Source organism: Streptomyces malaysiense (genome assembly GCF_000980885.2).
Classification (GTDB): Bacteria; Actinomycetota; Actinomycetes; order Streptomycetales; family Streptomycetaceae; genus Streptomyces; species Streptomyces malaysiense.
In genome coordinates this window covers 112,826-201,423 of sequence record NZ_LBDA02000016.1, presented here as the reverse complement: position 1 = coordinate 201,423, position 88,598 = coordinate 112,826, and the positions used below count along the sequence as shown (strand labels likewise).

Here is an 88,598-nt window from a genome sequence, read left to right as displayed (position 1 = left end):
TGCGCGACGTCGCCGAGAACCGCCAACTCGGAGACGTCACCACCCTCACCGACTCCAGCGTCATGGACCTCATCCAGGCCGAACTCCCCACCACCCCCAGCGAGGACTGATCCCGTTCGGCTCACGAGGGGCGCCCGGCACCGCCGGGCGCCCCTTCCGTACGCCAGGGCCCACCGGCCGCGCTCGCCTTTCCCTCGTCCGAGAACTTAGGTAAAGTAACCAAAGAGTCAAGAAACCAAAAAGATCTACATGAGGTGCGCCGGGAAGTCTGGTCGGCAGGTTCGCAGTCCTGCCCGCTCCCGGAGGTCCCCCATCGTGACCGCGCCCCGCACCCCGCACCCCGCCCGCAAGGTCCTCGGACGCCTGTCCCTGCCCGAGCGGACCTATGTCGCGGACGCCCTGCGCACGGAGACCGTCGGCGGGGTACTCCTGCTCCTCGCCGCCATGACCGCCCTGATCTGGGCGAACGTCCCGGCGCTGCGCCACAGCTACGAGGCGGTCAGCCACTTCAGCTTCGGCCCCGCCGCCCTCGGCCTGAACCTGTCGGTCGCCCACTGGGCCGCCGACGGCGTCCTCGCGATCTTCTTCTTCGTCGCCGGTATCGAGCTCAAACGCGAACTGGTCGCCGGAGACCTGCGCGACCCCAAGGCGGCCGTGCTCCCCGTGGTGGCCGCGCTGTGCGGCATGGCCGTACCCGCGCTCGTCTACACCGTCACCAACCTCGTCGGACACGGTTCGACGCGGGGCTGGGCGGTGCCCACCGCCACCGACATCGCGTTCGCGCTCGCCGTCCTCGCGGTGATCGGCACCTCGCTGCCCAGCGCCCTGCGCGCCTTCCTGCTCACCCTCGCCGTCGTCGACGACCTCTTCGCGATCCTGATCATCGCGATCTTCTTCACCGAACGGCTGAACTTCGCCGCGCTCGGCGGCGCGTTCCTCGGCCTCGCCGTCTTCTGGCTGCTGCTGCGCAAGGGGGTGCGCGGCTGGTACGTGTACCTGCCGCTCGCGGTCGTCAACTGGGCGCTGATGTACAACAGCGGCGTGCACGCCACCATCGCCGGCGTGGCCATGGGCCTGATGCTGCGCTGCACCACCCGCGAGGGCGAGCGGCACTCGCTGGGCGAGCGCGTCGAGCACCTGGTGCGGCCCCTGTCGGCCGGATTCGCGGTGCCGGTGTTCGCGCTGTTCAGCGCCGGTGTGGTGGTGTCCGGGCGGGCACTCGGCGACCTGTTCACCCGGCCGGAGGCGCTGGGCGTGGTGCTGGGCCTGGTCGTCGGCAAGGCCATCGGCATATTCGGCGGCACCTGGCTGACCGTCCGCTTCACCCGCGCCTCCCTGAGCGATGAGCTCGCCTGGGCGGACGTCTTCGCGGTGTCCTCGCTCGCCGGCATCGGATTCACCGTCTCGCTGCTCATCGGCGAGCTGGCCTACGACGGCGACGCGTTCCTCACCGACGAGACCAAGGCCGCCGTCCTCGCCGGGTCCCTGATCGCCGCGGTCTTCGCCTCCGTGCTGCTGAAGATACGCAACGCCAAGTACCGCCGGCTGTGCGAGGCGGAGGAGCGCGACGAGGACCTCGACGGCGTCCCCGACATCTACGAGGAGGACGACCCGGCGTACCACTTGCGAATGGCCCGGATCCTGGAGAGCCGGGCCGCCGAACACCGGAGGATCGCCGCCGAACGGACGGCCGTGACGGGCGACGGGCGTGCGGAAGTACCGGGCGGGGCAGGCGACGGGGGCGGCCGTCCGGCATGATCTGACGGGACGGTACAGATCAAGACGGTGACCCGGGGCAGGGTGGCGGCCCGCCCGGAAGGCCCAGGGGCACGAGAGAACTCGTAAGGGAGAACGCGATGAGCGCACCCGACGGCAGCCCGGTCGGCGCCGAACGCAGCATCGGCCAGCTGTTCGCCTCGGCGACGACCGATTTGTCGGCGCTGGTGCACGACGAGATCGCGCTGGCCAAGGCGCAGCTCAAGCAGGACGTGAAGCGCGGCGCGACCAGCGGTGGCGCGTTCTCGATGGCGGGCGCGGTCCTGGTCTTCTCCCTGCCGATGCTCAACTTCGCCCTCGCCTACGGCATCCGCACCTGGAGCCACTGGAATCTCGCCCTCTGCTTCCTGCTCTCCTTCCTGGCGAACGTGATCGTCGCCGGTCTGCTCGCGCTGATCGGCGTGGTGTTCGCGAAGAAGGCCAAGAAGGGCCGGGGCCCGCAGAAGGTCGCCGCCTCCGTGAAGGAGACCGCGAACGTCCTCGGCAAGGCGAAGCCGCACCCGCGCCCGGAACTTCCCGAGGATCGCAGCCCCGCGGCCATCGAGGCTGTGGCACGCTCGTCGTCATGACGGACCCCGCTCATCCCTCGCTGGTACGGATCGGCCTGCCCGGACACCAGGTGATCCACCGGGACGTCGCCGCGAACGGCGCCCGCTTCCACATCGCGGAACTCGGCGACGGCCCCCTGGTGCTGCTGCTCCACGGCTTCCCGCAGTTCTGGTGGGCCTGGCGGCACCAGATGGCCGCCCTCGCGGAGGCCGGCTACCGGGCGGTGGCCATGGACCTGCGGGGCGTCGGCGGCAGCGACCGCACACCGCGCGGCTACGACCCGGCCAATCTCGCCCTGGACGTCACCGGCGTCATCCGCTCCCTCGGCGAGCCGGACGCCGCACTGGTCGGGCACGACCTCGGCGGCTATCTGGCGTGGACCGCGGCGGCCATGCGCCCCAAGCTGGTGCGCCGGCTCGCGGTGGTGTCGATGCCGCACCCGAGGCGCTGGCGCGCGGCGATGCTGCGCGACGCCCGGCAGACGGCCGCCAACTCCTACATCTGGGGTTTCCAGCGGCCGTGGATCCCGGAGCGTCAACTCACCGCGGAAGACGGGGAGCTGGTGGGCCGTCTGATCCGGGACTGGTCCGGGCCGCGCCCGCCGGAGGAGGAGGCGGTGCGCACGTACCGGCGCGCCATGTGCATCCCCTCCACCGCGCACTGCTCCGTCGAGCCGTACCGCTGGCTGGTGCGCTCCCTGGCGCGCCCGGACGGCGTGCAGTTCTACCGCAGGATGAAGCGGCCGGTGCGGGTGCCCACGCTCCATCTGCACGGTTCACTCGATCCGGTGAGCCGTACGCGTAGCGCGGCCGGTTCCGGGGAGTATGTCGAAGCGCCGTACCGCTGGCGGCTGTTCGACGGGCTCGGGCATTTCCCGCACGAGGAGGACCCGGTGGCGTTCTCGACGGAGCTGATCAACTGGCTGAAGGACCCCGAGCCCGACCGGTGACGACGCGGTGACGGAGCCGATGCGTGACGTACCCGGTTCCCCGCCACTCGTCCCCCGTTCGGCCACATGCCTGCCGCATACGCCAATTGGCCGCCCTCCAAGCGGTTATCGACCTTGGGGCTGGGGCACACGCAGGGGTATGGGCTGGACGCACGACTACAGTGACGCACCCCGCAACCGCCGCTCGGCCACGGGTCTGAGCACGCCTCAGCGAGGCACCCCGCAACTCGCGGAAGGCGAACTGCGGGTGGGGATTCCGCGCATCCTGCGCCGCCGGGCCCGCTGGGTCTCGGTGCGCCTGCGTCACCCGCGCAACTGAGCGGCCCCGCGGCTCACAGCGCGCAGTTGTCCGTACCCACCTGTTCGTTCGCCGTACGGCCGCGGGCGATGTCCGGCCGGATCTCGTCCGCCGTCAGCGCGTAGCCGGTCTCGGCGTCGTCCAGGGACTTGGCGAACACCACCCCGTAGACCCTGCCGTCAGGGGTGAGCAGGGGTCCGCCGGAGTTTCCCTGGCGGACGGTCGCGTACAGCGAGTAGACATCTCGGCGCACGCTGCCGCGGTGGTAGATGTCCGGGCCGTTGACCGAGATGCGCCCGCGCACCCGGGCCGCGCGCACGTCGTACGAGCCGTTCTCCGGGAACCCCGCCACGATCGCGCCGTCGCCCCCGGCCGCGTCCGGTGCGGAGAACTTCAGCGCGTCCGCCTTCAGGTCCGGCACGTCGAGTACGGCGATGTCGCGCTTCCAGTCGTACAGCACCACCTTGGCGTCGTACCGCCGGCCCGTCCCGCCTATCTGCACGGTGGGCGCGTCCACGCCGCCGACGACATGCGCGTTGGTCATCACACGGCGGTCGGCGAAGACGAAGCCGGTGCCCTCAAGGACCTTGCCGCAGCTCGACGCGGTGCCGGTGACCTTGACGATGGAGCGCTGGGCGCGGGTGGCGACCGGGCTGCCGGCCAGCGCCGGGTCCGGCGGCTGGACGTCCTTGATCGGCTCGTCGGAGAACGGGCTGAAGACCTGCGGGAAGCCGTTCTGCGCGAGGACGGAGGAGAAGTCCGCGAACCATCCGTCGGCCTGGGCGGGCAGCGCCCGGGAGACCCCGAGCAGCACCTTGGAGCCGCGCACCTGCTTGCCGAGGGTCGGCAGGGTGGTGCCGGCCAGGGCGGAGCCGATCAGCCAGGCGACCAGCAGCATCGCCACCACGTTGACCAGCGCGCCACCGGTGGCGTCCAGGGCACGGGCCGGGGACCAGGTGATGTGCTTGCGCAGTTTGTTGCCCAGGTGGGTGGTCAGGGCCTGGCCGACGGAGGCGCAGACGATGACGACGACCACGGCCACGACGGCGGCGGTGGTGCCCACCTCCGCGTTGTCGGTCACCGCGTCCCAGACGACGGGCAGCGCGTACACCGCCGCGAGGCCGCCGCCGAGGAACCCGATCACCGACAGGATTCCCACGACGAAGCCCTGGCGGTAGCCCACGACCGCGAACCACACGGCAGCGACCAGCAACAGGATGTCCAGCACGTTCACCGCTTCAGGTCCTCGCCTACTCCGTTCCGCTTCCCGCGGCTCGGACGAGGCGTCCGGCCCGTCCCCATGGGGACGGAGGGACCCTGCGTCCCCGGGAAAGAGACAGCACGGGGATCACCCTGTCATGAGCTCCAGTCGAGCGGGGACAGCTTCTCCCGGTCCCAGGGGCGCTCCCAGCCCGCGTAATGCAGCAGCCGGTCGATCACCCCGGCCGTGAAACCCCACACAAGGGCCGATTCGACCTGGAATGCCGGGCCTCTGAATCCGCTGGGGTGGACGACGGTGGTGCGGTTGGCGGGGTCCGTGAGATCCGCCACGGGGACCGTGAACACCCGCGCCGTCTCGTTCGGGTCCACCGCGCCGACCGGGCTGGGCTCGCGCCACCAGCCGAGGACGGGCGTGACGACGAAGCGGCTGACCGGGATGTACAGCCGGGGCAGCACGGCGAACGGCTGCACGCCGCGGGGGTCGAGCCCGGTCTCCTCCTCGGCCTCGCGCAGGGCGGCGCGCAGCGGGCCCGCGCCCAGCGGATCGCCGTCCTCGGGGTCGAGGGAGCCGCCCGGGAAGGACGGCTGGCCCGCGTGCGAACGCAGCGAGCCGGAGCGCTCCATGAGCAGCAGTTCGGGGCCGCGGATCCCCTCGCCGAACAGGATCAGCACGGCCGACTGGCGGCCCGAGCCGTTCTCCGGCGGCAGGAAGCGGCTGAGCTGGAGGGGCTCGATGGTCTCGGCCGCCCGCGCCACCGGGGCCAGCCAGTCCGGCAGTCCCCGGCCGTTCAGCACCACGGCGTCGCCCCGCGCCTCACTGGCCCACGTCATCGCCCACCCCCGTCATTCCTTGTCGTCCAACGCCGAGGGCGCCGGGATCGTTCCGTCACGCGGCCCCCAGCGGCGGCGCGGGCCTGCCGCCCGCGTCGAGATAGGCCTGCGGGGGGTTGAGCCGCTGCCCCGGCAGACCGCCCTTCTCGTACTTCAGCAGCTTCTTCGCCTTCTCCGGGTCGGTCTCGCCCTCGCCGTAGGCCGGGCAGAGCGGGGCGATCGGGCAGGCGCCGCAGGCGGGTTTGCGGGCGTGGCAGATGCGGCGGCCGTGCCAGATGACGTGGTGGGACAGGTCCGTCCAGTCGCTCTTGGGGAACAGCGCGCCGACCGCGGCCTCGATCTTGTCCGGGTCGGTCTCCTCGGTCCAGCGCCAGCGGCGCACCAGCCGCTGGAAGTGCGTGTCCACGGTGATCCCGGGCCGTCCGAAGGCGTTGCCGAGCACGACGAAGGCGGTCTTGCGGCCGACGCCGGGCAGCTTGACCAGGTCCCCCAGCTTCCCCGGCACCTCGCCGCCGAAGTCCTCCACGAGCGCCTTGGAGAGCCCTATGACGGACCTGGTCTTGGCCCGGAAGAACCCGCAGGGGCGCAGGATCTCCTCGACCTCCTCCGGGTTGGCGGCGGCCAGGTCCTCGGGCGCGGGGTAGCGGGCGAAGAGGCCGGGGGTCGTCTGGTTGACGCGCAGGTCGGTGGTCTGGGCCGACAGGACGGTCGCGACCAGCAGCTGGAAGGGGTTCTCGAAGTCCAGCTCCGGGTGCGCGTAGGGGTACACCTCGGCCAGCTCGCGGTTGATCCGGCGGGCCCGGCGGACCAGGGCGGTCCGGGACTCCCCGCCCGGCGGTTCGACGGCGGTCCTCCGGGCGGGCGCGGCCTTCTTCACCGGGACCGACCCGTCGGCGGCCACGGCCTTCTTCGCCGGGGTGACCTTCCTGCCCGAGACCGGCTTCCCGGCCGGGGTGGCCTTCCGGACGGAAGCGGACTTCCCGGCCGGGGTGACCTTCTCCGCGGAGGGTGCCTTCGAGGCAGATACGGCCTTTCCGGCAGAACCTGCCTTCCCTGCCGAACCGGCCTCTTCCGCTGTATCAGCCTTTTTTCTACTTTTCCTACTGCCCCCGGGGCCCTGTTCGCCCACAGCGGAATCGCGACGTACAACCACCCGCTAAGCCCCCTTGGCCTGTGCTCTCACCGGCGATTTGGACACCCGGCCAGCCTAGAGCCCGGCGCCGACATCCGCCCCGGACCCCGAAGATCGGCGCCCGATTGGACCCCTGACGCTTACCCCGGCACACCGGTGCGGCATCCTTGTGACAGATCACACTGTTTGGACCGTCCGGCAAAATGAGAACACGGTCCCTGGCACACAGGGGAGAAAGATCCCCTGAGCAGGTCGACAAGGAGAGAACTCGTGGACGACGTTCTGCGGCGCAACCCGCTCTTCGCGGCGCTCGACGATGAGCAGGCCGCGGAGCTTCGCGCCTCGATGAGCGAGGTGACCCTCGCTCGCGGCGACTCCCTGTTCCACGAGGGCGACCCGGGCGACCGCCTGTACGTCGTCACCGAGGGCAAGGTCAAACTGCACCGCACCTCCCCCGACGGCCGCGAGAACATGCTCGCCGTCGTCGGTCCCGGCGAGCTGATCGGCGAGCTGTCGCTGTTCGACCCGGGCCCGCGCACGGCCACCGCGACCGCGCTGACCGAGGTCAAGCTGCTCGGCCTCGGCCACGGCGACCTCCAGCCCTGGCTGAACGCCCGTCCCGAGGTGGCCGGCGCCCTGCTGCGCGCCGTCGCCCGCCGGCTGCGCAAGACCAACGACGCCATGTCCGACCTGGTCTTCTCCGACGTCCCCGGCCGTGTGGCGCGCGCCCTGCTCGACCTGTCGCGCCGCTTCGGCGTGCAGTCCGAAGAGGGCATCCACGTCGTGCACGACCTCACCCAGGAGGAGCTGGCCCAGCTGGTCGGCGCCTCCCGCGAGACCGTCAACAAGGCCCTGGCGGACTTCGCCCAGCGCGGCTGGCTGCGCCTGGAGGCGCGCGCGGTCATCCTGCTGGACGTGGAGCGACTGGCCAAGCGGTCCCGCTGACGCGCTCCCCCCGTACGACGACTCGGCGCGGTTCCTCCGGGAGCCGCGCCCGAGTCGTCTCCCCCGCCGGGATCCGGCCTGCTCGTCCCTCCCGCCGAAAACCGGCTGCCCCGGCGCGGCCCGCACGGCACAGTGGCCCCATGCCCGTACCGCCCGCCCCACCGCGTCCCCACGGCCTCGGCCCCGACGGCTTCTTCGTCCGTGAGGGCTCCCTCGCGCGCGTGCCCACCGCCTTCCGGCCGGTCGTGGCCGCCGTACGGGAGCGCCTGCCGGAGGTCTTCGGAGCGCGGCTGGACGGGGCGTACCTCTACGGGTCGGTCCCCCGGGGCACCGCCGAGGTGGGCCGCAGCGACCTGGACCTGCTGGTCGTCCTGCGCGCGGAACCGGCCGACGCCGACCGTGCCGCCGTACGAGTCCTCGGCGAGGCCCTGGACCGGGAGTTCCCGGAGATCGACGGGGTCGGATCGCTGCTGTACGGCCGGGAGCGGCTGCTGAGCGAGCCGGAGCGGTACGACATGGGCTGGTTCCTGGCCTGCCTGTGCACACCGCTGCTGGGGGACGACCTGGCCGGGCTGCTGCCCCGGTACCGCCCCGACTCCACGCTGGCCCGCGAGACCAACGGCGACCTCGCCCGGCTGCTGCCCCGCTGGCGCGAGCGGATCGCGGCAGCGGAGGGCGACGAGGCGGCCCGGCGGCGCCTGGTGCGCTTCATGTCCCGCCATCTCGTCCGCACGGGCTTCACGCTCGTCATGACCCGCTGGAACGGCTGGACGAGCGATCTGCGCGAGATGGCCGAGGTCTGCGGGGCGTACCACCCCGAGCGGGCCGCCCAGCTGCTCACGGCGGCCGGGTACGGCCGGGAACCCGTGGGCGACCCCCGGGTGCTGCGCGGGTACGTCGACGACCTGGGCCCCTGGCTCGCCGCCGAGTACGCGCGCGTGCACGGCGTGAAGAGTCCGCGCCCCGAGGACGCGGCCTGAGGGCGCCCGTCCGGATCACGCCGGGCCGAGCCGGGCGGAGGAGCCTAGATCAGGCCGTGCTCACCGAGGTACTCCAGCTGGGCCCGGACCGAGAGTTCCGCCGCCGGCCACAGGGAGCGGTCGACGTCGGCGTAGACGTGGGCGACCACGTCGGCCGCGGTGCGGTGGCCGTCCTCGACGGCGGTCTCCACCTGGGCGAGCCGGTGGGCGCGGTGGGCGAGGTAGAACTCCACGGCGCCCTGGGCGTCCTCCAGGACCGGACCGTGCCCCGGCAGGACGGTGTGCACGCCGTCGTCCACCGTGAGGGAGCGCAGCCGGCGCAGGGAGTCCAGGTAGTCGCCGAGCCGCCCGTCGGGGTGCGCCACCATCGTCGTACCGCGCCCGAGGACGGTGTCCCCGGTCAGCACCGCCCGGTCGGCCGGGATGTGGAAGGACAGCGAGTCCGAGGTGTGCCCGGGGGTCGCTACGACCCTCAGCTCCAGGCCGCCGGTGGTGATCACCTCGCCCGCGGCCAGACCCTCGTCGCCGAGGCGGAGCGCCGGGTCCAGGGCCCGCACCCGGGTGCCGGTCAGCTCGGCGAAGCGGCCCGCGCCCTCGGCGTGGTCCGCGTGCCCGTGCGTGAGCAGGGTCAGGGCTATCCGGCGGCCGGCCTTCTCCGCCGTGTCCACGACCGCGCGCAGATGGCCCTCGTCCAGCGGGCCCGGGTCGATCACCACGGCCAGATCGGAGTCCGGCTCGGCGACGATCCAGGTGTTGGTGCCGTCCAGGGTCATCGCGGAGGGGTTGGGCGCGAGGACGTTGACGGCCCGCGCGGTGGCGGGCCCGGAGCCGACGGTGCCCCTGGGCCGGCCGGGCAGCGCGCTCGCGGCGGTCATGCGCGGCCTCCCCCGCTCGCGTCGGCGGGCGCCGGACTCGACGGAACGTGCTTGGTGAACTCCTCGTGCCCCGGCCAGGACAGCACGATCTCGCCGTCCTGGAGCCGGGCGGTGGCCTGTACCGGGGTCAGGTCGCGCGCGGCGGCGGCCGCGAGGGCCGCCGCGGCGGTGTCGTAGGGCAGCAGCTCGCGCAGCGCGGCGATGGTCGGCGGCATCATCAGCAGCTCGCCCCGGTCGTAACCGGCGGCGGCCTCGGCGGGGCGGATCCACACCGTGCGGTCGGCCTCCGTGGAGGCGTTCCGGGTGCGCTGCCCCGTGGGCAGGACCGCCGCGAAGAACCAGGTGTCGTAGCGGCGCGACTCGAACTCCGGGGTGATCCAGCGCGCCCAGGCGCCCAGCAGGTCCGAACGCAGCACCAGGCCGCGCCGGTGCAGGAACTCGGCGAAGGACTGCTCGCGCGCGACCAGGGCGGCGCGGTCCGCCTCCCAGTCGTCGCCCGTGGTGTCCCCGACGACCGTGCCCGGGTCGGGCCCGGCGAGCAGGACGCCCGCCTCCTCGTACGTCTCCCGGACCGCCGCGCAGACCACGGCCTGGGCGCCGGCCTCGTCCGTCCCGAGCCGCTGGGCCCAGGAGGCGCGCGGGGGCCCCGCCCAGCGGATCCGGGTGTCGTCGTCGCGCGGGTCGACGCCGCCCCCCGGATACGCGTACGCGCCCCCGGCGAATGCCATGGAGGCGCGTCTGCGCAGCATGTGGACGGCCGGTCCGGCCTCGGTGTCCTTCAGCAGGAGCACCGTCGCCGCGCGCTTGGGGGACACCGGGGTGAGGGTGCCGTCCGCGAGCGCGCGGATGCGGTCCGGCCACTCCGGGGGGTACCACTGACCGTTCGCCATGGCCGGAGGCTATCCCGTGTAGGGCGAATGTTCGAGAGGTACCCGAGGTGCCGGGCGGTGCGGGCGGGCTACGGAACCAGCTCGACCTGGATCTCGACCTCGACCGGCGCGTCCATCGGGAGCACCGCGACGCCGACCGCGCTGCGGGCGTGCACGCCCTTGTCGCCGAGGGCCTCGGCGAGCAGTTCGCTGGCGCCGTTGATCACGCCGGGCTGGCCGGTGAAGTCGGACGCGGAGGCGACGAACCCGGTGACCTTCACCACGCGCGCGATCCGGTCCAGGTCACCGGCCACGGACTTCACGGCCGCCAGCGCGTTCAGCGCGCAGATGCGGGCCAGGTCCTTGGCCTCGTCGGCCGTGACCTCGGCGCCCACCTTGCCGGTGACGGGCAGCTTGCCCTCGACCATCGGCAGCTGGCCCGCGGTGTACACGTAGACACCGGACCGCACGGCCGGCTGGTAGGCGGCCAGCGGCGGTACGACCTCCGGCAGGCTCAGGCCCAGGGTGGCCAGCTTCTCCTCGACCGCGCTCATGCCTGCTTCTCCCGCTTCAGGTAGGCGACCAGCTGCTCGGGGTTCGGCCCGGGGACGACCTGGACGAGCTCCCAGCCGTCCTCGCCCCAGTTGTCCAGAATCTGCTTCGTGGCATGGACGAGCAGCGGCACGGTTGAGTATTCCCACTTGGTCATGGGCCGACTGTATCCGCTGTGACCGATCACTCCCTCGTCGTCTCCCCGTTATCCACAGCCTCCCGCGTGACGGTCGGCCGGACTGGTTAGTCTCGAAGACGTGAGCAGGCTCCAGGTCGTCAGCGGCAAGGGCGGGACCGGAAAGACGACGGTCGCCGCCGCACTCGCGCTGGCCCTCGCGACCGAGGGGAAGCGGACGCTTCTCGTGGAGGTCGAGGGCCGGCAGGGCATCGCACAGCTCTTCGAGACGGAGGCGTTGCCGTACGAGGAGCGGAAGATCGCGGTCGCTCCCGGGGGCGGGGAGGTGTACGCCCTGGCCATAGACCCCGAACTGGCCCTTCTGGACTACCTCCAGATGTTCTACAAACTGGGCGGGGCGGGCAGGGCCCTGAAGAAGCTCGGCGCCATCGACTTCGCCACCACCATCGCGCCCGGCATCCGGGATGTCCTGCTCACCGGCAAGGCGTGCGAGGCGGTGCGCCGCAAGGACCGCACCGGCCGGTTCGTCTACGACTACGTGGTCATGGACGCGCCTCCGACCGGCCGCGTCACCCGCTTCCTCAACGTCAACGACGAGGTGGCGGGCCTGGCGAAGATCGGCCCGATACACAACCAGGCGCAGGCCGTGATGCGGGTCCTCAAGTCGCCGGAGACGGCGGTGCACCTGGTGACGCTGCTGGAGGAGATGCCGGTCCAGGAGACCGCCGACGGCATCGCCGAACTGCGGGCGGCACGGCTGCCGGTGGGCCGGGTCATCGTGAACATGGTGCGGCCCGAGGTGTTGGACGCCGCGGACCTGGAACTCGTACGGACGGTGGACCACTCCGCCGTGGCCCGGTCCCTGTCGGCCGCCGGCCTCGGCGGCGCGCGGCGCGGCGGGAACGCGGAGAAACTGGTGGACCCGCTGCTGGCCCAGGCCGCGGAGTACGCCGAGCGCCACGCCCTGGAGCAGGAGCAACGCGACGTACTCGGCGAGCTGGGTCTGCCGCTGCACGAACTGCCGCTGCTCGCCGAGGGAATGGACCTGGCCGGCCTGTACGAACTCGCCGCCGAGCTGCGCGACCAGGAGGTGTCATGACAGCCGAGGAGCAGGACGCGGCCGCGGGGCGCGAGGCGGCGGCCGAGGACCGGCGTGCGGGCCGCGACGGGAGCGAGGGCCCCGGCGCGGCCCAGGGACGGGAGGCGGCGGCCCGGCGGCTGACCTCCTCCCGGGTGCTCGACGTGGACGCGCTGCTGGACGACCCGAAGACACGCATCGTGGTGTGCTGCGGCTCCGGCGGCGTCGGCAAGACGACCACCGCGGCCGCCCTCGGCCTGCGGGCGGCCGAGCGGGGCCGCAAGGTGGTCGTGCTCACCATCGACCCGGCCCGCAGGCTGGCCCAGTCGATGGGCATCGACTCCCTCGACAACGTGCCCCGCCGGGTCAAGGGCACCGAAGATCGAAGGGGATCGCGCGGCGACTCGTTCAAGGGCGGTGGCGGGAGCCGGGCGGGCGAGCTGCACGCCATGATGCTCGACATGAAGCGCACCTTCGACGAGGTCGTGGAGGCGCACGCGGACCGCGAGCGGGCGGCCGCGATCCTGGCGAACCCCTTCTACCAGTCGCTCTCGGCGGGCTTCGCGGGCACGCAGGAGTACATGGCGATGGAGAAGCTCGGCCAGTTGCGGGCACGGGACGAGTGGGACCTGATCGTGGTCGACACCCCGCCCTCCCGCTCGGCCCTGGACTTCCTGGACGCCCCCAAGCGGCTCGGGTCCTTCCTGGACGGCCGACTGATCCGTCTGCTCACCGCCCCCGCCAAGCTGGGCGGCCGCGCGGGCATGGCGTTCCTGAACGTGGGCATGTCGATGATGACCGGCACCCTGGGCAAGCTCCTCGGGGGCCAACTCCTCAAGGACGTCCAGACGTTCGTCTCGGCGATGGACACCACCTTCGGCGGCTTCCGCACCCGCGCGGACGCCACGTACAAGCTGCTCCAGGCGCCCGGCACCGCGTTCCTGGTGGTGGCGGCCCCGGAGCGGGACGCGCTGCGCGAGGCCGCGTACTTCGTGGAGCGGCTGGCCGCGGAGGACATGCCGCTGGTGGGTCTGGTGCTCAACCGGGTGCACGGCAGCGGCGCCGGCCGGCTGTCGGCCGAGCGGGCCCTGGACGCCGCGGAAAATCTTGCGGACCCCGGCATTGTGGATCAGGGGGACGGGAAAGCTGGACTTCGTAACTCTCCCGACACGTACGACAGTTCACAACCTCACGCATCCGAGGCCGCAACCGGTACCGACACATCCGGCGCTTCCCACGACGGCTCCCCCGCCGACGAGGAACGTTCCGTCGACCGGCTCGCCGAGGGCCTGCTGAGGCTGCACGCCGAACGCATGCACCTCCTGGCGCGCGAGCAGCGCACGCGCGACCGCTTCACCGCCCGCCACCCCGAGGTGGCGGTGGTCGACGTACCCGCCCTGCCCGGCGACGTGCACGACCTCACGGGCCTGCGCGACATCGGCGACCGCCTCGCGGCGGGCGCGCCCACGGAGCGCCCGGAACCGTCGTAGCGGACACGGCTGCCCGGGGCTCTCGGCCGAACCCGAACAGCGCCGGACCGCGGTCCTCAGCTCACCGCCGCGTAGTTCTCGTAGACCTCGTCGCTGTCGAGGCTCACGAACCCGGTGCCGCGCTCGTACTCCGAGCGGGCGGTCTCCAGCAGCCTGCGCCAGGAGGTCACCGTGGGCCGGCGGCGCAGCAGTGCGCGGCGCTCCCGCTCGGTCATGCCTCCCCACACGCCGAACTCGACGCGATTGTCCAGCGCGTCCGCCAGGCACTCGGTGCGTACCGGACATCCGGTGCACACCGCCTTGGCTCTGTTCTGCGCTGCTCCTTGAACGAACAGTTCATCCGGATCGGTAGTGCGGCAGGCAGCCTGCGCACTCCAGTCGGTTACCCAGCCCATACCGGCGCCGTCCTCTCCCGAATCGAGGCTCCCCCACGGCGGCAGCGGCATATTCACCGCCGCCAGTTGAGGACGTTACGGAAGGTGGGCACAGCGCAACACCCCCGTCGGGCCCAATCTTGAATGGCCCGAACGGACTATGGGTAAGCGGCAGATCACCCGCGGGAGTGAGCTGGCGACATGTGCGACCATCCCGGCAAACCAGGACAGCTACGGTGTGCCACAGCGGGCACCAGGTGACACACGAGGCGCAATCGGACACGCCTCCGCACACCACTCGGGTGGTTCGCAACGATTCGGGACGCCGGACGGAGTGGTACGGGGCCGCACCGCTGTGACAGTTGGGAGCAGCTTAGGCCAAGGGCTGCGCGCCTGTCCGGGAAATGGAAACGTAGGCAGGTCAGGCGGTGCGCGGGGTCTCGAACCGGTTCCGGAACATCCCGAAGGCAAGCCGCTCCCTCAAAACGCTCAGGAGTACGGATTAGGCTGCCCCCATGCCAAAGAAGCGCTCGGGCGGTGGTCTGTCGCCGTTGCAGCAGGCCGCGAAGTTCCTCGGTGTCAGTGTGCTCGCGGGAGCTGTGATGGCCGGCATCGCACTGCCCGCGGCCGGTGCCCTGGGCCTCGCGGCCAAGGGCTCGGTCAAGAGCTTCGACGAGATCCCGGCCAACCTGAAGAGTCCCCAGCTCAGTCAGCGCACGACGATCCTGGACGCCAAGGGCGCGCAGATCGCGAGCGTGTACAGCAGGGACCGCACGGTGGTCGATCTCAAGGACATCTCGCCGTACATGCAGAAGGCGATCGTCGCGATCGAGGACTCGCGCTTCTACCAGCACGGCGCGATCGACCTCAAGGGCGTGCTGCGCGCCCTGAACAAGAACGCGCAGGAGGGCGGAGTCGCGCAGGGCGCCTCCACGCTCACCCAGCAGCTGGTGAAGAACTACTTCATCGAGGAGGCCGGCGACGACCCGACGAAGGTCGCCGAGGCCACCCAGCAGACCCTGGGCCGCAAGGTCCGCGAGCTGAAGTACGCGATCCAGATCGAGGAACAGCTCGGCAAGAAGAAGATCCTCGAGAACTACCTGAACATCACCTTCTTCGGCGAGCAGGCGTACGGCGTGGAGGCCGCCTCCGAGCGGTACTTCTCCAAGCACGCCAAGGACCTGAACCTCCAGGAGTCCGCGCTGCTGGCCGGCATCGTGCAGTCCCCGAGCCGCTACGACCCGGTCAACGACGAGGCGGAGGCCACCAAGCGCCGCAACGTCGTGCTCCAGCGCATGGCGGAACTGGGCGACATCTCCCCGCAGGAGGCCGCCCAGGCCAAGCGCGAGCCGCTCGGGCTCAAGCCCAGCCGGCCCAAGAACGGCTGCATCACCGCGGTCCAGGGCGCCGGCTTCTTCTGCGACTACGTGCGCGAGGTCTTCCTCACCGACCCGGTCTTCGGCAAGACCAGGGAGGCGCGCGCGAAGCTGTGGAACCAGGGCGGTCTGACGATCCGTACGACGCTCGACCCGCAGGCCCAGCAGTCCGTGCAGAAGTCCATCAAGGAGCACGTCTACAAGTCCGACCAGGTGGCGACGGCCGCGACGATCGTCGAGCCCGGCACCGGCAAGATCCTCGCCATGGGCCAGTCCCGGCCGTACGGCTTCGGCACGAACGAGACCCAGATCAACCTGTCGGTGAACCAGGGCATGGGCGGCGGCGCGGGCTACCAGCCCGGTTCCACGTTCAAACCGATCGTCGCGGCGGCCGCGATCGAGGGCGGCAAGTCCCCGACACAGCAGTACTCGTCGCCGTACGAGATGCCGTACCCGAGCCCGGTGGCCGCCTGCGACGGCAAGTCCTGGCGCAACGACCCGGCCAAGCCGGCCAAGCTGACCAACGAGAGCGAGTCGGAGCACGGGCCGTACGGCATGAAAGAGGCGACCGCCAAGTCGGTCAACACCTACTACGTGCAGCTGATCAGCGACATCGGCATCTGCCCGGTGATCGACATGGCGAAGAAGATGGGCGTGGCGCGCGCCGACGGCCGCCAGATCGACCAGGCCCCCTCGATCGCGCTCGGCACCCAGGAGATGTCCCCGCTGACGATGGCGAACGCGTACGCCACCTTCGCCTCGCGCGGCATGTACTGCACCCCGGTCGCCATCGATTCGGTCACCCAGACGACCGGCAGCCGGGTGAAGTCCCTGCCGGTGCCGCGTTCGACCTGCTCGCGCGCGATGTCCGAGAAGACGGCGGACACCGTCAGCACGCTCCTCAAGGGCGTGGTCGAGGACGGCACCGGCCAGGAGGCGGGCCTCGGCGACCGCCCGAGCGCGGGCAAGACCGGTACGACGGACGAGCGCTACGCCGCCTGGTTCGTCGGCTACACCCCGAACATGGCGGGCGCGGTCTGGGTCGGCGACCCGCAGCACCGGCGCCACATGATCAACATCACCATCGGCGGTATCCCGCACGCCAAGGTCTACGGCGGTGAGGTCCCCGGCCCGATCTGGCGCGACATGATGAACGGCGCCCTGGAGGGCAAGCCGGTGCAGGACTTCCACCTGGTCGACATCCCGGACGACAACGGCTCCGGCGACAACCACCAGGGACAGGGCAACGGCCGTCAGCACGGCGCCACGGGGGGCGCCAACGGCGGCGGCCCCGGACAGCTGATCGGCGGCCTGCTCGGCGGCACGACGGGCGGCGGCACCGGTGACATCGGCGGCGCGGTGCCGACCCCGCCCGCCGGCATCATCCAGGGGCAGACGAACGGCGGGCCGAACGGCCGGGCGGTCGGAGGGACCGGCGGCCGCCGCTAGGAGTCCCCGAGAGACACGCGCACCGGCGGTACGAACGACGACGGGGCCGCACCCTCGACCGGGGGTGCGGCCCCTTCCTCGTACCACTACCGGCTCGGTCCGCCGGCTCGGTCCGTCCACGGGGCCCGTCCAGGTGATCCGACCTGCGACGACCTGCGACTCTCGGGCCAGCCCTGGAACCTCGGGGTCAGCCCTGGAGGAGCTTCTTCACCGCGGCGGCGACACGGCCGCCCTCGGCCTGCCCGGCCACCTTGGGGTTCACGATCTTCATGACGGCACCCATGGCCCGCGGCCCCTCGGCACCCGCCGCCCTGGCCTCCGCGACGGCCTGGGCGACGATCGCGTCCAGCTCCTCGTCGGACAGCTGCTGGGGCAGGTACTCGGCGAGCACCTCGCCCTCCGCCTTCTCGCGCTCGGCCGACTCGGCACGGCCGCCCTTCGCGAAGGCGTCGGCCGCCTCGCGGCGCTTCTTCGCCTCGCGGGTGATCACCTTGAGGACCTCGTCGTCGGACAGCTCCCGCTTCTCCTTGCCCGCGACCTCCTCATTGGTGATCGCCGAGAGGGTCAGCCGGAGCGTCGAGGAGCGGAGCTCGTTGCGCTCCTTGATCGCGGCGTTGAGGTCGTCCTGGAGCTTCGACTTGAGCGTGGTGGTCATGTGGTCGATTGTCTCAGGTGCGGGGCGTCGGACGCCCGCCGATTTAGCGGGCGGGCGTTCTCGGTGTGCGGCCGCGGTCTGACACGATGGTCATATGCGCGCGCGATACGGAATTCCCCTGGGAATCATGGCGGCAGGCGCCGCCGGCCTGGCGTACTCGGTGGGCTTCGAGGCCCGCTCCTTCCGCCTGCGACGGGTGACCGTCCCCGTCCTGCCGCCGGGCATGCATCCGCTGCGCGTGCTCCAGGTCTCCGACATCCACATGGTCGGCGGCCAGCGCAAGAAGCAGTGCTGGCTGCGCTCGCTGGCGGGCCTGCGCCCGGACTTCGTGATCAACACGGGCGACAACCTGTCGGACCCGGAGGGCGTCCCGGAGGTCCTGGACGCGCTGGGCCCGCTGATGGAGTTCCCGGGGGCGTACGTCTTCGGCTCCAACGACTACTACGGCCCCAAACTCCGCAACCCCGCCCGCTACTTGATGGAGAAGGCGAGCGGCCGCCACGGACTGAACGGCAACGCGCCTGCGGTCGGCGCGATCCACAACCCGTGGGAGGACCTGCGGGACGGCTTCGACGAGGCGGGCTGGGTGAATCTGACCAACACCCGCGGCGCCCTGAAGATCGACGGCGTGTCGATCGGGCTGACCGGCCTGGACGACCCCCACATCAAGCGCGACCGCTACGCCGAGGTGGCCGGCGGTCCGACGGCGTCGTACGACTTCTCGCTCGGCGTGGTCCACGCTCCCTACCTGCGCGTCCTGGACGCCTTCGCGGCGGACGACTACCCGCTGATCCTGGCCGGCCACACGCACGGCGGACAGCTGTGCATCCCCTTCTACGGCGCCCTGGTCACCAACTGCGACCTGGACACCGACCGGGTGAAGGGCCTGTCCACGCACACGGCGGAGGGCCGCACCTCCTACCTGCACGTCTCGGCGGGCTGCGGCACCAACCGCTACACCCCGGTCCGCTTCGCCTGCCCCCCGGAGGCGACGCTGCTGACGCTGGTGCCGAGGTCGTAACTCACCTGGCGTAGCCCACATGGCCCTCACGGTCGACCCTTCCTAGCGTGAGGGCATGACCGCCCAGATACCCAGGGAGATCCCGGGCCTGCCCCCGGTCCCGGCATCCCCCCTGTTCTCGCGTTCCCCGGCGCCGGCCAGGGCGGTGCTGGCCCCGTTCCACCGCCCCCGGGCCGCGGTGTTCCGCCTGCTGACGGCGCTGGTCGCGGCGGCGGGCGTGGCTCTCGCCGCGCTGCGGAGCACCCCGGCACACGCGCTGAGCTACTTCGGCACGCAGGCGAGCGCGATCCTGGCCGTGACCATGTTCCTGGCGGCGTCCCGCGCCTGGCGGGCCCACCGCGCCCTCCCGTCGTGGCTGACCGGCGCGGCCCTGCTGTACGCCCTGGTGTCCGCGCTGACGTACCACCTGCTCCTGGCCCGGACCCCGTTCTCCATGACGACTCTCTCGACGCCCCCGGAGCGCTGGCACACGCAGTGGATCACCCTCCAGCTCCTGCACACGGTGGCCCCCGCGGCGGCCCTGCTGGACTGGCTGTTCCTGACCCCGGCGCCCCGGCTGCACCTGCACCAGGCCACCACCTGGCTCCTCTACCCCCTGGCCTACCTGGCCTTCTACCTCACCCGCGGCGCCCCCTACCTCTACCCCTTCCTGAACCCCGCCGCCCACGGCTACCGCCTCACCCTGGCCAACGCCCTCCTCCTGGGCCTCGCGACCTACGCCCTGGCCACCCTCCTCGTCGCCCTCGACCACACCCGCCCGACCCCGATCCGCCGCCACCTCTGAATCGGATTTCGTTTCCTGGCCCCCAGTGGGCTAAAGTAAACGACGTCGCCGCGACAAGCAGTGACATCGGGGTGTAGCGCAGCTTGGCAGCGCGCTTCGTTCGGGACGAAGAGGTCGTGGGTTCAAATCCCGCCACCCCGACAGCCGTAACACCAGGTCAGGCCCGGTGCTGAGAGATCAGCACCGGGCCTGATTTGCTTTGCGGGCCCGTCTTGGGAGCCGTTTGGGGGCCGACTTCGGGGAACGGCTCCCCGGGGGCTCCCAGCGAGAAGGACTCGCCCTCCAGCAGCGGTGCGCCGCACGCGCCCAGCGAGAGTCACCCCATGGCTTGTGCCGAGGAGACCTCAGACAGTACGACGATCGACATGCACCGATGGTCTCCGTTAAACGACCGGCAACTCGCACTCCTCACCCGTATCGGGGACGGTACCGACCCAGTCACGTCGGAGAGCCCCGAGCTCGCTCTCACCGCCCGCGCGCTCAAGGAGCGGCACCTGATCACCATGCCCAAGCAGGACGGGAAGTGGCAGGCGGAGATCACTGACGCGGGGCACTTCTACCTGGAACACGACCATCACCCGGACCGGCCGAAACCGGCTCCGCGCAAGCAGCGGTCGGCGGGTTCCGAGCAACGGACACGACCGGCCCCTCCTCCGCAGAAGCGAGAAACAGCTCCGTCCAAGACGAAGCCGGCGCCGCAACGCGCCGCCAAGCCCCCGCAGGCGTCGTCGGCGGAAATCGGGGGCGCCTTGATCGCGGAGGTGCAGCAGGCTGGGCGGTTCCTCCGGATCCCGAACCCCAGCGACCAGGAGCGAGCCCGCTATCGCAGGGCCTTCGACGCAGCCCGGCAGTGTGCGCCCGACGGGTACCACCTGAAGTACAGCGGCCGGGCGAAGGGGGACTTCTTCCTCGGTCTGCTCAGGGTGTCGGGTGAGGACGACACCGAGTGGAACCGGATCCGGCTGGCGCGCAGCCGGGTGATCAGCGATGTCGAGGACGTGATCGCCGCTGTCACTGCGGACCACAGCGCCTTCGAGATCTCGGAGGAGGTCCTGCCGCGAGTCCTCTCGCTGCTCCGGCTCCTCGCCGAGCAGGCACTCGCCCGCCACGGCGAGATCACTGTGTCCAAGAAGCCCAAGCAGCCCAGGCCCCTGCTCACCATTCACGGCAGGACGTACGAGGTCGGCTTCCGCGAACGGCAGAAGCAGGTCCGGTACGTGCCCAAGCAGCCGGGCCGCCGCACGTACGACTGGCAGCGGGTGACGCCAGCGCACAGGTTCGAGCCATCCGGCGAGCTTGAACTGCTGATCAGCCAGCACTCGGGCTACGGCTACGGCCACAGCTACGGCTGGAAGAAGGAATGGGCCGACACCGCCACGAAGCCGTTGGAGGAGCAGGTCGGTTCGGTCTTCCGGGCGCTGAAGGCGCGCGCGGAGGAGCAGGAGCGGGCTCGGCTGGAACGGGAGGCGGAGCAGCGGCGCCTGCGCGAGGAGCGGGAGCGGCAGGAGGCGGAGCGTCGTCGTCTGGAAGCGGAGCGGCAGGAGCGCCAGCAGCGGGAGTGGGAATCGGCCATCAGTGCCGCGTCGATCAAGGCGGTTCACGCCGTACGGGCGGAGAGCTTCGGCACAGCTCTGGAGCAGTGGAAGGTGGCCGGAGAAATCCGGGTGTTCTGCGGCGCTCTGGACGAAGCCGCCGCGACATCGGACGACGCCGTCGAAGCCGAGAGGCTGCGAGAGTGGTCGGCTTGGGGGAAGGCGGAGGCCGACCGGCTGGACCCCACCATGAACGGCAAGGGCCTGGCCGCTCTCGACTTCCACGTGGAGCCGACCGGAGATCAACTACGGCCCTTTCTCGATGGCTGGCACCCGCACCGGCCGGAGAAGGAGAAGCCTTCGGCACTGAGGGGCCACGCGTTTCCCGGACAGGCTTCTGGCCGTTCGTTTCACGCGGCGATTCGCAACTTCTCGTACTCGGCGTGGACTTCGCGCGGAGGGCGGTAACCCACCGCCGAATGGAGACGTTTGCGATTGTACCAGAATTCGATGTAGCGAGTGATGTCCTGCCGGGCGGCTTCGCGGGTCAGGTAAGCCACCCTCGATACACGCTCGTTCTTCAGGGCGCCGAAGAATGATTCGGCCATGGCGTTGTCGAAACAGATCCCGGTGCGACCGGAAGACCTGCGGAGTCCGAACCGGTCGAGCGTCTTCCCGAACTCGGCTGACATGTAGTTACTTCCGCGGTCGGAGTGAAATATGGCACCGGCCGAGAGCTGCCGGTTCCGTGCCGCGTTGCGGATTTCCCTGGATATCAGTGGAGTTTGATAGTTGTCGTCCATCGCATAGCCGATTACTTCCTTCGTGCAGCAGTCGATGACCGTTGCGAGGTACAGCCAGCCTTCCCCGGTCGCGATATAAGTAATGTCGCCGACGAGTTTTTTTCCGGGCGCGTCCGCAGTGAAGTCGCGGCCGACGAGGTCCGGCACCTCGCCGGCCGCAGCCCGAGTGAGGCTGAACCTCTTCGGCCGTGGCAGGCAGGGCACCAGGCCCTGTTCGCGCATGAGGCGGCGGACCAGCTCCACGCCCGCGGCGACGCCCCAGCGGTGCAGCTGAGCCTGGATGCGCCGGTGCCCGTAGGTACTGTCGGACATGTCGAAGGCTTTCTCGATGAGCAATTTGAGTTCTTCACGCCGCTGAGCTGTCGCGGATTCCGGGCGAGATCGCCAGTCGTAGTAGCCGGATCTGGAGACGCCGAGCCGACCGCACATGAACTCGACGCTGTATGCGTACTTCTCGGTGTCGAGCCGCATCTCGTCGATGAACTCGTACTTGCTTGCTACCGGGGATCCTTCGCGAAGTACGCTGCGGCTTTTTTCAGGAAGGTAACTTCCATCTCCAGCTCACGGTTACGTCGTTCGAGTTCCTTCAGGCGCGCCCGCTCGTTCATCGTCAGTTCCGCATCGGGGGCCGGTTTGTGCTGCTTCTGATACTTCTTCACCCAGCCGCGTAGCGTCTCCGAGTTCAGTTCAAGCTCCCGGGCGACTTCGGAGATCGTCTTGCTGGACCTCAATGCGATCTGGACGGCTTCCTCACGGAACTCCGACGAGTACTTACTGGGTGGCGCCACTTCTTCCTCGTTTCCTTGTTCAGGACAACCCTATTGGATGCCTGTCCGGAAACTTCGTGGCCCCTCATCGACCTTGTCCTTCGGCTCGACCAGGTAAGGCCCCCACATCGCCCCAGCCGCCGACGACGTGGCCCCCGGCACCTGCTCGGCGATCACGTGCACCGAAGCCCCGGCCTCTGCGAGAACGACGGCAGTGGTGAGCCCAGCCACCCCAGCCCCGACAACGACAACGCGCTCCCCTGCGGTCACGAGGCCGATCCTAAGCACCGGGTGACTTCGACAGGGCATGTTGGCGAGTCCATGATTGCCCCTGTTCCAAAGCACCTCTCGTGCTGTCGCACTCACCTCCCGCTCCGCCGCCCGAAGCGGATCAGGAACTCGCACGGTAGTAGCTGGCGGTCCCAGCGAACAGGCTCATGTGATCTCCTCCCGTGAGGTACTGGGTGTAACCGAACGTAGTGGTTGGTTTCTCGTGTTTGACTACCTCGCGCTGCTCCGCTGCTACGGTCGCCTGTATGACGCTCTCGGTCTCCGCGAGTCAGACTGTTGACCTACGCACGCAGCCAGTTGACGAGGTTCTGGATCGCGTGGCCCGGTCTCTGCAGGTGCGTTTCCTACCGGAATCGGTGGTGCGCAAGCGTCGGTCCGTAGGAGCACGGACCGACCGCGAGACCTGGGTCCGCATCGAGCGACGCTTGCTCGACAAGATCACCGATCAAGGGTGGAACGGCGCGGAGTGCGCCGCCCGCTTGGACGGCGTCGCCCAGCCGGCCTGGCGGGGGTGCCTGGTCTGGCGGGACACGAACGAACAGGTGATGTGGCGGGCCGACGAAACCGACCTCCTTCCCGCCGCTCCGGTCGGAAACGCCATTCTGAGTAAGGCCCCCGAACTCTCTGTCGAGTGGTGGGATCGGTTGAACGCCTCTCTGGACGCGCTAGCAGAGCATCAGACGAGGCGGGTCGCCACACCCGATACCGAAACCATCACCCAGGCGTCGGTCACCGAGGCCATCCAAGCCGTCTTTCCCGGCGATTTCGATACGACGGTCCAGCGCTGGGTGCCCGCTCACGCCGACCTGAACTGGGCCAACGTCACATCCCCGGTGTTCAGTCTGTTCGACTGGGAGGACTGGGGTAACGCCCCGCAGGGTCTGGACTCGGCCTCGCTGTGGGCGAGCTCGCTTGCCGTCCCGTCTCTGGCCGATCGCGTACGGCATGAGCGTAGGCGGGACTTCGAGAGTCGGGACGGCAAGCTGATGACGCTTTTCGTCTGCTCGAAGATCCTCGGACCGTACGCACATCCGGAGGATCCTCGGTTGGAGCGCGCGCGGCGCATGGCCGAGCAGGTCATCGAGGAGCTTCAGGCTGACTGATCACGCGAGCGGTCACGGAGGAGCTTCCGGTACTCCTGGACGGTCCGCTCCTCCACCTGGCCCGCCAGGGCTCCGACGAGTTCCCCCAGGTGGGCCGGCTCGTCGGTGCCCACGGCGATCGAGTCGACCCGCGGGAGGTGGTAGGCGGCTCTGAACGCTGCCTGGATACGGGAGAGCCGACCGCCGTCCTGGAGGAAAAGGCGCGGGTCCAGCCTGTCCCACACCGAGGCACTCGTGCTGCCCCCAAAGGGGCTCATCCCCCAGACCTCGCCACAACCCAGACTCCACGCATCAATGAGGGTGTCCGCCGCGTCCAGCGTCCTGGCGCCGACCAGCAAACCGGCGCGCACCATGAGCGCCGATGGCCTCGGCACGGTCACGTCGACCAGGCTCAGCAGCGGGGACGGATCCCACGACGCGACCCCCCAGGTGCCGCACAGCCCCTTCTCCTTGGCGTCATCCAGGACGGCGCACGCCGCTGCAAGCAGATCCCTGTGGTGCGGGACGGCTTTCCGCAGTGAGTGTTCCGGGTTGTGCAGGAACACCATGTCCGGCTCCCGCCCGAGGTCCTTGGCCGCCTTTTCCACGGCCGAGGTCAGCCGCGTGGGAGCCAGGGAGTGCACCGCCCCGTCGGCCGCCGGGAAGTAGCCGACCTTCGTGGAGACCGTGAACTTCGGCAACAGATCACCGGCTGTCCGAGCCAGGACCTGGTGCGAGCGGAAGCCGAGGTAGTTGGTGCTGGTGTCGAGCGTGGTGACGCCCAGATCCAGCGCCGCGGTCAGGAGCCGGCGTTCGTGACGAGACCGGTGTAGCCCGAGGACAACTCGGGGGTCAGTACCGCGCACATCTCCTCCTCCACCAGGATCTCGGCGACCTCTGCCACCTCGGCCCCGACGACGGCCGCAGCCTGTTCCAGCACGACCGGCCTACCGCTCAGGAGCAGACGCAGCGCCGGCAGGGCCTTGGCCGCGAGGGTCAGCTTCTTCCCCGAGGCCAGGACATCGACGGTCTCTCCGCTCTCCTGGATCCGGGGAGGGAAGTGAGTGGTGCACACCACGGCGTCGAGCGGCCCGAGGATGTCGAGGAACGGCACATGCCGAGGCAGGGTCGTGTCCTGCTCGTACGCGGCCAGGTAGTCGGCCGGGGAGCGCTCGCCGAGCAGTGCCGTGGCGGCCTCGGTCAGAGCCGCGCTGTCGAGAACGTGCCAGCGGTCCAGATCGTGCCTGAAGATCTCGCGCTCGCGGCACCAGTCTGCAAGCCAGGTGAGCCAGCTGGCGCCGGTGCGTTTGGTGATGCCGAACGTGACGTGGAGGCTCTTCCCCGAGCCGCTGCCGGTCCGGGTCGCCTGGTGCCAGTGGCCTCGGGGGATGTGCATGACGTCGCCGGTCCTCATCACGCCGGACCAGATGATCTCGTCGCTCGGGGTGTTGTTGGGGTCGGAGTCCCGGTACATGGGGACCTTGCGGGAAGCCGCGCGCACCTCCCACTCCTTCTCGCCCGCGAGCTGCACGATCACGACGTCGTGATCGTCCCAGTGCAGGGGGAAGCCGGCGGCGTCGTTCGTCGTCAGGTATGCGTTGACCTGCACGCGCTCATGGGACCACCACTGCAACGCTCGGCACGCGACCTCCATCGTCGGGTCGAAGACGTTGGCCTGGTCGAGGATGAGCGTCGCGCCTTCTCGAAGGAGGTTCCCGAGGCTGCGCATGTTGACCATGGGGATGCTCTGGCCCCGAGGGCTGACGCTGTCTGTGTAGTAGACGGCCGGGTGCACCTCCACACCTTTCTGGAAGCACCGGAACTGCGGGCGGTTCAGGCTCCTGCGCATAGCGATGTCGAGCAGCCGGTTGGGCGTCAGGAGGCGGGAGAGGAGCGCGGGGTCGTCCAGACCGCCCCGCGCGAAGCCCTTGCCCAGCTCCTCGGCTCCGCTCCACCCGAGTGCCGTCTCGATCGCACTGATCAACTGATGTTCCATCGCTGTGCCTCCAAGAGGGTGGTCACCTGATGCGGACACGGCGGGGCCGACACGAGCAGTCGTGCCGACCCCAGCCGCTTGGTGCGTGCCTACTCGCTGTCGTGCAGGTTGCCGTCGCCGCCCGGCCACGGCGCGTCGCCGGAGCTTCCGGCGTTGTCGGACCGGAGGCTGTCGTACCGGTCGTGGACGGCGGTCAGCTCCTCGACCGCCATCAGCAGGCTGCTACGGGCCGGAGGCGGTACCGTGCGCTCTTCCACCTCGTGCTCCTTCCTTTTCGGGTCTCCCGCCGGGGTCCCGGCGGGGGGTCATGGCCGCCTCACGGCCGTGGGAGAGATGGATTTCCGTGAGGCGGCGGTCATTGGGCGGCCCAGTGAGCCGCAGCTCCGTGCCTACGGCGGCATGGACCGGCCGCTCATCGGCAGAACGGCCGCGTCCTGGCGCATGTTGGCCTCCAGGACGCGCTGGTCCAGTTCGTACAGGCACGCGCGGCATGCGAAGAGAGCCGCGTGCATGCCGCTCGACCGGACGGGCCCGATCCACGTCACCTCGACGTCTTCACGGCCGCACCACAGCCAGCACTCACCATGCGCCTGCCACTCATGCCTGTCCCACAGCGCATAGGCCGTCGGCTCGCCGGTGACTGGGTCGATGTCGCGGCGGGTGGGGCGGAAGACCACATCGCGCTCCGGAGACAGAGCCGCTCCTACTGCGTGCCTCCCCATCAGGCGACCGCCATTGTCAGCGACTTGGGCTCGACACCATCCCGGTGCTTGGCCCACATCGCGAATAAGCCACGCGGTCCAGCGGCAGCCGTGCTCGTCTCCACCGCCATGGGCATCGCCATCTCGGCCCATACCCGCTTACCGGCGCCGGCGGGCTCCCAGGCACAGCGCGCCGAGAGCAGTCGGACCAACGCCAAGCCGCGCCCGTTCTCGTCGTCCGGTTGGGCACCCCGTGTCCGCGGAACCGACGGGTCGCCGTCCAGGACATCGATCACCAAGCGACCGGGCCGGTTGAACAGGGTGACGGTGATCGGCCCCGCCCCGTGGACCACGGCGTTGGTGATGAGCTCCGAGGCGACGAGTCGGATGGCGTCGGCAGTCTCCTCCTCCAGCGGCACACCCCATGCGCGTACCTTGTCGACGATCTCGCGCCGAGCCGGGGGCACCTCGGATTCGATACCCGCGAGGACGAACCGATGGACGAGCTTGGGCATGTCGGACGCCTCCGAAGAACTGGAGAGCGGCTTCATCCCCGACGGGGGGCACAGGAATGAAGCCGCCGATCTGAGGAGCCGCTCCGCGAGCGTTCAACTGAACTCGCTCGCCGGCGGCTGATACTCAGTCAACGGCGGTGCCCTGGTGCACCGGAACGTTTCTAGGGGGTTTCTCCTGGGGACGCCCTCCCCGAACTCGGGCACGCGAAGTAGCCTTCCAACTACGTCTTGAGCGGACGACAGGAGTGATGACGTGCCTACCGAGCCGTTAGCAGTCCACCCGCTGACCTTCCTCCTCCAGACGCGAGGATGGGGCAAGGCCGAGTTCGCCCGGCTCATGCAAGACCACGGGAGGAAGCTCGGGATCGCGCTCGCGACCAACCGGACGACTGTATGGAAGTGGGCACAGGGCCAGGAGCCGGACGCGGACGCCCAGCGTGTCCTCGCCGACCTGCTGGGCGTCCCATACGAGCAGGCGCGTGCGGAGGGATGGCCCCGCTGGCTTCCCGTCTGGGAGGTGACTGGACTCACCGCTCCGTGGACAGAGGCCGGTACCGTCGAGGCATTGTCCGATCTGGTGGGGAGTGGACGGATGGACCGCAGAGGCTTCCTCACCATCACAGGAGCCGCCCTGACCGGTCTCGCGGCGAGCTGGGTGGACGCGCCCTCCGCCATGGCCGCGGCGCTCAACGGCGACCGGGTCACGGATACGATGGTTTCGACGATCGAGCAACGCATCAGCACCCTCCGCACGCTCGACGACCAGCTTGGCGGTGCTCGACTACTGGAACAGGCCCGAGGCGACCTGGCTCTGGTCACCGGTCTCCTCGGCGGTGGCCGCTACACCGACAAAGTCAGGCTCCGGCTGTACGCGCTCGCGGCACGCGTGTCGCACCTGACCGGATGGATGGCCTACGACGCTGGCCTACGATCCGCAGGCCAGCGCTATTACGTCGGTGCCCTGCGCAGCGCCCGCACCGCCGGCGACGACGCCTTCGGCGCCTTCATCCTCGCGGAGATGGGGGTGCACGTCTCCGAGGCGGGGCGCACCGCCGAGCGTGTCGACCTCATCTCGACCGCCATCGACAACGCGCCACGCTCTCTGTCGCTCTGCACCCAGTCATTCCTCTACCTGCACAAGGCAGAGGCCCTCTCACGCGATGGCGACCACCGCGAGGCTGGCACGGCTCTCAACCGTGCCACCTCCTTGTGGGAGCGCCAGGTGACGGACGACAACCCTGACTGGCTCGACTGGTTCGGCGAGGCACAACTACGGTCGACCGAGGGGAAGGTCCTGTTGCGCTCGGGGCAGGTGGAACGCGCGACCAGTTCCCTGGAGACTTCCGTGACGAGAGCCGCCCCCCGGGACAAGGCCGTGCGGTCAAGCCGTCTGGCCGAGGCGCGGCTCGCGGGCGATGACCTGGAGGGTGCGTTGGACGCCGCGAACTACGGCGCCGAACTTCTGGAGGACAGCGTCAGCTCCATTCGGGCCCTGAACCGCCTCAAGGAGTTCTCCACACGGCTGGAGCCGCACAAGTCCATTCCCTCCGTCCGCGAGTTCAGGGAGCGCCTGCAGGAACTGTCCGTCGCCGTTTGACGTCGACCGTCTGACCACCGGGGACGAGCCCGTCTCCGTGAAGAGGGCTGCAAGACTGCCAGGATGGCCGACATGACGATGATCTACGGTGAGGTGGCATCCGGGTTCGAGCCGGTACGGGCGGCGTTCACGGAAAACTTTACCCGGCACGGCGACCTCGGCTCGGCGGTGTGCGTGTACCGGAACGGCCGACCGGTGGTCGACCTGTGGGGCGGCGTGGCCGTTGCCGAAACCGGGCGTCCCTGGACGCGGGACACGCTGCAACTGGTCTACTCGGCGACCAAAGGCGCGACCGCGACCATGGCGCACATGCTGGTCGAGCGCGGAGAGCTCGACCTGGACGCGCCCGTCTCGAAGTACTGGCCGGAGTTCGCCGCGAACGGCAAGGCGGACATCCCAGTGCGCTGGCTCCTGTCCCACCAGGCCGGCCTGGTCGCGCTGGATCAGCCGGTGCCGTTGAAGGAGGCGCTGGCCTGGCACCCGATGGCAGCAGCACTGGCCTTTCAACGCCCCCTCTGGACTCCGGGCACAGCACACGGCTACCACGGGCGGACCTGGGGCTGGCTGGTCGGCGAGGTCATCCGCCGGGTGTCCGGCCGCTCACCCGGCCGCTTCTTCGCCGACGAGATCGCTGCCCCACTGGGCTTGGATTTCTTTATCGGCCTGCCCGCCGGCGAACGCGACCGAGTCAGCCGCATGGTGTACCAGCGGCCGGACGTCGACCTCACCACCCTGCCCACCGAGTCGGTCCCCGAGGAACTCCGCGAGCAGGTCGCCGCTTGGCGGGACCCGAACTCATTCAGCAACAGGGCATACGCCGTCACCGACCCGCCCGAGATCGACTTCGACTCACCGGAGGTGCAGGCTGCGGAGCTCCCGGCCTCCAACGGCATCGGCACCGCACGCGCTCTTGCCCGCATGTACGCCGCGCTGATCGGCGAGGTGGACGGCGTGCGCCTGCTCTCCCCGGACGCCCTGGCGTCAGCGACCGAGGAGCAGGCCAGCGGGAAGGACCAGGTCATGCTGATCCCCAGCCGCTTCAGCGCCGGGTACATGCTGCCCACCGAGAGCAACCCGATGATCGGGCCAAGCTCTTTCGGCCACACCGGCCGAGGAGGGTCGCTCGCCTTCGCCGATCCGGAGCACGGTGTTGCCTTTGGGTACGCGATGAACAACATCATTGGGGGCACGGACGACGCCCGCGCGGCATCTCTGGTCGACGCGGTGCGAAGGTCGCTCGTGTAAGGGCAAGATCCGGGATGGCTCCGCCGGAGCGCCCGGAACACGGTCCCGGCGGCTGCGCCGCCAACCGCCGGTGCCCAGTCGAGGTGGAAACCGCCCCTGGAGCGGAGGTGATGCCATCTGTCGAAGTCGCATCGGCGGGGACTTCTCGGCTTTCCCCACGTAGACGAAATCGTCGTGCAGGTAGGGCTGGTAGACACCGGGGCGCTGCAACAGCTGCTTGATGCTCACGTCGCTCAAGGGGCTCTGGTCAGCTTGGCGAGATCCGCCGCGAGCTGAACGTCGAGTGCCTTCGAGTGAAGCTTCGGTGGAATGTCGACTCCTGCGGCCCCCTGCTGACGCCGTCATGGCCCCCGTCGCCCTCCCCGTGCTTGCCGCTATGGAGCGTACGACCTCACACGAGTTTCTGCGGCTCATGGGTCGCAAATAAGCGCTACTCCGCGGTATGGTTCTGGCTGCACTGAACTGCTAGGAGTGAAAAATGCAACGGACGTCGGTGGAGCTCTTCGCGGGCGGGGGCGGGCTGGTCCAAGCCAGCACGAACACCGGCTTCCGGCACCTGCTGCTGAACGAGTTCGCGAAGAGGGCGTGCGAGACACTCGAGAGCAATCGCTTCGAGGCGTTTCCGGCGGACGTCGATTCCGATGTGCTGGCCAAGTGGCTGGACCAGATCGATGAGCAACGCGCGGAGGGCCTCGAAGCCGGGGGCACCATTGAGCGGCCCCTGTACCCTCCCCTGGTCACCGGCGACGTCCGAGGGTTGGACATGCGCTTCCTCAGGGATCGAGATGTCGACCTTCTGGCCGGCGGGCCACCATGCCAGCCGTTCAGCCTTGGTGGAATCGCGAAGGGTGACGAGGACGAGCGGAACATGTTCCCGGAGATGTTCCGGGCGGTTCGTGAGATCCGTCCCAAGGCCGTCATCTGCGAGAACGTTCGGGGGCTCCTTCGTCCGTCCTTCAATCCCTACTTCGAGTACATCAAGCGCGAGCTGTCCCTTCCGTTCGTGAAGCGCCGAAAGGGTGCCACGTGGCAGAAGCACGACCACGCGTTGCGGGAGCGGCTCGACGCGAAGGACACCGATCCGGCGGAGACCTACGAGGTCACGCAACATGCCGTGAACGCCGCCGACTACGGGGTGCCGCAGATCCGTAACCGGGTGATCCTCCTGGCGTTCCGCGCTGACCTGGGCGTGGACCCGGATCTGGTCAAGCGCGCTGTCGCGCGCACCCACTCCCATGCGGCCCTCGCGCGGACGATCCTCGAAGGCTCCTACTGGGACCGCCACAAGCAGGCGGGCGCCAAGATCCCGAAGCGCGTCATCGATCTGGTGACCTCGCGCTACGCGAATGAGCAGCTGTCGTTCGAGAGCGGGGATGAGGAGCTCCAGCCATGGCTCACCCTTCGAGACGCGGTAATGGGACTCCCCAAGATCAACACCAGCATGTTGGACAAGACGACGGAACAGGGCGGATTCCCCGACCACATCGGGTGGCCCGGAGCCAGGATCTACGACGGGCACACGCCCAACGAACTCGACCGACCGGCCAAGACCGTCAAGGCCGGGGTGCACGGTGTGCCAGGTGGCGAGTCGGTCATGCAGCTCGACAACTTGGTGCGTGACGATAAGACCGGCCAGTTGCGCCCCGAGCACCGCTACATGACCGTGCGCGAGACTGCCCGGGTCATGACATTCGGCGATGACTGGAGCATGGCGGGCCCGCGTGGTGAACGCATGAGGCAGCTGGGCAACGCGGTTCCCGTGAAGCTGGGCGAGGTGTTCACCAGCGCCGTCGCGAAAGCCCTCGACGACGCGGAACGGCGCTCATGAACGACGCCGCCGAATCCCGGCAAATGGGCTGGAGGGACAAGCCGCCGCCCGAGAGGGCCTGGCGGGGACGGCAGGGACGGACAAGGAAGGCGATCGTCGCCGAACAGGATCGTGCCGCGGGCGGTCGGGAGGGCCGCTATGTCAAGCGCAAAGACGGCGACTACGCGCTGGCCTCGATCACGCTGAAATTGTTGCCCAGGACTCGTCGGATCAGGGCCTATCTCCGCTGGTCGGAGGACGGGCGTTCGCCCGCCCTGTATGTCGGGGAAGTGGAGCACCTGACGCGGGCGGCGAATCTCGAACAGGCTTGGCGGATCGCCAAGGACCGGGGATTGGTTGGAGAGCGTCCTCTCCCGGAAGGGTCGTGGGCGTCGTCCCCTGCCACGCGGTCAACAATGCGCGGGAACCGAGGCCGCGACACGGCACCGGAACTACGTATCCGCTCACTGCTGCACCGCGAGGGTCTGCGCTACCGAGTATCGGCGCGGCCGCTTCCCGGGGTGCGGCGAACCGCCGACCTCGTGTTCACCCGCGCCCGTGTCGCCGTCTTCGTGGACGGGTGCTTCTGGCACGGGTGCCCCGATCACTGCCGCCCGGCACGCACGAACAGTGACTTCTGGCGCGCCAAGATCGACGCAAACCGGGCCAGGGATGCCCAGACCGACCAGTTCCTGGCAGAGGCGGGATGGCGCGCCATCAGAATTTGGGAGCACGAGGATCCCGTACAAGCGGCGGGCCGGGTCGCCGCGGCCGTTCGCGACTTTGCGGCACGGAGTGATCACAACGTTCCGTGATTCAGAAGATCGTCGATGGCGTCGGAGGCCCGGCGCAGGACGATACGCCCGTCGCCATCGCTGAACGCGAGCAGGTCGTCCCCAACGTTGATGCCAGCCTCGGCCAACAGCCCCAACGGTAGTTCGACGCGTCCATCGGGCTCTACGGATACCTCGGCAGGTTCACGGATCACGGGAGGAGTCTCCCAAGGACCGCCGGCGTCTGCCACCGACGCTGCGGATCGTCGGGGGACCTTGCGATCGCGACGGTTGGCGGTTGGATCCCGCAACGTGCCGTAGACCCCTCAAGTGGATGGAGTGGCAGGGAACTTACCGCCGATTGTCAGTGGCGCCCTCTACCCTCTTCATCACGCGTACGGCTCTACCCGAGCCGCGCGCCGAAACGCTGCCCGCGGCAGAGCTTCCTTCGGCGTGCCCACGCGAGACGAGGACAGGGGGTCCACCTATGAAGATCACTCCTTCCGCGCGTGTGCTGCGCATGCTCGGTGAGATCGAGTTCGACGAGTGGCAGTGCATCGCGGAGCTGATCGACAACGCCTTCGACGACTTCACGGAGATCCATCGATCCGGGGCCCCCTGGGCGGGCGGGTATCGCGTCAGCGTCGAGCTCCCCGACTCCGCGCAGGGCCAGCTCGTGATCACCGACACCGGTCGCGGCATGACGTACGACCGGCTGGAGCGGGCCGTGCGGGCAGGCTGGTCGGGAAACGACATGCACGACAAGCTCGGCCTCTTCGGCATGGGGTTCAACGTCTCGACAGCGCGGCTCGGCAAGCGCACGCGCGTCCTTACCACGCGCCAGGGCGACACCGAGTGGATCGGTGTGGAGATCGACCTGGACCGCATCGGGGACGACTTCGAGGCCGAGGACATCACGGAGCCGAAAGCCGATCCCAACGAGCATGGCACGCGTATCGTCATCAGCCGCCTGCATCCCACGCGCGCTCGATGGCTGCAGAAGAACGGCTCGGCCCTGCGTAACATCCTGGGACAGGTCTACTCCTGGATTTTCCTGAACCGTCCGTTCGAGCTGTGGGTCGGCGGCTTCCAGGTGAAGCCTGTCCGGCACTGCCGTTGGGGAGACGACCGCTCGGTCCTCTACAACAACAAGGAGCGCATTCCCGCCTACATCGAGATCGACCAGAAGCTGGAGAACGGTCTCGCCTGTGGTGACTGCGGACAGTGGCAGCTGACTGATCGCGACGCCTGCGAGGACTGCGGCAGCGATCGGCTCACCGTTCGTGAGCGCCGGGTGCACGGGTGGCTCGGCATCCAGCGTTACATGCACAAGCACGATTACGGGATCGACTTCCTGCGCAACGGCCGCAAGATCCTCCGCTGGGACAAGCAGCTGTTCACCTGGCGCAACCCTGACGGAGCGGTGGGCAACGAGGAGCCGGAGTATCCGGTGGACCTCGCCCACCAGGGCGGCCGCATCATCGGGGAGATCCACCTCGATCACGTCCCGGTCACGTACCAGAAGGACGCCTTCGAGTACGGCGACCGCAGCTGGCGCTCGGCCGTCGAGATTGTGAGGGGGGTCGCGCCGCTGCTGCCCCAGCGCGCGGCGAACCTTGAGTACGAGGAGAACACCAGCCCGCTCGCGCTCCTTTTCAAGGGATACCGTCGTAACGACGCCGGTCTGCGCTACCTGGTCCCGGGAGACGGTCGCAAGCCGATCCACGACGACACCCGTCGGTGGGGACATGAGTTCCACCGGGGCAACCCCGACTACCAGACCGATGAGCGCTGGTGGCAGGCGGTCGAGGACCACGAGGCGACCAAGAGCAGGGGCAAGAACGCGAAGGCGGCCGCCGTCACCCCGGGAAAGCCCGACGAGGCGGCCGTGATGGAGGCGCTTGGTTTCGACGACGCGGAGATCGGCAGTCCGAGTTCCCCCGCGACCGGTCCGGACGAGACGAAGCCCGGCGCCCAGGCGCAGCCCCCGAAGGACGGCGAGTCCGCTCCCGCCGCGCCGACCCCGGAGAAGCGTAAGGAGACGCGGCAGGAACGCGTCACGCGCTACATGGAGAACTCGACCACCTACCCGGGCTTGAGTCGTTCCTTCGGCCACCCGCGCGTCGGCTTCGTCGAGGTCGAGGCGCGTCGGCTCACGGTGGGAAGCCTGACCGACGAGAACCTCCACCCCACTCCCGTCCTGCTGGACCAGCGCGGCGGCAACACTCTCGTGGCGTTCCTCGACCTCGATCATCCGATCTTCCAGAGGTTCGGAGCCGACCCGGCGGATCTGCTGCTCGCGGAGATCGCCGTGCTGCTCAGGGTGCAGACGAGTTCGGAGTGGAGCCACTCGGAGCTCATCGCGGCGATCCGGGCGGAGTCGCTGCCCGCCAGCGCTCTGGACGCCGAGATGATCAGCGCCGAGGCCAAGGAACTGCTGACTGAGGTCCGTCGCCGGATGGCGTCCGAGCTGGACCGCGCCGGCGAGCCGGAGAAGGCGTTTCAGTTTCTCTCGCCCGATGAACTCACCCACACCGAGCACACCATGATCGCCAACGGCAAAGTCACCCGTACGACCGACCTCGGTGCAAGCGGTGAGTTCCTGCTGCACGTGCCCGCCCTTTTCCTGGTTCGTCTCGTCGAGTCGCTGCCGTCGCTGTTCATGGACAACCGCGTCTTCCAGGGTGTCTACGAGGGTGTCGCCTCCGCGTCCGCGCGGCGGCTCAGCCTCGCGCGCACGGTCGGCTACCTCTCCGATGTCGCGACGCAGGCGACCTACGCCGGGGCCAGCCTTCCGGACCAGCTGCTGCGGACGAGGCTGAGTATTCGTCTGCTGGCCGACGACCTCGCGGAGGAGAAGTGAGCGCCGTCTTCCTCTCGGCGGACGAGTTGCTGAGGGGAGGGCCAGCGGGTCTCACGCATGCCGTCGAACGGGCCCTCTGGTACCTCGGCTTCAACGACGTGCGTGTTATCGACGGCGCCGGCGACCAGGGCGCGGATCTCTTGGCGGTACGCGGTCAGGAGCAGTGGGTCTTCCAGTGCAAGTGGAAGGCTGGAGGGAAGGTCGACCGGAGCGGTGTCGACGACCTTGAGCGCGCGCGTACGCGCTACCGCGCGGACAAGGCGATCCTGGTCACCAACACCGACATCAACGCGGCGGCGGAGGCCCGCCGCGTGGCGCTCAACGGAGTCGGCGTGCCGATCACCGTCTGGCACGGGGCGACCCTGCGGTCGATCGGAGACCGCATGCCCGAGACCGTTCCCGCGAAGTACGCCCTACGCCCGTATCAGGCCGAGGCGGCGGACGCGGTAGTCCGGGACCTCGACGCCAACGGCACCGCGCTGCTCGTCCTCGCGACGGGTCTGGGGAAGACCGTCGTGGGCGGGGAGATCATCAGCCGTCACCTCAAGACCAATCCGAACGCCAGGATTCTCGTCGTCGCGCACATGAAGGACCTCGTCGCGCAGCTCGAGAAGGCGATGTGGCGGCACATCCCCAAGTACGTTCCCACGCGCCTGCTCACGGGAGAAAGCCGACCCGAAAGCCTCGACGGAGTCGTGGTCGGAACGGTCGAATCCGTTCTCAGTGCCGTACGCGTGGGCTACCGACCCGACCTCATCATGATCGATGAGACGCATCACGTGGCCGAGACCGGCAGGTTTGCGGAATTGCTCGACCTGTGTGGGAATGCTGAGCAGTTCGGCGTGACGGCGACACCCTGGCGCGGCGACAAGTTCGACATCACCTCCCGCTTCGGATATCCGAGCTTCAAGATGGGCATCGCGGAGGGCATGGCCGCCGGCTTCCTCTCCGCTGTCGACTACCGGCTGTACGTCGACAACGTCGACTGGAACGTGGTCCGGGACGCCAGCGTGCACGGTCAGTCGATCAAGGACCTCAACAAGTCCCTGTTCCTGCCGCAGCGCGACGAGGAGATCATCGAGCACTTCCGTGAGGCGTGGCGGACCACGACGGAACCGAGGGCCATCGTCTTCTGTCAGACCATCGAGCACGCCGAGCACATGGCCCGGTTGTTCGCCTCGTCCGACGCGGCGTGGGCCAACGCGTCCTTCCTGCACAGCGCACTCCCGCGGCAGCGACGCCAGATCCTGCTAAACGAGTTCCGGCTCGGCCGGGTGCCGGTGATCACATGTGTCGACGTCTTCAACGAGGGCGTCGACGTCCCGGACGTGAACCTCATCGCCTTCCTGCGGGTCACACACAGTCGGCGGATCTTCGTCCAGCAACTCGGGCGCGGACTCCGACTCAGCCCTGGCAAGGAGGCCCTGAGGGTCCTCGACTTCGTGACCGACATCCGCAGGGTGGCGGCGACCTTGGACCTCCGGCGATCGCTGGAGGCCCAGGAGAGCGAGCACCTGCGCGTACGGATGCCGCATGCCTCCCGTATCCAATTCAGCGACGAGACCGTCGGGTCGCTGATGGACCACTGGATCCAGGACGCGGCGGACCTTGAGACCAAGGCGGACGAGGTTCGCCTTCAGTTCCCTCTGACGAATGGAATCGAATGACCAAGTACGCGATCCCCTCGGACCTCGAAGAAGAAGTCGTGCGTCTCCTCTACAGGCGGGCCGCCGACCTCAACTGGACCTATCTCACGGACACCGAGCGCACCCGTCACTACCAGGCGTGGACCTCCGACCCCGAGGTGGGAGGACGGCTCCTCCCGTTCATCGGGAAGCCGGAGAACGTCCGGCCGTGGCTCAAGGACAGGCCCATGAAGGAGTACATCCGGGCGACTTACGGGGTGGGCAAGTGGGCTCCGCTTGTGGTCAAGCCGGCCACTCCGGTCAGCGCTCTCGTCGACAAGGCCCTCGGTCACGGCTGGAACGTCGACCTTGAGACGCTCGACATCAAGCCGCTCTGCGTGACGATTCGCCACGAGGACGACGAGGAGATGGAGCGGCGCTTCGCCTGGGCGCCCATGCGCGACTTCAAGCATCTCGCGTGGGCGGCCATCGCGTCGCAGGCCGGCGGCGACCCTCTGCCGTGGGTCATCTGCACGGTGGACTCGTTCGTTCGGAAGATCACCCCGGAGCAGAAGGCGACCAACGAGCGGATCGCGAAGCGGCTTGGTCTGATCAGCGCGCACGTCACCGATGGCTGAACGGGGCTCCGCCATGGCGAGGGACGACGACTGGCTTCAAGCTGCTTTCGGTGCGCTTCCTGCCCGGTCACGTCGCATGATCGAGGATCGTGCCGACGGGAAGACCCTCGGAAGTATCGGGCAGGAGCATGAGGTGAGCCGCGAACGGGTCCGCCAGTTGCTCCTGAAGGCGCAGGAGCATCTCTGTCTGGTCGCCGACGCCTTCGTGGATGACTGGCGTGATCGGCTCACCACCCTCACCGAGCGCTCGGCCGCGCCCCAGTCCGAGGTGTCGGCGTTGTTGGGCGTACGTAACCAGGTGGCCGTGGAGCCTCTTGTCGAAGCGGTCGGGGCTGAGCACCCATTGACGTGGGCTGGTCGTCTGCGCGGCTGGTGGACCCGCAGCCCTGGCGCACTGGAAGTGCTGCTTCGGCGAGGAGTGGAGGAGGCGCCGCTGCGTGGGGAGGACGTAGCGGTGACCTTTGCGGCTGCCGGAGTACCGGACGAGGTCCCCTTGCTAGATCTGCTCGGACATCCGGATAGCCCTCTGGTGCCTGGCTTCGGGGGAACTTGGCTGCGCCGTCGCGCCCGCGGAAGGGACGCGGCCTACCTCTTCCTCCTGGCGAATGGCGAACCCTGCCGCGCGGAGGAGTTGCTGGCGCCGACTGGGATCAGGCGGAAGTCCGCCGTCGCCGAGGCGCTCAGGCGGGACGAGAGGTTCGTGCAGCTCCGTCTGGAGGGTAAGTGGGCGCTGGCCGAATGGCCTCACCTGAATGTCACTCCGTACCCGAACGCCATGGAGGCCCTCGTCGCTGTGCTGACCGAACTGGGGCCGCTGCCCAAGGACGCTCTCTTCGTGAAGGTCGGCGAGCGCTACCCGGTGACCCTGTGGCGCCTGCACCAATGCCTGCTGGACGACAGGGTGGGCATCACGGAGGACGGCTTGATCGAGTTGGTCGCGCGAGGTGCTACCCCGATCGAGGAGAGCGAGCCAGCACGGCCGGCGAGGATGGCCGTCGATCCTGCGGGAAACGTCTTTGGCGTCCGGCTCACGGTGGACAAGGACATCCTTCGGGGTAGCGGCGTCGTCGTCAGCAGCTGGCTCACATGGCAGCTCGGAATGCGACAGGCCCCTATGGTCAGGTCCTTCTCCATCGCCGGTCACCCCACACCGATCGTCCTCAAGCGGGCGACGAGTGCGGCCCAGATCTCCAGTCTGCGGGTGCTGGTGAAGGAGAACGGAATGGTGGGCGGCTGCGAATTCGTCCTCTTCCTCCGCACGGACGACTCGACGGCCCGCATCGAGCACGCCTGCACCCCACACATCTGCCCTGCGGCGATCGAGTCTGCCAGGACAGATGTGAGACCGCCGGGCGCCTCCGCTCTTGAGCTGTCACCGTAGGAGTTCGGTGAACCCCTTACGAGGGGCCGCATGGGGCAACGGGAGAAACGATGATGGCGGCCGTGCGGGTTAGGCTCTTCCTCTCGGGAGCCCGGACGGTCGGGCTCTGCTGCAACAGGCTGTCAAACGTCCAGCGCGTCAGCGGACAGGATGGCACGGACCAGGTCTGGCTGGCACTTAGGCAGTCGACGGGACTCACCCTGGGAGCCATCTGGGAGCCGACCCGCTCCCCGAGTACCCTCTAAGCCACGTGGCACCAACCGATGCCACCCTTCCGACCTGCGGAAACGCCATCGAAGCTGGCAGCCTCACCAACCGAACCTCATTTCGGGACGAAGAGATCGTGGGTTCAAATCCCGCCACCCCGACAGCCGTAACACCAGGTCAGGCCCGGTGCTGAGAGATCAGCACCGGGCCTGATTTGCTTTGCGGGCCCGTCTTGGGAGCCGTTTGGGGGCCGACTTCGGGGAACGGCTCCCCGGGGGCTCCCAGCGAGAAGGACTCGCCCTCCAGCAGCGGTGCGCCGCACGCGCCCAGCGAGAGTCACCCCATGGCTTGTGCCGAGGAGACCTCAGACAGTACGACGATCGACATGCACCGATGGTCTCCCTTAGTGGCTGTTGTCGTTCCGAATCTGAGGGCGGCGTTTTCGCTGGTCAGGCATAGCGTGGGTGACTCGGTGGGAGTGGTGGCTTGTCGTGTTGTCGCTCCTCGGGAGGTTGCGGATGCCGTCGGTCGTCGGACTGTTGGAAGAGCACGAGCTCGCTGCTCGGCGTCGAGTCGACGGGCTGCGGGAGGAAGCCGATCGCATCCAGGCCGAGCAGGCCGCGGCCGAGCAGGAATGGCAGGAGTGGGCGATTGCCCGCAGACGAGTGGGCACCGTCCTAGCTCCGGACGACGGCAACATCGCTGATCAGAAGGCGGCTCCCGGCCCGCAGAACACGGACACGCTCTCAGGGGCCAGGCAGGCGGCAAAACCGAAGTCGCAGGTGCCGGTATGGCGTGAGGGGCTGGACTGGTCGGTGCTGTCGGTGGACTATCAGCGCATCCTCGCGGCCCTCGCGGACCGGCACCGGCTCCATCAAGGACCCTTGAGCTGCCAGGAGTTGGCCGTGATGTTCGGCCTGGACGCGGCGCCGGCCAAGGTAGAAGCGCTGCGGTCGAAGGCGAAGCGCCTGGTCGCGCGGGGCTGGCTGGCCGAGCGGCAGCCGGGCCGGTTCACCCTCGCCCAGGGCCCGGCCGGGCAAGGCGGCGCGTCATGAGCAGGGTCATCGACCAGTAGACCATCGCCTCGGCGCTGGCGGTGCGGCGTTCGAAGTCGCGCACCAGACGTCGGGTTCGCATCAGGGGGAACCTCAATCGCCGTCCTCGCCCGCGCCCAGCAAGACTCTTTATGGAACCGGCAGCAGCTGGCCAACCAGCTTCGCTCCCTGCTGCGCGAGTACTACCCAGCCGCCCTGGAAGCCTTCGCCAAGTGGACCAACGGCCTGTGCCGCCCTGAGGCTCGCGAACTCCTGAAGGCCGCACCGACGCCCTCCCAGGCCGCCCGGCTGACACGTGCCCAGCTCCAGGCCGCCCTCAGGAGAGCCGGACGTCAACGCGGCATCGAAGCCGAAGCCGACCGCATCCGCGACGTCTTCCGCGCCGACTGGGCCCACCAGCCGCCGCTGGTGGAAGACGCCATGGGCAAGCAGATGCTCGCCCTCCTCCTCCAGTTGGAAGCCTCCTGCATCGCCGCCGACGACCTCGCGACGGCAGTGGAAGAGGCGTTCCCTCAGCATCCGGACGCTGAGATCCTGCTGAGCTTCCCCGGGCTCGGTATCCAGCTAGCCGCCCGGATCCTGGCTGAAATCGGGGACGACCGCACCCGCTTCGCCGATGCCCGCGGACTGAAGGCGTATGCGGGCTCTTCACCCGTCACCAGGGCCTCCGGCAAGAAGTCGTCCATCATGCGGCGCTGGGTGAAGAACGATCGACTCAACCATGCCGGCTACCTCTGGGCCTTCGCCTCGCTCCGGGCCTCCGCCCGGGCGAACACCCACTACCGACGACGACGCGAGCACGGAGACTGGCACGCGGCCGCCCAGAGGAACCTCTTCAACCGCATGATCGGCCAGCTCTACCACTGCCTCCAGAAGCGCGAGCTCTTCGACGAACAGTCTGCGTTCCCGACAGCTTCGCTTACGGAGGCAACAGCAGCCTGAGCAGCCGAGATACCTTGCCCACAGTGACCAAGGCGGCCGATCATTCGCCCATGAGACCCGAAGTGCAAACTTTCGTCGCCGACGGCCCGCTCCCCGACTGGGACGCGAGTGAAGAAGAGATCGACAGGCGTTACGACCAGCTTTGCGCGATCGTCAGGCCGGTCACGAGAGAGGAAGCGAAGGCGCTCGTCTCCTGCTTCGGCCCGGACGACTGCTTCGGCGTCGCATGGACGCTCCTACACCTCATCGAGACCGGCCCCAACCCCGTCCTCGCGACTGATCCCGGACCGGACGCCAACGAGTGGCACCAGCGCCTCTTCCTCCGCGCCGTGAACGGAGGACTCATCCCCTGAACTTGACGGCATAGCAACGTGAGGTGTCTGCCTTCATGCCCACGGCCAGCAGCGATCACCCGATCGAGACTCCCGTTCGAGGGCCGGCCCTCAAGATCGGAACGACAACAGCCACTTAAACGACCGGCAACTCGCACTCCTCACCCGTATCGGGGACGGTACCGACCCAGTCACGTCGGAGAGCCCCGAGTTCGCTCTCACCGCCCGCGCGCTCAAGGAGCGGCACCTGATCACCATGCCCAAGCAGGACGGGAAGTGGCAGGCGGAGATCACTGACGCGGGGCACTTCTACCTGGAACACGACCATCACCCGGACCGGCCGAAACCGGCTCCGCGCAAGCAGCGGCCAGCAAGTCCCGGCCAACGGACCCGACCGGCCCCTCCACCGCAGAAGCAAGCCGCAGCGCCGTCCACGACGAAGCCAGTGCCGAGGCGCGCCGCCAAGCCCCCGCAGCCGTCGCCGGCGGAAGTCGGAGCCGCGTTGATCGCGGAAGTGCAGCAGGCTGGACGGTTCCTCCGGATCCCGAACCCGACGACGCTGAGCGAGCCCGCTGCCGCAGGGCGTTCGACGCGGCCCGGCAGTGCGCCCCCGAGGGTTACAGCCTGAAGTACAGCGGGCGGACGAAGGGGGACTTCTTCCTCGGACTGCTCAGGGTGAGCGGCGAGGACGAGACCGAGTGGAACGGGATCCGGCCGACGCGCAGCCGTGTGATCACCGATGTCGAGGATGTGATCGCCGCGGTCACCGCTGACCACAGCGCCTTCGAGATCTCGGAGAAGATCCTCCCCAGAACCTTCCCGGTCACAGCACAAGCCGCGGTCCGGAACGTGACGGAGCCCGGGAGCATGTCCAGCTCCCGGGCTCCAGCTTGCCGCCCATTTGCGCACACCGGCGGCGTTTAAGAACCGCGGGTCATGTTGAGATCGACGTGTTCTGCCTTTGAACTACAGCGCCACGAGAGAGGCGCCGAGGGGACTTGAACCCCCATCCGTCGATGTTCGCCCACGCTCGGTCGATCCGGTGTTCGGCGGCGAATACTGAGACTGGAGCGAGAATCTGAGTTTCATGGGGCCGCCTCTGCCAGGCTTGGGCCACCCCCGCACGTGGTGCGGGGAGAGGGATTCGAACCCCCAACTGACACCCCTTCATCAGCTTCAACATCAGTTTCAGCTTGCGCTCATCGCGCACCCTCCGCTCGCGACGGAGGGCGTATGTGGCGGCTACCGGAAGAGGTAGCCGAATACCGCGTCGCCGACCCGCTGGTCGGTCACCTCGGTGTTGTTCGCCTCCTCGCGGGCGAACTTGACGGACTGCTGGAGCTTCTCGACGCGGTCGAGGAGCTCGTTGACCCGCCGGGCAGGCAGCGCACCGGAGAACTTCACCGTGGTCCAGTAACCGACCGGGACGTCCTCGTAGTACACCTCGACCTGCGCCGGGTGCTTCTCCGTGGCCTCGGCCTTCACATGGTTGCGCGGAACCTTCTTCGTGCGGATAGTCCGCACCGGGTCCGTCTTCCACGAGTCCGTCGAAGGGTCCAGGTTCCACGACTCGGAGGCGTCGAGCACCGGCAGCTTGCGCACGAAGGTGTGCAGGTCGGTGAGTTGCTTCTCCAGAAACAACAGGTACGGGACGGGCACCTGGGGCAACAGCACCGTACCGTCGACCACCACGTCTGCGACTGCGGACCGGTTCGCCCAGTCCTTCGTCGCGGTCACGTCGAAGAGCCTCGTCAGCGTCCCGGCGGTCGCCCGCAGAGCGTCCTCGGCCTTGATCTGCACCCGCGTGGACTCGGGCGGCAGCTGCTCGCCCTCCTCGTCCTTGGGCTGGTAGGTCCGGGAGATGCCAGCCAGCAGTGCGGGCTTCTGCACGTCCTGGTGAGCCTGGGTGAGCTCCTGGAGAGCCTTGGACTTGACGCCCTTTTCGACTGCGATGATCTGATTCAGCTTCGGCACACAGCGAACCTAACAACCCGGCGCCGCACGCACATCCGATTAAACGCCTGCCCTGTCCCTTCCGGCCGGGAGTGCGGGGCGGCGAGTCTGAGCCCGGCCCGGGGCGAGAAGGCCACCAGTCAGGTGGGAACCGGTACACCACTTCTCAGGACGCAACCCGACAACGATCCGTCGTGAACCTTGCGGACCGATGTCATGGCTCCCCCTCCAACAGCGAAAATGCCAGTAGTAGACCAGGCGCTACTAGCCGCCCGCGATCAACTCCAGCATCGCCGCCGTCCGCTCGGGCTCGGCCAGTATGGCGTCATGTCCGCAGGCGATCTCCCGGATGTCCCAACCCGCCCGCACCGCACGGCCGTAGGACCGGTCGAGACTCTCCAGCGGTGGCTGGGTGTGCCGGATGTAGGTGGTGGGAAGGGCCGAGAGCGGCGCGGGGTCGTAGTGCGCGGCATCGGTCTGGCACCGCAGCGGAAAGGCCGTCAGCCGCTCGCCTACGTGGGAACGCCGGTCGTCCGGGATGCCCCACTGTTCCAGGAACGCCGGTGCCGGAGGGAGGTACCACCCTTCGCCGAGCTCCCGGGCCATCTGCCGGTAGCCGGCGGCGACCTCGGGCGGCTCCACGTCCAGCAGGCACTCCCCCGGCTCCACGAGAAAGGCCGCGAGGAAGGTAAGCGAGGCCAGCCGTTCACCTACGGCTTCGGCGAGCGGACCCGCGAGCACACCGGCGTAGCTGTGCAGCACCAGATGCACATCAGTGAGGTCCTCGAACCACAACAGTTCGGTGAGGTCACGTACATGGGTCGACAGACCGATCTCAGGAGTGAGCGCGTCACGCCGTTCGCCCTGTCCGGTGAGGCTGGGTGTGAACACCTCGTGCCCGGCCGCGGTGAGTCTCCGGCGCACCGGGGACCAGCACCAGCCTCCGTGCATCGCCCCGTGCACCAGCACAAATGTCGCCACCGACCGCACCGCCCGCCCGTCCGTCCCGCGCCACCGCGGGTCAGCATACGAACGCTCGGCTCCGAGTACACCGCGCCTCCACCGACCGAGCCCCTACGGTGCCCCGAACGCACCCGTAGCTCCTGCCGTCCGTCTCGGTCCGCGTCTCGTTCAGAGCCGTTCGTGGCCGTTCATGGCTTTCAGACAAGACCGGGGGCCCATGAACGCCACCCTGACCTGCTTTGCGTGGGCGCCGGTCAGTCGACGGTCTCCGCATGACCTCGACGGACGGGTTGATCGTCTTGAGGGTCGCGGCGTGATCCCCTCTTCGTGATGACCGCTCTCCTCCCCCAGCAACGCATGACCGTCGACGACCGTCTCGTAAACCGTGGCCGCATCGGGCAAACACAGGGGGAGGCGTATCGGATGCGTGGCGACGACGGGCGGTCGGTGGCCGGGGTCGGGGGGAGGCAGGGCGCGGCGGAGGTTCTGTACCGGTTTCTGACCGTCGGGGCCGAGGAACGGGAGCGCATGGCGCCCCGGGTGGTCGCCGCCGTGGGGCGGGAGCGGCTCGACGGGATTCTGGAGGTCACGTTCGGCCGGGTCGGCAGGATCACCGGGGTGCGGGACAGTCCCGACGGGCTGGTGATCCAGGGGAGCGAGGGGAACGTCCTCGCGTTCGCGGTCACGCGGGACGGCCAGGAGCTGGACGCGCTGCTGATCGCCCCCGGCGTCCACCGTCCGCCGCGGCTGCGGGTCCCCCGGTGGATGCCGGCGGCGTCGGCCTGGGTGGTGCTCGCGGTGCTGTTCGCCGTGCGTATCGACGCGTGCTGGACGGCTCCCGGCCGGGTCGCCTGGTGCGGTCGGGTGCTCGTCGTCGCGGCCGGTTACCTGGTCGTGCACGGCTGGTTTGCCCCCGCGGAGTTCCCCCGGTGGATACGCCGGCCGCTGCAGGCCGGCGCGCTGGTCGCCCTCGCCTCCGGCTGGCGGCTGCCGCGGCTTCCCTCGTCGGGCGGCGCCGCCGAACTGGTCGTGGGCGTCGGCCTGTGCGCGGGCTTCGGGCTGCTCCTGGTGCGGGCCCGGCGGCACCGCTGGGGGACGGCCGTGTCCCGGCCGCTCGACTTCCCTCTGCGCGGCGGCCGTTGGCTCGTGGCGCAGGGCGGCGGGCGGGGCCTGAACCATCATGCCGCCTTCCCCGAACAGCGCGGTGCGCTGGACATCATCCAGGTCGGGCCGGGCGGCTCCCGGGTCAGGGGCCCGCGCGGCGGGAACGAGAGCTATCTGGTGTACGGGCAGCCCGTGCTCGCCCCGTGCGACGGCACGGTCGTCTCGGCCGCCGGCGTCGTGGAGGACCAGGAGCCCGGTGCCATCCGCTACCAGCCCACCTACGGCAACCACGTGTGGATCGACACGGGCGACGAGGTCGTCAAGCTCGCCCACCTTCGGCCGGGCACCGTGACCGTGGCCGCGGGCGACGTCGTACGGGCCGGGCAGCCGCTCGGTGAGGTCGGCAACTCCGGGAACAGCAGCGAGCCGCATCTGCACGTCCACGCCGAACGGGATGGTCTCGGACTCGATCTGCAGTTCCGGGGAGTCCGGGGTCCGCTGTACCGGGGGCGGATCGTACGCACCTGAGCGCCTCGCGCCGGGAACGCGTGAACGGGCGGGGCGCACGTGTGGATGAGGGAGTGCGCCCCGCCCGGGTCGGGGACGGGGGCGGCCGGTGAGGGTGGTGGCGGTCAGTGAGGGTGGTGGCGGCGGTGGTGCGTGTGGGTGGCGGCCAGGGTGATGAAGAGGGCGAGGACGGCGGCGGGGGCGGTGATGGTGGTCAGCCAGGCGGTCGGGGTGTCGGGGCCCTCGGCCAGGCGGAGGGCCCCGATGACCGCGGCAGCGGTCAGGCCGGTGGCGAGGAGGACGGCGACCACGTGGCGGGTGCGGTCGGGGGCCGGTGGGGACTGGGCGGGGGCCAGCTCCGTCCAGTGGGTGGCGGCTTCCCGGGCCTCGTGGGAGTGGTGGACGAGGGAGCGGACGAGGAGGGCCGCGGCCAGGGAGGTGCCGGCCGCGGCGGCGGTGGCCGGCCACTTCCAGGAATCCGTCGTGAGCAGGAGTACGGCGACGGCCGCCGCCGTCGACCACGCGGTCACGCAGGACGCCGCCCGCACGCGGCGGGACACCGGGCGGTCGGCGCCGGCGCGGAGGTCGGCGAGGGCCGGGAGGTACCAGACTCCGCCGGCGGCGGTCACCGCGGTGGTGGCCAGGGCCAGTAGGGGATGAGCCACGGCTAACTCGCCGCCTCTGCCCCGAGGGCCGCGATCTCCGGGTGGTGCAGGTCGAACGCCGGGGACTCGCTGCGGATGCGCGGCAGGGTGGTGAAGTTGTGCCGCGGGGGCGGGCAGGAGGTCGCCCACTCCAGCGAACGGCCGTAGCCCCAGGGGTCGTCCACGCCGACCGGCTCGGCGTACTTGGCGGTCTTCCAGACGTTGTAGAAGAACGGCAGGATGGACAGGCCGAGGAGGAACGAGCCGATGGTGGAGATGGTGTTGAGGGCCGTGAAGCCGTCGGTGGCCAGGTAGTCGGCGTACCGGCGCGGCATGCCTTCGGCGCCCAGCCAGTGCTGGACGAGGAAGGTGAGGTGGAAACCCGCGGTCAGCGTCCAGAAGGTGATCTTGCCGAGGCGTTCGTCCAGCATCTTGCCGGTGAACTTCGGCCACCAGAAGTGGAATCCGGCGAACATCGCGTACACGACCGTACCGAAGATCGTGTAGTGGAAGTGGGCCACCACGAAGTACGAGTCGGAGACGTGGAAGTCCAGCGGCGGAGCGGCCAGGATCACTCCCGTCAGGCCGCCGAAGACGAAGGTGACGAGGAAGCCGGTCGTCCACAGCATCGGGGTCTCGAAGCTGAGCGAGCCCTTCCACATCGTGCCGATCCAGTTGAAGAACTTCACCCCCGTCGGCACCGCGATCAGGAACGTCATGAAGGAGAAGAAGGGCAGGAGGACGCCGCCGGTGACGTACATGTGGTGTGCCCACACCGTGACCGACAGGCCCGCGATGGAGATGGTCGCGGCGATCAGGCCCATGTAGCCGAACATCGGCTTGCGGGAGAACACCGGGATCACCTCGGAGACGATGCCGAAGAACGGCAACGCCAGGATGTAGACCTCCGGATGGCCGAAGAACCAGAAGAGGTGCTGCCACAGCAGGGCGCCGCCGTTGGCCGCGTCGAAGATGTGGCTGCCGAACTTGCGGTCGCACTCCAGCGCGAACAGGGCGGCGGCCAGGACCGGGAAGACGAGCAGGACCAGGAGCGCGGTCAGCAGCACGTTCCACACGAAGATCGGCATGCGGAACATGGTCATGCCGGGCGCGCGCATGCAGATGATCGTGGTGATGAAGTTGACCGCGCCCGCGATCGAACCGAAGCCGGACAGCGCCACGCCCATGATCCACAGGTCGGAGCCGAGCCCCGGCGAGTGCACCGCGTCGGACAGCGGGGCGTACAGGAACCACCCGAAGTCCGCCGCGCCGTCGGGCGTCAGGAAGCCGCCCGCCGCGATCAGCGAACCGAACAGGAACAGCCAGAAGGCCAGCATGTTCAGCCGGGGGAACGCCACGTCGGGCGCGCCTATCTGGAGCGGCATGATCCAGTTCGCGAAGCCGGTGAACAGCGGCATCGCGAACAGCAGCAGCATGACCGAGCCGTGCATGGTGAACGCCTGGTTGAACTGCTCGTTCGTCATGATCTGGAGTCCGGGGCGGGCCAGTTCGGCGCGCATCAGCAACGCCAGCACGCCACCGACCAGGAAGAACGCGAACGCGCTGACCAGGTACATCGTCCCGATCTGTTTGTGGTCCGTGGTCGTCAGCCACTGGATCCAGGTGGGCCGTGCGCGTCGGTGGGCCGGCTGCCGTGCGCCGGCCGCGGTGGCCTCGGCGCTCGGCCGTTCGGTCATCACCCTGTGTATCTGTGCCTCGTCCACCGGACGGCGTCCCTCCCAGCTGTGCGTGTCGGAGCCGGGCCGGGAAGCGCCACGCGTGGGGGTCGTGGACCCGGCGCTTCCCGGCCCGCCACATGATCGGCCCGGGGACACCCCTCGCCGATAGGGCCCAACAGGCCCGGGTACGGCCGTCGGCAGGGCCGGGCGGCCCCTCTTGGTCCGGCGCCCGCGGTGTGCCCGCGGCACAGCGGGGTGCCGAGGACCGCCCTGTCCCCGGGTACGACCGCGAGGTCCGGCCGCGGTCCAGGCGCACCCGCAGCAGGGGGTCGCCGGCCAGGTCGGCGGCCGGCCAGGTGGCGCACGGCCGCGGCCAGTGGCGGGTGGCGGCGGGCCGGGACCGGTGCGGGGCGGGCGTCGGGGCGGCAGAGCGGGTCGGCGAGCCCCGCCGGCCCCCGGACCCTCCGGCCCCTCGGCCCCTCAGCCCCTGAGCCCCTGAGCCCCTCGGCCTTTTGGCCTTTCGGCCCCCGGCCCCTCGGCCTTTCGGCCCGGCCTCCTTGAGCGCCGTCGTGGTGAGGGCCTCAGGGACGTTCCGTCACAGCAGCGACACCCAGTAGTCCCACCACCGCGTGGCGATCAGCATCACGATGCCCAGGCACCAGGTGAGCGGCACCGCCCAGTGGAACTCCAGCACGCCGGCCACCACGGCGCGGGGCGCGCGGATGACGCCGTGCATCAGGTTGTGCGCGGTGGTGTACCAGAACATCGCGATGGTGGCCGCCCAGGCCAGGCAGCACCACAGGCACAACGCGCCGATGTCGTACAGGGCCTGGCTCATCAGCCACATGCAGAAGCCCGCGCCGAACGACGTGCCCGCGTTCAGGCCGAGCCAGAACCAGCGCCGGAAGCGGGCACCGGACAGCAGGGCGAAGCCGGTGGTGACCACGACGGGGTAGGCGGCGAGGCCCAGCAGGGGGTTGGGGAAGCCGAAGACGGACGCCTGGGCGCTGCGCATCACGTCGGAGCAGGACACCACCGGGCTGAGGTTGCAGGACGGGGTGAAGTGCGGGTCCTGGACCAGCTGGATCTTGTCGATCGTGATCACGAAGGAGGCCAGGATGCCGAGCGCGCCGGTCACGATCAGCAGCCAGGCGAAGGCACGGGAAGCGGTGGCCGTGGCCTCGGGCGGGATCGGCCGGCTGCCGCGCCGGTCCCGCTGCCGAGGGGTGGCGCCGGTGGTCGTGTCACTGGTCATCGGGCGTTCCGCCTTGCCGGAGGTGGTCGGGGGCCGGCGGACCAGTGAAGTGCGGGCGGACGGGCGCGGACAAGGGCCGAACGGCCCGCACGCGGGTGTGCGAGGGCCTCCGGCGCTGCGGAGGGAGTGCTGGGGGGACCTACGCCAGCGACAGGAAGAGCCGCTCCATCCGCGCCTTCATCTCCTGTGCGTCCTCCCCGTTCTTGCGCCCCGACTCGATGTCGGCCACGCACTGCTGGAGCCCGGTGGCGATGATCGCGAATCCGGCGCGGTCCAGCGCCCGCGAGGCGGCGGCCAGTTGGGTGACGACATCCTCGCAGTCCCGGCCCTCCTCGATCATCCGGATCACCCCGGAGATCTGGCCCTGCGCACGCCGCAGCCGGTTCAGCACGGCCTTCAGGGACGCACCCTCAAGCTCCAGTTCCACGCTCACTCCTCAAGAAATACCCCTAGGGGTACTGTACGTCCCCGTTCGGGGCAAAGGCGAGCGCCCGCGACCGCCGTGGAGCAGAAGTTCTAGGCTTCCCCCTGTGAACTTCTGGTCGATCTATCAGCATGGCTTCGCGCGCGTCGCCGCGTGCACGGGCCACACCGTCATCGCCGACCCGGGCGCCAACGCCGAATCGGTCCTGCGCCAGGCGCGCCGGTGCGCCGAGGAGGGCGTCGCCGTCGCCGTCTTCCCCGAGATGGTGCTGTGCGGCTACTCGATCGAGGACCTGCTGCTCCAGGACCCGCTGCTGGACGCGGTCGAGGCGGCCCTGGCGGAGGTGGTCGCCGGGTCGGCGGACCTGCTGCCGGTACTGGTGGTCGGCGCCCCGCTGCGCCACCGCAACCGGATCTACAACTGCGCGGTCGTGGTGCACCGCGGCAAGATCCTCGGCGTGGCCCCGAAGTCGTACCCGCCGAACTACCGGGAGTTCTACGAGCGCCGCCAGATCGCCGCGGGCGACGACGAGCGCGGCGGCACCGTCCGGGTCGGCGGCGCGGACGTGCCGTTCGGCGTGGATCTGCTGTTCGCGGCGGACGACGTGCCGGGCCTGGTGCTGCACGCGGAGATCTGCGAGGACATGTGGGTGCCGGTGCCGCCGAGCGCCGAGGCCGCGCTGGCCGGGGCGACCGTGCTGGCGAACCTCTCCGGCAGCCCGATCACCGTCGGCCGGGCCGAGGACCGCAAGCTGCTGTGCCGCTCGGCGTCCGCCCGCTGCCTCGCCGCGTACGTCTACGCGGCGGCCGGTCTCGGCGAGTCGACCACCGACCTGTCATGGGACGGCCAGACGATGATCTACGAGAACGGGGCGCTGCTGGCCGAGTCCGAGCGCTTCCCGCTCGGCGAGCAGTTCGCGGCGGCCGACGTCGACCTCGACCTGCTGCGGCAGGAGCGGAGCCGGATGGGCAGCTTCGACGACAACCGCCGCACCCATGCCGCGCGCACCGGCGGCTTCCGCACGGTGTCCTTCCTGCTGGACCCGCCGGTCGCCACCGACCTGGGGCTGCGGCGCCGCGTGGAGCGCTTCCCGTTCGTGCCCGCCGACCCCGAGCGGCTCGCCCTGGACTGCTACGAGGCGTACAACATCCAGGTCGAGGGGCTCCAGCAGCGGCTCGGGGCGATCGGCGGCCCCAAGGTGGTCATCGGCGTCTCCGGCGGTCTGGACTCCACGCACGCGCTGATCGTCGCCGCCCGCGCGATGGACCGCGCCGGACGCCCGCGCAGCGACATCCTGGGCTTCACCCTGCCCGGCTTCGCCACCAGCGACCACACCAAGGACAACGCGCACCGGCTGATGCGGGCGCTCGGCATCACCGCGGCCGAGCTGGACATCACGCCGACCGCGCGGCTGATGCTCGAGGAGATGGGCCACCCCTTCGCCGCCGGCGAGCCGGTGTACGACGTCACGTTCGAGAACGTCCAGGCGGGCCTGCGCACCGACTACCTGTTCCGGCTGGCCAACCAGCGCGGCGGCATCGTGCTCGGCACCGGCGACCTCTCCGAGCTGGCGCTCGGCTGGTCGACGTACGGCGTCGGCGACCAGATGAGCCACTACAACGTCAACTCCGGTGTGCCCAAGACGCTGATCCAGCACCTGATCCGCTGGGTGATCAGCAGCGAGCAGTTCGACGCGGAGACCGGCGAGATCCTGGCCGCGATCCTGGACACCGAGATCAGCCCGGAGCTGGTGCCGGGCGAGGAGATGCAGTCCACCGAGTCGAAGATCGGCCCGTACGCGCTGCACGACTTCACCCTCTTCCACGTGCTGCGTCATGGCCTGCGGCCCTCGAAGATCGCCTTCCTGGCCTGGCACGCCTGGCAGGACGCGGAGTCGGGCGCGTGGCCGCCCGGCTTCCCCGCGGCCAAGCGGGTGGCGTACGACCTCCCGGAGATCGTGCGCTGGCTGGAGGTCTTCTGCCGCCGCTTCTTCGCGTTCGCGCAGTTCAAGCGCTCGGCCATGCCGAACGGGCCCAAGGTCTCGGCCGGTGGTTCGCTCTCCCCGCGCGGCGACTGGCGGGCCCCCTCGGACGGCAACGCCCGGGTGTGGCTGGCGGATCTGGCGCGCTTCGACTTCGAGAAGGCGGCGGCCGAGCGCTGACGGCTCCCGGCACGTCCTGCGCGGACCGAACGCCGGTGAACGACACGAGCGTTCGGTCCGCCTGGAACCAGGCTTCCTTCTGAGGCAGTCTTTCCCCTCGTGGCGAGCGTTCCGTTTCAAGGGGGACCCGGCGCACCCCACATGGTGGTGTGCGGGGACGACGGGCTGGCGCACCGGCTGGCGGCCGAGTTGCGCGGGGTGTACGGCGAGCAGGTGACCCTCGTGGTGCCGCCGGCCGAGCGCGCGGCGAGAGGGCCGGTGGTCGGCCGGGCGCGGGCCGCGTCGGCGGCGCTGCTCGACCGGGTGGTCAGCGCGGCGGTCGGAGGCCGGCCCGCCGTGGCGGGCACGGCGGCCGCGCCGGCCGCGGCGGCCGGTGAACCCGTTCTAGAAGCATTCGAGTTGACCGAGGCGGTGCTCGCGGCGGCCGGGGTGGAGCGGGCCACCGCGCTCGCGCTGGTGCACGACGACGACGAGACCAACATCCGCGCCGCGCTCACCGCCCGCCGGCTCAACCCCCGGCTGCGGCTCGTACTGCGGCTCTACAACCGGCGGTTGGGCCAGCACATCGAGGAACTCCTGGACCAGGCGGCCGCGTTGGCCTACGACGGCGGAGACGACTCCGGCGCGGAGGCGTCGACGACCGTGCTGTCCGACGCCGACACCGCCGCGCCGGCGCTGGCCGCGACCGCGCTCGCGGGCACCAGCAAGGTCGTGCAGACCGAGGGGCTGCTGCTGCGGGCGGTGGAACGGCCGCTGCCCGCCGACTCGGGCCCGCACACCCTCGCCCTGCTCTCGGTCGGCGACCCCACCGGAACGGCCGGCGGGGACCAGGAGCCGCGGCTGCTGCCGGCCGACGAGGAGGTGCGGGGCGCCGCCGGGCGGACCGCGATCGTGCTGGAGCAGGTGTCGACCGCGGGCGGGCCGGAGTCGGCGGCACGCGGGGCGGGGGTCGTCCCCTGGCTCAACTCGCTGTTCTCGCGGCGGCTGCGGTGGTCGCTGGCCGGCCTGGTCGGCTGTGTGCTCGCGATGGCCGTCGCCCTGTGGGTGGTGACCGGGATCCATCCGGTGCGGGCCTTCTACCTCACCCTGCTCGACATGTTCGCCATCGACGACCCGGCGCTCGGCGCGCCGCTCGGCCGCCAGCTGCTCCAGCTCCTGTCCGCGCTGGTGGGGCTGCTGCTGCTGCCGGTGCTGCTGGCCGCCGTCCTGGAGGCGCTGGGCACCTTCCGCACCGCCACCTCGCTGCGCAGGCCGCCGCGCGGGCTCGGCGGGCATGTGGTGCTGCTGGGGCTCGGCAAGATCGGCACCCGGGTGCTGACCCGGCTGCGGGAGCTGAACGTGCCGGTGGTGTGCGTCGAGTCCGACCCCGAGGCGCGCGGGCTCGCCACGGCGCGACGGCTGCGGGTACCGGTGGTGCTCGGGGACGTCACGCAGGAGGGCGTCCTGGAGTCCGCGAAGATCAACCGGGCGCAGGCGCTGCTCGCGGTGACCAGCTCGGACACCACGAACCTGGAGGCGGTGCTGTACGCGCGGACGGTGCGGCCGGATCTGCGGGTGGTGCTGCGGCTGTACGACGACGACTTCGCCACGGCGGTCTACCGGACCCTGCGCGCCGCCTATCCGCACGCCCTGACCCGGAGCCGGAGCGTGACGCATCTGGCGGCGCCGGCGTTCGCGGGGGCGATGCTCGGCCGGCAGGTGCTCGGCGCGGTGGCGGTGGAGCGGCAGGTGCTGCTGTTCGCCGCGGTCGACGTGGACGGTCATCCGATGCTGGAGGGCCGGACGGTGGACCAGGCCTTCCGTCCCGGTTCCTGGCGGGTGCTGGCGCTCGCGGGCCGCAGCGACACCCCCGCCGACCATGTGCTGGCGAAGGGGGACCGCGTGGTGGTCGCCGTCACCCGCAGGGGCCTGGCCGCCCTGCGCTGACCCCCGCGGCGAGGTGCCGCGGGGGCCGGGCGGCCGGGCGGGGCGGCTACGCCGGGAGGTGCCGCCGTGCGAAGTCCAGCTCCAGCGCCACCTGCTTGATCCGCTCGTCGACGACCAGGGAGCCGTGGCCGGCGTCGTAGCGGTAGACCTCGTGGGTGGCGCCGAGGGACTGGAGGCGATGGATGTAGTTGTCGATCTGGCGGATGGGGCAGCGGGGGTCGTTGACACCGGCCGAGATGTAGACCGGGGCCTTGACCCGGTCGACGTAGGTGAGGGGGGAGGACGCCTCGAAGCGCTCCGGGACCTCCTCGGGGGTGCCGCCGAGGAGGGTGCGGTCCATGGCCTTCAGGGCCTCCATCTCGTCGTGGTACGCCGTGACGTAGTCCGCGACCGGGACGACCGCGATACCCACCGTCCACGCCTCGGGCTGGGTGCCGATGCCGAGGAGGGTGAGGTAGCCGCCCCAGGAGCCGCCGGTGAGGACCAGGCGGTCGGGGTCGGCCAGGCCCGAGGAGACCGCCCAGTCGCGGACCGCCGCCACGTCCTCCAGCTCGATCAGGCCGACCCGGTGCTTGAGGGCGTCGGTCCACGCGCGGCCGTACCCGGTGGAGCCGCGGTAGTTGACCCGGACCACCGCGTACCCGTGGTCGACCCAGGCGGCCGGGCCGGAGGCGAAGGAGTCGCTGTCGTGCCAGGTCGGGCCGCCGTGCAGGTCGAAGACGGTGGGCAGGGGGCCGCTCGCGCCCGCCGGCTTCTGGATCAGGGCGTGGATGCGGCCGCCGGGCCCCTCCACCCAGACGTCCTCCACCGGCACCGACGGCGGGCACTTCATGCCGGGCGGGTCCAGGACCACACCGCCGGCGGTGGACCGCACCACCGACGGCTCGGCGGAGGAGGACCACAGGTACTCCACGCTGCCGTCCGGGCGGGCGGTCGCCCCGGAGACGGTACCGGGCGGGGTGGGGACCCTGGTCAGCTCGCGGCTCGCCAGGTCGTACCGGAACAGTTCGCTGCGGGCCTCGAAGCTGTGCGCGATCAGCAGGCCCGAGCCGTCCGGATACCACTCGGCGCTGACGTCGCCGGGCAGCTCCAGGGCGAGGTCCGCCTCCTCCCCCGTGGACACGTCCCACACGAGCGGCTCCCAGCGGCCCCGGCGCTGGTGCCCGATGAGCAGCCGGGTGTCGCCGTCGACCGGGGCGAAGCCCAGCACCTCCAGGCCCAGCTCCTCGGCGCCGCCCTTGGTGTCGTCCAGTTCGGCGACCGTCGAGCCGTCCGGGCGCAGCACGCGCAGCGCCGCGTGCATGGCGTCGCCGTGCTCGGTGTGCTCGATGGCGATCAGGGAGCCGTCGTGGGAGAGGTCGCCGACGCCCGCGGACTCGCGGTGCCGGTAGATCTCCACCGGGTCCGCGCCCGTGCGGGCCAGGTGGATCGTCGTGCCCTCCTCGTCCGTGGAGCGGCCGACGACCGCGGTGTGTCCGTCGCGGGCCAGGGCGAGGCCGGCCGGGTAGGAGGGGGCGAGGCCCGGGACGGCCGGCTCGTCGGCACCGCCGGTGAAGGGCTGGCGGCGCCAGACGCCGAACTCGTCGCCGTCCTTGTCGTCGAACCACCAGATCCAGGCGCCGTCCGGGGAGAGCGTGCCGTCCGTCGTGCCGTTCGGCCGGTCGGTGGCCTGGCGCTGCTCGCCCGTCGCGCGGTCCCACGCGTACAGCTCGTACGTCCCCGTCGCGTTCGACACGAACAGGGAGCGGTCCGGCGCGTCCTCGGCCCAGTCGGGCAGGGACACCCGCGGCGCCCGGAACCGCTTCTCCCAGTCCGGCATGTCCGCGCTGCCCGGCGTCTGCGGTGCGCTCGGCGTCGTGCTCTCAGTCTTGGCCCCAGTCATGCGCCCATACTGCCTGGCCGCCGCGACAATTGTGCGGCGGGTGAGCGCGGCCTGTGGACGACTTTCCCGCCACGGGCTCCCCGGACGCGGGCAGCGGCGTGCCGGCGGGCCGCGCCGTCGGCCCCCCTGGTCCAGCGCGCCCGGGGCCCGCAAGGGCTGACCCGCGGGCGGGACGATGCGGCGGGCGCCGTACCGTGGGAGGCGTGTACCGGTTTCTGCTGACTCCGCGCTGGTGGGGCATCAACGTTTTCGTGCTGCTCGCCATCCCTTTCTGCATCTTCATGGGGTCCTGGCAGCTGAGCCGGTTCGAGGGGCGGGTGCACGAGGAACACGCCGCGAACCGGCAGGCCGCGTCCGACGCCACGCAGGCGGCCCGCCCGCTGGACTCGATGCTGCCGGTCGACAAGGCGACGTCCGGGCGGCGGGTGTCCGCGCACGGACGGTACGGGACGCAGCTGCTCGTGCCCGGCCGGCAACTGGACGACAAGAACGGGTTCTACGTCCTGACACTGCTGCGGACCGACAGCGGGAAGTCGCTCCCCGTGGTGCGGGGGTGGCTGCCCGGGACGGCGACCGCGGCGAAGGCGCCGACCGCGCCGCGCGGCGAGGTGACGGTCGTCGGTGCGTTGCAGGCGTCCGAGACGCCGGGGGACAACGGGGTCAGCGCCCAGGGCGGGCTGCCCGCGGGGCAGACGGCGGCGATCAGTTCGGCGGCGCTGGTCAATCTGGTGCCGGACCACCTGTACGACGCGTGGGTGACGCTGGACCGGGCGGACGCCGGGATGAAGGCGGTGCCGGCGTCGGCGCCGGACGGTACGGGACTGGACCTGAAGGCGTTCCAGAACCTCGGGTACACCGGGGAGTGGTTCGTCTTCGCCGGGTTCACGGTGTTCATGTGGTTCCGGCTGCTGCGGCGGGAGGTCGAGGCCGCACGGGACGCCGCGCTGGGCCTGGCGCCGGAGGAGTCCGTGCCGGTCTCCGTGTCCGGCGGCTGACCGGGGTCCGGGCCGGCCGGGCGCGGGGACCGCTCACCGCAGCGCGCCGGGTGCCTCCCCCGGCGGGGTCCCCGGCGCCCGCCCGTGCCGGCCTCCTACGAGACCGCCAGTACCCCCGTGTAGTACACCGTCCCCGCGCACTCCCCCGGCACCTTCGCCGAAGCCGTGGCGCCGCCGGCGGCCGGGGTGTGGGTGACCAGGACACTGCCGTCGGCGGTGGCGCCCGTGCCCAGCTGGGGGGCGGGGCCGGCGGAGCTGCCGGTGTCGGCCGCCGTGCCGTCGCTGGGGGTGGGGGACGGATCGGGGCTCGCCCCGCTGTCCGTGCCGCCGGTCGGGCCGCCCGCGGTGGGGCAGGTCTCGGAGGGGACGAAGGCGAACTTCTCCTGGTAGGCGGCACCGGGCTGGAGGACCAGGCCCGCGGCCTCCTGGGAGGGGTCGGGAAGGCCCGCCGCCGCGTCGCCCGCCGCATGCCGCACCACGGCGATCTTCGCGGGGTCCGCCGCGCCCTGCGCGCTCGCGCCCACCGTGCCCGCACCGCTCACGGAGCAGGGGCCGGAGGAGGTGTTGGTGACGCGGAACGCGCCGTACACGATCCCCGTGGAGTCCGGCGCGGCCGCGCTGCCCGTGACGGAGCCCAGCTGGGCCGGCGTACACACCGGGACGCCCGCGGCCAGGGTGGCCGAGGGGTTCGCGCCGCCGGCGGCACCGGCGGCGCCCGCGCCCCCGCCGCCCTGCTCCCCGGGCTTCCCGGGCCCCGTGCCGGGCCGGACCGGTCTGCCGGCCGTGCCCCTGCCGTCGCTCGCCGAGCCGCCCTTGTCCTTGTCGTGTCCCGTGCCGGACCGCGCCTGCGAGGACTGGCCGGCCATCGCGGTGTCCGGGTCGGAGCCGCCGGAGTCGGAGACGTGCACCAGGGCCGGGATCGCCGTACCGAAGAACAGGGCCGCCGCCGCCATGCCCACGGCTGCCTGCCGCTTGCGGGCCCGGCGCGCGGGGACCGCCCGGCGCAGCCGCTCCAGCGTGCCCGCGCCCGGCTCGATGCCGTCGACCGCGGAGTGCAGCAGCCGCCGCACCGACGCCTCGTCCGAGCCGAGCCCGCCGAGCGTCTGGGCGAGCCATTCGCCCTCGACCCCCGGACGCGTGTTCGGGTCCGCCGAGCCCGGCTCCCCGCCGTCGGGGGAGCCGAAGAAGTCGGCGCGCCGGCGGTCGCGTTCGGGTTCGAGCCCCTCGGTGCTCCGGTCGTCGGGGCCGTGGTTCACAGTTTCGTTCCCAGCGTGCGGTGAGGTGTGGTGGTGGCGTCGTGGTGCGGGCCGTAGGTCATGACGATTGCTCCATGGCCACCCGCAGCGCGGCGATGCCGCGCGAACCGTACGCCTTCACCGAGCCCAGGGAGATGCCGAGCGTCTCGGCGACCTGGGCCTCGGTCATGTCCGCGAAGTAGCGCAGGACCAGGACCTCCCGCTGGCGGCGCTGGAGCCCCTTCATCGCCTTGATGAGGTCACGGCGCTCCAGCCGGTCGTACGCGCCCTCCTCCGCGCTCGCCATGTCCGGCATCGGCTTGGCCAGCAGCTTGAGGCCGAGGATGCGGCGGCGCAGCGTGGAGCGGGAGAGGTTGACGACCGTCTGCCGGAGGTAGGCGAGGGTCTTCTGCGGGTCGCGGACGCGTTTGCGGGCCGAGTGGACCCGGATGAAGGCCTCCTGGACGACGTCCTCGCAGGAGGCGGTGTCGTCGAGGAGGAGGGCGGCGAGACCCAGCAGCGAGCGGTAGTGCGCCCGGTAGGTCTCGGTGAGATGGTCCACGGTGGTGCCGGCGACGGCATCCGCGGCCACGGGATCGTCGGCGCCGTCACGCTGACCGGGTATGCGGGCGGGCCGCGCGGCTGGCATGGGCGCGATCACCGGCATGCCGCCGGGCGTGCGGGGACGCAACGCCGCGCGCGGCGGCCGAAGGGCCGCGGCGCCGCGGCCCCCTGTGAGTTCCAGTACCTCTGCCACGCCTGTTGGACACGTCTGCCCCCGCCAGGGTTGTACGCGCCGGGCGTCACATGTGCGACAGCCGGCGGTGCCTCAAGTGCCGTCATGCGTCCCGCTCTTCCCCTATGTCCGATGTGGACGGGCATCCCCGCGCCCGGTCCGCTCACGGCGCCCCCACGCCCCGAAGAGTGACCGCAAAGACGCTCCCCGCCCTCCACGTGGTTGCGGAGGGCGGGGAGGCACATCCTCTGTCGCCGAGAGGGCCGGCTCAAGCGGTTTCGACCATGCCGCCGGACACACTTCGCGCACAGATCCTACAAAGCGGCCACACGGCTCACCCGGCGGACTCCTGGACGACCAGCTCCGCGATCTGCACGAGGTTCAATGCGGCACCTTTGCGCAAATTGTCGCCGCAGACGAAGAGTTCGAGCGCGGTCGGGTCGTCCGGCGACTGCCGCAGCCGCCCCACCCAGGCGGGGTCGGTGCCCACCACGTCGGCGGGGGTGGGGAACTCCCCGGCCGCCGGGTCGTCGCACAGCACCACACCGGGCGCGGTGGCGAGGATCTCGCGGGCGCCGTCCACCGCGGCCGCCCCCTGGAAGCGGGCGTGGACCGTGAGGGAGTGGGCGGTGACCACGGGGACCCGGACACAGGTGACGGCGACCGGCAGACCGGGCAGCGAGAGGATCCGGCGGGCCTCGTCGCGCACCCGCAGCTCCTCCGAGGACCAGCCGTCCTCGGCCGCGGTGCCGGCCCACGGCACGACGTTCAGCGCGACCGGGTCCGGGAACGGGCCGGTGGCGTCGCCGACGAGGCGCCGTACGTCCCCGGGCGCGGTGCCCAGTTCGGTGCCGGCGACCTGGGAAAGCTGGGCGCGCAGCGTGTCCACGCCGGCCCGGCCGGCGCCGCTCACCGCCTGGTAGGAGGAGACCACCAGCTCGCGCAGCCCGTACTCGGCGTGCAGCGCGCCGAGGGCGACGATCATCGTGAGGGTGGTGGCGCCGGGGTTGGCGATGATGCCGCGCGGACGGTTGCGCGCCCGGTGGGCGTTGACCTCGGGCACCACCAGGGGGACGTCCGGATCGGCGCGGAAGGCACCGGAGTTGTCCACGACCACCGCCCCGGCCGCGGCGGCGACCGGAGCCCACTCGGCGGCGACCGGCTCCGGCACGTCGAACAGGGCGATGTCGACCCCGTCGAAGGAGTCCTCGGCCAGGGCCGAGACCTCGGCCTCCGCCCCGCGCACGGCCAGCTTGCGGCCGGCCGGGCGGGGAGAGGCGAACAGACGGATCTCGCCCCAGATGTCCTTGCGCTGGGAAAGGATCTGGAGCATGACCCGGCCGACCACCCCGGTCGCTCCCACGACCGCGAGCGTCGGCTTGGCGTTCATCGGCCGGTGCCCCCGTAGACGACGGCCTCGTCGGTGTCGGAGTCGAGCCCGAAGGCGGTGTGCACGGCGCGCACGGCCTCCGACACGTCGTCCTTGCGGGTGACCACCGAGATACGGATCTCGGAGGTCGAGATCAGCTCGATGTTCACACCCGCGTCGGACAGCGCCTCGAAGAAGGCCGCGGTGACGCCCGGGTTGGTCTTCATACCGGCGCCGACCAGGGAGATCTTGCCGATCTGGTCGTCGTAGCGCAGCGAGTCGAAGCCGATGCCGGGGCGGTTGCGCTCCAGGGCGTCGATGGCCTTGCGGCCCTCGGTCTTCGGCAGCGTGAAGGAGATGTCCGTCAGGCCGGTGGAGGCGGCGGACACGTTCTGCACGACCATGTCGATGTTGATCTGCGCGTCGGCGATGGCCCGGAAGATCGCGGCGGCCTCACCCGGCTTGTCCGGCACGCCGACGACCGTGATCTTGGCCTCGGAGGTGTCGTGCGCGACACCGGAGATGATGGCCTGCTCCACCTTCTTGTCCCCAATCGGCTCACTGCTGACCCACGTGCCCTGCAATCCGCTGAAGCTGGAGCGTACGTGGATCGGGATGTTGTAGCGGCGGGCGTACTCCACACAGCGGTGGAGCAGCACCTTGGAACCGGAGGCCGCGAGCTCCAGCATGTCCTCGAAGGAGATCCAGTCGATCTTCTTCGCCTTCTTGACCACCCGCGGGTCGGCCGTGAACACACCGTCGACGTCGGTGTAGATCTCGCAGACCTCGGCGTCGAGGGCGGCGGCGAGGGCCACGGCGGTGGTGTCCGAGCCACCGCGGCCGAGCGTGGTGATGTCCTTCTTGTCGGCGCTGACGCCCTGGAAACCGGCGACGATCGCGATGTTGCCCTCGTCCAGCGCGGTCCGGATGCGGCCCGGCGTGACATCGATGATCCGGGCCTTGTTGTGGACCGAGTCGGTGATGACGCCGGCCTGGCTGCCGGTGAAGGACTGGGCCTCGTGGCCCAGGTTTTTGATCGCCATGGCCAGCAGCGCCATGGAGATCCGCTCTCCGGCGGTCAGCAGCATGTCGAATTCGCGCCCGGCAGGCATCGGAGAAACCTGCGCGGCGAGATCGATCAACTCGTCCGTCGTGTCGCCCATCGCGGAAACGACGACGACAACCTGGTTGCCGTTCTTCTTCGCTTCCACGATCCGCTTGGCGACGCGCTTGATGCCCTCGGCATCGGCTACGGAGGAGCCTCCGTACTTCTGCACGACAAGGCCCACGTGCGCTCCTCGCTCGGTTCGTTTGTGTCGGCTCAGTTTAACGAGCGTCCAAAATCCACCACCCTGCTCCCGCATGGTGAGACATCTGCCCATGGGACCTCGGACGCCCGCTTCGGAGGGCCTCCTGCCCAGCCGGGGCCGACCCACGCGGAACGTGCCCCGGGTCACACCGGGCGCCGTAATCCGCGGGACACGACTACGGCGTCACGGGCCGGGCCGCATCCCCAGCGGTCCGCCGATCTCCTCGGCCATCACCCGGCCCGCCTCGAACTCCAGGGTCTCGTCGCCCATGGGGGGCTGGTCGGTGTCCAGGCCGTCCAGTTCCTCCAGCGGCTGGTTGAGGCGGACGTGGATGAGCACCGACTGGAGGGCGCGCAGCACGGCCGAGGCCGTCGGGCCCCAGTTGGAGAAGTAGGAGAACTGCCACCACCACAGGGCCTCGGTGGTGCGGCCCGCGCGGTAGTGGGCCATGCCGTGGCGCAGGTCCGTGATGATGTCGGCGAGGTCGTCGGAGATCCGGGCAGGCACCGGGGCCCTGCGGGGCTCGTAGGGGTCGAAGACCTCGGAGTAGACGTCGACGGGCTCCAGCAGCCGGGCGAAGTTCTCCCGCAGCCCGTCCACGTCCGGCTCCGGACCCGGGTCGGGCTCGTAGCGCTCGTCGGGGAGGATGTCCTCGTGGGCGCCCAGCCGGCCGCCGGCCAGCAGCAGCTGGGAGATCTCCAGGAGGAGGAAGGGGACGGTCGAGCCGGGCTCGTCGCCCCGCGCCACCTCGGTGACGGCCACCAGGAAGCTCTCGACCTGGTCCGCGACCTGTACCGCGAAGTCGTCGGGATTCTGCGACGTGGCGTGCAGCGTGGCGTCAGACATCTAGGAGTCTTCTCCCCTCGAAGGCGCGGCCGAGGGTGACCTCGTCCGCGTATTCCAGGTCGCCACCCACCGGGAGGCCGCTGGCCAGGCGGGTGACCTTCAGGCCCATGGGCTTGATCATGCGCGCGAGGTACGTGGCCGTGGCCTCGCCCTCCAGGTTGGGATCGGTGGCCAGGATCAGCTCCGTGACCGTCCCGTCGGCCAACCGCGCGAGAAGTTCCCGTATACGCAGGTCGTCGGGGCCGACCCCCTCGATGGGGCTGATCGCCCCGCCGAGCACGTGGTAGCGGCCGCGGAACTCGCGGGTCCGCTCGATCGCGACGACGTCCTTCGGCTCCTCCACGACGCAGATCACGGAGGGGTCGCGGCGCGGGTCACGGCAGATGTTGCACAGTTCCTCCTGCGCGACATTGCCGCAGGTCGCGCAGAAGCGGACCTTCGCCTTGACCTCCAGGAGCGCCTGCGCGAGCCGCTTCACGTCCGTCGGCTCGGCCTGGAGCACGTGGAAGGCGATCCGCTGCGCGCTCTTGGGACCGACGCCGGGCAGCCGCCCCAGCTCGTCGATGAGGTCCTGGACCACGCCTTCGTACAACGGACCGCCCTTCCTGGAGACCTTTCGGTACGTACGCTAGTTGGACCGGAGTCAGAACGGCAGACCGGGGATGCCCGTGCCGCCGCCCAGGCCCTGGGCCAGCGGACCGAGCTTCTGCTGCTGGAGCGCCTGCGCGTTCTCGTTCGCCGCCTGCACGGCGGCCACGATCAGGTCGGCGAGGGTCTCGGTGTCCTCCGGGTCCACCGCCTTGGGGTCGATCTTCAGGCCGCGCAGCTCGCCGGCGCCGGTCACGGTGGCCCTGACCAGGCCGCCGCCCGCCTGCCCGTCGACGTCCGTGTTCGCCAGTTCCTCCTGGGCCCGCTGCAGATCCTGCTGCATCTGCTGGGCCTGCTGGAGCAACTGCTGCATGTTGGGCTGGCCACCACCGGGGATCACGATCAGCTCCTCTGTGTCTTTCTCCTTGGCACGAGCCTACGTGGTCCGGGCGGCCATCACACCGCCACTCTTTCGGGTGAGAGAGACGGCGGATCCACAGCTGATCAAGGCCCTCTTCCGGGCGGAAAAGGGAGGGAAGCCACGACCGGGCCACCCATGGGGCGGTAGGAAGGGTGGCGCACGTCGGCAGGGGATGTCACGCTACGTGACCGGTCGTGATCAGTAGGGAGTGCCGGGTGGGTCAGCCGGAGATGCAGCCCGAGGGGCCGCCTCAGGACGGGCGGGGCGAGGGCTCGGCCGGACCCCGGCCGGGTGATCTGACCGGGCGGGCGCTGCCGCCCGGCGACTGGGGCGAGCCCGGCGAGCGGCTGGACGAGCTGTACCGGTGGGTGGAGCACGGGGCGCTGCGGACGGCGGACTGGTATCTGCGGGACCGGGTGTGGAAGCGGCGCGGGGCCCGGGTGCTGCGGGCCGGGGCGGCGGTGGGGGCGGTGACCGGGGCGGCGCTGCCGCTACTGGATCTGACGAAGCTGGCGGGGGGCGTGGCGCCGTGGGGATGCCTGGCCCTGCTCCTCGCGGCCGCGTGCGCCGGCGCGGACCGGTACTTCGGGGTGACCTCCGGCTGGATGCGGGACGTGGCCACGGCACAGGCCGTGCAGCGGCGCCTCCAGGCGCTCCAGTTCGACTGGGCGGTGGAGGGCGTGCGGGAGGTGCTGGGCCCCACGGAGGGCACGGCGAGCGAGGCGGCCGAGCGGTGCGTGGTCCTGCTGCGCCGCTTCTCGGAGGACATGACGGAGCTGGTCCGGGCGGAGACGGCGGACTGGATGGTGGCGTTCCGGGCGGGCGCGGCACCGCTGGGGGTGCAGTCGGCGGCGTACGTGCCGCGGCAGGAGGCGGTGGGGCAGGTGGCCAGGTTCGCCCTGCCGCCGGCGGGGGGCACGCGCCCGAACATGCCGAGGCAGCGGCCGCCGGAGCCCCGCTGAGCGCGAGAGCCCCGCGGGGCCGGGGACTGCCGCGCGGGCCACGACGGCCGTCGTCACCCGTGGCGTCGTAGGTCGCACGCGGCGGCCGGTCCCCTCCCGTGCCGCGCCGAGGTTCCCCGCGCGCGTCCGGCGGACCCGCGGGCCGCGGGAGCCGGCCGCTCACTGCCGGGTGTACGTCAGGCTCTCCCCGCTCCCCTGCTGCGCCCGCCGCAACCGCCCGTCCGGCAGCAGGCTGACCTCCGTCGGATCGCCCGGAGTGCACGAGGAGGCGGGCTCACCACTGGTCACGGTGGACGGCCCGATCTCCAACGGCCCACCGGAGTGGGGCGGTTGGCTGAGTTCGGCCGCGAAGACGCAGTGGTACGAGCCGCCGCCGTCCGCCGGGCCCTCCGCGACCAGGGTCAGCACGTCCTCCCCCACCCCGCCCTGCCGGATGATGAGCCGGCGGGTGTTGATGCCGCTCGCGTTGTCGATGGTCGCCGCCCAGGTCCCGAGGTAGGCGTCCGGGACGGCACCCGCGCCCGAGGAGGAGGGCGGGGCGGAGGGCAGCGCCGGGTCCGCGGCGCGCTCCCCGGAACCGGTGGGCGACGCGGACCGCGACGCCGGCGCCGGTCCGGCCGCGCCGCTCCCCGTACCCTCGGCCCCGCTGTTCAGCAGCGCGTACACCGACCCGCCCGCGCCCACCGCGACGATCACCGCGATCACGACCAGCAGGGCCGTGGACCGCCCGCTGCGCCGCTCCGGCTCGGGCTCCGCGCCGTAGGGCGGGTACGGCGGGTACGACTGCCGGGGATACCCGTACCCGGGGGACCGGGGGGTCCCCGGCGGCGGCGCGGACGCGGCGCCCTGCCCGAAGTACGGCTGGGCAGAGCCCTGTTGGGGGTGCGGGTGGGCCTCCTGCCGAGGGTCCCCGTACACCCCGGGGACCGTCACCGGCAGCGGCGCGCCCTCCCCGGCCGCCGGCGGCCGCCGCCCGGCGGCGGCCGCGCCTCCCTGCGCCGCGCCCTCCCCTCCCCCGTCCGAGACGGCGGAGTGCTCGGGCGAACCGCCGCCCCGCGCCGCGGTGTCCTCGTCGGCCCCCGCACCCGCCTCCGGCTCCTCGACCTCCAGCAACCCCACCGCGTGCCGCCCCAGTTGGGCCACCAGCGCGCCCGGCAGCCAGGGGTCCCGGGAGCGGCCGCCGGACACCGTGTCCTGCGCGCCCGTACGGTCCAGCAGCACGTCCAGGGACGGCCGGGCCGCCGGGTCCTTGCGCAGGCACTGCCGCACCAGATCGGCGATCCCCTCCGGCACCCCGGACAGATCCGGCTCCTCCTGGGCGATCCGGAACATCAGCGCGTGCACCCCGCTGCCGACGTCCCCGAACGGCATCCGCCCGGTCGCCGCGTACGTCAGCACCGACCCGAGCGCGAAGACGTCGCACGCCGGGGTGACCCGGTCCCCGCGCACCTGCTCCGGCGCCATGAACCCCGGCGAGCCGACCAGCGACCCGGTCACGGTGAGCCCCTCCCCGCCCGCGGCGCCGGCCTCCAGGGCACGGGCGATGCCGAAGTCGATCACGCGCGGCCCGTCGATGGTCACCAGCACGTTGGACGGCTTGAGGTCCCGGTGCACGATCCCGGCCGCGTGGACGTCCTGCAGCGCGTGCGCGAGCCCCGCCGCCAGGATTCGTACCGACCGCTCCGGCAGCGCCCCGTGATCGTGCCCCACGACCTGCTGGAGGCTGGGCCCGGCCACATATCCGGTGGCCACCCACGGCACCGCCGCCTCGGTGTCCGCGTCCAGCACCGGCGCCGTCCAGTACCCGCCGACCCGCCGCGCGGCGCCCACCTCGCGCCGGAACCGCGCCCGGAACTCCTCCCGCGCGGCCAGCTCCTCGCGCACCAGCTTCACGGCGACCGTACGGCCCCGGTCCGAGCGGGCCAGGTACACCATGCCCATGCCGCCCGCGCCCAGCCGCGCCAGCAGCCGGTACCCCCCGATCCTCTGCGGGTCCCCCGGACCGAGTTCCTCCATGACCGCCTGCCCTTCCCGCCCCGTCAGCTGTGGCAACGGCCCGAGAATAATCCGGTCCCACGAGGTGCCGGAGGCCCAGCCGTCCACGGTTCCGTAACAGGCCGCCCGCCCCCGCCGGACACGATGTCGACAACCTGTCGCGGATTGGGCCCGCCCACGGAACAGGACGCCGATACCCCGTCCGCATCCCGGACACCTACGCTCGCCCGCATGACCCCTCAGACCGACCCCGGAGCCGGCGCCGCAGTGAAGGCCGCGGACCGTGCGCACGTCTTCCACTCCTGGTCCGCCCAGGACCTCATCGACCCGCTCGCCGTCGCCGGCGCCGAAGGGTCGTACTTCTGGGACTACGACGGCACGCGGTACCTGGACTTCACCAGCGGGCTCGTCTACACCAACATCGGCTATCAGCACCCCAAGGTCGTCGCGGCCATCCAGGAGCAGGCGGCGACGATGACCACGTTCGCCCCGGCGTTCGCGATCGAGGCCCGCTCGGAGGCGGCCCGGCTGATCGCCGAGCGGACCCCCGGCGACCTGGACAAGATCTTCTTCACCAACGGCGGCGCCGACGCGGTGGAGCACGCGGTGCGCATGGCCCGGCTGCACACGGGCCGCCCGAAGGTGCTCTCGGCGTACCGCTCGTACCACGGCGGCACCCAGCAGGCCGTGAACCTCACCGGTGACCCCCGCCGCTGGCCCTCCGACAGCGGCACCAACGGTGTGGTGCACTTCTGGGCGCCGTTCCTGTACCGCTCCCGCTTCTACGCCGAGACGGAGGAGCAGGAGACCGCGCGGGCGCTGGAGCACCTGGAGACGACGATCGCCTTCGAGGGTCCCGGCACCATCGCCGCGATCATCCTGGAGACCGTCCCCGGCACCGCCGGGATCATGCTGCCCCCGCCGGGCTACCTCGCCGGGGTGCGCGAGCTGTGTGACAAGTACGGGATCGTCTTCGTCCTGGACGAGGTCATGGCCGGATTCGGCCGTACCGGCGAGTGGTTCGCCGCCGATCTGTTCGATGTCGTACCGGACCTGATGACCTTCGCCAAGGGCGTGAACTCCGGTTACGTGCCGCTGGGCGGCGTGGCGATCTCGGGGAGGATCGCGGAGACCTTCGGCAAGCGCCCCTACCCGGGCGGTCTGACCTACTCCGGGCACCCGCTGGCCTGTGCCGCCGCCGTCGCCACGATCAACGTGATGGCCGAGGAGGGTGTGGTCGAGAACGCCAAGCGGCTCGGCGAGAGCGTGCTGGCGCCGGGTCTGGCGGAGCTGGCCGCGCGCCACAGAAGCGTCGGCGAGGTCCGCGGCGTGGGCATGTTCTGGGCGTTGGAGCTGGTCAAGGACCAGGAGACGCGGGAGCCCCTGGTGCCGTACAACGCGGCCGGCGAGGCGAACGCGCCGATGGCGGCCTTCGCGGCGGCGGCCAAGAAGCAGGGCCTGTGGCCGTTCGTGAACATGAACCGCACCCATGTGGTGCCGCCGTGCAACACGAGCGAGGCGGAGCTGAAGGAGGGCCTGGCCGCCCTCGACGCCGCACTGTCCGTGGCGGACGAGTACACGGCGTAACCGGTCCGGCCGCTGCCGTCGGCAGCGGCCGAACGCGTAAGGTGACGTGCTCGTAAGGCTCTGAGGAGTTGGCCATACGTGCGAGCACGTCACCCATACGCGTGAGGAGAGACCGGCCATGTCCGGCAACGGCATCGTCACCCGCAGCACGCTGCGCCAGCAGATCGCGGACGCGCTCCGTGACGAGGTGCTGGCGGGGCGGCTGCGGCCGGGCCGGGCGTTCACCGTGAAGGAGATCGCCGAGCAGTACGGCGTCTCCGCCACCCCGGTGCGCGAGGCGCTGGTCGACCTGTCCGCGCAGGGCATCCTGGAGGCCGACCAGCATCGCGGCTTCAGCGTGCCCGAGTACTCGCTCGCCGACTACCGGCACATGATCGAGGCCCGCAGCCTGGTCACGGACGGCATGTTCCAGGCCCTCGCCGCCGGGCACCCGGCCTTCCGCACCCCGCCCGGGGATCCGCGCACCGTCGCAGCACTGGCCACCGTCCGCCGCCGCGGCGAGGAGGCCCAGCGCGCCGCCGGCGCGGGCGACCTCACCGTTCTGATCGGCTACGACCTCCGCTTCTGGCGCGAGTTGAGCGTCCTGTTCGGCAACCCCTACCTCGGCGACTTCCTGCACCGGCTGCGCGTGCAGTCCTGGGTCTGCGCGGTCCAGCACCTGCGCCGGCTCCCCGATCTGCGCGGCCGCCTGTGGGCCGGCCACACGGACCTGGTCGAGGCGCTGGCCCGGCGCGACACCGAGGCCGCCCGCACCCTGGTGGCCGCGGCCAACGCCCACTCGCTGGCCCTGCTGGAAGACCTGTCCGACAGCTGAGCGGACGTGGGGGTATGGGACCGCGCGCGCACCGATTACGCTTCCCGGACCACCTCTTTGTGTGAGGAGCTCTCCTTGGCCTGTGACCTGTGGCTGGTACCGCTCGTCGACGTGTTGTGCCACACGCCGGACAACCCGTTCGCCGAGGAACTCGCGCACTACAACCACGCGCTGGCCGCGGCGGGGCTGCCGCCGGTGCCGGTGTACCAGTACATGCCGGGTCTGTCCGGCGAGGTCGCGCCGGTCGCCGGGTTCGACTACGACGCCCTGCACTTCCTGCGTCGCGCCTACCTGCTCCAGGTCTGTGGCCTCCCGGTGACCCCGGTGGACGAACTCGGCGGTGACTACGAGCAGTTGCTGGAGATGTTCGAGTCAACGGCCCAGCAGTCGCACCTGGTCTGGCACTACGACCACGCGGGCGCCTACGTCCCGGTCGACTTCCCGCACCCGCTGTCCGACGAGCAGCTCCTCGCGGGCGGCGGCCCCCTGGGCTCCGCCCAGGCGCTGCTGCGCGAGCTCCAGTGCGTCGCCCCGGTCATCGGCATCGACCCGGCCAACCCGCCGGCGCCCCCCGCCCCGCCCGTGGCCCCCACCGAACTGGAGGAGCCGGCCGCCCCCACTCCCTACGACCCGAACCCCTTCTCCCGCGAACGCCACGTGTGGCTGGGCCTGCACGCCGCCGCGACCCGCTCGCTCGCCCAGGGCTCGATGATCGTCTTCAGCTGACCGGTGGTGGCCGGCGCGCGAGGCGCCCCGGTGCCCGGCACCCGCCCGCCCGCGCCGGGCGAGCGGACGGGCGCCTCGGACCGAGGACTAGAAGACCGGCGTGCCCGCCTGCGTCAGCTTCCAGTTGGTGACCGCGAAGTCGGCCGGGTCGAGGGACTTCGTCGCGGTGACGTAGTCGATCATCAGCTGGCGGATCTCGTTGGTGGAGCTGTAGGCGATCTCCGCCGAGGCGATGTGCGGGTAGCCCGAACCGCCGTTGGCGCGGTAGTTGTTGACGGCGACGACGAAGACCTGGTCGTCGGCGACGGGGGCGCCGTCGTAGCTGAGGTTCTTGATCCGGGAGCCCTCCGGCTGGGCGATGTCGATGTCGTAGTCGACGCCGGCCGCCGTGTCGTACATGTAGTCCCAGAAGCTGTTGGCGTTGGTCAGCGTCGCGGTGTCGACCTTCGTGCCCGCCGGGACCTGGTGGTAGTACTTGGCCGCGTACTCCAGGTAGTCCTTCAGCTGGGCGCCCGTGAGCTTCTTGCCGTAGAGGGTGTTGTCGTAGATGTAGAGCCCGGCGATGTCCTTGATGGTGACGTTGCCCTGCGGGATGTCGGCGGTGCGGCTGAAGGGCGCGGCGACCGAGATCAGCGGGAGGGCGGCGTCCGCCGCGGACAGGCCGGCCTTGACCGTCTCGGTCTGGACCTTGTGGATGAAGTCCATGATCGGCACGTCCTTCCAGCAGGAGTCCGCCGCCGAGAGGTCCGCCGTGCAGGTGCCGACCGGGGTGTTGACGTACTTCACCACCAGCTCGTGGTCGGCCTCCAGGAGCTTCTTGATCTGCGGGTCCTCGGCCACCCCGTTGGGGTTGAGGGTCTGCGCCTTCTTGCCCGTCACCTTCCACTGGCCGTGGTGCAGTTCGAGCTCGAAGTCGAAGACGCTGAGCCGGTAGCCCCAGCAGTACGGCTCGGACAGCAGCACGTCCTCGCCGGTCTGCTCGTTCTTGACGGTGTACGAGGACACCTCGACGTGGGTGTGGCCCACCAGGATCGCGTCGATGCCCGGGACCTGCTCGGCGACCAGGTTGGACGCGTTCTCGACGTAGGGGAGTTCGTCACCCCACGAGGAGGAGCCGTCCAGCCCGGAGTGGTCGGTCAGGAAGACGACGTCGCAGCCGAGGGCGCGCAGCCGGGGCACGTACTTCTTCGCCTGCTCGACCAGGCCCGGGAAGACCAGCTTGCCGCCGACGTTGTCCTTGTCCCAGATCGCGATGCCGGGGTTGGTCAGGCCGAGGATGCCGACCTTGATGTCGGGGGCGCCGGGGACCTTGATGCGCTTGACGGTGTACGGCTCGAAGGCCGGACGCAGCGTCTTGGCGTGCAGGGCGTTCGCGCCGAGCAGCGGGAAGTCGCACTGGTCCTCGAACTTGCGCAGCGTGTCGATGCCGTAGTTGAACTCGTGGTTGCCGAGGGCGGCGGCGTCGTAGCGCATGTGGTTCATGGCGATGGCCATGGGGTGCCTGGGACCGCGCTTGCCGTCGGTGCCGGTGATCGGGTCGACCCGGGCGAAGTAGTAGGCGAGCGAGGTGCCCTGGATGATGTCACCGGCGTCGACGAGCAGCACGCGGTGCTCGCCCTTGGCCTCGCGCTGCTGCTTGATGAGGGTGGCGACGCGGGCCACGCCGACCGAGTTGCCGGCCTTGTCGGTGTAGGGCGCGTCCGCGTAGTAGTCCCAGTCGAAGACGTGGCCGTGCAGGTCGGTGGTGCCCAGGATGGAGAACGACCAGGTGCGCGGCGCCCGTTCGTGGCCGTGACCCCTCTCGGCCGCCTCGGCGGTGCCGCTGCCCATCGCGCCCGCCGCGGCGACGGTGGCGCCGGTGACGGCCGACTTCTTCACGAACTCCCGGCGGTTCATGGGACTGTGGGTCATTCAAGGCTCCTGAGGGTGGAGTTGGCGCGTGCAGGGGTCGTTCCGTGCGGAGGCTACCCGCGTAGATCGTGCTCGCGCCCCTCATCACCGCAAACCAGGAAATGGCCATGTCCAGGTCAAGGATGAGCCAGGTGGGGCGAAATGCGAGAGCGCCCGCCCGGTACGCCTCGGGGCGTACCGGGCGGGCGCTGCCGCACGGTGAAGCCGGACCGAACTCCGGCTTACGGGAAGGGACGAGGAGGCCCCTCCTAGAGGAAGGAGTTGACCTCGATCGTCTCGTCCCGGCCCGGACCGACGCCGATCGCGGAGATCGGGGCCCCGGACATCTCCTCCAGTGCCTTGACGTAGTTCTGCGCGTTCTTCGGCAGGTCGGCGAAGGTCTTCGCCTTGGTGATGTCCTCGGACCAGCCCGGCAGGTTCTCGTAGACCGGCTTCGCGTGGTGGAAGTCGCTCTGGGAGTAGGGCAGCTCCTCGACGCGCTTGCCGTCGATCTCGTAGGCCACGCAGACCGGGATCTGCTCCCAGCCGGTGAGCACGTCCAGCTTGGTGAGGAAGAAGTCGGTCAGGCCGTTCACCCGGGTCGCGTAGCGCGCGATCACCGCGTCGAACCAGCCGCAGCGGCGGTCGCGGCCGGTGGTCACACCGCGCTCGCCGCCGATCCGGCGCAGCGCCTCGCCGTCCTCGTCGAACAGCTCGGTCGGGAACGGGCCGGCGCCGACCCGGGTGGTGTACGCCTTGAGGATGCCGATGACCCGGCTGATCTTCGTCGGACCCACGCCCGCGCCGGTGCAGGCGCCGCCGGCGGTCGGGTTGGACGAGGTGACGAAGGGGTACGTGCCGTGGTCGATGTCGAGCAGCGTGCCCTGGCCGCCCTCGAACAGCACGACCTTGTCCTCCTCCAGGGCCTGGTTGAGGATCAGCACGGTGTCGGCGACGTACGGCTTGATCTGCTCGGCGTAGCCCAGCAGCTCCTCGACCACCTGGTCGACGGCGATGGCGCGGCGGTTGTAGAGCTTGGTGAGGACCTGGTTCTTGACGTCGAGCGCGGCCTCCACCTTCTGCTGGAGGATCGACTCGTCGTACAGGTCCTGGACCCGGATGCCCACGCGGTTGATCTTGTCCGCGTAGGTGGGACCGATGCCGCGCCCGGTCGTGCCGATCTTCCGCTTTCCGAGGAAGCGTTCCGTCACCTTGTCGACCGTGACGTTGTACGGCGTGATGACGTGCGCGTTGCCGCTGATGAGCAGCTTGGAGGTGTCGACGCCACGCTCGTTCAGACCGCTCAGCTCGGAGAGCAGGACCGAGGGGTCGACGACGACACCGTTGCCGATGACCGGCGTGCATCCGGGAGAGAGGATGCCGGAGGGCAGGAGGTGGAGGGCGTACTTCTGGTCGCCGACGACCACGGTGTGGCCGGCGTTGTTGCCGCCCTGGTACCGCACCACATAATCCACCGATCCACCGAGCAGGTCGGTGGCCTTCCCCTTGCCCTCGTCACCCCACTGAGCACCGAGCAGCACAAGTGCGGGCACGCGCGTACACCCCTTCCGGGCGGGGCATGTCCAAGGTCAGGGACACGGGCGTAAGGTTCACCGCCGCGTGCCACCGCGACCGTCGTTGGCCGCACAACCGTCGGACCGGATGCCCCGGAATAGACGAAGCCCCTGGCGCAATAGCGCAAGGGGCTCTTGCACAAAGATGCTACCCGAGGAAGCGAGGCAGGACCGAGGTGGCGACTTTCGCGATGTCCGATCAGCTGCTGGTGATCATCGATCCGGGGGCCCGGCAGACGGACGGGGAGTCCGTACGGATCGCGAAAGACGTGCTCAGCGCGGGTGCGGCGGCCAAGGTGTGCCTTCCTCAGGGGCCGGAGGAATTCGCCCGCGCACTGGGCCGTAGGGGTTCGCGCCGGCCCGTGGTGGTGGGCGACGACACCGCCCTGCTGCGCGCGGTGAGCCTGCTGCACCGGGAGCGGGAACTGGCCGGATGTGCGCTGTCGGTGGTGCCGGTGGGCGAGACGCTCACCCTGGCGGCGTCCCTGGGCCTGCCGACCGGGGCGGTGGCGGCGGCGCGGGCGGTGCTGGACGGCGCCGAGCGGCGCCTGGACCTGCTGGCCGACGACAGCGGCGGCCTGGTGCTCGGCGGGCTCGCCATCCCCCCGGCCCCGGTGCGGGTGCCCACGCCCGCGCCGATGGCGGGCGCCGCCCGCCCCTGGTACCGGTCCCTGGTGCGCACCCTGGCCCCGCGCCCCACCCGGCTGAGCGCGATACCCACCCCCGGCCCCACCCGGCTGCGGGTGGAGGTGGACGGTGAGGCGCTGGTGGACCTCGACCAGCCGGTGGAGTCGCTCTCCCTGGCCCCGGCCACCGGCGGCCTCGCCGAACTGGAGGTCCACCCGCTGTCCGTGGGGGCGCAGGCCGGCCCCCTGCGGGCCTCGGGACGCACGGTCACGGTCACCGGCCCCGACTTCCGCTACCGGGCCGACGCAGCGGTGTCCGGCCCCGTCCGGCGCCGGACCTGGCGGGTGGCCGAGCGGGCGTGGGGACTGGTGCTGCCCGCCCACGGGTGACCCCGCACGCCTCGCTCTAATGGTCTAGTGACAAATATTTAACCGCGCCGACCCCTTCCCGCACCCCCTTCTCATCCAGCATCCTGCTCCATCAGGACCCAGGGACCGGACCCGGAGGGGGTCGCTCATGGCAGTGGACGAGGGTGTCGTACCGGCGGCGGAGACCGACGGGGGCGAAACGATTCACCGGCTGAAACCCAATGCCGTCGGGCTGCTCGGCGTGGTCTTCATGGCCGTGGCGACGGCCGCGCCGATCACCGCGATGACCGGGAACGTGCCCTTCATGGTGTCGTCGGGCAATGGCATCGGGGCACCTGCGAGCTATCTCGTCGCAATGGTCGTACTGGCAATCTTTTCCGTCGGATTCACCTCGATGGCGAAGCACATCACATCGACGGGCGCCTTCTACGGATTCATCTCCTACGGACTCGGCCGCACGATCGGGCTCGCCTCCGGGCTGCTCGCCACCTTCGCCTACGCCGTCTTCGAGCCCGCGCTCATCGGGATCTTCTCCACCTTCGCCACGACCACCCTGCGGGACCAGACCGGGGTGCAGCTGCCCTGGTGGTCCTTCGCCGTCCTGATGCTGGCGATCAACGCCACCGGGACCTGGTTCGGGGTCAGCGTCGCCGAGAAACTGCTGGTGGTGCTGCTGGCGACCGAGGTCACGGTGCTCGCCGCGATGGCCGTGTCCGTCGCCCTGCACGGCGGCGGGCCGCACGGCTTCAGCCTCGCGCCGGTCGACCCGGTCAACGCGTTCAAGGGCACGTCGGCCGGGCTCGGCCTCTTCTTCGCCTTCTGGTCCTGGGTCGGCTTCGAGTCCACGGCGATGTACGGCGAGGAGTCCCGCGACCCGAAGCGGATCATCCCGAAGGCCACGATGGTCAGCGTCCTGGGCGTCGGGATCTTCTACGTCCTCGTCTCCTGGATGGCAATCTGCGGCAACGGCGAGACGGAGGCCGTGAAGGCGGCGTCCTCCGCGAACCCCCTCTCGATGTTCTTCGTCCCCACCGAGCGGTACGTCGGCCACTGGGCCGTCGACGTCATGCAGTGGCTGATGATCACCGGGTCGCTGGCCTGCGGGATGGCCTTCCACAACTGCGCCGCGCGCTACCTCTACGCCCTCGGCCGCGAGGGCGTCCTCCCCTCGCTCCGGCGCACCGTCGGCCGCACCCACGCGCGGCACGGCTCGCCGCACATCGCCGGACTGGTGCAGACGGGGGTGGCGGCGGTGCTGATCGGCGCGTTCTGGATCGCCGGGAAGGACCCGTACACCGGTACGTACGTGCTGCTCGCGATCCTCGGGACGATGGCGATCCTCGTCGTCCAGGCCGTGTGCTCGTTCGCCGTGCTGGTGTACTTCCGCTCGCACCACCCCGAGAGCCGGCACTGGTTCCGCACGTTCCTCGCGCCGCTGGTGGGCGGTGTGGCGATGCTCGGGGTCGTGGTGCTGCTGGTGTCCAACATGGGGGCGGCGGCGGGGAGCGAGTCGGGTTCGCTGGTGCTCAGGGCCACCCCGTGGCTGGTGGGGGCGGTCGCGGTGGCGGGGCTGGGGTACGCGCGGTACCTCAAGCGGCGGGCGCCGGAGCGGTACGCGCTGGTGGGCAGGACGGTGCTGGAGGAGACGAAGGAGCGGTAGGCGCCCCCGGCGGGCGTACCGATTCGCGCTCCGGGGGTCAGCGCACCTCCACGCTCAGCCCCTCCAGCCCCCGGATCACGAAGTTCGGCTTGCGGGTCGGTTCCTTCGCCAGGGCGAGGGTGGGGGCCCGGTCCAGGAGGGCGGTCATGGAGGCGGCCAGTTCGAGGCGGGCCAGGGGGGCACCGATGCAGTAGTGGATGCCGGCGCTGAAGGAGATGTGCGGGTTGTCGGCGCGGGCGAGGTCCAGGCGGGCGGGGTCGCGGAAGACGGCCGGGTCGTGGTTGGCGGAGCCGAAGAGCATGGCGATCTCGGCGCCGCGCGGGATCACCGTGCCGTCGATCTCGATGTCGTCCAGGACCCAGCGTTCGAAGAGCTGGAGCGGGGTGTCGTAGCGCATCAGCTCCTCGATCGCGGTCGGGACCAGGGAGCGGTCGGCGCGCAGGGCGGCCAGCCGGCCGGGGTTGCGGAAGAGCGCCCACCAGCCGTTGACCGTGGCGTTGACGGTGGCCTCGTGGCCCGCGTTGAGCAGCAGGACGGCGGTGGAGATCATCTCCTGCCCGGTCAGCCGGTCGTCGTCCTCGTCGTGCGCGGCGATCAGCCCGGAGATCAGGTCGTCCCCGGGGCGTTCGCGCCGCTCGGCGATCAGCTCCCGCAGATACTCGGAGAATTCGGCCGACGCGCGTACCGCCCGCGCGGCCGTGTCCTCGGACGGGTTCAGCTCGTACATCCCGCAGATCGCCGCCGACCAGGGCCGCAGCCGCCCCCGGTCCGCCTCCGGGATGCCCAGCATCTCGGCGATCACCGCCACCGGCAGCGGCTCGGCGACGTCCGTCAGCAGATCGCCGCCGCCGTCCCGGACGAGACCGTCGACCAGTTCGCCGGCCAGGCCGTGCACATACGGCTTCAGCCGCTCCACCGTGCGCGGGGTGAACGCCTTGGACACCAGCCGCCGGATCCGGGTGTGGTCCGGCGGCTCCAGGTCCAGCATCCCGTGGTCGTTGAGCGTGTGGAACGGCTCGTGCGCGGCGGGCGGCGCGCTCCTGCCGAACTCCTCGTGCGAGAAGCGGTGCTGGTACGTCCGCCCGAGCCGCCGGTCCCGCAGCAGCGCAGAGACGTCCGCGTGGTGCGGCACCAGCCACTGGTCCGTGGGCTCGTACCAAACCACCCGCCCGCGCGCCCGCAACTCGGCGTACGCCGGGTACGGGTCGGCCACGAACGCCGGGTCCCAGGGGTCGAAAGCGAGGTCTGCAGGCCCTGACATGGGCCGACGCTAACCCGCCGGACCGGATCTGACCAGGCCGTGGGCTCAGCCCGGTGTCACCAGCCGCGCCTCGTACGCGAACACCGCCGCCTGGGTGCGGTCGCGCAGGCCCAGTTTGACCAGGATGCGGCTGACATGGGTCTTGGTGGTGGACTCGGCCACCACCAGGCGTTCGGCGATCTCCGCGTTGGACAGGCCCTGGGCGATGAGGACGAGGACCTCGGTCTCGCGGTCGGTGAGGTCGCCGTAGGCGCCCTGGGCGGCGGGCAGCGGGCGGCGGACCTCCGGGAGGCGGGAGAACTCGGCGATCAGGCGTTTGGTCACGGACGGGGCGAGCAGTGCCTCACCGGCGGCCACCACCCGCACCCCGTCGGCGAGTCGGCGGGCCGAGGCGTCCTTGAGCAGGAAGCCGGAGGCGCCCGCGCGCAGGGCCTGGTAGACGTACTCGTCCAGGTCGAAGGTGGTCAGCACGAGGACCTTCGCCGCGGTGTCGGCCGCGACGATCTCGCGGGTGGCCTCGATGCCGTTCAGCACGGGCATGCGGATGTCCATCAGGACGACGTCCGGGGCGAGCCGCCGTACCCGCTCCACCGCCTCGCGGCCGTTGACGGCCTCGCCGACGACCTCGATGTCGGGCATCGCGTTCAGCAGGACGGAGAAGCCCTCGCGGACCATCATCTGGTCGTCCGCTATCAGGACACGGATCGTCATGCGCCGCCCTCGGGTCCGGCCGCCGGGGTCGCCACGGGGAGGAACACCGTCACCTCGTAGCCTCCCTCCGCCGTGCGGGCCGCCGTCATCTCGCCGTCCAGCATGGTGACACGCTCCCGCATGCCCGTGATGCCGTGCCCCGCGCCCGGTGACGGCTTCAGCAGGCTCGGCGCGGGCGGCGGGCCGTTGACCACGCGCAGGCCGAGCCCGCCGAGGACGTAGGAGACCTCCACCCGGGCGCTCGCCCCCGGTGCGTGCCGCAGGGTGTTGCTCAGCGCCTCCTGCACGATCCGGTACGCCGACAGCTCCACGCCCTGCGGCAGTTCACGCACCGCGCCGGTCACCGCCTTGTCCACGCCGAGCCCGGCCTCGCGCACATTGGCGAGCAGCCGGTCCAGATCCGCGAGCGTGGGCTGCGGGGCGTCCGGTGCCTCGTAGTCCTCCGCGCGGACGACGCCGAGGACCCGGCGCAGCTCGGTCAGGGCCGCGACCGCGTTCTCCCGGATGGTGACGAACGCCTTCTCCAGCTCCGGCGGCGGGTTCTCCACCCGGTACGGCGCCGCCTCCGCCTGGATGGCGACCACCGACATGTGGTGGGCGACCACGTCGTGCAGCTCCCGCGCGATGGTGGTGCGCTCCTCCAGCAGGGTGCGCCGCGAACGCTCGTGCTCGGTCACCGTCTGCTGCGCGGTCACCTCCAGCGCGGCCTGCCTGCGGACGTGCCGCACGGCGACCACCAGCAGGATCAGCGCGGACAGGAACATCATCTGGGCCGTGTCGTCGCGGCCGTACCCGTGGCCGAACAGGCTCGCGTCGAAGACGCCGTACACACCGGTCAGCACCCACATCCAGGCCGCCGTGCGCGGCCGGGTGCGGATCGCCACGACGGTGATCACCACCAGGTGGGAGAAGAAGCTGCTCGGTGTCCAGGTGCCGCTCGTCCAGTCACCGCCGCTGACGATCCCGGTGACCGTGCACGCGGCGAGGGACAGCCAGAACGCTCCGGCGGGGCGGACCAGGGTCAGCAGGACCGGTGCCAGGGCCAGCAGTCCGCAGATCATGGCCGGCCCCAGGGAGGTGTCGGCACGGAACAGGGCGCTCCACATCGCCAGCATGCCGAAGAGGGCCACGACGGCGTGCCGGGCCCAGGGGGCGTACTCCCGCAGCCGGCCCGAACGGCGGCGCACGAAGCGGCTGTCGGGCCCCAGCGGGGACAGCGGCCGGTAGGCGAAGGCGTCGTGGAACAGGTCCTGCCGGAGCCCGGCGAGGGCATCCGCGGCCAGCCGGAACTCCGGGCTGCGCGGGCGGCCGGACCCGAACGGTGCTGTCGGGTGCGGGGGCGTCGTCTCGGTCACACGGGAAACGGTAGGCGGCGGGCGGCGGCCGGTCGTCAGCTTGGAGTCGGGTTCCCCGGCATCCGTCTCAGGTACTACGCGGGACGCACGGCCCTCATCGTGTCCCGGGCCGTATCAGCCCCGACTCGTACGCGAAGATCGCCGCCTGGGTGCGGTCCCGCAGGCCCAGCTTCACCAGGATGCGGCCCACATGGGTCTTCACCGTCTGCTCGGCCACCACCAGCCGCGCCGCTATCTCCGCGTTGCTCAGCCCCTGCGCGATCAGCGCCAGTACCTCCGTCTCCCGTTCCGTGAGGTCGCCGACGCGCCGGTGCTGCGGGGCGCGGCGGCCGCCGTCCAGGCGGGAGAACTCGGCGATGAGGCGCCGGGTGACACCGGGGGCGAGCAAGGCGTCACCGCCGGCCACCACCCGTACCGCCTCGGCGAGTTTGTCGGCGGAGGCGTCCTTGAGCAGGAACCCGGAGGCGCCGGCGCGCAACGCGTCGTACACGTACTCGTCCAGGTCGAAGGTGGTCAGCACCAGGACCTTGACCTCGGGTTGGGCGACGGCGATGTGCTCCGTCGCCTGGATGCCGCCGAGTTCGGGCATGCGGATGTCCATCAGGACGACGTCCGGGGCCAGTTCGGCGGACCTCGCGATCGCGTCCCGGCCGTCCACCGCCTGGCCGACCACCTCGATGCCGGGCTGGGCGTCGAGCAGCACGGTGAAGCCCTGCCGGACCATCTCCTGGTCGTCGGCGATGAGTACGCGGATGGAGCCGGCACCGCTCGTCATGGGGTCTGTTCTCCTGTGGTGGGCACGGGCGGGGGAGTCGGGAGGGAGCCGTCGGGCGGGGTGCCGTCACCGGGGAGGAAGGCCGTGACCGTGAAGCCGCCCGGCGCGGTCGCGGCCGCGGTGACCCGGCCGCCGAGCATCGCCGCGCGCTCGCGCATGCCGAGCAGCCCGTGCCCGGCGCCCGGAGAGGGCAAGACCTTGCGCCGGGGGCGGGAGTTGGCGACCTCCAGGTGGAGGCCGTCCGGGCGGTGGACGACCTCGACACGCACCCGGGACCCCGGCGCGTGCCGCAGCGCGTTGCTCAGCGCCTCCTGCACGATCCGGTACGCCGACAGCTCCACGCCCGGGGTGTACGGCCGAACCGCGCCCCGCACCTCCGCGCTCACGTCCAGTCCCGCGGCCCGGGTGTTCTCGATCAGGGTGCCGAGCCGGGCCAGGTTGGGCTGGGGGGCGTCGGGGGCGGCGCCGGTGCCGGGCGCGCCGAGCCCGTAGGGGCCCTCCGGGTCCTCCGGGTCCTCGGAGCGCAGCACCCCGAGGACCCGGCGCAGTTCGGTCAGGGCCTCCAGCGCGTTCTGCCGGATGCCCGCGAGGTTCTCGACCAGCTCGGGCGAGGGCCGTTCCACGAGGTGGGGGGCCACCTGGGCCTGGATGGAGATGACCGACATGTGGTGGGCGACCACGTCGTGCAGTTCCCGGGCGATGCGGCTGCGCTCCTCCAGGAGGGTGCGCCGGGCCCGCTCCTCCGCGGTGAGGCTGGTCTGCTCCACGAGTTCGGCGCGCGCCTGCCGACGGCCGTGCAGGGCGATGCCGAGCACCGTGACCACCGCGGACAGGACCACCGCGGCGACCCCGGTCGGCTGGTAGCCGCTCCCGCCCCAGCCGCCCTCCAGGGCCCAGGTGAGCAGCGCGGTCAGGACCAGGGCCTCGACCGCCACCCGGGCGCGCACCCGCAGCGCGAGCAGCAGCATGACCAGCAGGTGCGCGATGATCCCGGCGGCCGTCCAGGGCCAGGGGAGCATCACCCCGGGTATCTGCCCCAGGTGTTCGCGCACCACGGCGGCGCACACCGCGGTCGCCGCCGTGGACAGCCACCAGGCCGCGACGGGCCGGCGCAGCGCGAGCAGGACCGCGCCCGCCGGCGCGAGGCCGATCGCGAACGAGGCGCCCGGGTTCAGCCGCACCCCGCCGTCGTTCGCGAGCTGTGCCACTCCGCCGAGCCCGATCCCCAGCGCGGCCAGGCACAGCAGTCCGTGCGGCAGCCAGCGCAGCCAGACGAACACGGGCAGCGGATCGCTGCGCGCCGTCCACAGATCGTCGCGCAGCACCCGCAGTCCCCGCCGCCCCCGGTCCGCGAGCAGCGCGAACCCCCGACGACCCCCCGTCTCCGTCACGCCGTCCACCTTAGACACGACGGCCTCGCGGAACACGGGGGGCAGCCCCCGCGTCCCCGGCACCCGCCGCGCCCCCGGCACGCCCGGACCGGCCGGCCCGCTCGGTGCCCGGGTGCACCCGGACCACCCGGCCACCGCGCCCCCGCGCGCGCCGCCGGCCGCCGATCTGCTCGTACGACCGGAACGCGCCCCAGCACAGCGCGAGGACCAGCGCGAACACCGGGAGCCAGCCGAGCCGGGCGGCGATCCAGGTCAGGCCGTCGGGGGCGGTGTGCAGGCCGGGCAGGCGGCCGGCCGGGAGGGTCGCGGCGGTGGTGGTCATCAAGGCGGTCTGGTGCCACAGGAAGATCGTCATCGCGGAGAGGTTGACCGTGGCAACGGCCGCCCACGGCAGCGGGCGGCGCATAGCGCGGCGCAGCCGGTCACGCAGCAGCAGCGCGAGGCCGCACTGGGCGAGGCCGAAGGTGACGACGGCGAGGGTCGGCGGGTCCAGGTTGGAGACCGCCGCGCCGGGGACGCCGACCATGGCGGCCGGATAGCCCGCCCAGTGGACGAGACCCGCCGTGGCCGCAGTGCCGAAGGCCAGCAGCACCCAGCCGGCGCGGCGGGTGTCCAGTTCGCCGCGGGTCCAGGCGGCGCCGAGGGCGTAGGGGACCAGCCAGCCGGCGGGGAGGTCGGCCCAGCCGAGCCAGGCGGGGCCGAGGTGGAGCCCGAAGCGCAGCACGTCCACGTGCAGGACGACGGCGAGCGGCCACAGGGGGTGGAGGCGGGCGACGAGGGGGGTCGCGGCGGTCAGCGCGGCGAGGACCAGCAGGAACCACAGCGGGGAGAGGGCGAGTTTGACCAGGGTGTGCACGGTGTCCGCCGGGGCGCCGGAGAGCAGCAGACCGGCGGTGACCACGGCCCACAGGCCGAGCAGGGCGAGGACCGGACGGGCGAGCCGGCCGAGGCGGGCGCGCAGCCACTGTCCGTACGTCAGGCCGCGACCGCGCGCGGAGGCGAGACTCCTGGTGGCCACGTGCCCGCTGACCAGGAAGAACACCGCGAGGGTCTGGAAGATCCAGGAGATCGGGGCCAGCCAGGGCATACGCCCCAGGGGGCTGGCGGTGTAGAGCCCGCCGTCGTGCGCGACCAGGGCGGTGACCAGCCAGTGGCCGAGGACGACCCCGAGGATCGCGCAGGCCCGCAGGGCGTCCACGGCACGGTCACGGGAGGCGGGCGTGGCCTCGTCGACACGGCGCGCGCCGTGCCGCACGGCCTGCCACATGCCGCGCGCCCCGGCGCTGTCGCGGTCAGGCACGGGTGACCTCCGAGATCTCGCCGCGCACGATCCGCGCCAGGTTGGCGAGGGAGACCGAGCCCGGGGTGAAGTAGCCGCTGTGGCCGGCCGGGCCCGCGTCGAAGACCCGGGCGCCGAACGCCCCGGAGACGGGGTCGGCGCCCAGTCCGACGGTGGCGAGGAGCAGGTCGGCCCGTACGTGCGGCACCTCGGCCACCCAGTCGTCGGTGCCGCGCGCCGCCCAGACGCGGGCGCGGGTGCCGAGGGCGGACACGTCGCCCGCGCCGGTGCCGGGGCTGCCGACCAGGGCGATGTCGGCCACGTCGAGACCGCGCGCGGCACGGCCGCAGACGACGGAGCCGTAGGAGTGGCAGACGAGGGAGAGGTGCGCTCCGGCGGGGGCGACGGCGCGCAACTGCCGTATCAGGGAGTGGAGACGGGGAGCCGCCTCGTCGGCGCGGGTGGTGGTGGCGACCGCGGTGCTGACCGTGGCGGGGGTTCGGTAGCCGAGCCAGGCGACGACGGCGGTACGGGGCCCGGGGGCGCGGTTCGCCGCCTCGTGGAGGGCCTCGGCCGCGCGGTGGAGGCGGGGGTAGGTGTCGAGGGAGGTGTCCGAGCCGGGGACCAGGACCGCGATGTGCCCGGCGTGGGCGAGATCGCCGAACACCTCGGTGGCCAGGCCCGCGCCCCGGCCGTCGAAGGCGAGCAGCCGGCGGTGCGGGGAGGCGAGGGCCCGGTCGGCCGCGGCACGGCGGGAGTCGCCGTGGGCGGCCGCCATCCGGGCGGCGCGGGTGGCGTCGGCTCGGTTGGCGGCGTACGCGCCGGCGAGGCTGTCCGGGGTGAGCGGCAAGAGGGCCGCGGGGGCGGGGGCCGGGACGCGGGGGCGGGCGGCCGCGGAGAGCGGGACGGTGAGCGCCGCGGCGAGCAGGGCGGCGACGAGGGTACGGCGGGTGCGGTGCGCGGGGCGCCCCATGGCGGCTTCCTTCCAGCCGGCCCGGCCATCGGGCGCGGCTGGTAGGGAAGTTAGGAAGCGGGGGCCGTCGTCGGCGTCCCGCGGGGGAGCTGTCCTCGCGGGTAGTTCTCAGGTACTACGGGTATGACCGGCGGGCTTCGCGGGGCCGCTCGCGCCGAAAGGCTCGCCGGGGCCCGGCAGGCGGACCGCTGCCGCGGGGTGCGGCCGCGTCGGGAACGTCCTTCCCTACCAGGCGAGTTGGGCTATCTCCTCCGCGACCACGGCACAGGCGTCCGCCGCCGGGTCGATCAGCGGGAAGTGGCCCACGTCCGCCAGCATGGTCAGGCCCGCCGTCTCCCCCGCTCTCGCGGCGGCGTCGGCGTACGCCTCGGCGACCGCCGCCGGCACGACGAGGTCCGCACGCCCCTGTACGAGGGTGGTGGCGATGCCGGTCGGAAGGAGGCGGGCGGGGTCGGCGTACGGCAGCCTCTCCTCGAAGTGCTCTTTTCCGCCCAGGAGTTGGAGGGAAGCGTGCTCGCAGACGGCCAGCCGCTCCGCGGCCGTGAAATCGGCGATCGGGGCGAGGGCGACGACGCCGCGCAGGGGGGCGGCCTCGGGCAGGCGCCAGGGCGAGCCGGCGGGCAGGACGTGCCGGGCGGCGGCCCACAGCGCGAGGTGGCCGCCGGCGGAGTGGCCGGTGAGGACGGTACGACGGGCGTCGGCCCCCGGGAGCGCCGTACGCACCAGCCCGGGGAGGGCGTCCAGGGCGGCGGCGACGTCCTGGAAGGTGTCGGGCCAGCGGCCGGCGGGCGGGGTGCCGCCCCCGGTCCCGGTGTCACCGCCGCGGCGGTACTCGACGTTGGCCACGGCGAAGCCCCTACGGGCCAGGAAGCCGGCGAAGGGGGTGACGTGCCGGCGGTCGTAGCGGGCCCGCCAGGCTCCGCCGTGCAGGACGACGACCAGCGGGGCCGGGGTGCCGCCCACCCCGCGGGGGGCGTAGAAGTCGATCACCTGGTCGGGGTGGGTGCCGTAGGAGGCGGTGGCGTCGGGATCGACCGGTTCGTGCGAGAAGGCCGACTCCTCTTCGGCGGCGGCGCGGGCTGCTGCGGCGTCGTCCGGCATGCTCCAACCTCTCGACGACGGAACGTTCTCGGATCGGCGGACCGGCGGACCAGGTGGAGGGTCTTCGCCGGCCATCGGCGGGGAACGGTACCAGGCACGTGACGTGCGGGTACGCGAGGAGGGCCGGGTACGGGCACCGGCGCTCCGCGGGTGCCGTCCGCGGCCGGCGGAGCCGTGGTTCCCCGAAGGCGCGGGGAACCACGCGAGAAGCCACCGCCGGCCGGCGGACGGAACCGCGGGGTGTCACCCCTTCAGTACCGCCCCCAGCACCCTCGCCGCCCGCTCCGCCTCCGCGAAGCTCGTGTACAGCGGGGTGAAGCCGAAGCGGAGGACGTCCGGCGGGCGGAAGTCGCCCACGACACCCGACTCGATCAGCCGCTTCATGACGTCACCGGCGTTCTCGCAGCGCAGGGACACCTGGCTGCCGCGCTCGCCGTGCGCGGTGGGTGTCACGGACTCCACCAGCCCCCCGGCGTACTCCGCCACGCACGACAGGAAGAAGTCCGTCAGGGCGAGCGACTTCGCGCGGACCGCGTCGATGTCCACGCCCTCCCAGACCTCCAGCGCCGCCTCCAGCGACAGCATGGAGAGGATGTCCGGCGTACCGACCCGGCCGCGCACCGCGCCCGGCGCCGGATCGTAGGACGGCCTCATCCCGAAGGGCTCGGCGTGGGAGTTCCAGCCGGGCAGCGGCGAGTCGAAGCGGGGCTGGAGCTCCCGGCGGACGTACAGGAACGCCGGTGAACCGGGGCCGCCGTTCAGGTACTTGTACGTACAGCCGACCGCGAGGTCGACCCCGTGCCGGTCGAGCCCCACCGGCAGCGCGCCCGCGCTGTGGCACAGGTCCCACACCGCGAGCGCGCCCGCCGCATGGATCGCCGCGGTGAGCGCGGGCAGGTCGTGCAGCCGGCCGGTGCGGTAGTCGACGTGGTTGAGCAGCACCGCCGCCGTACGGGGCCCGAGCGCGTCCGGCACCTCGGCGGGTGTCACCGCGCGCAGCGTACGGCCGGTCAGCCGGGCCGCCGACTCCGCGATGTAGCCGTCCGTGGGGAAGGTGGTGGCGTCCACCAGGATCTCGGTGCGCTCCTCCCCCGCCAGCCGTGCCGCGGCCACGACCGCCTTGAACACGTTGACGCTGGTGGAGTCGCCGACCACGACCTGCCCCGGCGCCGCCCCGACCAGCGGAGCGATCCGGTCGCCGATCCGCTCGGGCGCGGTCCACCAGCCGCTCTCCTCCCAGGAGCGGATGCGCAGCTCGCCCCACTCGCGGCGCACGACGTCCGCGATCCGGTCCGGGACGTGCGCGGGCAGCGCGCCGAGCGAGTTGCCGTCGAGGTAGACGACGTCGTCCAGGACGAAGCGGGAACGCACCGGCGCCAGCGCGTCCGCCGCGTCCAGCTCCTCAGCCCTCAAGATGAGTTCAGACATAGGACCGGGCCGTCCACAGCTCGGGGAACACGTTCTTGCGGGCGCGCTTCTCCAGCCAGGCCACCCCGGCGGAGCCGCCGGTGCCGGTCTTGGCACCCATCGCGCGGCGGGTGGCGACCAGATGGTCGTTGCGCCAGCGCCACACCAGTTCGGCCACGTCGGTCAACGCCTCGCCGAGGCGGACGAGTTCGCCGTCCTGGTCGCCGGAGTAGACCTCGGCCCAGACCTGTTCGACGGCCGCGACGGGCTCGTGGCGCACGGAGACGTCGCGGTCCAGGACCTCGTCCGGGACGGCGTGGCCCCGGCGGGCCAGCAGCCGCAGCACCTCGTCGTAGAGGCTGGGCTCGTGCAGCGCCTTCTCCAGTTCCGCGTGGGCGCGGTGGACACCGCGGTGCGGGACGAGCATGGACGCGGACTTCTCGCCGAGCAGGAACTCCATGCGCCGGTACATCGCCGACTGGAAGCCGGAGCCCTCACCGAGGGCGGCGCGGTAGGAGTTGAACTGGGCGGGGGTGAGACCGGCGAGCGGGGTCCAGGAGGCGTTCAGGGCCTCCAGCTCGCGCACCGAACGCTTCAGCGCGGCGACCGCCGTGGGGACGTCGTCCGAGCGCAGCGCCTTCGCGGCGGTCTCCCACTCGTGCACGAGCACCGTGAACCACAGCTCCATCACCTGGGTGGTCACCAGGAACACCATCTCGCCGGGGTCGTCGGAGAGGGTGTGCTGGAGGTGGGTGAGCAGGTCCGCGCGGACGTAGTCCTCGTACGGCGTCGTGCCGTCGAAGTCGAGATGCGGGGTCTCGGGCTCAGCGGCCTCGCGGGGGTGAGCCTGTTGGGACATCGCTGTCTCCTGTTGTTGCTACGGGTGGCGGTCCGCCCCTGCCGATGCCGGCACGGGGGCCCCGGTCCCCACTCGCATCCTCCGCAATCACCCCGGTTACGGCAAGGCCCGCCTGTTGCCAGACGGGCCACACAGGTGACGCACCGGGTGTCAGCCGAGGGTCGACGCCGCGGTGGGCGAGGAGTCCTTCAGGAACTGGCTGCAGCGCTCGTACTCCTCCTGCTCGCCGATGGCCTGGGCGGCGCGGGCGAGGGCGTGCAGGGCGCGCAGGAAGCCGCGGTTGGGCTCGTGCTCCCAGGGGACGGGGCCATGGCCCTTCCAGCCGCTGCGGCGCAGGGAGTCGAGGCCGCGGTGGTAGCCCGTACGGGCGTAGGCGTACGACTCGACGACGGAGCCGCGCTCGAAGGCGTCGTCGGCGAGCTGCGCCCACGCGAGGGAGGAGGTCGGGTGCTGCGCGGCGACGTCCGCCGGCGCGGTCCCCCGGGCCAGCTGCTCACGGGGTTCCGGGTCATCGGGAAGGTGGGTCGGGGGCGGTCCGCCGAGCAGGTTCTCGTGAATGGTCATGGGTTCAGTCTCGCGCACCGGCGCCCCCGTCCGGCAGAACCCCCCGGGGCAGCTCGGGCCTGTCCCCCGGATCAGGGACCGCCGCGCTCGCCCTCCAGCGGAGGCGCCGTGAGCGAGCAGTGCGTGTGCCGCTCGGGATGCCGGCATCCTGGCGTCGGGCGCCCTGTGACCAGGAAGAACGCGAGAACCGCGCCCAGCACCAGCACCCCCGCGCAGATCGGCATCGCCCGGTCGAACGAGGCGTCGAAGGCCGACGCGGAACGGTACGCGTCCGCCCCCATCCCGGCCAGCAGCGGCAGCGCCGCCACCGCCACCAGGCCCGCCGCCCGTGCCGCCGCGTTGTTGATGCCGCTGGCGACGCCCGCGCGGGCGGTGTCGACGGAGGCGAGGACCGTGGCGGTGAGGGGGGCGACGAGGGTGACCATGCCGGCCCCCATGACCAGCAGCGCGGGAAGGACGTCGGCCGGATAGCTCGCCCCGGGCCCCACGCGCAGCATCAGCAGCATCCCGGCCGCGCACAGCAGCGGACCGACGGTGAGCGGCAGCCGCGGGCCCGTGCGGTCGGACAGCGCGCCCGACGAGGAGGAGAACAGCAGCATCAGCACGGTGGTCGGCAGCAGCGCCGTCCCCGCGGCCAGCGGCGACCAGCCGACCGCCACCTGCAGCTGGAGCGCGGTGAGGAAGAAGAAGCCGCCGAAGGCCGCGTACACGCACAGCGTGACCAGGTTGACCGCCGTGAACTGCCGTGAGGCGAAGACGTCCGGCGGCAGCATGGGGTCGGGCCGGTGCCGCTCGACGTACACGAACGCGGCCGCGGCTGCGAGGCCGAGCACCGCGCTCACCACCACCCTCGCCGTGCCGCCCCGCGCCTCGATGAGCGCGTACGTCAGCAGCGCCAGCGACAGCGCGCCCAGCACCGCGCCGAGGACGTCGAAACGGCCGTGCGCGCCCTCGTCCGCCGACTCCGGGACATGCCGCATGGCCACCGGCACGCACAGCAGGGCGAGCGGCACATTGAGCAGGAACACCCAGCGCCAGCCGGGCCCGGAGACCAGCCAGCCCCCCAGGAAGGGGCCGACCGCCGCGCCGATCCCGCCGAACCCGGACCACAGGCCGACGGCCCGGCTGCGGTCGTCGGGGTGGAAGGACGCCTGGATCAGCGCGAGCGAGCCGGGGGTGAGCAGCGCCCCGCCGACGCCCTGGAGGGCGCGCGCCGCGATCAGCAGCGC

The 88,598-nt window shown here is 71.0% G+C and carries 79 protein-coding genes, 1 tRNA gene and 2 pseudogenes (1 of these 82 cut by a window edge); 35 read left to right on the top strand and 47 right to left on the bottom strand.

Features of this window, described 5'->3' with window-relative positions:
• Positions 1-315: 315 nt before the first annotated feature.
• The 4 genes from nhaA (at position 316) to VT52_RS38655 (ending at position 3,593) form a co-directional block, all read left to right on the top strand.
• Positions 316-1,758 (top strand): Na+/H+ antiporter NhaA, encoded by a 1,443-nt coding sequence (gene nhaA / locus VT52_RS08930; RefSeq protein ID WP_046422104.1) that lies wholly within the window; start codon positions 316-318, stop codon positions 1,756-1,758.
• Positions 1,759-1,856: 98 nt separating this feature from the next.
• Positions 1,857-2,345, top strand: coding sequence for a phage holin family protein (locus VT52_RS08925; RefSeq protein ID WP_046422103.1), 489 nt, complete (start codon positions 1,857-1,859; stop codon positions 2,343-2,345).
• A complete protein-coding gene (locus VT52_RS08920) occupies positions 2,342-3,274 on the top strand; it encodes an alpha/beta fold hydrolase (RefSeq protein ID WP_046422102.1) in 933 nt (310 codons plus the stop codon). Before VT52_RS08925 ends, VT52_RS08920 begins: the two co-directional genes overlap by 4 nt.
• A gap of 139 nt (positions 3,275-3,413) precedes the next feature.
• Positions 3,414-3,593: a hypothetical protein gene (locus tag VT52_RS38655; protein WP_079174927.1), complete on the top strand. Its 180-nt coding sequence runs from the start codon at positions 3,414-3,416 to the stop codon at positions 3,591-3,593.
• Positions 3,594-3,606: 13 nt separating this feature from the next.
• Here VT52_RS38655 and VT52_RS08915 read toward each other — a convergent pair whose 3' ends face one another.
• The 3 genes from VT52_RS08915 to nth form a co-directional block, all read right to left on the bottom strand.
• Positions 3,607-4,806 carry a MarP family serine protease gene (locus VT52_RS08915; protein ID WP_046422101.1) on the bottom strand — a complete coding sequence of 400 codons (1,200 nt, stop codon included), beginning with the start codon at positions 4,804-4,806 and terminating at the stop codon, positions 3,607-3,609.
• A 122-nt stretch (positions 4,807-4,928) separates the two neighbouring features.
• Entirely contained in the window at positions 4,929-5,624 is a 696-nt protein-coding gene (locus tag VT52_RS08910; protein ID WP_046422100.1) for an NUDIX hydrolase, read from the bottom strand.
• A 55-nt stretch (positions 5,625-5,679) separates the two neighbouring features.
• Entirely contained in the window at positions 5,680-6,777 is a 1,098-nt protein-coding gene (nth, locus tag VT52_RS08905; RefSeq protein WP_420856271.1) for an endonuclease III, read from the bottom strand.
• A 249-nt stretch (positions 6,778-7,026) separates the two neighbouring features.
• Here nth and VT52_RS08900 point away from each other — a divergent pair, with 249 nt between their 5' ends.
• Together VT52_RS08900 and VT52_RS08895 are read left to right on the top strand one after the other, a co-directional pair.
• Positions 7,027-7,701, top strand: a complete 675-nt coding sequence (locus VT52_RS08900) for a Crp/Fnr family transcriptional regulator (RefSeq protein WP_014674022.1) — start codon at positions 7,027-7,029, stop codon at positions 7,699-7,701.
• A 140-nt stretch (positions 7,702-7,841) separates the two neighbouring features.
• A complete protein-coding gene (locus VT52_RS08895; RefSeq protein ID WP_046422098.1) occupies positions 7,842-8,681 on the top strand; it encodes a nucleotidyltransferase domain-containing protein in 840 nt (279 codons plus the stop codon).
• A 44-nt stretch (positions 8,682-8,725) separates the two neighbouring features.
• On the opposite strand, the gene VT52_RS08890 is transcribed toward VT52_RS08895, so the two are convergent.
• The 4 genes from VT52_RS08890 to VT52_RS36815 form a co-directional block, all read right to left on the bottom strand.
• The gene (locus VT52_RS08890; RefSeq protein WP_046422097.1) at positions 8,726-9,556 is read right to left on the bottom strand and encodes an MBL fold metallo-hydrolase; all 831 of its coding nucleotides are present in this window, start codon (positions 9,554-9,556) and stop codon (positions 8,726-8,728) included.
• A complete protein-coding gene (locus VT52_RS08885) occupies positions 9,553-10,446 on the bottom strand; it encodes an NUDIX hydrolase (protein WP_046422096.1) in 894 nt (297 codons plus the stop codon). Before VT52_RS08885 ends, VT52_RS08890 begins: the two co-directional genes overlap by 4 nt.
• A 68-nt stretch (positions 10,447-10,514) precedes the next feature.
• Positions 10,515-10,979: a RidA family protein gene (locus tag VT52_RS08880; RefSeq protein WP_046422095.1), complete on the bottom strand. Its 465-nt coding sequence runs from the start codon at positions 10,977-10,979 to the stop codon at positions 10,515-10,517.
• Positions 10,976-11,134 (bottom strand): Sp36 family protein, encoded by a 159-nt coding sequence (locus VT52_RS36815; RefSeq protein WP_018547934.1) that lies wholly within the window; start codon positions 11,132-11,134, stop codon positions 10,976-10,978. The genes VT52_RS08880 and VT52_RS36815 overlap by 4 nt, the downstream gene beginning before the upstream one ends.
• Positions 11,135-11,234: 100 nt before the next feature.
• On the opposite strand from VT52_RS36815, the gene bagA reads away from it, so the two are divergent.
• The gene (gene bagA, locus VT52_RS08875) at positions 11,235-12,212 is read left to right on the top strand and encodes an ATPase BagA (RefSeq protein ID WP_046422094.1); all 978 of its coding nucleotides are present in this window, start codon (positions 11,235-11,237) and stop codon (positions 12,210-12,212) included.
• On the top strand, positions 12,209-13,681 hold the full coding sequence (gene bagB, locus VT52_RS08870) for an ATPase BagB (RefSeq protein ID WP_079174926.1): 1,473 nt from the start codon (positions 12,209-12,211) through the stop codon (positions 13,679-13,681). The genes bagA and bagB overlap by 4 nt, the downstream gene beginning before the upstream one ends.
• 56 nt (positions 13,682-13,737) lie before the next feature.
• Here bagB and wblA read toward each other — a convergent pair whose 3' ends face one another.
• Entirely contained in the window at positions 13,738-14,076 is a 339-nt protein-coding gene (wblA, locus tag VT52_RS08865; protein ID WP_046422093.1) for a transcriptional regulator WblA, read from the bottom strand.
• A 494-nt stretch (positions 14,077-14,570) separates the two neighbouring features.
• On the opposite strand from wblA, the gene VT52_RS08860 reads away from it, so the two are divergent.
• On the top strand, positions 14,571-16,880 hold the full coding sequence (locus VT52_RS08860) for a transglycosylase domain-containing protein (protein WP_206306467.1): 2,310 nt from the start codon (positions 14,571-14,573) through the stop codon (positions 16,878-16,880).
• Positions 16,881-17,067: 187 nt separating this feature from the next.
• On the opposite strand, the gene VT52_RS08855 is transcribed toward VT52_RS08860, so the two are convergent.
• Positions 17,068-17,535 (bottom strand): GatB/YqeY domain-containing protein, encoded by a 468-nt coding sequence (locus tag VT52_RS08855; protein ID WP_046422091.1) that lies wholly within the window; start codon positions 17,533-17,535, stop codon positions 17,068-17,070.
• A gap of 94 nt (positions 17,536-17,629) precedes the next feature.
• Between VT52_RS08855 and VT52_RS08850 the strand changes: the two genes are divergently transcribed.
• The 4 genes from VT52_RS08850 (at position 17,630) to VT52_RS08835 (ending at position 21,340) form a co-directional block, all read left to right on the top strand.
• Positions 17,630-18,556, top strand: a complete 927-nt coding sequence (locus tag VT52_RS08850) for a metallophosphoesterase (RefSeq protein WP_046422090.1) — start codon at positions 17,630-17,632, stop codon at positions 18,554-18,556.
• A gap of 55 nt (positions 18,557-18,611) precedes the next feature.
• Entirely contained in the window at positions 18,612-19,340 is a 729-nt protein-coding gene (locus tag VT52_RS08845) for a Pr6Pr family membrane protein (RefSeq protein ID WP_046422089.1), read from the top strand.
• A 67-nt stretch (positions 19,341-19,407) separates the two neighbouring features.
• A tRNA-Pro gene (locus VT52_RS08840) sits at positions 19,408-19,481 on the top strand.
• A 224-nt stretch (positions 19,482-19,705) separates the two neighbouring features.
• Positions 19,706-21,340, top strand: coding sequence for a PE-PGRS family protein (locus VT52_RS08835; RefSeq protein WP_240509691.1), 1,635 nt, complete (start codon positions 19,706-19,708; stop codon positions 21,338-21,340).
• Here VT52_RS08835 and VT52_RS08830 read toward each other — a convergent pair.
• Both VT52_RS08830 and VT52_RS08820 read right to left on the bottom strand, forming a co-directional pair.
• A protein-coding gene (locus VT52_RS08830; RefSeq protein ID WP_107481270.1) for an IS3 family transposase occupies positions 21,283-22,463 on the bottom strand; the annotation gives its coding sequence in 2 pieces (ribosomal slippage) (positions 21,283-22,199 and positions 22,199-22,463; 1,182 coding nt in all). The two genes, VT52_RS08835 and VT52_RS08830, sit on opposite strands and share 58 nt — an antisense overlap.
• 51 nt (positions 22,464-22,514) lie before the next feature.
• Positions 22,515-22,712, bottom strand: a pseudogene (locus VT52_RS08820) (FAD-dependent oxidoreductase); the annotation flags it as partial.
• A gap of 266 nt (positions 22,713-22,978) precedes the next feature.
• On the opposite strand from VT52_RS08820, the gene VT52_RS08815 reads away from it, so the two are divergent.
• A complete protein-coding gene (locus VT52_RS08815) occupies positions 22,979-23,836 on the top strand; it encodes a hypothetical protein (RefSeq protein WP_046422085.1) in 858 nt (285 codons plus the stop codon).
• On the opposite strand, the gene VT52_RS08810 is transcribed toward VT52_RS08815, so the two are convergent.
• From VT52_RS08810 to VT52_RS36800, 5 genes are all read right to left on the bottom strand, one after another.
• Positions 23,824-24,681 (bottom strand): aldo/keto reductase, encoded by an 858-nt coding sequence (locus VT52_RS08810; RefSeq protein WP_046422084.1) that lies wholly within the window; start codon positions 24,679-24,681, stop codon positions 23,824-23,826. The two genes, VT52_RS08815 and VT52_RS08810, sit on opposite strands and share 13 nt — an antisense overlap.
• Positions 24,615-25,811 carry a JmjC domain-containing protein gene (locus VT52_RS08805; protein ID WP_046422083.1) on the bottom strand — a complete coding sequence of 399 codons (1,197 nt, stop codon included), beginning with the start codon at positions 25,809-25,811 and terminating at the stop codon, positions 24,615-24,617. The genes VT52_RS08810 and VT52_RS08805 overlap by 67 nt, the downstream gene beginning before the upstream one ends.
• 89 nt (positions 25,812-25,900) lie before the next feature.
• Entirely contained in the window at positions 25,901-26,068 is a 168-nt protein-coding gene (locus VT52_RS37870; protein WP_167377666.1) for a hypothetical protein, read from the bottom strand.
• A 132-nt stretch (positions 26,069-26,200) separates the two neighbouring features.
• Positions 26,201-26,488 (bottom strand): hypothetical protein, encoded by a 288-nt coding sequence (locus VT52_RS36805; protein ID WP_240509690.1) that lies wholly within the window; start codon positions 26,486-26,488, stop codon positions 26,201-26,203.
• Between the two features lie 44 nt (positions 26,489-26,532).
• Positions 26,533-27,027 (bottom strand): ATP-binding protein, encoded by a 495-nt coding sequence (locus tag VT52_RS36800; RefSeq protein WP_053055522.1) that lies wholly within the window; start codon positions 27,025-27,027, stop codon positions 26,533-26,535.
• Between the two features lie 253 nt (positions 27,028-27,280).
• Between VT52_RS36800 and VT52_RS08790 the strand changes: the two genes are divergently transcribed.
• The 4 genes from VT52_RS08790 (at position 27,281) to VT52_RS35425 (ending at position 32,491) form a co-directional block, all read left to right on the top strand.
• Positions 27,281-28,624 carry an NsdA family TPR-like regulatory protein gene (locus tag VT52_RS08790; protein ID WP_046422082.1) on the top strand — a complete coding sequence of 448 codons (1,344 nt, stop codon included), beginning with the start codon at positions 27,281-27,283 and terminating at the stop codon, positions 28,622-28,624.
• Between the two features lie 72 nt (positions 28,625-28,696).
• A complete protein-coding gene (locus tag VT52_RS08785) occupies positions 28,697-29,869 on the top strand; it encodes a serine hydrolase domain-containing protein (protein WP_046422107.1) in 1,173 nt (390 codons plus the stop codon).
• Positions 29,870-30,347: 478 nt separating this feature from the next.
• Entirely contained in the window at positions 30,348-31,697 is a 1,350-nt protein-coding gene (locus VT52_RS08780; protein ID WP_046422081.1) for a DNA cytosine methyltransferase, read from the top strand.
• Complete coding sequence (locus tag VT52_RS35425; RefSeq protein ID WP_240509689.1) at positions 31,694-32,491, top strand: very short patch repair endonuclease; 798 nt, start codon at positions 31,694-31,696, stop codon at positions 32,489-32,491. The genes VT52_RS08780 and VT52_RS35425 overlap by 4 nt, the downstream gene beginning before the upstream one ends.
• Here the strand turns inward: VT52_RS35425 and VT52_RS08775 are convergent.
• Complete coding sequence (locus VT52_RS08775; protein ID WP_046422080.1) at positions 32,476-32,664, bottom strand: hypothetical protein; 189 nt, start codon at positions 32,662-32,664, stop codon at positions 32,476-32,478. The genes VT52_RS35425 and VT52_RS08775 overlap by 16 nt on opposite strands.
• Before the next feature lie 119 nt (positions 32,665-32,783).
• Here VT52_RS08775 and VT52_RS08770 point away from each other — a divergent pair, with 119 nt between their 5' ends.
• The 7 genes and pseudogenes from VT52_RS08770 (at position 32,784) to VT52_RS08735 (ending at position 41,513) form a co-directional block, all read left to right on the top strand.
• Positions 32,784-35,312, top strand: a complete 2,529-nt coding sequence (locus VT52_RS08770) for an ATP-binding protein (RefSeq protein ID WP_240509688.1) — start codon at positions 32,784-32,786, stop codon at positions 35,310-35,312.
• On the top strand, positions 35,309-36,979 hold the full coding sequence (locus VT52_RS08765; protein WP_046422078.1) for a DEAD/DEAH box helicase family protein: 1,671 nt from the start codon (positions 35,309-35,311) through the stop codon (positions 36,977-36,979). Before VT52_RS08770 ends, VT52_RS08765 begins: the two co-directional genes overlap by 4 nt.
• On the top strand, positions 36,976-37,575 hold the full coding sequence (locus tag VT52_RS08760; RefSeq protein WP_030342534.1) for a hypothetical protein: 600 nt from the start codon (positions 36,976-36,978) through the stop codon (positions 37,573-37,575). The genes VT52_RS08765 and VT52_RS08760 overlap by 4 nt, the downstream gene beginning before the upstream one ends.
• Entirely contained in the window at positions 37,568-38,956 is a 1,389-nt protein-coding gene (locus VT52_RS08755) for a sigma factor-like helix-turn-helix DNA-binding protein (protein WP_107481268.1), read from the top strand. Before VT52_RS08760 ends, VT52_RS08755 begins: the two co-directional genes overlap by 8 nt.
• A 725-nt stretch (positions 38,957-39,681) precedes the next feature.
• A complete protein-coding gene (locus VT52_RS08745; RefSeq protein ID WP_046422106.1) occupies positions 39,682-40,218 on the top strand; it encodes a hypothetical protein in 537 nt (178 codons plus the stop codon).
• A gap of 93 nt (positions 40,219-40,311) precedes the next feature.
• A pseudogene (locus tag VT52_RS08740) lies at positions 40,312-41,160 on the top strand (IS110 family transposase); the annotation flags it as partial.
• 50 nt (positions 41,161-41,210) lie between these two features.
• The gene (locus tag VT52_RS08735) at positions 41,211-41,513 is read left to right on the top strand and encodes a hypothetical protein (RefSeq protein WP_046428782.1); all 303 of its coding nucleotides are present in this window, start codon (positions 41,211-41,213) and stop codon (positions 41,511-41,513) included.
• 596 nt (positions 41,514-42,109) lie between these two features.
• Here VT52_RS08735 and VT52_RS37865 read toward each other — a convergent pair.
• The 3 genes from VT52_RS37865 to VT52_RS08715 all read right to left on the bottom strand — a co-directional run bounded on the left by VT52_RS37865 (position 42,110) and on the right by VT52_RS08715 (position 44,426).
• Entirely contained in the window at positions 42,110-42,319 is a 210-nt protein-coding gene (locus VT52_RS37865; RefSeq protein WP_167377665.1) for a hypothetical protein, read from the bottom strand.
• 415 nt (positions 42,320-42,734) lie between these two features.
• A complete protein-coding gene (locus tag VT52_RS08720) occupies positions 42,735-43,466 on the bottom strand; it encodes a DUF7873 family protein (RefSeq protein WP_006376607.1) in 732 nt (243 codons plus the stop codon).
• Between the two features lie 243 nt (positions 43,467-43,709).
• The gene (locus tag VT52_RS08715; protein ID WP_046417747.1) at positions 43,710-44,426 is read right to left on the bottom strand and encodes an alpha/beta hydrolase; all 717 of its coding nucleotides are present in this window, start codon (positions 44,424-44,426) and stop codon (positions 43,710-43,712) included.
• A gap of 405 nt (positions 44,427-44,831) precedes the next feature.
• Here VT52_RS08715 and VT52_RS08710 point away from each other — a divergent pair, with 405 nt between their 5' ends.
• Positions 44,832-46,040, top strand: coding sequence for a M23 family metallopeptidase (locus VT52_RS08710; RefSeq protein WP_053055430.1), 1,209 nt, complete (start codon positions 44,832-44,834; stop codon positions 46,038-46,040).
• 104 nt (positions 46,041-46,144) lie between these two features.
• Here VT52_RS08710 and VT52_RS08705 read toward each other — a convergent pair whose 3' ends face one another.
• From VT52_RS08705 to VT52_RS08690, 4 genes are all read right to left on the bottom strand, one after another.
• Entirely contained in the window at positions 46,145-46,684 is a 540-nt protein-coding gene (locus VT52_RS08705) for a hypothetical protein (RefSeq protein WP_053055431.1), read from the bottom strand.
• 2 nt (positions 46,685-46,686) lie between these two features.
• Entirely contained in the window at positions 46,687-48,360 is a 1,674-nt protein-coding gene (ctaD, locus tag VT52_RS08700; RefSeq protein ID WP_420856270.1) for an aa3-type cytochrome oxidase subunit I, read from the bottom strand.
• A 577-nt stretch (positions 48,361-48,937) separates the two neighbouring features.
• Positions 48,938-49,597 carry a vitamin K epoxide reductase family protein gene (locus VT52_RS08695; protein ID WP_053055432.1) on the bottom strand — a complete coding sequence of 220 codons (660 nt, stop codon included), beginning with the start codon at positions 49,595-49,597 and terminating at the stop codon, positions 48,938-48,940.
• Between the two features lie 139 nt (positions 49,598-49,736).
• A complete protein-coding gene (locus VT52_RS08690; protein ID WP_046417503.1) occupies positions 49,737-50,024 on the bottom strand; it encodes a metal-sensitive transcriptional regulator in 288 nt (95 codons plus the stop codon).
• Positions 50,025-50,127: 103 nt separating this feature from the next.
• Here VT52_RS08690 and VT52_RS08685 point away from each other — a divergent pair, with 103 nt between their 5' ends.
• Both VT52_RS08685 and VT52_RS08680 read left to right on the top strand, forming a co-directional pair.
• Positions 50,128-52,182: an NAD(+) synthase gene (locus VT52_RS08685; RefSeq protein ID WP_046417505.1), complete on the top strand. Its 2,055-nt coding sequence runs from the start codon at positions 50,128-50,130 to the stop codon at positions 52,180-52,182.
• Between the two features lie 141 nt (positions 52,183-52,323).
• Positions 52,324-54,108 (top strand): potassium channel family protein, encoded by a 1,785-nt coding sequence (locus tag VT52_RS08680; RefSeq protein WP_046417506.1) that lies wholly within the window; start codon positions 52,324-52,326, stop codon positions 54,106-54,108.
• Positions 54,109-54,154: 46 nt separating this feature from the next.
• Here VT52_RS08680 and VT52_RS08675 read toward each other — a convergent pair whose 3' ends face one another.
• Entirely contained in the window at positions 54,155-55,927 is a 1,773-nt protein-coding gene (locus VT52_RS08675; protein WP_167377669.1) for a S9 family peptidase, read from the bottom strand.
• Between the two features lie 266 nt (positions 55,928-56,193).
• Here VT52_RS08675 and VT52_RS08670 point away from each other — a divergent pair, with 266 nt between their 5' ends.
• A complete protein-coding gene (locus VT52_RS08670) occupies positions 56,194-56,985 on the top strand; it encodes an SURF1 family protein (RefSeq protein WP_206306466.1) in 792 nt (263 codons plus the stop codon).
• Positions 56,986-57,080: 95 nt separating this feature from the next.
• Here VT52_RS08670 and VT52_RS08665 read toward each other — a convergent pair whose 3' ends face one another.
• From VT52_RS08665 to VT52_RS08635, 7 genes are all read right to left on the bottom strand, one after another.
• The gene (locus VT52_RS08665; RefSeq protein ID WP_240509687.1) at positions 57,081-58,241 is read right to left on the bottom strand and encodes a hypothetical protein; all 1,161 of its coding nucleotides are present in this window, start codon (positions 58,239-58,241) and stop codon (positions 57,081-57,083) included.
• A gap of 58 nt (positions 58,242-58,299) precedes the next feature.
• Complete coding sequence (locus VT52_RS08660; protein WP_079174923.1) at positions 58,300-58,977, bottom strand: SigE family RNA polymerase sigma factor; 678 nt, start codon at positions 58,975-58,977, stop codon at positions 58,300-58,302.
• Between the two features lie 313 nt (positions 58,978-59,290).
• Positions 59,291-60,346 (bottom strand): aspartate-semialdehyde dehydrogenase, encoded by a 1,056-nt coding sequence (locus VT52_RS08655; RefSeq protein WP_046417514.1) that lies wholly within the window; start codon positions 60,344-60,346, stop codon positions 59,291-59,293.
• Entirely contained in the window at positions 60,343-61,614 is a 1,272-nt protein-coding gene (locus tag VT52_RS08650) for an aspartate kinase (protein WP_046417517.1), read from the bottom strand. Before VT52_RS08650 ends, VT52_RS08655 begins: the two co-directional genes overlap by 4 nt.
• 204 nt (positions 61,615-61,818) lie before the next feature.
• Positions 61,819-62,481: a DUF5063 domain-containing protein gene (locus VT52_RS08645; protein ID WP_046417520.1), complete on the bottom strand. Its 663-nt coding sequence runs from the start codon at positions 62,479-62,481 to the stop codon at positions 61,819-61,821.
• Positions 62,474-63,073, bottom strand: a complete 600-nt coding sequence (gene recR, locus VT52_RS08640; protein WP_046417522.1) for a recombination mediator RecR — start codon at positions 63,071-63,073, stop codon at positions 62,474-62,476. The genes VT52_RS08645 and recR overlap by 8 nt, the downstream gene beginning before the upstream one ends.
• A gap of 51 nt (positions 63,074-63,124) precedes the next feature.
• Complete coding sequence (locus VT52_RS08635) at positions 63,125-63,469, bottom strand: YbaB/EbfC family nucleoid-associated protein (RefSeq protein WP_046417524.1); 345 nt, start codon at positions 63,467-63,469, stop codon at positions 63,125-63,127.
• A 236-nt stretch (positions 63,470-63,705) separates the two neighbouring features.
• Here VT52_RS08635 and VT52_RS08630 point away from each other — a divergent pair, with 236 nt between their 5' ends.
• Complete coding sequence (locus VT52_RS08630; RefSeq protein ID WP_046417526.1) at positions 63,706-64,452, top strand: SLATT domain-containing protein; 747 nt, start codon at positions 63,706-63,708, stop codon at positions 64,450-64,452.
• 159 nt (positions 64,453-64,611) lie between these two features.
• On the opposite strand, the gene VT52_RS08625 is transcribed toward VT52_RS08630, so the two are convergent.
• Complete coding sequence (locus VT52_RS08625; protein ID WP_046417529.1) at positions 64,612-66,468, bottom strand: serine/threonine-protein kinase; 1,857 nt, start codon at positions 66,466-66,468, stop codon at positions 64,612-64,614.
• 210 nt (positions 66,469-66,678) lie between these two features.
• Here VT52_RS08625 and VT52_RS08620 point away from each other — a divergent pair, with 210 nt between their 5' ends.
• The 3 genes from VT52_RS08620 (at position 66,679) to VT52_RS08610 (ending at position 69,574) form a co-directional block, all read left to right on the top strand.
• The gene (locus VT52_RS08620; protein ID WP_046417531.1) at positions 66,679-68,034 is read left to right on the top strand and encodes an aspartate aminotransferase family protein; all 1,356 of its coding nucleotides are present in this window, start codon (positions 66,679-66,681) and stop codon (positions 68,032-68,034) included.
• A 118-nt stretch (positions 68,035-68,152) separates the two neighbouring features.
• Positions 68,153-68,848: a GntR family transcriptional regulator gene (locus VT52_RS08615; protein WP_046417533.1), complete on the top strand. Its 696-nt coding sequence runs from the start codon at positions 68,153-68,155 to the stop codon at positions 68,846-68,848.
• Positions 68,849-68,923: 75 nt separating this feature from the next.
• Entirely contained in the window at positions 68,924-69,574 is a 651-nt protein-coding gene (locus VT52_RS08610) for a hypothetical protein (protein WP_046417534.1), read from the top strand.
• 87 nt (positions 69,575-69,661) lie between these two features.
• Here the strand turns inward: VT52_RS08610 and VT52_RS08605 are convergent, their stop codons facing one another.
• The gene (locus VT52_RS08605; protein WP_046417537.1) at positions 69,662-71,485 is read right to left on the bottom strand and encodes a bifunctional metallophosphatase/5'-nucleotidase; all 1,824 of its coding nucleotides are present in this window, start codon (positions 71,483-71,485) and stop codon (positions 69,662-69,664) included.
• 248 nt (positions 71,486-71,733) lie between these two features.
• Positions 71,734-73,017 carry an adenylosuccinate synthase gene (locus tag VT52_RS08600; RefSeq protein WP_046417538.1) on the bottom strand — a complete coding sequence of 428 codons (1,284 nt, stop codon included), beginning with the start codon at positions 73,015-73,017 and terminating at the stop codon, positions 71,734-71,736.
• 212 nt (positions 73,018-73,229) lie between these two features.
• Between VT52_RS08600 and VT52_RS08595 the strand changes: the two genes are divergently transcribed.
• Positions 73,230-74,054, top strand: coding sequence for a diacylglycerol kinase family protein (locus VT52_RS08595; RefSeq protein ID WP_206306465.1), 825 nt, complete (start codon positions 73,230-73,232; stop codon positions 74,052-74,054).
• A 127-nt stretch (positions 74,055-74,181) separates the two neighbouring features.
• Positions 74,182-75,693 carry an APC family permease gene (locus VT52_RS08590; RefSeq protein WP_046417541.1) on the top strand — a complete coding sequence of 504 codons (1,512 nt, stop codon included), beginning with the start codon at positions 74,182-74,184 and terminating at the stop codon, positions 75,691-75,693.
• 37 nt (positions 75,694-75,730) lie between these two features.
• Here the strand turns inward: VT52_RS08590 and VT52_RS08585 are convergent, their stop codons facing one another.
• The 12 genes from VT52_RS08585 to VT52_RS08530 form a co-directional block, all read right to left on the bottom strand.
• Positions 75,731-76,954, bottom strand: coding sequence for a cytochrome P450 (locus tag VT52_RS08585; protein WP_046417542.1), 1,224 nt, complete (start codon positions 76,952-76,954; stop codon positions 75,731-75,733).
• A gap of 45 nt (positions 76,955-76,999) precedes the next feature.
• Positions 77,000-77,665, bottom strand: a complete 666-nt coding sequence (locus VT52_RS08580) for a response regulator (protein ID WP_046417545.1) — start codon at positions 77,663-77,665, stop codon at positions 77,000-77,002.
• Positions 77,662-79,020 (bottom strand): sensor histidine kinase, encoded by a 1,359-nt coding sequence (locus VT52_RS08575; protein ID WP_046417548.1) that lies wholly within the window; start codon positions 79,018-79,020, stop codon positions 77,662-77,664. Before VT52_RS08575 ends, VT52_RS08580 begins: the two co-directional genes overlap by 4 nt.
• 94 nt (positions 79,021-79,114) lie before the next feature.
• Complete coding sequence (locus tag VT52_RS08570; RefSeq protein WP_046417549.1) at positions 79,115-79,795, bottom strand: response regulator; 681 nt, start codon at positions 79,793-79,795, stop codon at positions 79,115-79,117.
• Positions 79,792-81,186 (bottom strand): sensor histidine kinase, encoded by a 1,395-nt coding sequence (locus tag VT52_RS08565; protein WP_240509686.1) that lies wholly within the window; start codon positions 81,184-81,186, stop codon positions 79,792-79,794. Before VT52_RS08565 ends, VT52_RS08570 begins: the two co-directional genes overlap by 4 nt.
• A 10-nt stretch (positions 81,187-81,196) precedes the next feature.
• Entirely contained in the window at positions 81,197-82,453 is a 1,257-nt protein-coding gene (locus VT52_RS08560; RefSeq protein WP_079174934.1) for an acyltransferase family protein, read from the bottom strand.
• A gap of 25 nt (positions 82,454-82,478) precedes the next feature.
• A complete protein-coding gene (locus VT52_RS08555; protein WP_046417551.1) occupies positions 82,479-83,438 on the bottom strand; it encodes an alpha/beta hydrolase in 960 nt (319 codons plus the stop codon).
• A gap of 225 nt (positions 83,439-83,663) precedes the next feature.
• Positions 83,664-84,539 (bottom strand): alpha/beta hydrolase, encoded by an 876-nt coding sequence (locus tag VT52_RS08550; protein ID WP_046417552.1) that lies wholly within the window; start codon positions 84,537-84,539, stop codon positions 83,664-83,666.
• A gap of 243 nt (positions 84,540-84,782) precedes the next feature.
• The gene (gene kynU / locus VT52_RS08545; protein ID WP_046417553.1) at positions 84,783-85,967 is read right to left on the bottom strand and encodes a kynureninase; all 1,185 of its coding nucleotides are present in this window, start codon (positions 85,965-85,967) and stop codon (positions 84,783-84,785) included.
• Complete coding sequence (locus VT52_RS08540) at positions 85,960-86,805, bottom strand: tryptophan 2,3-dioxygenase family protein (RefSeq protein WP_046417555.1); 846 nt, start codon at positions 86,803-86,805, stop codon at positions 85,960-85,962. Before VT52_RS08540 ends, kynU begins: the two co-directional genes overlap by 8 nt.
• A 150-nt stretch (positions 86,806-86,955) precedes the next feature.
• Positions 86,956-87,369 (bottom strand): DUF3151 domain-containing protein, encoded by a 414-nt coding sequence (locus VT52_RS08535; RefSeq protein ID WP_046417556.1) that lies wholly within the window; start codon positions 87,367-87,369, stop codon positions 86,956-86,958.
• Positions 87,370-87,440: 71 nt separating this feature from the next.
• Positions 87,441-88,598, bottom strand: partial view of an MFS transporter gene (locus VT52_RS08530; protein ID WP_046417557.1) — the 3' portion only. The gene runs 303 nt beyond the window's last position; 1,158 of the gene's 1,461 nt are visible here — the last part of the coding sequence; the start codon falls outside the window, past its right edge; the stop codon is at positions 87,441-87,443.

Bases quoted from the DNA above. Each gene is read 5' to 3' on its own strand.
- VT52_RS08925 (WP_046422103.1), top strand. From the start codon at position 1,857: ATGAGCGCACCCGACGGCAGCCCGGTCGGCGCCGAACGCAGCATCGGC.
- VT52_RS08920 (WP_046422102.1), top strand. From the start codon at position 2,342: ATGACGGACCCCGCTCATCCCTCGCTGGTACGGATCGGCCTGCCCGGA.
- VT52_RS38655 (WP_079174927.1), top strand. From the start codon at position 3,414: ATGGGCTGGACGCACGACTACAGTGACGCACCCCGCAACCGCCGCTCG.
- VT52_RS08910 (WP_046422100.1), bottom strand. From the start codon at position 5,624: ATGACGTGGGCCAGTGAGGCGCGGGGCGACGCCGTGGTGCTGAACGGC.
- VT52_RS08895 (WP_046422098.1), top strand. From the start codon at position 7,842: ATGCCCGTACCGCCCGCCCCACCGCGTCCCCACGGCCTCGGCCCCGAC.
- VT52_RS08890 (WP_046422097.1), bottom strand. From the start codon at position 9,556: ATGACCGCCGCGAGCGCGCTGCCCGGCCGGCCCAGGGGCACCGTCGGC.
- VT52_RS08885 (WP_046422096.1), bottom strand. From the start codon at position 10,446: ATGGCGAACGGTCAGTGGTACCCCCCGGAGTGGCCGGACCGCATCCGC.
- VT52_RS08880 (WP_046422095.1), bottom strand. From the start codon at position 10,979: ATGAGCGCGGTCGAGGAGAAGCTGGCCACCCTGGGCCTGAGCCTGCCG.
- VT52_RS36815 (WP_018547934.1), bottom strand. From the start codon at position 11,134: ATGACCAAGTGGGAATACTCAACCGTGCCGCTGCTCGTCCATGCCACG.
- bagB (WP_079174926.1), top strand. From the start codon at position 12,209: ATGACAGCCGAGGAGCAGGACGCGGCCGCGGGGCGCGAGGCGGCGGCC.
- wblA (WP_046422093.1), bottom strand. From the start codon at position 14,076: ATGGGCTGGGTAACCGACTGGAGTGCGCAGGCTGCCTGCCGCACTACC.
- VT52_RS08860 (WP_206306467.1), top strand. From the start codon at position 14,571: ATGCCAAAGAAGCGCTCGGGCGGTGGTCTGTCGCCGTTGCAGCAGGCC.
- VT52_RS08855 (WP_046422091.1), bottom strand. From the start codon at position 17,535: ATGACCACCACGCTCAAGTCGAAGCTCCAGGACGACCTCAACGCCGCG.
- VT52_RS08850 (WP_046422090.1), top strand. From the start codon at position 17,630: ATGCGCGCGCGATACGGAATTCCCCTGGGAATCATGGCGGCAGGCGCC.
- VT52_RS08845 (WP_046422089.1), top strand. From the start codon at position 18,612: ATGACCGCCCAGATACCCAGGGAGATCCCGGGCCTGCCCCCGGTCCCG.
- VT52_RS08835 (WP_240509691.1), top strand. From the start codon at position 19,706: ATGCACCGATGGTCTCCGTTAAACGACCGGCAACTCGCACTCCTCACC.
- VT52_RS08815 (WP_046422085.1), top strand. From the start codon at position 22,979: ATGACGCTCTCGGTCTCCGCGAGTCAGACTGTTGACCTACGCACGCAG.
- VT52_RS08805 (WP_046422083.1), bottom strand. From the start codon at position 25,811: ATGGAACATCAGTTGATCAGTGCGATCGAGACGGCACTCGGGTGGAGC.
- VT52_RS36800 (WP_053055522.1), bottom strand. From the start codon at position 27,027: ATGCCCAAGCTCGTCCATCGGTTCGTCCTCGCGGGTATCGAATCCGAG.
- VT52_RS08785 (WP_046422107.1), top strand. From the start codon at position 28,697: ATGACGATGATCTACGGTGAGGTGGCATCCGGGTTCGAGCCGGTACGG.
- VT52_RS08780 (WP_046422081.1), top strand. From the start codon at position 30,348: ATGCAACGGACGTCGGTGGAGCTCTTCGCGGGCGGGGGCGGGCTGGTC.
- VT52_RS35425 (WP_240509689.1), top strand. From the start codon at position 31,694: ATGAACGACGCCGCCGAATCCCGGCAAATGGGCTGGAGGGACAAGCCG.
- VT52_RS08770 (WP_240509688.1), top strand. From the start codon at position 32,784: ATGGAGTGGCAGGGAACTTACCGCCGATTGTCAGTGGCGCCCTCTACC.
- VT52_RS08760 (WP_030342534.1), top strand. From the start codon at position 36,976: ATGACCAAGTACGCGATCCCCTCGGACCTCGAAGAAGAAGTCGTGCGT.
- VT52_RS08755 (WP_107481268.1), top strand. From the start codon at position 37,568: ATGGCTGAACGGGGCTCCGCCATGGCGAGGGACGACGACTGGCTTCAA.
- VT52_RS08745 (WP_046422106.1), top strand. From the start codon at position 39,682: ATGCCGTCGGTCGTCGGACTGTTGGAAGAGCACGAGCTCGCTGCTCGG.
- VT52_RS08735 (WP_046428782.1), top strand. From the start codon at position 41,211: ATGAGACCCGAAGTGCAAACTTTCGTCGCCGACGGCCCGCTCCCCGAC.
- VT52_RS08710 (WP_053055430.1), top strand. From the start codon at position 44,832: ATGCGTGGCGACGACGGGCGGTCGGTGGCCGGGGTCGGGGGGAGGCAG.
- ctaD (WP_420856270.1), bottom strand. From the start codon at position 48,360: ATGACCGAACGGCCGAGCGCCGAGGCCACCGCGGCCGGCGCACGGCAG.
- VT52_RS08695 (WP_053055432.1), bottom strand. From the start codon at position 49,597: ATGACCAGTGACACGACCACCGGCGCCACCCCTCGGCAGCGGGACCGG.
- VT52_RS08680 (WP_046417506.1), top strand. From the start codon at position 52,324: ATGGTGGTGTGCGGGGACGACGGGCTGGCGCACCGGCTGGCGGCCGAG.
- VT52_RS08675 (WP_167377669.1), bottom strand. From the start codon at position 55,927: ATGCCGGACTGGGAGAAGCGGTTCCGGGCGCCGCGGGTGTCCCTGCCC.
- VT52_RS08655 (WP_046417514.1), bottom strand. From the start codon at position 60,346: ATGAACGCCAAGCCGACGCTCGCGGTCGTGGGAGCGACCGGGGTGGTC.
- VT52_RS08645 (WP_046417520.1), bottom strand. From the start codon at position 62,481: ATGTCTGACGCCACGCTGCACGCCACGTCGCAGAATCCCGACGACTTC.
- VT52_RS08625 (WP_046417529.1), bottom strand. From the start codon at position 66,468: ATGGAGGAACTCGGTCCGGGGGACCCGCAGAGGATCGGGGGGTACCGG.
- VT52_RS08620 (WP_046417531.1), top strand. From the start codon at position 66,679: ATGACCCCTCAGACCGACCCCGGAGCCGGCGCCGCAGTGAAGGCCGCG.
- VT52_RS08615 (WP_046417533.1), top strand. From the start codon at position 68,153: ATGTCCGGCAACGGCATCGTCACCCGCAGCACGCTGCGCCAGCAGATC.
- VT52_RS08605 (WP_046417537.1), bottom strand. From the start codon at position 71,485: ATGACCCACAGTCCCATGAACCGCCGGGAGTTCGTGAAGAAGTCGGCC.
- VT52_RS08595 (WP_206306465.1), top strand. From the start codon at position 73,230: ATGTCCGATCAGCTGCTGGTGATCATCGATCCGGGGGCCCGGCAGACG.
- VT52_RS08590 (WP_046417541.1), top strand. From the start codon at position 74,182: ATGGCAGTGGACGAGGGTGTCGTACCGGCGGCGGAGACCGACGGGGGC.
- VT52_RS08585 (WP_046417542.1), bottom strand. From the start codon at position 76,954: ATGTCAGGGCCTGCAGACCTCGCTTTCGACCCCTGGGACCCGGCGTTC.
- VT52_RS08580 (WP_046417545.1), bottom strand. From the start codon at position 77,665: ATGACGATCCGTGTCCTGATAGCGGACGACCAGATGATGGTCCGCGAG.
- VT52_RS08570 (WP_046417549.1), bottom strand. From the start codon at position 79,795: ATGACGAGCGGTGCCGGCTCCATCCGCGTACTCATCGCCGACGACCAG.
- VT52_RS08560 (WP_079174934.1), bottom strand. From the start codon at position 82,453: ATGTGGCAGGCCGTGCGGCACGGCGCGCGCCGTGTCGACGAGGCCACG.
- VT52_RS08555 (WP_046417551.1), bottom strand. From the start codon at position 83,438: ATGGGGCGCCCCGCGCACCGCACCCGCCGTACCCTCGTCGCCGCCCTG.
- VT52_RS08550 (WP_046417552.1), bottom strand. From the start codon at position 84,539: ATGCCGGACGACGCCGCAGCAGCCCGCGCCGCCGCCGAAGAGGAGTCG.
- kynU (WP_046417553.1), bottom strand. From the start codon at position 85,967: ATGTCTGAACTCATCTTGAGGGCTGAGGAGCTGGACGCGGCGGACGCG.
- VT52_RS08540 (WP_046417555.1), bottom strand. From the start codon at position 86,805: ATGTCCCAACAGGCTCACCCCCGCGAGGCCGCTGAGCCCGAGACCCCG.
- VT52_RS08535 (WP_046417556.1), bottom strand. From the start codon at position 87,369: ATGACCATTCACGAGAACCTGCTCGGCGGACCGCCCCCGACCCACCTT.